At 52.2% G+C, this 115,343-nt stretch carries 105 protein-coding genes and 1 other RNA gene (2 of these 106 cut by a window edge); 56 read left to right on the top strand and 50 right to left on the bottom strand.

All coding sequences use genetic code 11. From position 1 onward, the window contains the following. A protein-coding gene (locus SK33_RS03085) for a DEAD/DEAH box helicase (protein ID WP_048218670.1) crosses the window boundary here: on the top strand, nt 1-732 show its 3' portion. Its footprint begins 1,842 nt before the window's first position; the window shows 732 of its 2,574 coding nt (coding positions 1,843-2,574); its start codon lies beyond the left edge, outside the window; the stop codon is at nt 730-732. 90 nt (nt 733-822) lie between these two features. Here the strand turns inward: SK33_RS03085 and SK33_RS03080 are convergent, their stop codons facing one another. The 8 genes from SK33_RS03080 to SK33_RS03045 all read right to left on the bottom strand — a co-directional run bounded on the left by SK33_RS03080 (nt 823) and on the right by SK33_RS03045 (nt 9,508). Then, nucleotides 823-1,356 carry an inovirus Gp2 family protein gene (locus SK33_RS03080; protein WP_373886939.1) on the bottom strand — a complete coding sequence of 178 codons (534 nt, stop codon included), beginning with the start codon at nt 1,354-1,356 and terminating at the stop codon, nt 823-825. 74 nt (nt 1,357-1,430) lie between these two features. Beyond that, the gene (locus tag SK33_RS03075; RefSeq protein WP_000019445.1) at nt 1,431-2,411 is read right to left on the bottom strand and encodes an IS5-like element ISKpn26 family transposase; all 981 of its coding nucleotides are present in this window, start codon (nt 2,409-2,411) and stop codon (nt 1,431-1,433) included. A gap of 45 nt (nt 2,412-2,456) precedes the next feature. Further along, nucleotides 2,457-3,614, bottom strand: coding sequence for a TolC family outer membrane protein (locus tag SK33_RS03070; RefSeq protein ID WP_082138496.1), 1,158 nt, complete (start codon nt 3,612-3,614; stop codon nt 2,457-2,459). A gap of 941 nt (nt 3,615-4,555) precedes the next feature. Continuing rightward, on the bottom strand, nt 4,556-4,879 hold the full coding sequence (locus SK33_RS03065) for a DUF1889 family protein (RefSeq protein ID WP_071524484.1): 324 nt from the start codon (nt 4,877-4,879) through the stop codon (nt 4,556-4,558). Nucleotides 4,880-4,991: 112 nt separating this feature from the next. Then, the gene (locus tag SK33_RS03060; protein ID WP_048218672.1) at nt 4,992-6,803 is read right to left on the bottom strand and encodes a diol dehydratase reactivase subunit alpha; all 1,812 of its coding nucleotides are present in this window, start codon (nt 6,801-6,803) and stop codon (nt 4,992-4,994) included. Between the two features lie 10 nt (nt 6,804-6,813). After that, nucleotides 6,814-7,242 (bottom strand): diol dehydratase small subunit, encoded by a 429-nt coding sequence (locus SK33_RS03055; RefSeq protein ID WP_007372193.1) that lies wholly within the window; start codon nt 7,240-7,242, stop codon nt 6,814-6,816. Between the two features lie 2 nt (nt 7,243-7,244). Further along, nucleotides 7,245-7,829 (bottom strand): propanediol/glycerol family dehydratase medium subunit, encoded by a 585-nt coding sequence (locus SK33_RS03050; RefSeq protein WP_003024724.1) that lies wholly within the window; start codon nt 7,827-7,829, stop codon nt 7,245-7,247. 11 nt (nt 7,830-7,840) lie between these two features. Further along, nucleotides 7,841-9,508 carry a propanediol/glycerol family dehydratase large subunit gene (locus SK33_RS03045; RefSeq protein WP_048218673.1) on the bottom strand — a complete coding sequence of 556 codons (1,668 nt, stop codon included), beginning with the start codon at nt 9,506-9,508 and terminating at the stop codon, nt 7,841-7,843. A gap of 392 nt (nt 9,509-9,900) precedes the next feature. Between SK33_RS03045 and SK33_RS03040 the strand changes: the two genes are divergently transcribed. From SK33_RS03040 to SK33_RS03025, 4 genes are read left to right on the top strand one after another with little or no spacing between them, the layout of a single operon-like run. Then, complete coding sequence (locus SK33_RS03040; RefSeq protein ID WP_003024730.1) at nt 9,901-10,329, top strand: GlcG/HbpS family heme-binding protein; 429 nt, start codon at nt 9,901-9,903, stop codon at nt 10,327-10,329. 22 nt (nt 10,330-10,351) lie between these two features. Continuing rightward, nucleotides 10,352-11,515, top strand: a complete 1,164-nt coding sequence (gene dhaT, locus SK33_RS03035; protein WP_003024734.1) for a 1,3-propanediol dehydrogenase — start codon at nt 10,352-10,354, stop codon at nt 11,513-11,515. Between the two features lie 16 nt (nt 11,516-11,531). Continuing rightward, nucleotides 11,532-11,885, top strand: a complete 354-nt coding sequence (locus SK33_RS03030; protein WP_032950260.1) for a glycerol dehydratase reactivase beta/small subunit family protein — start codon at nt 11,532-11,534, stop codon at nt 11,883-11,885. After that, nucleotides 11,886-12,416: a cob(I)yrinic acid a,c-diamide adenosyltransferase gene (locus tag SK33_RS03025; RefSeq protein WP_003846235.1), complete on the top strand. Its 531-nt coding sequence runs from the start codon at nt 11,886-11,888 to the stop codon at nt 12,414-12,416. Here SK33_RS03025 and dhaR read toward each other — a convergent pair. Both dhaR and SK33_RS03015 read right to left on the bottom strand, forming a co-directional pair. Next, nucleotides 12,394-14,319, bottom strand: a complete 1,926-nt coding sequence (gene dhaR, locus SK33_RS03020; protein ID WP_048218674.1) for a dihydroxyacetone kinase operon transcriptional regulator DhaR — start codon at nt 14,317-14,319, stop codon at nt 12,394-12,396. The two genes, SK33_RS03025 and dhaR, sit on opposite strands and share 23 nt — an antisense overlap. A gap of 91 nt (nt 14,320-14,410) precedes the next feature. Then, nucleotides 14,411-15,508 carry a glycerol dehydrogenase gene (locus SK33_RS03015; protein ID WP_048218676.1) on the bottom strand — a complete coding sequence of 366 codons (1,098 nt, stop codon included), beginning with the start codon at nt 15,506-15,508 and terminating at the stop codon, nt 14,411-14,413. A 562-nt stretch (nt 15,509-16,070) separates the two neighbouring features. Between SK33_RS03015 and SK33_RS03010 the strand changes: the two genes are divergently transcribed. After that, the gene (locus SK33_RS03010) at nt 16,071-17,729 is read left to right on the top strand and encodes a glycerone kinase (protein ID WP_032950267.1); all 1,659 of its coding nucleotides are present in this window, start codon (nt 16,071-16,073) and stop codon (nt 17,727-17,729) included. Nucleotides 17,730-17,818: 89 nt separating this feature from the next. Here the strand turns inward: SK33_RS03010 and cfa are convergent, their stop codons facing one another. Next, nucleotides 17,819-18,973: a cyclopropane fatty acyl phospholipid synthase gene (gene cfa / locus SK33_RS03005; RefSeq protein WP_003846231.1), complete on the bottom strand. Its 1,155-nt coding sequence runs from the start codon at nt 18,971-18,973 to the stop codon at nt 17,819-17,821. Between the two features lie 67 nt (nt 18,974-19,040). Here cfa and SK33_RS03000 point away from each other — a divergent pair, with 67 nt between their 5' ends. Next, the gene (locus SK33_RS03000; protein ID WP_032941143.1) at nt 19,041-19,889 is read left to right on the top strand and encodes a helix-turn-helix domain-containing protein; all 849 of its coding nucleotides are present in this window, start codon (nt 19,041-19,043) and stop codon (nt 19,887-19,889) included. Here the strand turns inward: SK33_RS03000 and SK33_RS02995 are convergent. Further along, nucleotides 19,886-20,668 (bottom strand): siderophore-interacting protein, encoded by a 783-nt coding sequence (locus tag SK33_RS02995; RefSeq protein ID WP_016151014.1) that lies wholly within the window; start codon nt 20,666-20,668, stop codon nt 19,886-19,888. The genes SK33_RS03000 and SK33_RS02995 overlap by 4 nt on opposite strands. Nucleotides 20,669-20,904: 236 nt before the next feature. On the opposite strand from SK33_RS02995, the gene SK33_RS02990 reads away from it, so the two are divergent. After that, entirely contained in the window at nt 20,905-21,582 is a 678-nt protein-coding gene (locus SK33_RS02990) for a PadR family transcriptional regulator (RefSeq protein ID WP_161800363.1), read from the top strand. Between the two features lie 53 nt (nt 21,583-21,635). Here the strand turns inward: SK33_RS02990 and SK33_RS02985 are convergent, their stop codons facing one another. After that, entirely contained in the window at nt 21,636-23,156 is a 1,521-nt protein-coding gene (locus tag SK33_RS02985; RefSeq protein WP_048218680.1) for a methyl-accepting chemotaxis protein, read from the bottom strand. A gap of 430 nt (nt 23,157-23,586) precedes the next feature. Here SK33_RS02985 and ygjG point away from each other — a divergent pair, with 430 nt between their 5' ends. Next, nucleotides 23,587-24,966 carry a putrescine aminotransferase gene (ygjG, locus tag SK33_RS02980; RefSeq protein ID WP_168150126.1) on the top strand — a complete coding sequence of 460 codons (1,380 nt, stop codon included), beginning with the start codon at nt 23,587-23,589 and terminating at the stop codon, nt 24,964-24,966. Between the two features lie 73 nt (nt 24,967-25,039). Here ygjG and SK33_RS02975 read toward each other — a convergent pair whose 3' ends face one another. Beyond that, a complete protein-coding gene (locus SK33_RS02975) occupies nt 25,040-25,372 on the bottom strand; it encodes a tRNA-binding protein (RefSeq protein ID WP_003024768.1) in 333 nt (110 codons plus the stop codon). Between the two features lie 209 nt (nt 25,373-25,581). Here SK33_RS02975 and ebgR point away from each other — a divergent pair, with 209 nt between their 5' ends. From ebgR to SK33_RS02955, 4 genes are all read left to right on the top strand, one after another. Continuing rightward, nucleotides 25,582-26,565 (top strand): transcriptional regulator EbgR, encoded by a 984-nt coding sequence (gene ebgR / locus SK33_RS02970; protein WP_003024771.1) that lies wholly within the window; start codon nt 25,582-25,584, stop codon nt 26,563-26,565. A gap of 207 nt (nt 26,566-26,772) precedes the next feature. Further along, nucleotides 26,773-29,865, top strand: coding sequence for a beta-galactosidase subunit alpha (gene ebgA / locus SK33_RS02965; RefSeq protein WP_048218681.1), 3,093 nt, complete (start codon nt 26,773-26,775; stop codon nt 29,863-29,865). After that, nucleotides 29,862-30,311: a beta-galactosidase subunit beta gene (locus SK33_RS02960; RefSeq protein ID WP_003024776.1), complete on the top strand. Its 450-nt coding sequence runs from the start codon at nt 29,862-29,864 to the stop codon at nt 30,309-30,311. The genes ebgA and SK33_RS02960 overlap by 4 nt, the downstream gene beginning before the upstream one ends. 66 nt (nt 30,312-30,377) lie before the next feature. Beyond that, a complete protein-coding gene (locus SK33_RS02955; protein WP_003846220.1) occupies nt 30,378-31,811 on the top strand; it encodes an amino acid permease in 1,434 nt (477 codons plus the stop codon). Nucleotides 31,812-32,058: 247 nt separating this feature from the next. On the opposite strand, the gene tnpA is transcribed toward SK33_RS02955, so the two are convergent. Then, the gene (tnpA, locus tag SK33_RS02950) at nt 32,059-32,493 is read right to left on the bottom strand and encodes an IS200/IS605 family transposase (protein ID WP_041162689.1); all 435 of its coding nucleotides are present in this window, start codon (nt 32,491-32,493) and stop codon (nt 32,059-32,061) included. Between the two features lie 155 nt (nt 32,494-32,648). On the opposite strand from tnpA, the gene ygjJ reads away from it, so the two are divergent. The 3 genes from ygjJ (at nt 32,649) to SK33_RS02935 (ending at nt 38,324) form a co-directional block, all read left to right on the top strand. Further along, on the top strand, nt 32,649-33,710 hold the full coding sequence (ygjJ, locus tag SK33_RS02945; protein ID WP_003841480.1) for a protein YgjJ: 1,062 nt from the start codon (nt 32,649-32,651) through the stop codon (nt 33,708-33,710). 15 nt (nt 33,711-33,725) lie between these two features. Then, complete coding sequence (gene ygjK, locus SK33_RS02940) at nt 33,726-36,077, top strand: alpha-glucosidase (protein ID WP_003024783.1); 2,352 nt, start codon at nt 33,726-33,728, stop codon at nt 36,075-36,077. 228 nt (nt 36,078-36,305) lie between these two features. Continuing rightward, nucleotides 36,306-38,324, top strand: a complete 2,019-nt coding sequence (locus SK33_RS02935) for an oxidoreductase (protein WP_048218682.1) — start codon at nt 36,306-36,308, stop codon at nt 38,322-38,324. 128 nt (nt 38,325-38,452) lie between these two features. Here SK33_RS02935 and rlmG read toward each other — a convergent pair whose 3' ends face one another. Beyond that, the gene (rlmG, locus tag SK33_RS02930; protein WP_003024789.1) at nt 38,453-39,589 is read right to left on the bottom strand and encodes a 23S rRNA (guanine(1835)-N(2))-methyltransferase RlmG; all 1,137 of its coding nucleotides are present in this window, start codon (nt 39,587-39,589) and stop codon (nt 38,453-38,455) included. Between the two features lie 84 nt (nt 39,590-39,673). On the opposite strand from rlmG, the gene SK33_RS02925 reads away from it, so the two are divergent. From SK33_RS02925 to sstT, 4 genes are all read left to right on the top strand, one after another. Next, entirely contained in the window at nt 39,674-40,174 is a 501-nt protein-coding gene (locus SK33_RS02925) for a M48 metallopeptidase family protein (protein WP_003024792.1), read from the top strand. 72 nt (nt 40,175-40,246) lie between these two features. Further along, a complete protein-coding gene (locus SK33_RS02920) occupies nt 40,247-41,245 on the top strand; it encodes a Gfo/Idh/MocA family protein (protein ID WP_048218684.1) in 999 nt (332 codons plus the stop codon). A 271-nt stretch (nt 41,246-41,516) separates the two neighbouring features. Then, entirely contained in the window at nt 41,517-42,485 is a 969-nt protein-coding gene (locus tag SK33_RS02915; protein ID WP_048218927.1) for a TerC family protein, read from the top strand. Nucleotides 42,486-42,728: 243 nt separating this feature from the next. After that, nucleotides 42,729-43,973, top strand: coding sequence for a serine/threonine transporter SstT (gene sstT / locus SK33_RS02910; RefSeq protein ID WP_003024801.1), 1,245 nt, complete (start codon nt 42,729-42,731; stop codon nt 43,971-43,973). Between the two features lie 16 nt (nt 43,974-43,989). Here the strand turns inward: sstT and SK33_RS02905 are convergent, their stop codons facing one another. From SK33_RS02905 to uxaC, 3 genes are all read right to left on the bottom strand, one after another. After that, nucleotides 43,990-44,544 (bottom strand): YgjV family protein, encoded by a 555-nt coding sequence (locus tag SK33_RS02905; protein WP_003024807.1) that lies wholly within the window; start codon nt 44,542-44,544, stop codon nt 43,990-43,992. A 207-nt stretch (nt 44,545-44,751) separates the two neighbouring features. Further along, nucleotides 44,752-46,239, bottom strand: coding sequence for a UxaA family hydrolase (locus SK33_RS02900; RefSeq protein ID WP_003024809.1), 1,488 nt, complete (start codon nt 46,237-46,239; stop codon nt 44,752-44,754). A 15-nt stretch (nt 46,240-46,254) separates the two neighbouring features. Continuing rightward, nucleotides 46,255-47,667, bottom strand: a complete 1,413-nt coding sequence (gene uxaC, locus SK33_RS02895) for a glucuronate isomerase (protein ID WP_003024811.1) — start codon at nt 47,665-47,667, stop codon at nt 46,255-46,257. Nucleotides 47,668-48,138: 471 nt separating this feature from the next. Here uxaC and SK33_RS02890 point away from each other — a divergent pair, with 471 nt between their 5' ends. From SK33_RS02890 to SK33_RS02840, 11 genes are all read left to right on the top strand, one after another. Then, complete coding sequence (locus SK33_RS02890; protein ID WP_003024814.1) at nt 48,139-49,440, top strand: MFS transporter; 1,302 nt, start codon at nt 48,139-48,141, stop codon at nt 49,438-49,440. A 134-nt stretch (nt 49,441-49,574) separates the two neighbouring features. Beyond that, nucleotides 49,575-50,351, top strand: coding sequence for a transcriptional regulator ExuR (gene exuR, locus SK33_RS02885; RefSeq protein WP_003024817.1), 777 nt, complete (start codon nt 49,575-49,577; stop codon nt 50,349-50,351). Nucleotides 50,352-50,699: 348 nt separating this feature from the next. Beyond that, the gene (gene yqjA, locus SK33_RS02880) at nt 50,700-51,362 is read left to right on the top strand and encodes a DedA family general envelope maintenance protein YqjA (protein WP_048218685.1); all 663 of its coding nucleotides are present in this window, start codon (nt 50,700-50,702) and stop codon (nt 51,360-51,362) included. Between the two features lie 3 nt (nt 51,363-51,365). Further along, nucleotides 51,366-51,749, top strand: coding sequence for an EnvZ/OmpR regulon moderator MzrA (gene mzrA, locus SK33_RS02875; protein ID WP_003024822.1), 384 nt, complete (start codon nt 51,366-51,368; stop codon nt 51,747-51,749). 148 nt (nt 51,750-51,897) lie between these two features. Further along, on the top strand, nt 51,898-52,266 hold the full coding sequence (locus tag SK33_RS02870; protein ID WP_003024825.1) for a DUF1090 domain-containing protein: 369 nt from the start codon (nt 51,898-51,900) through the stop codon (nt 52,264-52,266). 33 nt (nt 52,267-52,299) lie between these two features. Further along, nucleotides 52,300-52,605 carry a DUF883 family protein gene (locus tag SK33_RS02865; RefSeq protein ID WP_003024832.1) on the top strand — a complete coding sequence of 102 codons (306 nt, stop codon included), beginning with the start codon at nt 52,300-52,302 and terminating at the stop codon, nt 52,603-52,605. Nucleotides 52,606-52,607: 2 nt separating this feature from the next. Continuing rightward, nucleotides 52,608-53,003, top strand: coding sequence for a phage holin family protein (locus SK33_RS02860; protein WP_003024834.1), 396 nt, complete (start codon nt 52,608-52,610; stop codon nt 53,001-53,003). After that, nucleotides 53,003-53,302 carry a YqjK-like family protein gene (locus SK33_RS02855; protein WP_003024845.1) on the top strand — a complete coding sequence of 100 codons (300 nt, stop codon included), beginning with the start codon at nt 53,003-53,005 and terminating at the stop codon, nt 53,300-53,302. Before SK33_RS02860 ends, SK33_RS02855 begins: the two co-directional genes overlap by 1 nt. Before the next feature lie 174 nt (nt 53,303-53,476). After that, nucleotides 53,477-53,869, top strand: coding sequence for a DoxX family protein (locus SK33_RS02850; RefSeq protein WP_003024847.1), 393 nt, complete (start codon nt 53,477-53,479; stop codon nt 53,867-53,869). Nucleotides 53,870-53,940: 71 nt separating this feature from the next. Then, nucleotides 53,941-54,927, top strand: a complete 987-nt coding sequence (gene yqjG / locus SK33_RS02845; protein WP_032950281.1) for a glutathionyl-hydroquinone reductase YqjG — start codon at nt 53,941-53,943, stop codon at nt 54,925-54,927. Between the two features lie 667 nt (nt 54,928-55,594). Next, on the top strand, nt 55,595-55,960 hold the full coding sequence (locus SK33_RS02840; protein WP_003024853.1) for a DUF805 domain-containing protein: 366 nt from the start codon (nt 55,595-55,597) through the stop codon (nt 55,958-55,960). A 37-nt stretch (nt 55,961-55,997) separates the two neighbouring features. Here the strand turns inward: SK33_RS02840 and yhaJ are convergent, their stop codons facing one another. Next, entirely contained in the window at nt 55,998-56,894 is an 897-nt protein-coding gene (gene yhaJ / locus SK33_RS02835; RefSeq protein ID WP_003024855.1) for a DNA-binding transcriptional regulator YhaJ, read from the bottom strand. A 104-nt stretch (nt 56,895-56,998) separates the two neighbouring features. Here yhaJ and SK33_RS02830 point away from each other — a divergent pair, with 104 nt between their 5' ends. Continuing rightward, nucleotides 56,999-57,700: a pirin family protein gene (locus SK33_RS02830; protein WP_003024860.1), complete on the top strand. Its 702-nt coding sequence runs from the start codon at nt 56,999-57,001 to the stop codon at nt 57,698-57,700. Between the two features lie 26 nt (nt 57,701-57,726). Then, complete coding sequence (locus tag SK33_RS02825) at nt 57,727-57,876, top strand: hypothetical protein (protein WP_086504593.1); 150 nt, start codon at nt 57,727-57,729, stop codon at nt 57,874-57,876. Nucleotides 57,877-57,930: 54 nt separating this feature from the next. On the opposite strand, the gene SK33_RS02820 is transcribed toward SK33_RS02825, so the two are convergent. The 14 genes from SK33_RS02820 to garP form a co-directional block, all read right to left on the bottom strand. Beyond that, nucleotides 57,931-59,241, bottom strand: a complete 1,311-nt coding sequence (locus SK33_RS02820) for an L-cysteine desulfidase family protein (RefSeq protein WP_003841509.1) — start codon at nt 59,239-59,241, stop codon at nt 57,931-57,933. 24 nt (nt 59,242-59,265) lie between these two features. After that, complete coding sequence (locus SK33_RS02815; RefSeq protein WP_016151027.1) at nt 59,266-60,597, bottom strand: amino acid permease; 1,332 nt, start codon at nt 60,595-60,597, stop codon at nt 59,266-59,268. 283 nt (nt 60,598-60,880) lie between these two features. Further along, nucleotides 60,881-62,245: an L-serine ammonia-lyase gene (gene tdcG, locus SK33_RS02810; protein WP_048218687.1), complete on the bottom strand. Its 1,365-nt coding sequence runs from the start codon at nt 62,243-62,245 to the stop codon at nt 60,881-60,883. 87 nt (nt 62,246-62,332) lie between these two features. Continuing rightward, a complete protein-coding gene (locus SK33_RS02805) occupies nt 62,333-62,728 on the bottom strand; it encodes an enamine/imine deaminase (protein ID WP_003024870.1) in 396 nt (131 codons plus the stop codon). 13 nt (nt 62,729-62,741) lie between these two features. After that, nucleotides 62,742-65,036 (bottom strand): formate C-acetyltransferase, encoded by a 2,295-nt coding sequence (pflB, locus tag SK33_RS02800; protein ID WP_003024871.1) that lies wholly within the window; start codon nt 65,034-65,036, stop codon nt 62,742-62,744. A gap of 28 nt (nt 65,037-65,064) precedes the next feature. Next, the gene (gene tdcD / locus SK33_RS02795) at nt 65,065-66,273 is read right to left on the bottom strand and encodes a propionate kinase (protein ID WP_048218689.1); all 1,209 of its coding nucleotides are present in this window, start codon (nt 66,271-66,273) and stop codon (nt 65,065-65,067) included. 31 nt (nt 66,274-66,304) lie between these two features. Continuing rightward, complete coding sequence (gene tdcC / locus SK33_RS02790) at nt 66,305-67,636, bottom strand: threonine/serine transporter TdcC (RefSeq protein ID WP_003024875.1); 1,332 nt, start codon at nt 67,634-67,636, stop codon at nt 66,305-66,307. Between the two features lie 22 nt (nt 67,637-67,658). Next, on the bottom strand, nt 67,659-68,648 hold the full coding sequence (gene tdcB / locus SK33_RS02785; RefSeq protein ID WP_003024877.1) for a bifunctional threonine ammonia-lyase/L-serine ammonia-lyase TdcB: 990 nt from the start codon (nt 68,646-68,648) through the stop codon (nt 67,659-67,661). A 98-nt stretch (nt 68,649-68,746) separates the two neighbouring features. Next, entirely contained in the window at nt 68,747-69,685 is a 939-nt protein-coding gene (gene tdcA, locus SK33_RS02780; protein ID WP_003024882.1) for a transcriptional regulator TdcA, read from the bottom strand. A gap of 968 nt (nt 69,686-70,653) precedes the next feature. After that, an RNA gene (gene rnpB / locus SK33_RS02775) (RNase P RNA component class A) lies at nt 70,654-71,030 on the bottom strand. 32 nt (nt 71,031-71,062) lie between these two features. After that, a complete protein-coding gene (gene garK / locus SK33_RS02770) occupies nt 71,063-72,208 on the bottom strand; it encodes a glycerate 2-kinase (RefSeq protein WP_048218691.1) in 1,146 nt (381 codons plus the stop codon). Between the two features lie 65 nt (nt 72,209-72,273). Further along, complete coding sequence (gene garR, locus SK33_RS02765; RefSeq protein WP_003024889.1) at nt 72,274-73,164, bottom strand: 2-hydroxy-3-oxopropionate reductase; 891 nt, start codon at nt 73,162-73,164, stop codon at nt 72,274-72,276. Between the two features lie 30 nt (nt 73,165-73,194). Beyond that, complete coding sequence (gene garL / locus SK33_RS02760) at nt 73,195-73,965, bottom strand: 2-dehydro-3-deoxyglucarate aldolase (protein WP_003840018.1); 771 nt, start codon at nt 73,963-73,965, stop codon at nt 73,195-73,197. Nucleotides 73,966-73,980: 15 nt separating this feature from the next. Next, nucleotides 73,981-75,315: a galactarate/glucarate/glycerate transporter GarP gene (gene garP, locus SK33_RS02755; protein WP_003024898.1), complete on the bottom strand. Its 1,335-nt coding sequence runs from the start codon at nt 75,313-75,315 to the stop codon at nt 73,981-73,983. A 402-nt stretch (nt 75,316-75,717) separates the two neighbouring features. Between garP and garD the strand changes: the two genes are divergently transcribed. From garD to SK33_RS02720, 7 genes are all read left to right on the top strand, one after another. Further along, nucleotides 75,718-77,289: a galactarate dehydratase gene (gene garD, locus SK33_RS02750; RefSeq protein WP_048218694.1), complete on the top strand. Its 1,572-nt coding sequence runs from the start codon at nt 75,718-75,720 to the stop codon at nt 77,287-77,289. A 355-nt stretch (nt 77,290-77,644) separates the two neighbouring features. After that, on the top strand, nt 77,645-78,904 hold the full coding sequence (locus SK33_RS02745) for an ABC transporter substrate-binding protein (RefSeq protein WP_048218696.1): 1,260 nt from the start codon (nt 77,645-77,647) through the stop codon (nt 78,902-78,904). 78 nt (nt 78,905-78,982) lie between these two features. After that, nucleotides 78,983-79,927 carry a carbohydrate ABC transporter permease gene (locus SK33_RS02740; RefSeq protein WP_003840012.1) on the top strand — a complete coding sequence of 315 codons (945 nt, stop codon included), beginning with the start codon at nt 78,983-78,985 and terminating at the stop codon, nt 79,925-79,927. A gap of 10 nt (nt 79,928-79,937) precedes the next feature. After that, nucleotides 79,938-80,762 carry a carbohydrate ABC transporter permease gene (locus SK33_RS02735; protein WP_003024907.1) on the top strand — a complete coding sequence of 275 codons (825 nt, stop codon included), beginning with the start codon at nt 79,938-79,940 and terminating at the stop codon, nt 80,760-80,762. Between the two features lie 11 nt (nt 80,763-80,773). Further along, entirely contained in the window at nt 80,774-81,880 is a 1,107-nt protein-coding gene (locus tag SK33_RS02730) for an ABC transporter ATP-binding protein (RefSeq protein WP_003024911.1), read from the top strand. Nucleotides 81,881-81,916: 36 nt separating this feature from the next. After that, nucleotides 81,917-83,173, top strand: a complete 1,257-nt coding sequence (locus SK33_RS02725; RefSeq protein WP_003840006.1) for a Gfo/Idh/MocA family protein — start codon at nt 81,917-81,919, stop codon at nt 83,171-83,173. 18 nt (nt 83,174-83,191) lie between these two features. Beyond that, the gene (locus tag SK33_RS02720) at nt 83,192-84,112 is read left to right on the top strand and encodes an ROK family protein (RefSeq protein WP_003024918.1); all 921 of its coding nucleotides are present in this window, start codon (nt 83,192-83,194) and stop codon (nt 84,110-84,112) included. A 37-nt stretch (nt 84,113-84,149) separates the two neighbouring features. Here SK33_RS02720 and agaR read toward each other — a convergent pair whose 3' ends face one another. Together agaR and SK33_RS02710 are read right to left on the bottom strand one after the other, a co-directional pair. After that, on the bottom strand, nt 84,150-84,920 hold the full coding sequence (gene agaR / locus SK33_RS02715) for a transcriptional repressor AgaR (protein ID WP_003024920.1): 771 nt from the start codon (nt 84,918-84,920) through the stop codon (nt 84,150-84,152). Between the two features lie 324 nt (nt 84,921-85,244). Further along, nucleotides 85,245-86,051 carry a DeoR family transcriptional regulator gene (locus SK33_RS02710; protein ID WP_003024922.1) on the bottom strand — a complete coding sequence of 269 codons (807 nt, stop codon included), beginning with the start codon at nt 86,049-86,051 and terminating at the stop codon, nt 85,245-85,247. Nucleotides 86,052-86,318: 267 nt separating this feature from the next. Between SK33_RS02710 and kbaZ the strand changes: the two genes are divergently transcribed. The 8 genes from kbaZ to kbaY all read left to right on the top strand — a co-directional run bounded on the left by kbaZ (nt 86,319) and on the right by kbaY (nt 93,678). Continuing rightward, nucleotides 86,319-87,596: a tagatose-bisphosphate aldolase subunit KbaZ gene (gene kbaZ / locus SK33_RS02705; protein ID WP_003024924.1), complete on the top strand. Its 1,278-nt coding sequence runs from the start codon at nt 86,319-86,321 to the stop codon at nt 87,594-87,596. A 19-nt stretch (nt 87,597-87,615) separates the two neighbouring features. Next, entirely contained in the window at nt 87,616-88,089 is a 474-nt protein-coding gene (gene agaV, locus SK33_RS02700) for a PTS N-acetylgalactosamine transporter subunit IIB (RefSeq protein WP_003024925.1), read from the top strand. Nucleotides 88,090-88,099: 10 nt separating this feature from the next. Continuing rightward, nucleotides 88,100-88,879: a PTS N-acetylgalactosamine transporter subunit IIC gene (agaW, locus tag SK33_RS02695; RefSeq protein ID WP_003839998.1), complete on the top strand. Its 780-nt coding sequence runs from the start codon at nt 88,100-88,102 to the stop codon at nt 88,877-88,879. Continuing rightward, nucleotides 88,869-89,747: a PTS N-acetylgalactosamine transporter subunit IID gene (agaE, locus tag SK33_RS02690; RefSeq protein ID WP_003024929.1), complete on the top strand. Its 879-nt coding sequence runs from the start codon at nt 88,869-88,871 to the stop codon at nt 89,745-89,747. Before agaW ends, agaE begins: the two co-directional genes overlap by 11 nt. A gap of 16 nt (nt 89,748-89,763) precedes the next feature. Beyond that, on the top strand, nt 89,764-90,198 hold the full coding sequence (agaF, locus tag SK33_RS02685; RefSeq protein ID WP_003024930.1) for a PTS galactosamine/N-acetylgalactosamine transporter subunit IIA: 435 nt from the start codon (nt 89,764-89,766) through the stop codon (nt 90,196-90,198). Then, complete coding sequence (gene nagA / locus SK33_RS02680) at nt 90,195-91,328, top strand: N-acetylglucosamine-6-phosphate deacetylase (protein WP_048218699.1); 1,134 nt, start codon at nt 90,195-90,197, stop codon at nt 91,326-91,328. The genes agaF and nagA overlap by 4 nt, the downstream gene beginning before the upstream one ends. Nucleotides 91,329-91,629: 301 nt before the next feature. Beyond that, entirely contained in the window at nt 91,630-92,784 is a 1,155-nt protein-coding gene (locus SK33_RS02675) for an AgaS family sugar isomerase (protein ID WP_048218702.1), read from the top strand. 12 nt (nt 92,785-92,796) lie between these two features. Continuing rightward, on the top strand, nt 92,797-93,678 hold the full coding sequence (kbaY, locus tag SK33_RS02670) for a tagatose-bisphosphate aldolase subunit KbaY (RefSeq protein WP_003024936.1): 882 nt from the start codon (nt 92,797-92,799) through the stop codon (nt 93,676-93,678). Nucleotides 93,679-93,733: 55 nt separating this feature from the next. Here kbaY and rsmI read toward each other — a convergent pair whose 3' ends face one another. Further along, the gene (gene rsmI, locus SK33_RS02665; protein WP_003024942.1) at nt 93,734-94,597 is read right to left on the bottom strand and encodes a 16S rRNA (cytidine(1402)-2'-O)-methyltransferase; all 864 of its coding nucleotides are present in this window, start codon (nt 94,595-94,597) and stop codon (nt 93,734-93,736) included. Nucleotides 94,598-94,660: 63 nt separating this feature from the next. On the opposite strand from rsmI, the gene SK33_RS02660 reads away from it, so the two are divergent. From SK33_RS02660 to dolP, 4 genes are read left to right on the top strand one after another with little or no spacing between them, the layout of a single operon-like run. Further along, a complete protein-coding gene (locus SK33_RS02660) occupies nt 94,661-96,712 on the top strand; it encodes a penicillin-binding protein activator (RefSeq protein WP_048218704.1) in 2,052 nt (683 codons plus the stop codon). Beyond that, nucleotides 96,670-97,065 (top strand): YraN family protein, encoded by a 396-nt coding sequence (locus SK33_RS02655; RefSeq protein WP_003024946.1) that lies wholly within the window; start codon nt 96,670-96,672, stop codon nt 97,063-97,065. Before SK33_RS02660 ends, SK33_RS02655 begins: the two co-directional genes overlap by 43 nt. 34 nt (nt 97,066-97,099) lie before the next feature. After that, complete coding sequence (gene diaA / locus SK33_RS02650; protein WP_003024948.1) at nt 97,100-97,690, top strand: DnaA initiator-associating protein DiaA; 591 nt, start codon at nt 97,100-97,102, stop codon at nt 97,688-97,690. A 9-nt stretch (nt 97,691-97,699) separates the two neighbouring features. Beyond that, nucleotides 97,700-98,275: a division/outer membrane stress-associated lipid-binding lipoprotein gene (gene dolP, locus SK33_RS02645; RefSeq protein ID WP_003024954.1), complete on the top strand. Its 576-nt coding sequence runs from the start codon at nt 97,700-97,702 to the stop codon at nt 98,273-98,275. A gap of 93 nt (nt 98,276-98,368) precedes the next feature. Here dolP and SK33_RS02640 read toward each other — a convergent pair whose 3' ends face one another. Further along, the gene (locus SK33_RS02640; protein WP_048218706.1) at nt 98,369-99,004 is read right to left on the bottom strand and encodes an NAD(P)H-binding protein; all 636 of its coding nucleotides are present in this window, start codon (nt 99,002-99,004) and stop codon (nt 98,369-98,371) included. Nucleotides 99,005-99,041: 37 nt separating this feature from the next. Further along, nucleotides 99,042-99,470, bottom strand: a complete 429-nt coding sequence (locus tag SK33_RS02635; protein WP_003839984.1) for a YhbP family protein — start codon at nt 99,468-99,470, stop codon at nt 99,042-99,044. A 43-nt stretch (nt 99,471-99,513) separates the two neighbouring features. Between SK33_RS02635 and SK33_RS02630 the strand changes: the two genes are divergently transcribed. Then, the gene (locus SK33_RS02630) at nt 99,514-99,822 is read left to right on the top strand and encodes a GIY-YIG nuclease family protein (protein WP_272491233.1); all 309 of its coding nucleotides are present in this window, start codon (nt 99,514-99,516) and stop codon (nt 99,820-99,822) included. On the opposite strand, the gene SK33_RS02625 is transcribed toward SK33_RS02630, so the two are convergent. Further along, nucleotides 99,809-100,312, bottom strand: a complete 504-nt coding sequence (locus tag SK33_RS02625; protein WP_003024966.1) for a GNAT family N-acetyltransferase — start codon at nt 100,310-100,312, stop codon at nt 99,809-99,811. The genes SK33_RS02630 and SK33_RS02625 overlap by 14 nt on opposite strands. Beyond that, entirely contained in the window at nt 100,306-100,830 is a 525-nt protein-coding gene (ubiT, locus tag SK33_RS02620; RefSeq protein WP_003024968.1) for a ubiquinone anaerobic biosynthesis accessory factor UbiT, read from the bottom strand. The genes SK33_RS02625 and ubiT overlap by 7 nt, the downstream gene beginning before the upstream one ends. A gap of 220 nt (nt 100,831-101,050) precedes the next feature. Here ubiT and ubiU point away from each other — a divergent pair, with 220 nt between their 5' ends. The 3 genes from ubiU (at nt 101,051) to SK33_RS02605 (ending at nt 104,117) form a co-directional block, all read left to right on the top strand. Then, nucleotides 101,051-102,046: a ubiquinone anaerobic biosynthesis protein UbiU gene (ubiU, locus tag SK33_RS02615; RefSeq protein WP_003024971.1), complete on the top strand. Its 996-nt coding sequence runs from the start codon at nt 101,051-101,053 to the stop codon at nt 102,044-102,046. 8 nt (nt 102,047-102,054) lie between these two features. Then, the gene (locus tag SK33_RS02610; protein WP_127790455.1) at nt 102,055-102,933 is read left to right on the top strand and encodes a U32 family peptidase; all 879 of its coding nucleotides are present in this window, start codon (nt 102,055-102,057) and stop codon (nt 102,931-102,933) included. Between the two features lie 176 nt (nt 102,934-103,109). Continuing rightward, nucleotides 103,110-104,117: a luciferase-like monooxygenase gene (locus SK33_RS02605; protein ID WP_003024976.1), complete on the top strand. Its 1,008-nt coding sequence runs from the start codon at nt 103,110-103,112 to the stop codon at nt 104,115-104,117. 87 nt (nt 104,118-104,204) lie between these two features. Here the strand turns inward: SK33_RS02605 and mtr are convergent, their stop codons facing one another. From mtr to infB, 9 genes are all read right to left on the bottom strand, one after another. Further along, entirely contained in the window at nt 104,205-105,449 is a 1,245-nt protein-coding gene (mtr, locus tag SK33_RS02600) for a tryptophan permease (RefSeq protein WP_048218710.1), read from the bottom strand. A 145-nt stretch (nt 105,450-105,594) separates the two neighbouring features. Further along, a complete protein-coding gene (locus SK33_RS02595) occupies nt 105,595-107,523 on the bottom strand; it encodes a DEAD/DEAH family ATP-dependent RNA helicase (protein ID WP_048218712.1) in 1,929 nt (642 codons plus the stop codon). Beyond that, nucleotides 107,516-107,596 carry a protein YrbN gene (gene yrbN / locus SK33_RS02590; protein ID WP_010723222.1) on the bottom strand — a complete coding sequence of 27 codons (81 nt, stop codon included), beginning with the start codon at nt 107,594-107,596 and terminating at the stop codon, nt 107,516-107,518. The genes SK33_RS02595 and yrbN overlap by 8 nt, the downstream gene beginning before the upstream one ends. 106 nt (nt 107,597-107,702) lie before the next feature. After that, nucleotides 107,703-108,587: a lipoprotein NlpI gene (nlpI, locus tag SK33_RS02585; protein WP_003024982.1), complete on the bottom strand. Its 885-nt coding sequence runs from the start codon at nt 108,585-108,587 to the stop codon at nt 107,703-107,705. Between the two features lie 109 nt (nt 108,588-108,696). Further along, complete coding sequence (gene pnp, locus SK33_RS02580; RefSeq protein WP_003024984.1) at nt 108,697-110,829, bottom strand: polyribonucleotide nucleotidyltransferase; 2,133 nt, start codon at nt 110,827-110,829, stop codon at nt 108,697-108,699. Between the two features lie 246 nt (nt 110,830-111,075). Continuing rightward, nucleotides 111,076-111,345, bottom strand: coding sequence for a 30S ribosomal protein S15 (gene rpsO, locus SK33_RS02575; RefSeq protein ID WP_000059465.1), 270 nt, complete (start codon nt 111,343-111,345; stop codon nt 111,076-111,078). Nucleotides 111,346-111,618: 273 nt separating this feature from the next. Continuing rightward, the gene (gene truB, locus SK33_RS02570) at nt 111,619-112,563 is read right to left on the bottom strand and encodes a tRNA pseudouridine(55) synthase TruB (protein WP_003024986.1); all 945 of its coding nucleotides are present in this window, start codon (nt 112,561-112,563) and stop codon (nt 111,619-111,621) included. After that, nucleotides 112,563-112,967, bottom strand: coding sequence for a 30S ribosome-binding factor RbfA (gene rbfA, locus SK33_RS02565; RefSeq protein ID WP_003024988.1), 405 nt, complete (start codon nt 112,965-112,967; stop codon nt 112,563-112,565). The genes truB and rbfA overlap by 1 nt, the downstream gene beginning before the upstream one ends. 146 nt (nt 112,968-113,113) lie before the next feature. Beyond that, nucleotides 113,114-115,343 carry the 3' portion of a translation initiation factor IF-2 gene (gene infB / locus SK33_RS02560; protein WP_048218714.1) on the bottom strand. 461 nt of this gene lie beyond the right edge of the window, so only the last 2,230 of its 2,691 coding nucleotides appear in the window; its start codon lies off the right edge, out of view — the gene reads right to left on this strand; its stop codon occupies nt 113,114-113,116.

The raw sequence follows: 115,343 nt of genomic DNA, 5'->3' as shown, positions 1-115,343 counted from the left end.
ATGGAAGCTCGTGTGACCGTTGCTGGCATGGGGCTGGTGATGGAGGTGCAGGATTACTTCGATGGCGAGGCCGATAGACTGGCGAAGGCGTGGCTGGCCGAGTACACACCGCAAATCAAGTCATTGAAAGATGAGCGTAAAGAGGCCTATCGTCAAATCGTCGAAATGAGTACCGAACCGCAGGATGTGGATCTGGTCAGGCCGGCGAACAAGTTTGAAATGACCAGGGTGCGTGAAGGTGAAAAGGAAGCTGACCTTCCAGTCTGGAAACACCATTTGTTGTGTGACGAAAACGGGATCTATCCGGCTCTGTTGAACCATTGGGAAACCAAGGTTTTTGAGATCGAAACCAAACGTGAAGGATTTGCTTTCTGGTATCGTAATCCACAGTACACAGGGCAGTCGTCACTGGGAATCGCTTATGTTGAAGCTGAACAGTACAAGATTGTTCGTCCCGATTTCCTATTCTTTGCCGAACAGGATGGCGAAATGATTGTGGACCTGGTAGATCCACATGGCCTGCATCTGGCTGATGCCTTGCCTAAACTGAAAGGACTGGCGCTATATGCCGAACACCATCCTGATGCTTACAGGCGAATCGAATCCGTCGCCGAAGTAAAAGGTAAATTACGGGTGTTAGATTTGAAACGGCAGGATGTGCAGGATGCTGTTGCTAATGCTGAAAATGCAGAAACGTTATTTAGTAGCGGACTTGCTGATGACTATCAGTAATCTATAGAAAATTGCGTAACGAAACTGCATTTCAGTAATTAGTTGAGGCAATACAAATATGGCCTTCTCACTGAGAAGGCCATTGCCGACTTACAGATCGATTTGGCTACAGCCGAAGTTACGATCCCCTTCACCAAACACTTTAGACTCAACTTTGGTCAGGTAGTCCAGCCGGGTTAGCAGTGCCTGGTAATGATCCTCAAAGTCAGGGTCTTCGTTATCTAGTACGTAACGACAGTTATCAGGGAATGTCACCAGGTCAGGGCAATCATCCCGTTGCAACGCTAGAGCGCTGTACCATGCACCTGTAATCATCCCTCTCAGGTTGTCTTCTCGTTCGTAATCCCCAAGGTGGTAGTAAGCGTCTTTGTTGAACAGCAGACAAATGTGGTAGTGGCATTTACCCGATTCGGAATATTCTTTAGCCCACATAATAAATAATGGACAACGGTAAATACGCTTACCTTCACGCTTCTTACGGATGCGATCAGCATCCAGCTTAGCTTTAAGGGACTCACGCATTCGGGATATCACACCTGGTTCAAGATTAGGGAAGGTGCGAATAAGCAGGTCATTTCTTCCCAAGCTGACTCGCTGATTAAAATTTCGCGGATCTGGGCCGATTTTTTTCCCGCAAACACATCGAATCAGCCTATTTAGGCTATTTTTTCCACCATTTCTGGCGTTATTTCCGGTTTTTACTGAGATCTCTCCCACTGACGTATCATTTGGTCCACCCGAAACAGGTTGGCCAGGGTGAATAACATCGCCAGTTGGTTATCGTTTTTCAGCAGCCCCTTGTATCTGGCTTTCACGAAGCCGAACTGCCGCTTGATGATGCGAAACGGGTGCTCCACCCTGGCACGGATGCTGGCTTTCATGTATTCGATGTTGATGGCCGTTTTGTTCTTGCGCGGATGCTGCTTCAAGGTTTTTACCTTGCCGGGACGCTCGGCGATCAGCCAGTCCACATCCACCTCGGCCAGCTCCTCGCGCTGTGGCGCTCCTTGGTAGCCGGCATCGGCTGAGACAAATTGCTCCTCTCCATGAAGCAGATTACCCAGCTGATTGAGGTCATGCTCGTTGGCCGCGGTGGTGACCAGGCTGTGGGTCAGGCCACTCTTGGCATCGACACCAATGTGGGCCTTCATGCCAAAGTGCCACTGATTGCCTTTCTTGGTCTGATGCATCTCCGGATCGCGTTGCTGCTCTTTGTTCTTGGTAGAGCTGGGTGCCTCAATGATGGTGGCATCCACCAAAGTACCTTGGGTCATCATGACGCCTGCTTCGGCCAGCCAGCGATTGATGGTCTTGAACAATTGACGGGCCAGTTGATGCTGCTCGAGCAGGTGGCGGAAATTCATGATGGTGGTGCGATCCGGCAGGGCGCTATCCAGGGATAATCGGGCAAACAGGCGCATGGAGGCGATTTCGTACAGGGCATCTTCCATGGCACCGTCGCTCAGGTTGTACCAATGCTGCATGCAGTGAATACGCAGCATGGTCTCCAGCGGATAGGGCCGTCGGCCATTGCCCGCCTTGGGATAAAACGGCTCGATGACAGCGGTCATATTCTGCCATGGCAGAATCTGCTCCATGCGGGAGAGGAAAATCTCTTTTCGGGTCTGACGGCGCTTAGTGCTGAATTCACTATCGGCGAAGGTGAGTTGATGGCTCATGATGTCCCTCTGGGATGCGCTCCGGATGAATATGATGATCTCATATCAGGAACTTGTTCGCACCTTCCCTTGTTCAACGCTTAGTAAGTCATTAATACTTCTTTTGCTAAGGGTATATTCATTTTTATAAACCTCGCGAGCACGCAGAGCGCTCTGCAATTGTATATTCCCGGCATTCATTCTACCGTGTGCTCCAGACCAGTCCGCCATAGCAACTGACGCTTTTTGTAGTACATCAAATCGAGCCTGATCGACTTGCGACATCGCCATTGTTCTTGCGCCTTCAGCCTGGTGAACTCGCGCTGAAACCGAACCGCCCTGGTAAATAGGGGCATCAATATTTAACTGAATCTGATCGTCCCAATAGCTTCGGTTATCCGATTCATAACGCGTACGTCCACCTTTAAGGCTTAGAGTCGGCCAGTGCTGTGATTTTGCTTTTTCAACGGCATACTGAGCAGACGTTTCCATTGTCCTTGCGGCGAGCACAGATGGAATTAATGAATAATCAATATTATCAAGAGAATCCTCTCGAACGACTAATGCCTCAGGCACGGGTTGCAACTGCTCTGCATCAATACCGCTTAAAACAGCCAGTCTTGCCCGCGCGCTACTCAGCGCTGCATTGTATTGTTCAAACGTTGCCTGCATTCCCGCGACACGCGCTTGCGTCTGAAGCTCATCGGACGTAGAACTCAAACCAGCCTCTGCGCGCAATCGCGCCATATGCTGAACATTTTTAAGCGCAGTAATATTTTCTTTCGCTGCTTGTGTCAGTTCGGTATAGCGTCTGACTTCAACGTAGCTGAGAGCCGTTTTCTCAGCGACACCAGTCAATGTAGCCATAAGCTGGTACCGGTAACTATCTCGTTGTGCTTCAGACTGACTGATTGCGCTGTTCGTTTTGCCAAAATCATAGACAAGCTGCGTCAGACTTAGCCCCCATGCTGCTGAGTTTTTTAGTGAGCCGCTTGAGTCTGTCGTCTGGCTATGCCCTGTATTGCCATTAAGTGATATTTGCGGCATCCAACCACTTCGTGCTTCGTCTATTTGCGCCTGGCCGATTCCCATTTGCGCGGCCTGCTGACTTATTGATGGGTCACGGTCAAAAGCAAAAAGAATACTTTCCTTCAGCGTCACAGACGCAACTCGGGCTGTGTTCGGTGTACCGTTATAGGCTTTCGCAGTACCACATACGATCATACCTGCAAATAAAAAATAAAATATTGTGTGCCTTAGGGGTACAAAAATCCGCACATGAGCCTCCTTATTAATAGGGTAGATTCTCCTCCAGGATTCGTTTTTTAACCATTTGTCAAATAAGGAATAAATTTCCTTTCTCAACAATGAGCTCATTTATCAAGAAATGGTGAAATAGGATTTTCCCTAGTGAATATTATTAATTGACTTGGAGCATAACAAATACTTTACACCCTAACCATACCCACAATGTTAATGTGATGTTAATAGAATAAAGAATATTGCGGGATCTTTATAAAAGTCTGAAAGGTTGTTTTTTATACAAACATGAAAACTCTTTGTTATAAATAGGATTATTACCTCCCAGTAAATGAACATTTTTGCGTTAATTTCACAGCGTACTTAACACAAAGATTTTCAAACAAATGTCAATTTGTACCAAGACTATAGAATTTATTGACAAATATTTTTTGAATGGTCTTTTACTCAGGAGAGAAAAATAGTTGTAGATTTGATTGATACACATGGGCCACTATCGCTGAAGTGAAGGAAAATTGTGGGCTTTGGATTGAAAATAACAGGTGTGCTGGATGCTGCTGCTCGGGCTGCGAATGCAAATATTATTCAGCAACGGACTTGCTAATGACTATCAATAATCTGTGGAAAATTTAGTAATAAAAGAATATTTCAGTAAATATAATGAGGTTGACGCAATATAATTCTGATTATTGAGTCTTCTTTGTGAGGTGAGTCGCCACGGATAATCCAGGTACTACTGAGAAGTTGATAATATCTCTATGTGCAGGAGTTAAAGAAAAGCTATTAGATTACCTCGCTTTTGCGGTGCGAAACGCCTGCCTGGCAACAAGCATGTCACTAGCCCTCCTTTGGACGCCGCCATCCCGAGATGGAAACGTCCGTTAGAGTTTGATTCGATAGTCAGCTCACACTAGCTCTTTGAGCTGCTCCTGCATATAGGTTGAAAAATACTCTGGGTTCTTGATAAGGATGCGGTTACCGGAGGCGACTTTTTCTGCCCATCCGGCCACTTTTTTCGTGAACTCGGGATTCCATCCCTCCTGCTCACCTCGTGCCATTACAGCTTCCGGACTCGCTGGCACACCTAAGTCATGCAAATACTTTAAGATTCCCTTAGCGGTACTTTCGTCCATTGAATGGGGTACTGACGCCGAAGTGTTCATACCACCAATAAAATCCAATGCTTTCTCAATTGCTGTTGGCATGCTCTTATCCTTAAAATTAACCACGTGAGAGACACATTTATACTATGTACCCAACTCCGCCGGGATATCAAAGAGAACATCGCCTTTATTTGACTTACCCCGCAGCTAAACGCTTGCGCGACTGTTTTCTGCGCTATTATTTTGCATCTCCGGCTAAAACCAGTCCGGTTGCCACCGCATTACGCGGCCCTTCGGTACCTCGAATATTGCCCTGCCCGGCGACAACGCCGTAATGCGCCAGCGCATCGGTGATCATCTGTGGGATTTCGAAATCCAGCGAAGAACCGCCTACCAGCACCACAAAAGTCATATCGCGAATAGATCCACCGGGTGACACCTGGCGTAACGCGCGCAGGCAGTTGGTCACAAAAACCTTCTCTTTGGCCTGTCGGCGCACCAGACGTATTTTTTCCAGCGAGGTCTGGTTATCTACCGGGATCAGCTCGCCCTCTTTCAAATACACCACTTTGGCAAACACCGACGGGCTGAGCGGTTCGCGGAAAAACTCTACCGCGCCGTTCTCATGGCGAATGCTGAACAGGCTCTCCACTTTTGCCAGCGGGTATTTTTTAATTTCCTCTGCCAGAAATGCATCGCTTAAGCCCAGCTCTGTTTGAATCAACAGGCTGACCATATTCCCCGCCCCGGCCAGATGTACCGCTTTCACTACGCCATCGCTATTGATGACGGCTGCATCGGTAGATCCTGCGCCTAAATCGAGGATTGCCAGCGGCGCAGCGCATCCAGGCGTTGTTAACGCCCCCGCTACAGCCATGTTGGCCTCCACGCCACCAACCTCAACCAGAGTGTTTAACCGGGCGCTCAGCTCACTCGCGATGGCCTGCATCTGTAAGCGATCGGCTTTCACCATCGCCGCAATGCCCACGGCGTTCTCCATTGAACACTCTCCGGCGATGCCGCCCTGCACCTTACGCGGAATAAATGTATCGACCGCCAACAGATCCTGAATATGCACCGTGTTCATGTCATGACCGGTCAGTGAGGCCATCACCTTTCGCACCCGCTCCAGCATGCCGCCTGCGTGCGTACCAGCTTCCCCAGCAATATCGCGCACGGGCGCGCAGGCGCTCATCGCCTGCATAATGGCCTGCGCGCCTTGCGCTACGTCGGCTTCACCGCCACGCTTTTCACCACGGATAAAGATCTTACCCGCCGGGATCACTCTTGATTGCACATCGCCCTGCGGGGTTTTCAGCACCACGGCGGAACGGTTGCCAATCAGCGCTCTGGCGATGGGGACGATAGTTTGCGTTTCCTCGGGCGTCAGGGCAAAGAAGGTCGCAATGCCGTAAGGGTTCGACAGCACCCGTACCACCTGTCCCGGGGCCGCCACTTCCACCGCCGCCAGCACACCTTCCGGCACCTTCTCCAGCAGAGTGACTTCATCAACCACCGGCATTGGCCGATGCAGGCGATTATTCACCAGCACCCCATCATCTTTTTTCAGGATGGCCGCCACCACATTGACGCCGCGATCCAGCGCTTCATTGATAAACCAAACCGCCTCAAGGAAATCCATCTCCTCACCGACCAACGGGATCCAGCCCTGGGCAAATCGATCCTCGCTCAACGCCGCCAACTTCTCCACGGCGATGGTGGTTCCCATGCCCACGCCAACGCCACCGGGCGTTTGCGGGTTATGACCAATCATCGTCGATTCGGTAATGATGGTTTCAGTGATGGTTTCCATCGCCACATCGCCAATCACCGGTGCGGCCTCGTTGATGCAAATTTTTGCTACGTCCTGCAGCGACCACGGCGTGTTATTCAGCGCCTGCTGCAGGGACGCGACTACCCCGGCGATATTATCCCGCGTGCCTTTCATACCGGTCGTGGCGACAATCCCGCTGCCGATAAACCGGCCATCCTGCGCCAACGCCACTTCGGTGGTGGCGTTGCCGATATCGATCCCTGCAATTAACGGCATGCTGCCTCCGTCACTGGCTGCCTTTACGCAGCTTATTTCTCTGCTGGTATACCTCTGCCGATTCGCGGACAAACCCAGCGTTCACCGTGGCATGCCATGTGTGTTCCAGTTCATCGGCAATGGCCTGCAACTCGGCGAACGAAGAACGAAACGGCCGCAGCGCGTTGTAGATCTCCAGAATGCGGGCATCCGGAATCGCAATCAGCTCTGCCGCACGACGAAAATTGCGCGCCACGGCATGACGCTGCATCTGCTCAGCAATCTGCGCCTGGTACTCCAGCGTTTGCTGAGAAATACGCACATCCTGCGGTCCTACGCGGCCCGCCAGCACATTCTCAAGAGTAATGTCGGTTAGCGGCTTGCCGCCAGGCGTCCGGATTTTCTCCGGGCAGCGGGTGGCTAATGGGTAATCCTGCGCGGTCATGATGTTGTCGTTCATGGTCATTCCCTTACCAGTGCAATATGCAACGTGACAGGCGCAGCATCCTGCACCACGTGTTTGGTTTCTTTGATGTGAAACAGCGCGGCCTTGGCCATAAATTTAGGGCGCACCATCTGGTCATTGACCACTGGCACCGGCGAAGGCGACTCTTTGCGTGCATATCGCGCGGCATTTTTACCAATCTGACGATAGGTTTCCAGCGTCAGCAGCGGAGCCTGAGAAAACAGTTCCAGGTTACTTAGCGGCAGCAGATCGCGCTGATGAATCACCGTGGTTCCTTTCGACTGGATGCCAATCCCGATGCCTGAGCCGCTGAGGTTTGCCGCATCCCATGCCATAAAAGAAACATCCGAGGTGCGCAGGATCCTCACTACCCGCGCATGCAATCCCTCTTCTTCAATCCCTGCCACCAGCTCTTTCAGAATCGCGTTGTGCGGCATATCAATTAGGGTTTTATGCTGGTGCTTGCCAAAGGCCGGGCCGACGCCAATCACCACTTCATCCACGCGTTCATCCGCGTTAGCCGCCTCGCCTTCGCTCACCTGTAAGGTGAAAACCGGCTTACGTTCAGTTGTGCATTCCACAGTGTTCCGCCTTATTCGATCGAGCTGGGCTGAACCACGCCCGCAATATTTTTAATTTCCGCCCAGCGTTCGGCACTGATGCGATAGCCGGTACCAGGTCCCTGATAATCATTGATGTCGTTGACGGCGCTGACGACGTCGAACTGGCGATCCAGAATGGCTGACGTTTGCAGGTAATCACCAGTAACACGCTGTCTCAGCATATTGAGGATATTGCTGGCGATATCTTCAAAACCGCTGCAACTCAACGCGCCGACGATATCCAGCCCGGTGATATTGCGCTTCATCATCTCTTCCACGGCCGCCAGATCCTCCACTACATTGCGCGCAGGCATATCTTTGCTGCCATGAGCATAAGTAGCGGCTTCCACTTCTTCATCGCTAATCAGCGGCAAGCTCAGTTCGTGGAACACCGCCTGAATGGCGCGTGCAGCCTTATTGCGTATAGCGATAGTTTCTTCTTCAGTCACCGGACGCAGACCGCCGTCAACCATCAGATCGCGTTGCAGGATGTTGTAATCATCGAAGTCTTCAGCGTCGAAATTCGACCCGGCAAACATGTTGTCGTAGTTGGGTACCGCGCTGTAACCAGAGAAAATAAAGTCGGTACCCGGCAGCATCTGCATCAGGGTGCGGGCAGTACGGCGAATATCGGAGTGAGAAAAGGTCTGATCATTGGCGGAGGCCACTTCAAGGTCGAGCATTGAGGCAATCAGGTTTTCCGCCAGCACCGCGCGGATCCCCGAAGGCACAGCGCCGGTCATGCCGATACAGCTGACCGCACCGTTTTGCAGCCCCTGTACGCCCGCGCCTTTAGTGATAAAAATGCAGCGCGACTCCAGATATAGCATCGATTTACTTTCGGAATAGCCCATCAGCGCTTCCGAGCCAGTGCCGGAGGTGTAGCGCATCTTCAGGCCGCGGGACGCATAAGCCGAGGCGAGAAACGCTTTGGACCACGGCGTGTCATCACCGTCGGTAAACACCGATTCTGTGCCATACACCGACACCGTTTCGGCATAACTGGTTAGCCCACGCATGCCCAGCTCCAGCTCCGTGGCCTCTTCAACGGAACATTGCGTCAGCACACCAGGACGACCGCACTGGGAACCCACCAGCAGCGCCAGGGCGTTAAACGGCGCGTAGCGGGCGATCCCGACCGTCGTTTCTTGCTCGGAAAAGCCACGGATCCCCGCTTCAGCAGCGTCGGCGGCAATCTGTACCGGGTTATCTTTCAGGTTGGTTACGTGGCACTGGTTGGAGGGCGTGCGTCTGGCACGCATTTTTTGCAGCGCCATCATCATCTCCACCACGTTCATTTTCGCCATCACTTCCACCGCTTTCGCCGGGGTGATGGCGGTGGTAATGGCAATAATCTCTTCCCGACTGACGTGGATATCCACCAGCATTCTGGCGATCTCCAGCGCGTCGAGCTGCATGGCGCGCTCGGCCTCAGCCACGTTAATGGCGTAGTCGGCAATGAAACGGTCAATCATGTCGAACTCGGCGCGGCTCTTACCGTCCAGCTCAACAATACGACCATTTTCCACCTTCACCGACGACGCTGGATCGTAGGGGCTTTCCATGGCGATCAGCCCCTCTTCAGGCCATTCGCCAATCAGCCCATCCTGATTTACAGGCCGCTTCGCAAGCACTTCGAATCGTTTTGATCTTCTCATGATTTATTGACTCAAAAGATAAAAAATAGGGACGCCGGGCCGCATTGCCGGGGACACAACACCCGGCATTCGCCTTTCATCAGCAATGGTCGAACTCTAAATGAGCAGAACAATAAAAAAATAAAATTAATTTCGTTCCAATTTGGCACCTAATAAAAACGCATCGTTTCATATTGAAACGCAATTCAGGAATATCCATCGTGAATTGTGACGAGGTTAAATGATCATTATCAATAAACGCAAAACCGGGAAGGTGAATTTAATATCTTTGAAATTTTCGCCCTATTGACTTAATAACGTGCGGCGAGAAAATAAGGTAAAGCCAATGATAAAAAAAGCTGTTGCGCGATATGTTTCGTGACCTCAGCCCTACAACATTTTCAGGAGAAACTGTGAATAAGAGCCAACAAATTGCCACCATTACGCTGGCGGCTGCAAAAAAAATGGCGCAGGCCGTTGAGGCTAAAGCGCTTGAGATCAGCGTTCCGGTGGTCTTTTCCGTGGTAGATCGCGGTGGGAATACGCTGCTAATGCAACGCATGGACGATGCGTTTGTCACCAGCTGTGATATCTCTCTTAATAAAGCGTATACCGCCTGCTGCCTGCGCCAGGGTACCCATGAAATTACGGACGCGGTACAACCCGGTGCTTCGCTATATGGTTTGCAGCTTACCAACCAACAGCGCATCGTTATTTTCGGCGGCGGTTTACCCGTCATATTAAACGGTAAATTAATTGGTGCCGTTGGCGTTAGTGGCGGCACCGTTGAACAAGACAGATTATTAGCAGAAACCGCACTGAATTGTTTCTCTGAATTATAATTTAAATCTAAGAAGGTATATTATGAGCTATCGTATGTTTGATTACCTGGTGCCAAATGTGAACTTCTTTGGCCCCAATGCTATTTCCGTTGTCGGCGAACGCTGCAAACTGTTAGGCGGTAAAAAAGCGCTGCTGGTTACTGATAAAGGTCTGCGGGCCATTAAAGACGGCGCGGTAGATAAAACCCTCGCCCATTTACGTGAAGCTGGCATTGACGTGGTGGTTTTTGATGGCGTTGAACCTAACCCCAAAGACACCAACGTGCGTGACGGTCTGGAAGTCTTTCGCAAAGAGCATTGCGATATCATCGTTACCGTCGGTGGCGGTAGCCCGCATGACTGCGGTAAAGGCATCGGTATCGCAGCAACTCACGAAGGCGATCTCTACAGCTATGCCGGGATTGAAACCCTGACCAACCCGCTGCCGCCGATCGTTGCGGTGAATACCACTGCCGGTACCGCCAGCGAAGTCACCCGCCACTGCGTGCTGACCAATACCAAAACCAAAGTGAAGTTTGTGATTGTCAGTTGGCGTAACCTGCCGTCGGTCTCCATTAACGATCCGCTGCTGATGCTTGGCAAACCCGCCCCGCTGACCGCCGCGACGGGTATGGACGCCCTGACCCACGCCGTGGAAGCCTATATTTCCAAAGATGCCAACCCGGTCACCGACGCTGCCGCTATTCAGGCTATTCGCCTGATCGCACGCAACTTGCGTCAGGCCGTAGCGCTGGGCAGCAACCTGAAAGCTCGCGAGAACATGGCCTACGCCTCCCTGCTGGCAGGTATGGCTTTCAACAACGCCAACCTCGGCTACGTTCACGCGATGGCGCATCAGCTTGGCGGTCTGTACGACATGCCGCACGGCGTGGCGAATGCCGTACTGCTGCCGCACGTGGCGCGCTATAACCTGATCGCTAACCCGGAAAAATTTGCCGATATTGCAGAGTTTATGGGCGAAAACACTGACGGACTTTCCACCATGGATGCCGCCGAACTGGCCATTCACGCCATTGCTCGTCTCTCTGCTGACATCGGCATTCCGCAGCATCTGCGCGATCTGGGTGTCAAAGAAGCCGATTTCCCGTACATGGCGGAAATGGCGCTGAAGGACGGCAACGCCTTCTCTAACCCGCGCAAAGGGAACGAGAAAGAAATTGCCGAGATCTTCCGTCAGGCATTCTGATAGTACAGGGGGCGCAATGTCACTTTCATCACCGGGCGTACATCTGTTTTATCACTCACGCTGGCAGGATACTCGCGTGCTTGATGAGCTGTGCTGGGGACTGGAAGAGCAAGGCGTCCCTTGCCGGGCAATCTGTTGCGACGAACATGACTGCGCACTAGCATTGAGCAAACTTGCGGCCAAAAGCTCAACGCTACGTGTCGGTCTGGGTCTTAACGCCACGGGTGATATTGCTTTAACCCACGCCCAGTTGCCCGAGGATCGGGCGCTGATCCGTGGTCATATCCGCGCCGGTGCAGCCCGGCTCCGCGTCCTCGGTGCTAATGCAGGTCAACTGGTCAAAGTGCTTCCCTTCAGCGAGATAAAATAAATGTACCGCATCTACACCCGAACCGGCGATAAAGGCACGACCGCACTGTTTGGCGGCAGCCGTATCGACAAAGACGACATCCGCGTTGAGGCCTATGGTACGGTGGATGAACTGATTTCCCAACTTGGCGTCTGCTATGCCAGCACGCGTCAGGCCGGGCTACGCCAGGATCTGCACGCCATACAGAAAATGCTGTTTGTTCTGGGTGCGGAACTCGCCAGCGATGAGAAAGGACTCGCTCGCTTACAACAGCGTATTGGTGAAGAGGATACTCAGGCGCTGGAGCAACTTATTGACCGTAATATGGCGCAAAGCGGCCCGCTCAAAGAGTTTGTTATTCCGGGGAAAAATCTCGCATCGGCACAGCTACACGTTGCGCGAACCCTGACGCGCCGACTGGAGCGGATCCTCATCGCGATGAGCAGATCGCTAACGTTACGCGATGAACCCAGGCGTTATATCAACCGACTGTCAGACGCGCTGTTCTCGATGGCGAGAATTGAAGAAACTAGTCCAGATGCTTGCGCTTAAACTGGCTGGCATCAATGTCGTACTGCTTCATCTTGCGCCACAAGGTAGTGCGACCGATATTCAACAGTTGCGACATCTCCTGCACGCGCCCGCTGGTGACGCGGGCAGCATGGATAATCGCCTCTTTTTCGATAGCGGTAAACGTCAGACTAGCAGGCAGCAGTGAAGACGCCGTCTCCAGACCAGGACGTTCGGCAAACAAATAATCCGGTAGATTGCTCAGCCGAATATGGCCGTTATCACTGCTGATGGCAATGTTTTCGATAATGCTGTTCAGCTCAAAGTCATTGCCCGGCCACGAATAGGCCACCAGTTGCGCCAGCGCGTCGTCGTCGATCTTCAAACTGTATGAAAAGCGTTTTTTCAGGCTATTCAGCCGCGTATAAATCAGCGAGGGAATACTACTGCGCCGCGCCCGCAGCGGTGGGATCACTATCTCAAAAGAGTGCAGCGCATAATACAGCTGACGGCTAAAGCGGTTTTGCTCCACCAGATTGGCGAGATCAACCGTGGTGGTGGCGATCACTTTGACATCCACCGGAATCAGCCGACGGGCATCCAGGCGGGTTAATACCCCCTGTTTGATCACCTGTAACAGCGCGGATTGCAGCTCCGGTGCCAGATATTCAATTTTTTCCAGAAACAGCGTGCCGCCGTTCGCCAGTTCAAGACGGCTCAACCGGCCATTTTCATCGTCGGTGGGCGCACTGCCCATAAAATCCTGCCCCAGTACGCTGTTGGCATACAACTGACAGTTCACGGCGATATACGGCCCGCTGGCGCGCTCGCTTTCATTGTGGATGGCTTGACTCAGCAGTTCTTTGCCAACACCCTCTTCCCCGCACAGCAGGATCGGGAAACTCCCCCTCGCTGCCTGGCGTCCAAAATGGATCAAGCGGCGGGTTTCCGGATCGTCAGTCGACATCTGCTCAAAGGTGTGGCTCACCTTGCCGAGCTGGCTGGTCATCAGCTGGCGCATTTGTTCCACCGGATGCAGTAGCAGAATAAAGCTGTTGCCCTGCTCCTCAACAATCGGCTTCAGGGTAATGACGGCATCAACAAACTGATGCTGGCTTTCAAAGGTAACTTCGACGTGATTCAGACCGCGGGCATGTTTGATCGCCCGGCGCAGCAGCATGGGGAGATTGAGCAGATCGTGAATGTTTTTCCCCTGACTGGCCTGCGCATCGAGATGCAAAAGCAGCGCCGCTCGCGCATTGAGGAACTGCAATACGCCCTGTTCGTTCCAGGCCATCACACCATCATCCATACTCTCCAGCAGCCCGTACATCTGGTTCAGATGGCGGTTGGATTCAGCCAGCAGGCTGTCGGTCAGCAAAGAGTTGCCGACTTCTCTGGCAATCGCCAGCGTCAGGGATAAATCAGAAACGCACTCATGCTCCACCAGACAACACAGCGAAATGGAGCCGAACAGTCGACCATGGTTATCGAAGACCGGCGTCGAGCAGAACGACCACGGATGTAGCGCCTGTTTAAAATGCTGATCGCCAGAGGTTTTTGTCGGCTGGCCCGGCATCGTCGCCAGCGACAGGGCACAACTGCCAATGATGCTTTCTGCACAGTAGCTGCCGTCACGAAACCCAAGCTCCGCCAGCTGTTCTACCGTCTGCGGATCGCCGCAACGGCTGAGAATACAGGCTGATTCATCCAGAATCAGCAGCGCGCACGGGCGGCCGTCCATAAACTCCCAGGCATCTTCCAGCGCAGCCTGAGCAATCGTCAGCAACGCCGTCTTGCGACGACAAATCGACTCAAAGGTCAGTCCCTGCGCCTGATGCGGCGCCTGCCAGGTTTCCCGCTGCATAAACTTGCTGCAACGATGCCATGACTGGGCAATGACTGAAGAGACTTCCTTCCCGATGCTATGCGTGTGCGCCGTCATATCCCTTTCCGCTGTTTAACCATAGACAACCCCTCCGGCAGAAACTGTCAGAGGGGGAGAAGATGCCGGATAACAACCTACCGACGACTGATTAACGCGCCAACCACTGCTGTCCCAGCAGATCTGCCGTCAAGATAGCGGCATGTACTCTTTCAGGCGTTACCGGGAACGGCATATTGTGGATGGTTTCACCTTCTGCGCAGGTCGCTTTCGCCACGGCCATGATCTTGCCGTCAACGTCTTCTTTCACGCCCATTTCCGCTAACGTTACCGGCAGGCCTACTTTCTGACAGAAATTCAGCACGGTTTCGATCTCTTCCATCGGGCTGTTTTGCAGCACCAGTTGCGCCAGCGTACCAAAGGCGACTTTTTCACCGTGGTACAAATGGTGGCACTCTTCCAGAATCGTAAAGCCGTTGTGGATCGCATGCGCCCCTGCAAGACCGCTGCTTTCAAAGCCGATGCCGCTGAGGTAAGTGTTAGCTTCGACAATACGCTCCAGCGCATCGGTCACCACGCCAGCCTGCGCAGCAAAGCGTGCCTTCTCGCCTTCCGCCAGCAGGGTATCATAGCACAAGCGCGCCAGGCTCAGCGCCGCCACGGTGGACTGTCCGCCCGCCATGCTGGTCGCTCTGGCGTCATAACAGGCTTTCGCTTCAAACCAGGTCGAGAGCGCATCGCCCATCCCGGCCACCAGCAGACGTACCGGCGCTTTGGCAATGATCGCAGTGTCCATCACCACCATATCCGGGTTTTTCGGGTAGATCAGATACTCTTCAAACTCACCGGCTTCGGTATAGATAACGGACAGCGCGCTGGTTGGCGCATCGGTAGACGCGATAGTCGGGATCACCACCACCGGCAGCTTCTGGTAGTAACCAATCGCTTTGGCGGTATCCAGCGTTTTCCCGCCGCCAATCCCAACCACGCCGCGACAACCGTGCTGTTTCAGAATGGCAATCAGTCGATTAATTTCAACATGGCTACATTCACCGTTAAAGCGTTCCGCATGGCAGCTAATGTCGTGGCTGTGCAGGCCGTTGAGTACTTTCTCTCCCGCCAGCTTCATCACGAAGTCATCCGCAATCACAAAAAAGCTGTCCGCCAGATTTTTAGCGTATTGACCAAACAAGGTGGAAGCGTCAGGACCCTGGAGATATTTGGCTGGAGATTGAATAACTTTTAGCATTCCTTTCATCCTCAAATAAGTACATGTTTTTACATGGTGAGCCCTGGCGTTAACCTGTTTGGCCTGATGCAGACGGCGAAAACGGGAGGTACCGGAGCGATGCAATAACTGTATGGCGAGGCGTGCACAAAAAAATCTTTCGTCTTTTTGTTCTGATATGAAACAGATAAAAACGGAGTACGTTCCATATTGGAACGTTTATCCACAAAAATGATAAGGTTTGCGATCCCGATCCGCTCATTTGCCACCAAATCTCCGGCACAGACGAATCTCACTTTCTTTTTTACCTACTCACTTGCCAAAAAACCGGCAAAAAAAAAGCTGACAGTGCCGTATCAGCTGCATTCATCGCGAGAGAAAAAAGTCGAGCGATCTCGCATTGTGATCGTTCTTCGTTCTTTTCTGTTTCATTACGGAACAAAAAATAATGACAACGTTCCGTAATGAAACTCATTTTAACGTTGTTTTTTTCCGCGCTGACTTCGCCAGAATCTCTCTATCGCCTCCGTACCATGACCATGCTTCCGGGGGTTTGTCTTACACTCAACCTCAAGGAGCCGTTATGTCTCAATTCTTTTTTAATCAACGCACCCATCTCGTGAGCGACGTCATCGACGGTACGATTATCGCCAGCCCGTGGAATAACCTGGCGCGTCTGGAAAGCGATCCGGCCATTCGCATCGTGGTCCGTCGTGACCTCAACAAAAATAACGTGGCGGTAATTTCCGGCGGTGGTTCAGGGCACGAACCCGCGCACGTTGGGTTTATCGGTAAAGGTATGCTAACCGCTGCGGTTTGCGGCGACGTTTTCGCTTCCCCGAGCGTGGATGCGGTACTGACCGCCATCCAGGCGGTAACCGGTGAGGCGGGCTGTTTATTGATCGTGAAAAATTACACCGGTGACCGTCTTAATTTCGGTCTCGCCGCCGAGAAAGCCCGTCGCCTTGGTTACAACGTTGAAATGCTGATTGTTGGCGACGACATCTCCCTGCCTGATAACAAACACCCACGCGGCATTGCGGGAACCATCCTGGTGCATAAAATCGCAGGCTATTTTGCCGAACGAGGCTACAACCTCGCCACCGTCCTGCGTGAAGCGCAGTACGCGGCCAATAACACCTTCAGCCTGGGCGTTGCGCTTTCCAGCTGTCATCTGCCGCAAGAAGCCGACGCCGCCCCGCGTCATCATCCGGGCCACGCGGAACTGGGCATGGGCATTCACGGCGAACCAGGCGCATCGGTTATCGACACCCAGAACAGTGCGCAGGTGGTGAACCTGATGGTGGATAAACTGATGGCAGCCCTGCCTGAAACCGGCCGTCTGGCGGTGATGATTAACAATCTTGGCGGCGTTTCCGTTGCCGAAATGGCCATCATTACCCGCGAACTGGCCAGCAGCCCGCTGCACCCGCGTATCGACTGGCTGATTGGCCCGGCCTCACTGGTCACCGCGCTGGATATGAAAGGCTTTTCACTGACGGCCATCGTGCTGGAAGAGAGCATCGAAAAAGCGTTACTCACCGAGGTGGAAACCAGCAACTGGCCGACGCCGGTCCCGCCGCGTGAAATCAGTTGTGTACCATCATCTCAGCGTAGCGCACGCGTGGAATTCCAGCCTTCGGCGAACGCCCTGGTGGCCGGGATTGTGGAACTAGTCACCACAACCCTTTCCGATCTGGAGACTCATCTTAATGCGCTGGACGCCAAAGTCGGCGATGGCGATACCGGTTCGACCTTTGCCGCTGGCGCGCGTGAAATTGCCAGTCTGTTGCATCGCCAGCAGTTACCGCTGGATAACCTTGCCACGCTGTTCGCGCTGATTGGCGAACGTCTGACCGTAGTGATGGGTGGTTCCAGCGGTGTGCTGATGTCTATTTTCTTTACCGCTGCGGGGCAGAAACTGGAACAGGGAGCTAGCGTTGCCGAATCCCTGAATACGGGACTGGCGCAGATGAAGTTCTACGGCGGCGCAGACGAAGGCGATCGCACCATGATTGATGCGCTGCAACCGGCCCTGACTTCGCTGCTCACGCAGCCGCAAAATCTGCAGGCCGCATTCGACGCCGCGCAAGCGGGAGCCGAACGAACCTGTTTGTCGAGCAAAGCCAATGCCGGTCGCGCATCGTATCTCAGCAGCGAAAGCCTGCTCGGAAATATGGACCCCGGCGCGCACGCCGTAGCGATGGTGTTTAAAGCGCTGGCAGAGAGTGAGCTGGGATAAGCCATAAGTGCCTGATGCGCTGCGCTTATCAGGCCTACGAGTGCAAAGCTTTGTAGGCCGGATAAGGCAACGCCGACATCCGGCGGACGTTAACGATAAACGCGGATCCCGCCCTCTACGCCGCGGCTAAACAGCACCTGCCAAAGCTCAATATCTCTGGCGCGGAAAGCCCCTGCGCACGCGCATAAATAGTAATTAAACATTCTTCTGAAGGTGGCGGAATAACGTGATGACAGCTCCGGCCATGCCTGATTAAAGCGCTCATGCCAGGCCATCAGCGTTTTATCGTAATCGCTGCCGAAGTTATGCCAGTCTTCCATCACAAACCGTGATTCGCTGGCCTCGGCAATATGGGAAATCGCCGGTAAGCAGCCATTTGGGAAAATGTATTTATTGATCCACGGATCGACGCTCATCCCTTTTTTATTGCTACCAATGGTATGCAGCAGGAACAGTCCGTCTGGTTTTAAACAACGGTCGGCGATACTGAAATAGGTGTCGTAGTTTTTCGGCCCGACATGTTCAAACATCCCCACGGAGACAATGCGATCGTAGTGTTTATTAAGATCGCGATAATCCTGCAGCAGAATGTTAACGTCCAACCCTTCACAGCGCTGCTGCGCCATTTTCTGCTGCTCTTTGGAAATGGTAACGCCTTCTACTGCTACGCCATAATGACGCGCCGCATATTCCGCCAGCCCGCCCCAGCCACAACCGATATCGAGTAAACGCATACCCGGTTTAAGCTGCAGCTTCTCGCAGATCATTTTTAATTTGGCATTTTGCGCATCGTTTAATGTGGTTGCATCTTTCCAGTAACCGCAGGAATATTGCATATGCGGATCAAGCATCAGCGCAAAGAGATCGTTACCAATATCATAATGCTCTTTACCGACGATCCATGCACGGCTACGTGACTGCAAATTAAACAGGCGCGCGCTGGCAATGCGTAAAATATCTTTCAGATTACCTGGCATCTGCTGGTCGAGTTTTGCTTTCAGGATTTTGCAGAACAGAATATCGAGCCGTTCGCAGTCCCACCAGCCTTCCATATAGCTTTCGCCAAGCCCTAATGAGCCTTGCTGCAATACTCGTTTAAAGAAACCGGTATGATGAAGTTGAATGTCCCAGGCGCGTGAGCCATTAATTCTGATATCCGCTTGTGAAAGCAGCTCTTTTCCCATTCGGGTCCAGTTATCATTTGTTTCATTGACGATGACAGCATCTGAACAAAGCGAGTTCATGGTATTTACCAAAAGTGGGCTAAAAATTATTACGCAAGATTATTATGGAAAAAAGAGTGTATGTATTATGATCCGCGGACAAGATCTATCGAGCAGCGGACACATCATCGGGAGTATTGACGATTCATTTATGGAAACTCTGGCGCAAAAACAGTGGAACTCCTTCCCGGATAACTCCATGACCGAACTGCCGCAGGACGTATTCTTTCGCTCTTATGTCCTGGAAGCCAACCACCATGTACCGCAGCATTCACACTCTTTTATGCAATTTCATTTCGCCCGCAAAGGCAGCATGCGCATTGATGTTGCTGGTAAGTGCTGGATAATCCCGGCGCATTATGGCATCTGGATCCCAAATAATACTGAGCATGCAGTTTGGGCATTGGATGATGTGTATTTAGAAAATCTGGATATTAAACCGGGCTTTCTTGAAGAGAACATCAATGAATGCAAAGTTGTGGCTATCAGTGATTTCGCCAGAGAGTTTATTCATTACGCCACGAATTCAATTTCAGGTCATTATGATAGCCAGTCAAAAGAGGGCAAACTGGTTAGCGTACTGGTCGATATTATTCTGCAACTCCCGGAAGTCGCCTTTGTATTACCCTGGCCGCAGGATCGCGAATTAACCAAAGTATGCCGAACCATACAAGAATCCCCCGCCCTGGAGCATTCAGTTGAATACTGGGCGCATCATCTGGGTATGTCTGCCCGTACCTTTTCACGCCATTTCAAAAAAGAAACCGGATTGCCTTTCAGCGTCTGGAAGCAAAAAATGCGTATTCTGGAATCCGTATTAATGCTGAAAAAAAATAAAAGCGTGACCGCCGTGGCGCTCGACGTAGGATATTCAAGCACCGCGGCATTTAGCTATGCCTTCCGCCAGGCGTTTGGCGTTCCGCCATCTAATTATTAATCTGCCGCTTTACGCTGATGCCAGTAGGCTGCCGCACGCACCCGTTGAGGGTCAAACGCCTCGGTTTCAAAGCGAGCACTCAGGTTTTTTACCACCTTGCCTTCGCCAGTGATCCAGACGTAATAATCATCTGCGGGCACGGTTAGTCGCGATAAGCGTTCATTCACCGCCTGCGCGTCATGGCCGATAAACCACTCAATAGTAAACCCGTCGAGATGGGCAAGATAATCCTGGTACGCCGCATCCTGCACGCTGACCAGCGCCGTGACGTTTGGACGTACCGCTAAACGGCTGAGCGACTCCAGGCGTCGGCGTAGCGCGGGCATTCCCGACTCATCGCACACATAAACCTGATACGCATAATCCTCTGGCACCACCAAAGAACCGCGCGGCCCGCCGATTGTCAGCTTGTCGCCCTCGCGGGCATTCATCGCCCATGTACTCGCCACGCCGCCATCATGAATATAGAAATCCAGCGCCAGCTCATGGCGCGCTTCGTCATATAACGGCGTGTAGTCACGGGAAAGCGGACGCACACCGTCAGCCCAGACAATGCCTTCATCGGTGACGACAGGCGGCACAAAGTGGCTGCCCGGTTCAGGGAAAAAGACCTTGGTATGGTCGTCAAAGCCGTGTGAGCTAAAACCGTCCAGAGCGTCACCGCCCAGTACAATGCGCTGAAAGCCCGCGCTAATACGCTCTACGCGCAGGACGGTAAGTTCCCGAAAACGCAGTTCATTGCGAACGCGCTGCGGGTAGCGTGAGGTGTTTTTTGTCATGTTTTCGCCTTCGTGAAAATAATAAGATATATCTAAATTCATTTTTAAATGATAATGATTGCTAATCAAGAAGATTGCAAGCACTTTTTTGATATAGTCACCGTCTGATTAAACAGCTATCAAAAAACAATAAAAATATTTAATAATCATAATCTTAAATAGCATTTAATTTGTAGACTTGCAAAACACCAGTTTTTAGATATAAATTAGATATATCTAAACAACATCAGGAGACGATGATGCAAAACCATCATGAAGGTTGCTGCAAAAATACAGAGCACCAACACGAAGGCTGCTGCAAGGGTGAAGGACATCACCACGAAGGCCGCCACAACGAGCACCATGCAGGCTGCTGCAAAGGTGAAGAAGATCGCCATGAAGGCTGTAACAAAGATCACCACCACGAACACGGCTGCGGGCACCGCCATGGTCGCGGCGGCGGTGGTCGTCGCCAACGCTTCTTCGGTCACGGAGAATTACGCCTGGTCATTCTGGATATCTTGACCCGCGACGCCAGCCACGGCTATGAGCTGATAAAAGCGATTGAAACCCTGACTCAGGGTAACTATACCCCGAGCCCGGGCGTTATCTATCCGACGCTGGATTTCTTGCAGGATCAGGCACTGATCACCATCAGCGACGAGGAAGGTGGGCGTAAACAGATTGCGATCACGACTCAGGGCCAGCAATGGCTGGATGAAAACCGTGAACATCTGGGCCATATCCACGAACGGATCAAAGCCCGCTGCGTGGGTTTTGAATTACGCAAAAATCCACAGATGAAACGCGCGCTGGAAAACTTCAAAGCCGTGCTGGATCTACGCGTTAATCATGGTGATACCAGCGATGCGCAGATCAAAAAAATCATCGGTATTATCGATCGCGCTGCGCTGGATATTACTCAGCTGGATTAATCTGCACAGCAGGCGGAACCCGTTTGCCCGACGTTCCGCCTGTATTATTAGTATTAATGCAGCACCGTGACCGCATCTTCCAGACGACCCGCGCGATGTTTCACCATTGCGGAAATCTGCGCACTCTCTTCAACCAGTTCGGCGTTTTTCTGCGTAATGTTGCTCAGCTCATTCACCGCGCGGGTCAGGCTGGAAAGACCATCCGACTGTTCCAGCGTTGAGTGGCTGATTTGGGCGATCAGTTGAGTGACGTTTTGCACCTGCGCCACAATATCGTCCATCGTGCGTCCTGCGGCGTGAACCTGGTCGGATCCGGACTGCACTTTGTCGGCGCTGGCATCAATCAGCTTGCGGATATCATTGGCTGCACTGGCGCTGCGGCTGGCAAGATGACGCACTTCTCCCGCCACCACGGCGAACCCTTTCCCCTGCTCGCCCGCCCGCGCGGCTTCAACAGCAGCGTTCAAAGCCAGAATGTTGGTCTGGAAGGCAATATCGTTAATCAACGTGGTAATGGTGCCGATCCGCTGGGTGCTGTTGGCGATATCGTCCATGGTTTTGATGACGGTATCCATCGCCTCACCGCCGTGCGTTGCCGCGCTGCTGGCGGCAATAGAGAGCTTATCAGCCGCCGCGGCGGTCTCTGAGTTTTGTTTTACCGATGCCGCCATCTGATTCATGGTGGTCACCGTTTCCTGCACGTTCTCGACGGTCTGCTGCGTATGCTTATTTAAATCATCGCTACCTTTTGCCAGCGTTTCGCTGTCGCTGCGCACGCAACTCACCTGGCTGGAGACGTCATGAATAAGCCAGCGACACATTAATCCCAGTTGGCCCACTGCTCGCAGCATCAGTCCCAGTTCATCGCTGCGGTTAAGATGCGACACGCTGTTCCGCTCACCGGTCGCCACTTTCAGCGCCTGACGGGTGACATTCTCAATAGGACGCACAATCTGCCATTCGAAAATAGCCGTTCCTAAAAGCATCACCAATGCACTCATCAACAGTAACGGCCATTCAGCCCCCATTTGCTGCAATGCGACCGCTAGCAGGACAAACATGAATGCCATCACGCTGCGTACCCGCCAGCGAATCGGCATCGCCGGCAGTTTACCCAGCCAGCCTTTGCGTACCACCAACCCCTTATGGATACGCCGGTTGCAACGTCCTTCGTTCAGCGCTTTATATAAAGGCTCTACCGCTGCAATTTCCTCGTCAGTTGCCCGGGTACGAATCGACATATACCCGGTCACGTGTCCTTCCCGCACCATCGGCACCGCATTGGCCCTCACCCAGTAGTGATCGCCATTCTTACGCCGGTTTTTCACAATCCCGCTCCATGGCTCGCCCTGCTTCAGGGTGTACCACATATCCGCAAACGCCGCTTTTGGCATGTCCGGATGACGAACCAGATTGTGCGGCTTTTCGAGCAACTCATTCAGTTGATAGCCGCTGACCTGAACGAAGGTGTCGTTCGCATGGGTGATATAGCTTTGCAAATTGGTGGTCGACATGAGGGTGATATCATCATCCAGCGGTGTATTTTGCTGACTAACGTAGGGATGAGAAGACATGATTGCGTCCTGTGCAGGTTATCTGGTTGTTAACTCTTTCGGCTTATGTTATTTCGGCGATAATTTTTTTATCTTTAGTTGTTAAATTTGATTTAGATCGCAATTTGCGATTAAACCTCAAAAACTGTACGCATTCTAATCCATTGATTTAAAATACTTTCATCCAGTAACTATTCAATATTACTTCTACCAGCGCACTGTCACAGTGCAAATATTGCCCATTTTTAGAGCAAATTTGCGTTTATTCGATCTGTTTTCAGGCTCCTGACTTGGGCAAAATGCCAGCAAATGTTAAATAATGGCATTAAATGTTGCGTAAATAAGATGTTTCCTGGTGTTTATCCCGATTTTTGCTAAGCGCGCCGGAATGGCGCAATCCCTGCAATACTTAAATCAGTATCATGTGATACGCGAGCTCCGGGAGCATATTTTGAACAGGTTACCTTCCAGCGCATCGGCCCTGGCCTGCAGCGCACACGCACTGAATCTCATCGAAAAGCGCACGCTTGATCATGAGGAAATGAAATCGTTAAACCGAGAGGTGATTGAGTACTTCAAGGAGCATGTCAATCCGGGGTTCTTAGAGTATCGAAAATCTGTAACTGCAGGCGGGGATTACGGAGCCGTAGAGTGGCAAGCGGGAAGCCTGAATACGCTTGTCGACACCCAAGGGCAGGAGTTCGTCGATTGCCTGGGTGGTTTTGGAATTTTCAACGTGGGGCACCGTAATCCAGTCGTGGTTTCCGCCGTACAGAATCAACTCGCGAAACAACCTCTGCACAGCCAGGAGTTACTTGACCCCCTGCGGGCCATGCTGGCAAAAACTCTCGCCGCACTGGCGCCCGGTAAACTGAAATACAGTTTCTTCTGTAACAGCGGGACCGAGTCGGTTGAAGCCGCCCTGAAGCTGGCGAAAGCGTATCAATCACCGCGCGGTAAATTTACATTTATTGCCACCAGCGGCGCATTCCACGGTAAATCACTTGGCGCGCTGTCCGCCACAGCTAAATCTACCTTCCGCAAACCCTTTATGCCGCTGCTGCCGGGCTTCCGTCATGTGCCGTTTGGCGATGTTAACGCGATGCGCACCATGCTCAGCGAGTGTAAAAAGACCGGTGACGATGTCGCAGCCGTGATCCTCGAACCCATCCAGGGTGAAGGGGGGGTGATCCTGCCGCCACAAGGCTATTTAACCGCTGTTCGTAAACTTTGCGATGAGTTCGGCGCACTGATGATCCTTGACGAAGTGCAGACCGGGATGGGGCGTACCGGCAAGATGTTCGCCTGTGAGCACGAAAATGTGCAACCCGACATTATGTGTCTGGCCAAAGCGTTAGGCGGCGGCGTGATGCCCATTGGCGCAACCATTGCCACCGAAGAGGTGTTCTCCGTCCTGTTCGACAATCCTTTCCTGCATACCACCACGTTTGGCGGCAACCCGCTCGCTTGTGCGGCTGCGCTGGCCACCATTAACGTCCTGCTGGAGCAAAATTTACCGGCTCAGGCGGAGCAGAAAGGCGACATGTTGCTGGATGGTTTCCGTCAGCTTGCGCGGGAATACCCGGACCTGGTACATGATGTACGCGGCAAAGGCATGCTGATGGCGATTGAGTTTGTCGATAATGAAATCGGCTATAACTTTGCCAGTGAGATGTTCCGCCAGCGGGTGCTGGTCGCTGGGACGCTGAACAATGCCAAGACGATCCGCATCGAACCGCCGCTAACGTTAACGATCGAGCAATGCGATCTGGTGTTGCGATCAACACGCAAAGCCCTGGCAGCATTACGGGTGAGCGTGGAGCAGATGTAACAGATGTCTGTCCGGCCTGCGTGAGCAAACGTAGGCCGGATAAGGCGTAGCCGCCATCCGGCATCAGCACAATTTAAACAATCCGTACGCCTGCAGGCATCACCCGTTCTGGCGTTAACAGCACGCTTTCGCTGCCATCGTCCGTCTCAGCGCACAGCAGCATACACTCTGATGTTTCACCGCGCATTTTGGCCTTTTGCAGATTACACAGCACCACCACCGTTTTCCCCATCAGCTCCTCTTCGCTGTAATAAGGCACCAGGCTGGTCACGGTTTGCAGCGTACGCTCTCCCACATCAACCTGTACGATATACAGCTTATCGGCATTGTCATGGCGCTTAACCTGTGCGATTTTTCCAACACGTATTTCCATGCGGGCAAAATCAGCAAATGCGACAGTATCCATTGTTTTCTCCTTTGGTAAAATTTTACTAAATACTAGCAAACTATTTTCCGGGCATTGTTCTCAAAAGCGGGGAAATGACGTATCCATCACACTCTGCAAGCCCAGTTTTACCCCGAGCATGTCAATTAAACGTGCTTTTTTTACTGAAAACAGATGAATAGATAAGCACTTCATTTACAATGCGCAGGTAACTCAGGGAAAAGGCAAACATGGCAACACTTAAAGACATCGCAATCGAAGCTGGCGTGTCCCTGGCGACAGTGTCCCGGGTTTTAAACGATGACCCCACGCTGAATGTAAAAGAAGAGACCAAGCATCGCATTCTGGAGATCGCGGAAAAGCTGGAGTACAAAACCAGCAGCGCCCGTAAGAACCAGACCAGCGCACTCGGCCCCCAGCATATTCTGGCGCTCTACAGCTATCAGCAGGATTTGGAAATCAACGATCCTTACTATCTCGCGATCCGCCATGGGATTGAAACCCAGTGCGAGAAGCTGGGGATTGAACTGACCAACTGCTATGAGCACAGTGGGTTGCCGGAGAGCAAAAACATTACCGGCATTCTTATTGTCGGCAAGCCTTCTCCTGCGCTGCGCGAGGCGGCAACAGCGCTTACCGACAACATCTGCTTTATCGATTTTCATGAACCCGGCAGCGAATATGACGCTGTCGATATCGATCTGGCCCGCATCAGTAAAGAGAGCATCGACTACTTCATCGCCCAGGGCGTGACCCGCATTGGCTTCATCGGCGGCGAAGATCAGCCTGGCAAGGCTGATATCCGCGAAGCCGCGTTTGTCGAATACGGTCGCCTGCAGCAGGTCGTTTCAGAACAAGATATTTATCGCGGTGGCTTCTCCAGTTCATCAGGCTATGAACTGGCCAAAAAAATGCTGGCGAAAGCCGACTATCCCAGCGCCCTGTTTGTAGCTTCTGACTCGATTGCTATTGGCGTTCTGCGCGCCATTCACGAGCGTGGACTGAACATTCCGCAGGATATTTCGCTGATTAGCGTTAATGATATCCCGACGGCGCGCTTCACCTTTCCTCCGCTTTCCACCGTACGCATCCATTCAGAAATGATGGGCAGTCAGGGCGTCAACCTGCTGTTTGAGAAAGCCCGCGACGGACGTGCACTTCCCCTGCTGGTTTTTGTTCCCAGCAAGCTGAAACTGCGCGGCACCACCCGCTAAAATCCCCCGTTAATCCGTCCGGTTTCTGCTGAAGCCGGGCGCGCATTGTCATGCATTTTTTTCTGCGCCCGAATTATTTTCGTGATCCAGTTAAAGTAAATCACCTCACTCGCTATATTTTAGTAAAACTTTTACTAAAATCACCATCAATTACACTTACTCACCATTAAAATGAATGGTTCCGATTTTTCTCCACCGGGAGGCCTTATGAATCGCTGGGAAAACATTCAGCTCACCCACGAAAATCGACTGGCGCCACGCGCATATTTTTTCTCTTACGACTCCGTTGCGCAGGCTCGCTCGTTTGCCCGCGAAACCAGCAGCCTCTTTCAGTTGCTGAGCGGTCAGTGGAATTTCCAGTTCTTTGAGCATCCGCTGCAGGTGCCGGAAGCCTTTACGTCGCAGTTTATGAGCGACTGGGGCAACATCACCGTCCCCGGTATGTGGCAGATGGAAGGGCACGGCAAGCTGCAGTATACCGACGAAGGTTTTCCTTTCCCGATTGATGTCCCCTACGTGCCGACCAATAACCCCACCGGAGCCTACCAGCGTATTTTCTCTCTCAGCGAAGGCTGGCAGGGCAAACAGACGCTGATTAAATTTGATGGCGTAGAAACCTACTTCGAAGTTTACGTGAATGGTCAGTATGTTGGCTTCAGCAAAGGCAGTCGCCTGACGGCCGAGTTTGATATCAGCGCAGTGGTGAAAACCGGTGACAACCTGCTGTGCGTTCGCGTCATGCAATGGGCTGATTCCACCTACGTTGAAGACCAGGATATGTGGTGGTCGGCGGGAATTTTCCGCGACGTCTATCTGGTCGGAAAACAGGCGACCCATATCCAGGATTTTACCGTTCGTACCGATTTCGATGATGACTATCGCGATGCCACCCTCTCCTGCGACATCGTGCTGGAAAACATCGCCTCCACGCCAACGATGGCATCGCTCGAATACACTTTGTTTGACGGTGAGCAGACACTGCATAGCGGCGTGATTAACGCTCTGACGGTGGATAAACTCACCCGCACCGCGTTCAATTTCAAGGTCAGCGCACCACAGCAGTGGTCGGCGGAATCGCCGTATCTCTATCATCTGGTGATGACCCTGAGAGATGCCAGCGGCAACATCCTTGAGGTTGTGCCGCAGCGCGTCGGATTCCGCGATATCAACGTTCGCAACGGTCTGTTTTACATCAATAACCGCTATGTCATGCTGCATGGCGTCAACCGTCATGATAACGATCATCTCAAGGGTCGCGCGGTCGGTATGGATCGCGTGGAAAAAGATCTGCTGTTAATGAAGCAGCACAACATCAACTCCGTACGCACCGCCCATTACCCGAACGATCCACGTTTCTATGAATTGTGCGATATCTACGGTTTGTTCGTCATGGCCGAAACCGACGTTGAATCTCACGGCTTCGCTAATATCGGCGATATCAGCCGGATCACCGACGATCCGCTGTGGGAAAATGTCTACGTTGAGCGCATCGTACGCCACGTCCACGCGCAGAAAAACCACCCGTCGATCGTCATCTGGTCGCTCGGCAATGAATCCGGCTACGGCTGTAATATTCGCGCCATGTACCACGCGGCAAAAGCGCTGGATGACACGCGTCTGATCCACTACGAAGAAGATCGTGACGCCGAAGTGGTGGATATCATTTCCACCATGTACACCCGCGTACCGTTGATGAATGAGTTTGGTGAATACCCACATCCTAAACCGCGCATCATCTGCGAATATGCTCACGCAATGGGCAACGGCCCCGGCGGGCTAACGGAATATCAGAACGTCTTCTATCAGCATGATTGCATTCAGGGACACTATGTCTGGGAGTGGTGCGATCACGGGATTCAGGCCAAAGATGACGACGGTAACGTCTGGTACAACTATGGCGGTGACTACGGCGACTACCCGAACAACTACAACTTCTGCCTTGATGGCCTGATTTATTCCGATCAAACCCCAGGCCCGGGTCTGCAAGAGTACAAGCAGGTAATTGCACCAGTGAAAGTGCGCGCGCAGGATCTGGCTCGCGGCGAGCTGCGGGTAGAAAACAAACTGTGGTTTACCACGCTTGACGACTACACCTTGCATATTGAGGTTCGCGCCGAAGGAGATACGCTCTCTGCTCAGCAGATAAAACTGCGCGACGTTCCTCCCAACAGCGATACGCTGCTGCAATACACGCTGCCGGAGCTGGATGCGCGCGAGACGTTCCTCAACGTCACCGTGACGAAAGATTCCCGCACGTTATACAGCGAAGCCGGGCATCACATCGCGACTTATCAGTTCCCGCTGAAAGCCAGAACGGCGACTGCCGTACCGTTCAGTCTGCAAAACGCCACCCCTTTGACGCTGGAAGAGAACCGCCAGAGCTGCACCGTTCGCGGTTATAACTTCCATCTGACGTTCTCAAAGCTGACCGGTAAACCCATTAGCTGGAACGTCAATGGTGAAGAGCTGATTACCCGCGAGCCGAAGATTAATTTCTTCAAACCAACCATAGATAACCACAAGCAAGAGTTCGAAGGCCTCTGGCAGCCAAATCATATACAGATAATGCAGGAGCATCTGCGCGACTTTACCTTTGAGCAAACCGAAGATGCGCTGCTCATCACCAGCCAAACGATTATCGCCCCGCCGGTATTTGATTTCGGTATGCGCTGCACCTATCGCTGGCGGATTGCCGCAGACGGTCAGTTGAATGTGGAGCTTTCCGGCCAGCCTTACGGCGAGTACCGGGACATTATTCCATGTATCGGCTTCACGATGGGCATCAGCGGTGATTTGGGACAGGTGGCCTGGTACGGACGTGGTCCTGGTGAAAACTATGCCGATAGTCAGCAGGCCAACATCATCGACATTTGGCGCAGCAGCGTGGATGAGATGTTCGAGAATTATCCGTTCCCGCAAAACAACGGCAATCGTCAGGACGTGCGTTGGGCAACGCTAACCAGTCGTCACGGTAACGGTTTGCTAGTGATTCCGCAGCGCCCTGTCAACCTGAGCGCCTGGCGCTATACGCCAGAAAATATCTTTGCCGCACAGCACTGTAATGAGCTGCAGCACAGCGATGACATCACCCTTAATCTGGACCATCAGCTACTGGGCTTAGGTTCTAACTCGTGGGGAAGCGAGGTACTTGATTCCTGGCGCGTCTGGTTTACGTCATTCAGCTACGGCTTCACGTTGTTGCCGGTTTCCGGCAGTGAGTCTGGCGCTCAAACCACCGCCAACCGTGCTTTTGGCACCGGGTTCTTTTCCACGAATATGCACAGCGAGAATACAAAATGAGGATCATCGACAACTTAGAGCAGTTCCAGCAACGCTATGCTTCGGGTCGGAAATGGCAACGCTGCGTCGAGGCCATTGAAAATATTGACAATATTCAGCCAGGCGTCGCTCACTCTATCGGTGATTCTCTGAGCTACCGTGTAGAGACAGACTCTGCAACCGATGCGCTGTTTACCGGTCATCGTCGTTATTTTGAGATCCATTACTACCTGCAAGGACAGCAAAAAATAGAGTATGCCGCCAAAGAGGATCTCCAGGTGGTTGAATATTATCGCGATGAAACCGACCGCGAATATTTGAAAGGCTGCGGAAAAACCGTAGAAGTGCACGAAGGACAAATGGTTATTTGTGACAACCATGAAGCCTATCGTTTTATCTGTAATAGCGTAGTGAAGAAAGTCGTACTCAAAGTCACCATCGAAGATGGTTATTTTCATAATAAATAAAAAACACAGGCGGCGCCGACGTTGCGCCGCCAGTACCCTATAATAATCAGGAATCGGAGATGTGCTATGTCTGATACCAAACGTAATACCATCGGCAAGTTCGGCTTACTTTCACTCACCTTTGCCGCGGTTTATAGTTTTAATAACGTTATCAACAATAATATTGAGCTTGGTCTGGCATCCGCACCGATGTTTTTCCTCGCGACAATTTTCTACTTTATTCCATTCTGCTTAATCATCGCCGAATTTGTTTCGCTGAATAAAAACTCCGAAGCCGGTGTCTACGCATGGGTGAAAAGCTCGCTGGGCGGGCGCTGGGCCTTTATTACCGCCTACACCTACTGGTTCGTTAACCTGTTCTTTTTTACCTCGTTACTCCCGCGCGTTATCGCCTATGCCTCGTACGCATTTTTAGGCTACGAATACATTCTGACGCCGTTCGCCACAACCGTGTTAAGTATGGTGCTGTTTGCCTTCTCGACCTGGGTTTCGACCAACGGCGCAAAAATGCTGGGGCCGATTACCTCCGTCACCTCCACGTTAATGCTGCTGCTGACGCTGTCTTACATTTTACTGGCGGGTACTGCGTTGGTGGGCGGCGTGCAGCCTGCTGACCCCATCACCGTTGATGCAATGATCCCGAATTTTAACTGGGCGTTCCTCGGTATTACCACCTGGATATTCATGGCGGCAGGCGGCGCGGAGTCCGTGGCGGTATATGTCAACGACGTCAAGGGCGGGTCAAAATCGTTCGTGAAGGTCATTATCATTGCCGGGATTTTTATCGGCGTGCTTTATTCCATCTCCTCGGTGCTGATCAACGTCTTCGTCAGCAGCAAAGAGCTGAAGTTTACCGGTGGATCGGTGCAGGTATTCCACGGTCTGGCGGCATACTTTGGTCTGCCGGAACTCATCGTTAACCGCTTTGTCGGCCTGGTCTCCTTTACCGCGATGTTCGGCTCTCTGCTGATGTGGACCGCAACGCCGGTGAAGATCTTCTTCTCTGAAATTCCGGCGGGTATTTTCGGTAAAAAAACCGTCGAACTGAATGAAAACGGCGTACCGGCCCGCGCAGCGTGGATCCAGTTTCTGATCGTTATCCCGCTGATGATTATCCCAACGCTCGGTTCCAATACCGTGCAAGACTTAATGAACACCATCATCAACATGACCGCCGCCGCATCGATGCTGCCGCCGCTGTTTATTATGCTGGCCTACCTGAATCTGCGCGCAAAACTGGACCACTTACCGCGCGACTTCCGTATGGGTTCGCAAAAAACCGGCATTATTGTGGTATCAATGCTGATCGTCCTGTTCACTATCGGATTTATTGCCTCTACCTTCCCGAGCGGCGGAAATATCATAACCATTATTTTCTATAACGTCGGTGGGATTGTTATTTTCCTCGGTTTTGCCTGGTGGAAATATAGCAAATACATCAAAGGACTAACTAAAGAAGAAAAAGCTATTGAGGCTGCTCCCGCTTCAAATATCAATTAATGACTAAAACATAATAACAATAAACAATATTCTCCAAGGCTATAACCAAAATAATTCGAGTTGCATGAAGGCGGCAAGTGAGTGAATTCCCAGGAGCATAGATAACTATGTGACTGGGGTGAACGAACGTAGCTAACGCACATGCAGCTTGAAGTATGAAGGGTATATAACAGTAAAAGACCACCTTCTTAGAAGGTGGCTTTTGAAAATGCCCCCTGTAAGGGGGGCTACTTTCACCTTTCGCTTACTACTCTAGCAATTCCATCTGTTGTTCATGTGTTTGTTCCGTTTTCTCCTGATGCCGCACATATCTTCTGATAATTTCCTCGTTCACTCCTACCGTATCTACAAAGTAACCACGCGACCAAAAATGGTTTCCCCAGAGCTTCTTCCTGATGTGTGGAAAACGATTGTAGAGCCTGATGGCACTGCGACCTTTCAAATGGCCCATTAGCGTTGATATTGAGATTTTAGGTGGGACGATGACGACTAGATGTACATGATCTGGCTGGACATTTAACTCCAGAACTTCACAATCCTTGATTCCGCAGAGAATGTAGATTGTCCTGTAAAGCTCCTTGCCCAGCTTGTCTTTGAGGATCCTGAATCGATATTTTGGTGTCCAGACTATGTGGTATTTGCAACGCCAATATACATGTGATGAACTCCTGTAAAGCCCCATGTTGGTTTGTCTCCTTTTACTTGTGGTGAGTAAGCAGAGATATTCCGGCATGGGCATTCTTCAGGCTATAGCCTTACAGGATCAATCACCACCTCCCTAGGAGGTGGTTTAGGGGTGACAATAAAAATTATATTTTATTTGCTTAGGATCGAAGCATGAATAACATTAGCCATTATTGCAGGGCAATTATTGCCCTGCCCTTTTTCTGCGTCTCTTCTCTGGGTGCAGAAGAAGTTCGCCCTGCTGAACACGACGATACGAAAACACCTGCCATAACCTCCCCCTCTTTTCGTTTTTATGGCGAATTGGGCATGGGTGGATATATGGATTTAGAAGGAAAAGATAAGCATAAATACAGCGACGGTACTTACATTGAAGGTGGCCTGGAGATAAAACACGGTTCATGGTTTGGTCTGATCTACGGCGAGGGCTGGACCGTGCAGGCCGACCATCAAGGCAATGCCTGGGTTCCTGACCATAGCTGGGGCGGATTCGAAGGCGGGATCAACCGCTTTTACGGTGGTTACCGTACCGATGCTGGAACAGAGGTGATGCTCAGCCTGCGCCAGGACTCCTCGCTGGATGACCTGCAATGGTGGGGGGATTTCACGCCAGACCTGGGCTACGTTATTCCGAATACCCGAGACATCATGACCGCCATTAAGGTGCAAAACCTGACCGGCCCTTTGCGCTATAGCGTGACCGCTACACCCGCCGGACATCACGATGAAAGCAAAGCATGGTTGCACTTTGGTAAATACGATCGCTACGACGATAAATATACCTATCCGGCCATGATGAACGGTTACATCCAGTACGACCTGACTGAAGGCGTAACCTGGATGAACGGTCTGGAGATAACGGACGGTACTGGACAGCTGTTCCTGACCGGCATCCTCTCGCCCAACTTCGCCGCCCGCGCGTGGCACCACACAGGTCGCGCCGACGGGCTGGATGTGTCCGGCACCGAGACCGGCTATATGGTCAGCGCGATGTATGAAGCGCTAAAAGGCGTTTACCTCTCCACCGCATATAGCTACGCCAAACACCGACCGGATCGCGCCGAGGAAGAAACCACGTCCTTTATGCAGTTCGGTATCTGGTATGAATACGGCGGCGGACGTTTCGCTACCGCCTTCGACAGCCGGTTCTATATGCAGAATGCATCTGGTGACCCGAGCGACCAAATCTTCCTGATGCAATATTTCTATTGGTAACAAGGACCGGAACTCATGAATATCAAACCCCTTCTTACGCCGCTGGCCTGCCTCCTGCTGATGAACGTCTCTGCGCATGCCGCCAGCGTTAATGACTTCAAAAACATCATTAATCGCACCGGTGCGCCGGACTACATGCATGACTACGATCACGACGACCACCAGCGTTTTAATCCCTTTTTCGACCTCGGCTCATGGCACGGGCATCTGTTGCCAGATGGCCCCGCAACAATGGGCGGCTTTCCTGGCGTCGCACTGCTGACCGAAGAATACATAAACTTTATGGCCAATAATTTTGACCGACTGACGGTGTATCAGCACGGTAAAAAGGTCGATTTTGCCCTCGAGGCTTACAGCATTCCCGGGGCGCTGGTACAGAAATTGTCATCAAAAGATGTACAGGTAGAGATGACGCTACGCTTCGCCAGTCCGCGCACTTCGCTGCTGGAAACCAAAATCACCAGCAACTCGCCGCTGGATCTGGTGTGGGACGGCGAACTGCTGGAAAAACTGGAGGCAAAAGAGGGAAAAGCCCTGTCGGATAAAACCATTGATGGCGAATTCCCTGGCTATCAGCGCAAAATCACCGCCACGCACGACGGCCTGAAAGTCACCTTCGGCAAGGTGCGTTCAACCTGGGATCTGCTCACCTCCGGCGAGTCGGAGTATCAGGTGCATAAATCTGTCGCCATGAAAACCACGGTTAATGGTCATCGCTTCACGGGGAAGACCCATATCAACGGTTCGACGACGATTTACACCACCTGGTCTCATCTGCTTACCGCCGAAGATGTGGCAAAAGAGCAACCGCAGATCCGCGATATTCTGGCGCGTCCTTCTTCTTACATGCTCGCCTCTCAGCAGCGCTGGGACGACTATCTCAAGAAAGGCTTAAACAACCCGGACGCCACGCCAGAACAAACCCGAGTGGCGGTGAAGGCGATCGAAACGCTGAACGGTAACTGGCGCTCGCCAGGCGGTGCGGTAAAACACAATACCGTGACACCGTCGGTTACCGGCCGTTGGTTCTCCGGCAACCAGACCTGGCCGTGGGATACCTGGAAGCAGGCCTTCGCCATGGCGCACTTTAACCCGGAGATCGCCAAAGAGAACATTCGCGCCGTCTTTTCATGGCAGATTAAACCCGGCGATCCCGTTCGCCCGCAGGACGCCGGATTCATTCCCGACCTGATTGCCTGGAACCTTAGCCCCGAGCGCGGCGGCGACGGCGGCAACTGGAACGAGCGTAACACCAAGCCAAGCCTGGCTGCCTGGTCGGTAATGGAAGTCTACAACGTCACCAAGGATAAGGCCTGGCTCGAAGAGATGTATCCAAAGCTGGTTGCATATCACGACTGGTGGCTGCGAAACCGCGATCATAACGGCAACGGCGTACCGGAATACGGCGCGACCCGCGATAAAGCCCACAATACCGACAGCGGTGAAATGCTGTTTACGGTGAAAAATGGCGACAAGGAAGAAACCCTTTCCGGACTGAAAAACTACGCCAACATCACCAGTAAAGGCCAGTATGACAGCCTCGAGATCCCAGCACAGGTTGCTGCTTCCTGGGAATCCGGGCGTGACGATGCGGCAGTCTTTGGTTTTATCGACAAAGAGCAACTGGATAAATACGTCGCTAACGGTGGGAAACGCAGCGACTGGGTGGTGAAATTTGCCGAAAACCGCAGTAACGACGGTAAGTTGCTGGGTTACTCGCTGCTGCAGGAATCGGTCGATCAGGCCAGCTATATGTACAGCGACAACCATTATCTGGCGGAGATGGCGACCCTGCTCGGTAAACACAAAGAAGCGCAGCGCTACCGCCAGTTGGCGCAAAAACTGGCGGATTACATCAATACCTGCATGTTCGACCCAGACACCCGATTCTTCTATGACGTGAGGATCGAAGATACCCCGTTGACCAACGGCTGTGCGGGTAAACCAATCGTCGAACGTGGCAAAGGGCCGGAAGGCTGGTCGCCGCTGTTTAACGGGGCGGCAACGCAGCCCCATGCGGATGCGGTGGTTAAGGTGATGCTCGATCCCAACGAGTTCAACACATTTGTCCCACTTGGTACTGCAGCGCTGACCAACCCCGCCTTCGGCGCGGACATCTACTGGCGCGGGCGCGTCTGGGTGGATCAGTTCTGGTTTGGGCTAAAAGGGATGGAGCGTTATGGCTATCGCGATGAAGCGTTAAAACTGGCGGATACCTTCTTCAGCCACGCCAAAGGCCTTACAGCAGATGGTCCGATTCAGGAAAACTATAACCCATTGACCGGTGCACAGCAGGGCGCGCCAAACTTCTCCTGGAGCGCGGCACATCTCTATATGCTGTACAACGATTTTCTTAAAAAACAGTAATCTGTGACATACCGCCGGATGGCGCTTCGTTTATCCGGTCTACAAAGACACATTTTCACAGGCCGGATTAGGTGCTTGCACCGATATCCGGCATATTCATTCTCTGGCCCCACTCCTTTTTTGAATCCCATCACAATCACGGCATTCCCCTTTTCCCTTTTACGCGGCGACGGCTAAATTAGAACTCATCCGACCACATAACAATAATTTTACATACTGGACACCTTTATGAGCTATCCGTCGCTGTTCGCCCCGCTCGATTTAGGCTTCACCACGCTTAAAAACCGCGTGCTGATGGGTTCAATGCATACCGGGCTGGAGGAGTATCCCGACGGTGCAGAACGGCTGGCCGCGTTCTACGCCGAGCGCGCTCGTCACGGGGTCGCGTTAATTGTGAGCGGAGGCATTGCGCCTGCGCTTTCCGGCGTGGGGATGGAAGGCGGCGCGATGCTCAACGACAGCAGCCAGCTTGCACATCATCGCGTCATTACCGATGCCGTGCATGACGAAGGCGGTAAAATCGCCCTGCAAATCCTGCACACCGGGCGTTACAGCTACCAGCCGCATCTGGTGGCCCCATCTGCTATTCAGGCCCCCATTAACCGCTTTACGCCGCATGAGCTGACGCACGATGAAGTGCTGCAGTTGATTGAAGATTTTGCCCATTGCGCCCAACTGGCGCGGGAAGCGGGCTACGATGGCGTAGAAGTGATGGGGTCGGAAGGGTATCTCATCAACGAATTCCTGACTCTGCGTACAAACCAGCGCGATGACCAATGGGGCGGTGAGTATGCCAACCGCATGCGTTTTGCCGTTGAGGTGGTGCGAGCGGTACGTCAGCGTGCCGGTAATGACTTTATAATTATCTTCCGACTGTCGATGCTCGATCTGGTAGAAAACGGCGGAACCTTCGACGAAACCGTCCAGTTGGCGCAGGCTATAGAAGCCGCCGGGGCCACCATTATTAACACCGGTATTGGCTGGCATGAGGCGCGTATTCCCACTATCGCGACCCCGGTACCGCGCGGCGCGTTTAGTTGGGTGACGCGTAAGCTGAAAGGGCATGTGACGATCCCACTGGTCACCACCAACCGCATTAACGATCCCCAGGTCGCCGATGATATTCTGGCCCGTGGCGATGCCGATATGGTGTCGATGGCCCGTCCGTTCCTCGCCGATGCCGAACTGCTGTCAAAAGCGCAAACCGGACGAGCGGATGAGATTAACACCTGTATCGGCTGTAACCAGGCCTGTCTGGATCAGATCTTTGTCGGCAAAGTCACCTCTTGCCTGGTGAATCCGCGCGCATGCCATGAAACCAAAATGCCGATCGTTGCGGCAGCTGTGCCGAAGAATCTGGCGGTTGTCGGTGCGGGTCCTGCGGGCCTCGCCTTCGCCATTAATGCCGCCGCACGCGGACATCACGTCACGCTGTTTGACGCACATGGCGAAATTGGCGGGCAGTTTAATATCGCCAAACAGATCCCCGGCAAAGAAGAATTCTATGAAACCCTGCGCTACTACCGCCGGATGATCGACGTGACTGGCGTGACCCTGAAGCTGAATCATTTTGTCAGCGCACACGATCTGCACACTTTCGACGAAGTGATCCTTGCCAGCGGGATCGAGCCACGTATGCCGCCGATCGAGGGGATCGAACATCCAAAAGTGCTGAGCTATCTCGACGTTCTGCGCGATAAAACGCCAGTGGGCAAACGCGTAGCGATCGTTGGCTGCGGCGGGATTGGTTTCGATACAGCCATGTATCTGAGTCAACCCGGTGAAGCCACCAGCCAGAACATTGCGGAGTTCTGCGTGGAATGGGGGATCGACACCAGCCTGCAACAGCCTGGCGGCTTACGCCCGGAAGGTCCGCACTTATCCCGCAGCCCGCGCCAGATAGTGATGTTGCAGCGCAAAGCCAGCAAACCGGGGCAAAGTTTAGGTAAAACGACGGGCTGGATCCATCGCGCCACCCTGCTCTCACGCGGCGTGAAAATGATCCCGGCAGTCAGCTACCAGAAGATTGATGATGATGGGTTACACGTCGTGTTGAACGGCGAACCGGTGATCTTTAACGTGGATAACGTGGTGATTTGCGCCGGACAAGAGCCACGCCGTGAACTGGTCGATCCGCTGCACGCGGCAGGTAAAACGGTGCATCTGATCGGCGGCTGCGATGTGGCGATGGAACTGGATGCCCGACGCGCTATTGCGCAGGGGACCCGCTTAGCGCTGGAGATTTAACACGTTGTATCCCGTAGGTCGGATAAGACAACTGCGCACATCTTTGCCTGATGGCGCTACGCTTATCAGGCCTACGATGCAGCTCGTGTAGGCCGGATAAGGCGTTAGCCGCTATCCGGCACAAGGGCTTAACGACGGCGACCGGTTTTGACCGCTTTTAGCACCACGAATTTATTATTGGTGGCGATGGTTACGCAGTTGCCGAAAATCTTCTTCAACTTGTGGAAGTAGTCGAGGTGACGGTTAGCCACAATGTACAGCTCACCGTTGATTTTCAGGCAGCGGCGGGCGTGGTGGAACATCTCCCAGGCGATATTATCGGTCAGCGCATGCTTCTGGTGGAACGGAGGGTTGCAGAACACCGCGTTGAAGCGGAACGGTTCTACGCCGGAGAGCGCGTTATTAATCATAAATTCGCTGCGATCCAGCGCGTCCGGCAGGTTGGTTTCCACGTTCAGACGGCTGGAAGCGACCGCCATCGGTGATTCATCAACAAACACCACGCTGGCTTCTGGGTTCTTCGCCAGCAGCGTCATGCCCAGCACGCCGTTACCGCAGCCGAGATCGACAATCTCGCCTTCCAGGTTTTCCGGCAGATGCTCCATAAAGAAACGTGCGCCGATGTCCAGCCCGGTACGGGAGAAGACGTTGGCATGGTTGTGGATGGTCCAGTCGGTGCCTTCCAGCTTCCAGCTCAGGGTCTGGGCGGTATCGGCCAGCGCCGGTTTGGTAAAGGTGCCGTTGATCAGGCGCGCCTTTTTCCATGCCAGCGTGGTGGTGGTTGGTCCCAGCACTTTCTCAAACAGCTCCAGCGTAGAGGTGTGGATATCACGCGCTTTTGCACCGGCGATGATACGCGTCTGCGGCGTGACCACTTCACGCAGGGCGCGCAGTTGCTGCTCCAGCAGCGCCATGGTTTTTGGCAGCTTAATCAGCACCACGCCCGGCGCCTGCGGATAGTCAGCGGTACTGTCGAGGAACTTGACGCTCGACTCGGCAATATCGTTGTGACGCAGGTTCTCACGTGTGGCAAGCTCGCTGAGATAGGAGTCGCCAATGCTGTACGGCGTATGTTCCGCCAGCGCACAGCCCAGCGCACCGAAGGTATCATTCAGGATCAGCACCGGGCCGCTAATCTCGGTATCGTCCAGCTGTTGCAGCAGATATTCATCTGCAGCTTCCCACGCCAGCAGCGGGTTAACGTCATCCGTTTCCGGGAAACGTTTAAGTGACAGCGAACGGAAACCGTTGTCTATGTGGCTCATCGGCCCTCCTGAATGGTAAAATTTCGGCGTATCCCTGAAAAGGGTGCGTGAGTATACACTTTTTATACTTTATATGGGGCACTAATGAGTCAGTTGATCTATCTGCAAGGATATCCGGAGAATTTACTTTCTCAGGTGAGAACGCTGATTGCTGAGCAACGCCTGGGCGCAGTGCTGGAGAAGCGCTATCCGGGTACGCATGACTTCGCGACCGACAAAGCGCTCTGGCAATATACTCAGGATCTGAAAAATCAGTTTCTGCGTAACGCCCCGCCGCTGAATAAAGTCATGTATGACAGCAAGATCCACGTTCTGAAGAATGCGCTGGGACTGCATACCGCCGTTTCTCGCGTGCAGGGCGGAAAGCTCAAAGCTAAAGCGGAGATCCGCGTGGCGACCGTTTTTCGCAATGCCCCCGAACCCTTTTTGCGTATGATTGTCGTTCATGAACTGGCGCATCTGAAAGAAAAAGAGCACGACAAAGCGTTTTACCAGCTGTGCTGTCATATGGAGCCTCAGTATCACCAACTGGAGTTCGATACCCGCCTGTGGTTAACGCAACAATCGTTAAAGCAAACTGCGTAGTCGCGCACTGGCTTTGTCTTCAGGGCATGCTAAATTGACGAAAGAATCCCTTTTCGCAGCCTGAAGGCCTTTATGATACGTTTCGCAGTAATTGGCACAAACTGGATCACCCGCCAGTTTGTCGATGCCGCCCATGAAACCGGCAAGTATAAGTTAACCGCAGTCTATTCTCGTAGCCTTGAGCAGGCACAGACCTTCGCCAACGATTACCCCGTCGAGCATCTGTTTACTTCGCTGGAAGCGATGGCGCAAAGCGAGGCGATCGACGCCGTCTACATCGCCAGTCCAAACTCCCTGCACTTCCCGCAGACCGAGCTGTTTTTGCGGCACAAAAAGCATGTTATTTGCGAAAAGCCACTGGCCTCCAACCTGGCGCAAGCCGAAGCCGCTATCGCCTGCGCGCGTGAAAACCAGGTCGTGCTGTTTGAAGCGTTTAAAACCGCCAGCCTGCCTAACTTCCTGCTGTTACAGCAATCGCTCCCAAAAGTTGGAAAAATCAGGAAGGCATTTATCAATTACTGCCAGTACTCCTCGCGTTACCAGCGCTATCTGGATGGTGAAAATCCGAACACGTTTAATCCGGCGTTCTCCAATGGCTCGATTATGGATATCGGTTTTTACTGCCTGGCCTCGGCGGTTGCGCTGTGGGGCGAACCACAGAGCGTTCAGGCCAGCGCCAGCCTGCTGGAAAGCGGCGTGGATGCCCACGGTGTGGTGGTGCTGAATTACGGTGATTTCAGCGTTACGCTCCAGCACTCAAAAGTAAGCGACTCGGTATTAGCCAGTGAAATTCAGGGTGAGTCGGGATCGCTGGTCATCGAGCATATTTCCGAATGCCAAAAGGTGTGCTTCGTTCCACGCGGGGGGAAAACGCAGGATCTGACGACGCCTCAACACATCAATACTATGCTGTATGAGGCAGAGGCTTTTGCCCATTTGGTTGAATCCGGCGAAGTGGATCACCCGGCACTGGCCGTCAGCCGTATCACCGCTAAACTGCAAACGGAGATTCGCCGCGAGACCGGCGTGGTTTTCCCGGCAGACGAAACGGTAACCTCGCTGACTGCGTAAAAGTGTGTAAATGGAATGTTGCAGGCCATTGACTGAATGCATGGCCTGTAATATTTTGTAACCCGCAAAGGGGAGTAACTTCGTTGTCGGTTGATCGTCATTACGATGTGTGAAAAACCACATCCGGTCACCGGGCGATAACAAAGGAATACGCCATCGTATTCCTTTGTTGTTGTAAGTGAGACCTTGCCGAATGGCAAGGTCTATGCATAAAAAGCAGCGGCTAACGTCATTCGGCGTTGGCCGTTTTTTTTATGCATGGGGAAATACAATGAATACTGTCGGCACACCGTTGTTATGGGGTGGCTTCGCTGTCGTAGTGGTAATTATGCTGGCCATCGACCTGCTGTTGCAGGGTCGTCGTGGCGCACATACGATGTCGATGAAACAGGCTGCGGCCTGGTCAATCGTCTGGGTAACGCTGTCGCTAGTGTTTAACGCCGCCTTCTGGTGGTACCTGGTGGAAACCCAGGGCCGCGCCGTTGCCGACCCACAGGCACTGGCGTTCCTGACCGGCTATCTGATCGAAAAATCGCTGGCAGTAGATAACGTCTTTGTCTGGTTGATGCTCTTCAGCTACTTCTCAGTGCCGCCTGCGTTGCAGCGCCGGGTATTGGTGTATGGCGTGCTGGGAGCAATTGTTCTGCGTACGATCATGATCTTCGCCGGCAGCTGGCTTATCACCCAGTTTGAGTGGCTGCTGTACGTGTTCGGCGCGTTCCTGCTGTTTACCGGCGTGAAGATGGCGCTGGCGAAAGAAGATGCCTCCGGTATCGGCGACAGACCGTTAGTACGCTGGCTGCGCGGCCATTTGCGCATGACCGATACCATCGAAGATGAAAAATTCTTCGTGCGTAAAAACGGTCTGCTGTTTGTCACGCCGCTGATGTTGGTGTTGATTCTGGTTGAGCTGAGCGACGTGATTTTCGCCGTCGACAGTATTCCGGCTATCTTTGCCGTTACCACCGACCCGTTCATCGTGCTGACCTCGAACCTGTTTGCTATTTTGGGGCTGCGTGCAATGTACTTCCTGCTGGCGGGCGTGGCGGAGCGTTTCTCGATGCTGAAGTACGGCTTGTCGGTTATTCTGGTGTTTATCGGTATTAAGATGCTGATCGTCGATTTCTACCATATCCCGATCGCTATCTCGTTAGGCGTGGTATTTGGCATTCTGTTTGTGACGCTGATTGTTAACGCATGGGTCAACCACCAGCACGATAAAAAGCAGCAAATACAGTAAGTTTCATCTGCTAGCTGAAAAGCCCGGCAGCACACTGCGTGCGTCGGGCTTTTTGTTTATCATGTCAAAACAATGTTAATTCAAAGTTATAAAATATGATCTCAGCGGGGAATCCAGGATATTTCTCTTCCCGAAGCTTTATCTTTCCTTATACTCAACCACGCAAACACTTTGTTACATCCAGAAAGATGCGTCGTAAGAGCGCACGATGGATGAGCAACAACACAATGAAAGGATCACGACATGACTACGCAACGTTCATCGGGGCTACTCTCGCGTTTGGCGCAAGGGAGCCTGGTTAAACAAATTTTGATTGGCCTGGTACTGGGGATTTTACTCGCACTGGTGTCAAAACCTGCGGCAGAAGCCGTTGGTTTACTGGGTACGCTGTTCGTCGGCGCATTAAAAGCCGTCGCGCCAATTCTGGTTCTGATGCTGGTCATGGCCTCTATCGCCAACCACCAACACGGGCAAAAAACCAATATCCGCCCCATTCTGTTCCTTTACCTGCTCGGAACATTTTCAGCGGCATTAGCCGCCGTTGTCTTCAGCTTCGCCTTCCCGTCGACACTGCACCTTTCCAGCAGCGCTGGCGATATCGTGCCGCCGTCCGGCATCGTTGAAGTAATGCGTAGCCTGCTGATGAGCATGGTTTCTAACCCAATTGATGCCCTGCTTAACGCTAACTATATCGGTATTCTGGTCTGGGCCGTTGGTCTGGGCTTTGCACTGCGCCACGGTAATGAAACGACCAAAAATCTGGTCAATGATATGTCCAACGCCGTCACCTTTATGGTAAAGCTGGTGATTCGTTTCGCGCCAATCGGTATCTTTGGTCTGGTCTCATCCACGCTGGCAACCACCGGTTTCGCAACGCTTTGGGGCTACGCCCAACTGCTGACCGTACTGGTAGGCTGTATGCTGCTGGTGGCGTTTGTGGTCAACCCACTGCTGGTCTTCTGGAAAATTCGCCGTAACCCGTATCCGCTGGTGCTGGCCTGTCTGCGCGAAAGCGGCGTGTACGCTTTCTTTACCCGCAGTTCTGCCGCCAACATTCCGGTGAATATGGCGCTATGTGAGAAGCTGAATCTGGATCGTGATACCTACTCGGTATCTATCCCGCTGGGCGCCACCATCAATATGGCGGGTGCGGCGATCACCATTACCGTGCTGACGCTGGCGGCGGTGAATACGCTGGGTATTCCGGTCGATTTACCGACGGCGCTGTTACTGAGCGTGGTGGCTTCGCTTTGCGCCTGTGGCGCATCTGGCGTGGCGGGTGGATCTCTGCTGCTGATCCCACTGGCGTGTAATATGTTCGGTATCCCGAATGATATCGCCATGCAGGTAGTTGCCGTCGGCTTTATCATCGGCGTATTGCAGGATTCCTGTGAAACGGCGCTGAACTCTTCTACAGATGTCTTGTTTACCGCGGCAGCCTGCCAGGCTGAAGACGAGCGTCTGGCAAATAACGCTCTGCGCGGCTAATCCCTGCGCCCCTCCGTTATCGGGCGGAGGGGCTCTTTTCTTGTACGCTTTTTTCAATTTTGAACGGATCAATTCCACGTTTTTGCATCCGCCGGAAGCGAATAATGTTCAGGCCATTCATCACCAGAAAACTCCCTTCGATCATCGTCCCGCCAATCGATCCCAGCCAGAAATTATGGATAACCCAACAGGCGGTTGCGCACCACATTACGCAACGCACGGTTAACCCTTTGCAGCGAAACAGCGCCCAGGTGCTGGCCAGCGTGCCAATTATCGGTAACAGCTCCATCGCATGCTGTAATTTCGCCAGACCGAGAACCAGGGTGAGGATAATAAAAACGGTCATCACCCACAGTTTGCGGGTATGCATTGAGACAAGTGTGCGGATGGTGTTGAGTTCTGCGCTCATTCCCGCGGGCCAGGCGCCCATCAGAAAAAAATGCACGCCAATGGTGGCGCTATAGACAGCAAGTTGCAGCCGGAAGCGGCGCTCATCGCGATTGAAAAAGGTGGTAATGCCGATCAGAAAGGCGATGACACCTACGCCCTGGGCCAGCCAATACGCGGTCATGAATGATCCTTGTCACGTAATGCAAAAACAAACGGCGCTCCATATTATGAAACGCCGTTTTTAGATTCCACCATAAACAAACTTACCCAAAAGATTTTGTGCTACAGCAAGGTGGCAAGTTCGCACATCCCCGAGAGCTTACATGAGTAAGTGACCGGGGTGGGCGAACGCAGCCAACACAGCTGTGGTGCAAAAGATGAAGGGTAATTACAACGTTACGCCGCTTTTAAAGATAGCCAGTTCCCGGAAATCGTTGCGCTCGTTGCAGGTTTGCTTACCGTTGGCGAACTCAACGATCGTATCGACAAACTCGCTCAGCAGTTGAGGCATCGCTTTACCGTGGATCAACTGTCCAGCGTCAAAATCGATCCAGTGCTTTTTCTTCGCTGCCAGCTCGCTGTTGGTGGCAATTTTCACCGTCGGTACAAAACCACCGTACGGCGTACCGCGACCGGTACTGAACAACACCATATGACAGCCCGCGCCCGCCAGCGCGCTGGTGGCGACGGCATCGTTGCCCGGTGCGCTCAACAGGTTCAGGCCGTGGGTTTTCAGACGCTCGCCGTAGCGCAGTACGTCCACCACCTGACTGGAGCCTGCTTTTTGCGTACAGCCCAGCGATTTATCTTCCAGCGTGGTGATACCACCCGCTTTGTTGCCCGGCGATGGGTTCTCGTAGATCGGCTGATCGTGGGCAATGAAATACTGCTTGAAGTCATTGACCATGGTGACCAGCTTGCCAAACGTTTCTTCATCGCGGCAGTGGTCCATCAGCAGCTGTTCGGCGCCGAACATTTCCGGCACTTCGGTCAGCACTGTAGTTCCGCCGTTAGCAATCACGTAGTCGGAGAAACGGCCCAGCATCGGGTTGGCGGTAATACCGGAGAGGCCGTCAGAGCCGCCGCATTCCAGACCAAACTTCAGCTCGCCCAGCTTACCCGGTTCACGCTTATCGTTACGCATCACGTTGTACAGCTGGTGAAGATGTTCAATCCCCGCTTCCACTTCGTCTTCCTGATGTTGGCAGACCATGAAGTGAACGCGATCAGGATCGTACTCGCCTAAGGTTTCGCGGAAGGCATCCACCTGATTGTTTTCACAGCCCAGACCAACCACCAGCACCGCACCCGCATTCGGGTGACGCACCATGTTTTGCAGCATGGTGCGGGTATTAATGTGGTCGTCGCCGAGCTGTGAACAGCCGTAGGTGTGGCTGAAGAGATGCACGCCGTCGATTCCTTCGGCGTCGTTAGTCTCTTTCAGAAAACGGTTCTGCATCTGGCGTGCCATCGCGTTAACGCAGCCTACCGTTGGTAGGATCCACAGTTCGTTGCGCACGCCAACATCGCCGTTGGCACGACGGTAGATCTGCACATCGCGATCCGCCGGTTGTGCAACTTCCGCCTGAAAATCAGGTTGGTAGCGATACGTATCCAGGTCGCTCAGATTGGTACGCGTGTTGTGAGCATGAATATGCTCACCCGCCGCAACATCCACCAGCGTATGGCCAATTGGCAAACCGTATTTAATGACGTTTTCGCCTTTCGCAATATCGCATAAGGCGAATTTATGGCCACGAGAGACCGCCTGACGCAGGATTACCGCCTGCCCATCAACGGTGACTTCGTTTCCTTCAGCCAAATCAGCAAGCGCAACCGCGACGTTATCCAGCGCATGGATCTTGATGTATTGCATACCTTCACCCAGGCCTTAGTTCAGTTCAATGGCGAAATAATCGCGCGCATTGTTGAAGCAAATATTTCTGACCATTTCACCCAGCAGCTGGATATCTGCCGGTGCTTCACCTGCAGCAACCCAACGGCCAATCATCTGGCACAGAATACGACGGAAGTATTCATGGCGCGTGTATGACAGGAAGCTACGGCTATCGGTCAGCATGCCGACGAAACGGCTCAGCAAACCGAGCTGGGCCAGCTGCGTCATCTGACGTTCCATCCCGTCTTTCTGATCGTTGAACCACCAGCCGGAACCGAACTGCATTTTGCCCGGCATACCTTCGCCCTGGAAGTTACCGATCATAGTGCCCAGCACTTCGTTATCACGCGGGTTCAGGCAGTACAGAATGGTTTTCGGCAGCAGGTTTTGTTCATTCTGCTTGCTCAGCAGTTTGGACAGTTCTTCCGCCATCGGACGATCATTGATGGAGTCGAAGCCGACGTCCGCGCCGAGCAGTTTGAACTGACGCAGGTTGTTATTACGCAGCGCGCCGATGTGGTACTGCTGTACCCATTCGCGACGGGCGTATTCAGCGCCGAGGAACACCAGAACGGCGGTTTTGAACTGCGCCACTTCATGTTCACTCAGGGTTTCACCCGCCAGGCGACGCGCCAGAATGCTATCCAGCTCAGATTCGTTAGATTCTGCAAACAGCACCACATCCAGCGCATGGTCAGAGACTTTACAGCCGTGAGCTGCGAAGTGATCAAGACGTTTGGTCAGTGCAGCTTGCAGGTCGCTGAAGCGGCGGATATCCGTGTCAGACACTTCACCGAGCTTCGCCATGTAGTCATTAAAGGTCGCCAGCTCAATGTTAAAGGCTTTATCCGGACGCCAGCTCGGCAGCACTTTCACATCAAAGCTTCCGTCTTTAGCAACGGCCGCATGGTGCTCCAGAGAGTCGATCGGATCATCGGTAGTGCCGACCATTTTCACATTCATCTGCTGCATGATTCCGCGCGCGGAGAATTTGTCCTGTGCCAGCAGCTCATTGCACTGGTTCCAGATTTCGTCAGCCGTTGCCGGAGACAGCAGCTTACCTGTAATACCAAACGGACGACGTAATTCGAGGTGGGTCCAGTGGTACAGCGGGTTACCGATAGTGTGCGGAACCGTGGCGGCCCATGCGTCAAACTTCTCGCGATCGGACGCATCGCCGGTACACAAGCGCTCAGCGACGCCATTGGTACGCATCGCACGCCATTTGTAGTGATCACCCTTCAGCCAGATGTCATACAGGTTATTAAAACGGTAGTTTTCAGCGATTTGTTGCGGTGGTAAATGGCAGTGGTAATCGAAGATCGGCTGGTCTTTGGCATAATCATGGTACAGACGGCGGGCAAATTCGGTGTCCAGCAGGAAATCTTCAGTCATAAACGGGGTCATTATCGTCTTCCTCTCAACGAGTGCGTCAGATTGCTTATGTTTTGATGTTGACAAAGTTATCACACCAATTTCTATACGCTGAAGATATTTTCGTGAGTTAGATCAACAAATGGTGACAAAAAAATTACTCTCAAAGAGGTAAATCACGCGTCAAGCCGCGCCAGTTCTGGCTTTGCTGAATCGAAATAATGACCACACGAAGATTCACACTTTTGTGATGGCACTCACCTTTTAAAGCTGTATGACAAGTTATCTTTTGGCCGTCGCGATACATAAGCCGACGGAATGCAAATTACCGATGGATATCCATCGGATTGACCGGTACGGAAACCGAATTAGCACAATTATTGACATGGCAAAGTTCGGGGAGTACCGGCTTTTTTTCGGTCCCCCCTCGTTAAAGAACATCCTCCGCCCTGAACTGGAAGATGACCGCTCGTTCGCGGACATAACAAAACGATGAGGTTTTACATGCGTAAAATTAAAGGGTTACGTTGGTACATGATTGCACTGGTGACACTTGGCACCGTGCTGGGTTACCTGACACGTAACACTGTGGCGGCAGCTGCGCCAACTCTGATGGAAGAGTTACACATCTCCACTCAACAGTATTCCTATATCATCGCAGCGTATTCTGCTGCTTACACCGTAATGCAACCCGTTGCCGGCTACGTGCTCGATGTGCTCGGCACAAAAGTGGGTTATGCGATGTTCGCCGTTCTGTGGGCCGTCTTCTGTGGCGCGACCGCACTGGCTGGCAGTTGGGGTGGACTGGCACTGGCGCGTGGCGCGGTAGGTGCCGCTGAAGCCGCAATGATCCCTGCGGGTCTGAAAGCCAGTTCTGAATGGTTCCCGGCAAAAGAGCGTTCAATTGCCGTAGGTTACTTTAACGTCGGCTCTTCTATCGGCGCGATGATTGCTCCACCGCTGGTGGTCTGGGCCATCGTCATGCACAGCTGGCAGATGGCATTCATTATTTCCGGTGCGCTGAGCTTCATCTGGGCGATGTGCTGGCTTGTGTTCTACAAACACCCGCGCGACCAGAAAAAACTGTCTGATGAAGAACGTGATTACATTCTGAATGGTCAGGAATCACAGCATAAAAACGCGACCTCGAAAAAAATGTCGCTCGGTCAGATCCTGCGTAACCGCCAGTTCTGGGGCATCGCGCTGCCGCGTTTCCTGGCAGAACCGGCATGGGGGACCTTCAACGCCTGGATCCCGTTGTTCATGTTTAAAGTCTACGGCTTTAACCTGAAAGAAATTGCGATGTTTGCCTGGATGCCGATGCTGTTTGCTGACCTGGGCTGTATCGTTGGGGGTTACTTACCGCCGCTGTTCCAGCGCTGGTTCGGCGTTAACCTGATCGTTTCGCGTAAAATGGTCGTCACCATGGGTGCATTGCTGATGATTGGCCCAGGGATGATCGGTCTGTTCACCAGCCCATACATTGCTATCGCCCTGCTGTGCGTCGGTGGCTTTGCTCACCAGGCGCTGTCCGGTGCGCTGATCACACTCTCTTCTGACGTGTTTGGTCGTAATGAAGTGGCAACGGCGAACGGTCTGACCGGTATGTCCGCCTGGCTTGCAAGTACGCTGTTTGCGCTGGTCGTCGGCGCACTGGCTGACACCATCGGCTTTAGCCCACTGTTTGCCGTACTGGCGGTATTCGACCTCCTCGGCGCGTTAGTCATCTGGACAGTATTGCAGAACAAATCGGCCAGCGAGGTAGAGTCAGAGTCGCAAACTGGCGATCCCGCTGCGCAAAGTTAACCGGACAAGATTTAACAAGGTTTTGTCATGCTAAGCCGCCAGTTATCTGGCGGCTTTTTTGACGTCGCGAGTGGAGCCGTAATCGTAAAAGTGGTATAACAAATAGAGTCTGCCGTATCATGCCTGGAGCGCATATGGAAATCACTGAACCACGACGTTTGTACCAACAACTTGCCGCTGATCTGAAAGAACGCATTGAGCAGGGCGTCTATCTGGTGGGTGAAAAACTCCCCGCAGAGCGCTTTATCGCCGATGAAAAAAATGTCAGCCGTACCGTGGTTCGTGAAGCGATTATCATGCTCGAAGTTGAGGGCTATGTAGAAGTGCGCAAAGGTTCTGGCATTCATGTCATTTCGAACCAGGCCCGTCACCAGCAGGCCACCGACGAATCGCTTGAATTCGCCAATTATGGTCCTTTCGAGCTGCTTCAGGCTCGTCAGTTGATTGAAAGCAATATCGCTGAATTTGCTGCTACGCAGGTTACCAAGCAAGACATCATGAAACTGATGGACATTCAAGAGCATGCGCGGAATGAAAAATGCTTCCGCGATTCCGAATGGGATCTGCAGTTTCATATTCAGGTCGCGCTAGCCACGCAGAACTCAGCGCTGGCCGCCATCGTGGAAAAAATGTGGACCCAGCGCAGCCACAACCCGTACTGGAAAAAACTGCACGAGCATATCGACGCACGTACCGTCGATAACTGGTGTGATGACCATGATCAAATTCTCAAAGCACTGATCCGTAAAGATCCCAATGCGGCAAAATTGGCGATGTGGCAGCACCTGGAGAATACCAAAATCATGTTATTCAACGAGACCAGCGATGATTTTGAGTTCAACGCCGATCGTTATCTTTTTGCAGAAAATCCGGTCGTTCATCTCGATACGGCAGTTAACAGCGCTAAATAAGCAATCTTTTCGATGCAGGCGCGACAAAGCGCCTGTTTCTCCTGCTTGGTAAGCATTAGGTATAAAGTGTCAGCCTGTGTAAATCCTCTCGCCTCCCTCCATTGCGATAAGCAAAATCACAGTTCAACAACCGTAATTTCTATAACGGACAACGTTGACCTTTGTTACAATTAGATGCTATTTGAATTTTTGTGTTTGAGAGCTTGCTTACTTCACAACTTTACAGGGAATAGTTCAGGCCGTGAATTTGTGTCAGACCGCGATCCATGTAAAAAACACCAATAAAATTGCGGCGTTACAAACTCCAGAAAACCGGCATGACGACAACCGATTCTCCAGGAATATTGAATGGAACTACTGACTCAATTACTGAATGCTTTATGGGCTCAGGATTTTGAAACGCTGGCCAATCCTTCCATGATTGGCATGCTCTATTTCGTACTATTTACCATTTTGTTTCTGGAAAACGGACTGCTGCCAGCGGCCTTTTTACCTGGCGACAGTCTACTGGTGCTGGTCGGCGTACTTATCGCCAAAGGCGCGATGGGTTTCCCGCAAACGTTACTGCTGCTCACTACCGCAGCCAGCCTGGGTTGCTGGCTTAGCTATATCCAGGGGCGATGGCTGGGGAATACCCGCACAGTACAAAACTGGCTATCTCATCTGCCCGCGCATTACCATCAGCGCGCGCATCATCTGTTCCATAAGCATGGCTTGTCTGCGCTGCTGGTCGGTCGCTTCATCGCGTTTGTCAGAACATTACTGCCGACCATCGCAGGATTGTCCGGCCTGAACAATGCGCGCTTTCAGTTCTTCAACTGGATGAGTGGACTGCTTTGGGTTTTGATTCTCACAACGCTTGGTTATCTGCTGGGCAAAACGCCGGTGTTTCTCAAGTATGAAGATCAGCTGATGTCTTGTCTGATGCTGCTTCCTGTGGTGTTACTGGTGTTTGGTCTGGCAGGTTCACTGGTTGTTCTTTGGAAGAAGAAATACGGGAACCGAGGGTAAATTATGCTGAAACCATGCATAACGCTCCGACGACTTGCCTGGTCCACCACTTTTATGCTGTTCATTGGCGCGTTGCTCCTGACCTGGTCTGTCATTCGCCAGCAGGAATCAACGCTTGCCATTCGTGCCGTAAACCAGGGAGCCAGCATGCCTGATGGCTTCTCTATCTGGCATCACCTGGATGCCAACGGCATTCGTTTTAAAAGCATCACTCCGCAAAATGACGCACTGCTGATTACCTTTGATTCCAGCGCGCAGAGCGCAGCGGCAAAGGTCGTACTTGATCGAACTTTACCGCACGGTTTCGTTATCGCTCAGCAGGATGATGATAATCAGGCGGTGCAGTGGTTATCCCGCTTACGTGATACTCCACACCGCTTTGGTTAATTTCCAGGAATCTGAATTAGATCACTCACTTTGGTGATTTCACCGTTTAGCGCCTATGATTAATAAACTGGGCTTATGACCCAACGTTTTATTATTCTGGAGCATCGACCCTAAACGACGAGGTCGAATCACAATGGAAGGTTCAAGAATGAAATACCGCATCGCTTTGGCAATTAGCCTTTTCGCTCTAAGTGCCGGCAGCTACGCCAACACCCTCTGTCAGGAAAAAGAACAAGACATTCAGCGGGAGATTAGCTATGCCGAAAAACACAATAATCAGAGCCGCATCAATGGACTGAACAAAGCGCTGAGCGAAGTCAGGGCAAACTGTACTGACAGCAAACTGCGCGCCAACCATCAGAAAAAAATCGCCGAGCAGAAAAATGAGATTGCCGAGCGTCAACGTGACTTAGCCGAAGCTAAGCAAAAAGGCGATGCGGATAAGGTAGCTAAGCGCGAACACAAGCTTGCTGAAGCTCAGAAAGAGCTAAAAGAACTCGAGACCCGCGATTACTAAGTACGGTAACTAGCCACTCAACTGGAGAAAACTATGTCGAAAGATAATGCTACGGAAAACCTGCGCGCTGAGCTGAAATCTCTTGCGGATACGCTTGAAGAAGTACTTAGCTCTTCTGGCGATAAGTCGAAGGAAGAGATGAGTAAAATTCGCAGCAAAGCCGAACATGCGCTGCGCGAGAGCCGCCATCGTCTGAGTGAAACCAGCGATGTGATTGCCAAACAGACCCGTGAGGCCGCGGCTAAAGCCGATAACTACGTGCGCGAAAACCCATGGACAGGCGTCGGCATTGGCGCTGCAGTCGGTGTGGTGCTTGGTGTACTGCTGTCGCGCCGTTAACAATGGCTGATTCTCAACACGCACAAGGTCCAGGCAAAGGCGTACTGGGTATTGGACAGCGGATCCTGACGATTCTCGTTGAGATCGTAGAGACGCGGCTGCGGCTGGCCGTCGTTGAGCTGGAAGAGGAAAAAGCCAACCTCATCCAGATCCTGCTGATGCTTGGGCTGACTATGCTGTTCGCGGCGTTTGGCCTGATGAGCCTGATGGTACTTATCATCTGGGCCATTGACCCTCAATACCGCCTGAACGCCATGATTGCCACCACCGTAGTGCTGTTGCTGTTAGCGCTGATTGGCGGGATATGGACGCTGCGTAAAGCGCGTAAAACAACGCTGCTACGCCATACGCGCAATGAACTCGCGAACGACAGGCGGGCTCTGGAGGATGACGCATAATGAGCAGTAAAGTCGAACGTCAACAACGTAAGGCGCAACTGCTTGGACAGATCCAGCAGCAACGGCTGGATCTGTCTGCTACTCGCCGCGACTGGCTGGAAGCCACCGAGGTCTACGATCGTGGCTGGAAGACGCTGTTGAACCTGCGCGGCTGGGTGTTAGTCGGGAGCAGTATTATGGCGGTTCGCACCATCCGTAACCCAAATCTGCTGGTACGCTGGGCCAAACGCGGCTTTAGCGTCTGGAGCATCTGGCGTCTGGTGAAATCGACCATCAGGCAGCAGCAGTTGCGCGGCTAATCCCCCTACTCCCACCTAACCTCAAATTTTTTGATAATTTCTGACAGTTTTCCTTGCTAACAATTGTCACTAAGCACGTTTATGATTCTCTCCATCGACAGCAACGACGCGCTCTGCAGCGCCGGTGCACAAAAAAACACAATAAGCCGCCTGAGTGGTTTCCTGGAGAGTATGATGAAGAAATTAGAAGATGTTGGTGTACTGGTAGCGCGCATTCTGATGCCAATCCTGTTTATTACCGCAGGTTGGGGAAAAATCACCGGATATGCAGGTACCCAACAGTACATGGAAGCCATGGGCGTCCCTGGATTTATGCTGCCGCTGGTGATTCTGCTTGAGTTTGGCGGCGGCCTGGCAATTCTGTTCGGTTTCCTGACCCGTACTACCGCGCTGTTCACCGCAGGCTTCACGCTGCTGACGGCGTTCCTCTTCCACAGTAACTTTGCGGAAGGTGTGAACTCTCTGATGTTTATGAAAAACCTGACCATCGCAGGCGGCTTCCTGCTGCTGGCTATCACCGGTCCGGGCGCATTCAGTATTGACCGCGTACTGAATAAAAAGTGGTAAGCAAACTATACTGAACACATCAAAAAGCGAGGAGATATCTCCTCGCTTTTGCTATCTGAGGAGACGATAAAATGGGACAACTGATTGACGGCGTCTGGCATGACACCTGGTACGATACCAAATCAACCGGTGGGAAATTTCAACGTTCTGCATCGGCTTTCCGTAACTGGCTCACCGCAGATGGCACGCCTGGCCAGACCGGTGAAGGTGGCTTTGCTGCCGAAAAAGACCGTTATCATCTGTACGTTTCTCTGGCCTGTCCGTGGGCACATCGCACACTGATTTTGCGTAAACTTAAAGGGCTGGAACCGTTTATTTCCGTTTCCGTTGTGCATCCGCTAATGCTGGAAAACGGCTGGACCTTTGACGACAACTTCCCAGCGGCAACCGGCGATACCCTGTATCAGCACGAATTTCTTTATCAGCTCTATTTACACGCCGATCCGCACTACAGCGGTCGGGTGACCGTTCCGGTACTGTGGGACAAAAAAAACCATACTATTGTCAGCAACGAATCTGCAGAAATCATCCGCATGTTTAACACTGCGTTTGATGCGCTGGGTGCGAAAGCCGGGGATTACTATCCACCTGCCCTGCAAAGCAAAATCGACGAGCTGAACGGCTGGATTTATGACAACGTCAATAACGGCGTGTATAAAGCGGGATTTGCCACCAGCCAGGAAGCCTACGACGATGCCGTGGAAAAAGTCTTTCAATCTCTGGCACGACTGGAGCAGATCCTGGGTCAGCATCGCTTCCTGACCGGTGACCAGCTAACTGAGGCCGATATTCGCCTGTGGACCACGCTGGTGCGCTTTGATCCGGTTTATGTCACCCACTTCAAGTGCGACAAACACCGCATCAGTGATTACCTGAATCTGTACGGTTTTCTGCGCGATATCTACCAGATGCCGGGCATTGCGGAGACCGTCAACTTTGACCATATCCGTCATCACTACTTCCGTAGCCACAAAACAATCAACCCGACCGGTATTATTTCAATCGGCCCGTGGCAGGATCTCAGCGAACCTCATGGGCGTGACGAGCGTTTCGCCTGATTTACACTGGCCTCCGTTTGGGTAATGCTGTTCAGTTAACGCCTCAGTTTCGAAAGGCATCAACATGTGCTGGCGGAGGTAATGAATATGCTATTTCAGGGAAAGGGTTCCGTTCACCTCATGTTCATCGTTTCTCTGAAGCACCGATTCCTGTGAACGTGTAAAGGGCGTTCTCCGCCACGCCCTTTACAATCCCGGCTCCCGGCAGGAAAATTGTTGCTATGCAATACCCTCCGCTTATTCCTCCAGGCTACCGGGTCGGGCGCGAGGAAACGTCCCTGTAAAACGCGCCCTGAACCCGCATCCATGCGGGCAGAGGGGACGGCCTGCATGGACGCAGGCTCGGCTCCGACCCGACAGGCAGACGGAATAAGACGAATACATCGCGCAGCAACGATTTTCCCGCCGGGAGCCTGGGTTGCAAGGGAGGCGGCGGTGAGCCTCCCTTGCCCGTTCACGGGTATAAAGATATCAGAGAAGCAACGCACATGAGGTGAACGGAACCCTGAGCAAGAATCACATGTTCACCATACATGCTTAACTGATCGGCATTGCCCGTTTGGAGGCCAAATAATTAACAACACAAATATTTACCAGCATTCCATTCGCAGCTATTCTTAATTTGATTGCTTTAAAAACAAGTAATTGAACGCAGAACGAGGCAAAAATGGATTGGTATTTAAACGTATTAAAGAACTACTTTGGGTTTGGTGGCCGCGCGCGTCGTAAAGAATACTGGATGTTTGTGCTGGTCAACATCATCTTCACGTTCGTGCTGGGCATTCTGGACAGAATGCTTGGCTGGGAACGCGCCGGAGGAGAAGGCATATTAACGACGATTTACGGGGTTCTGGTCTTTATCCCGTGGTGGGCGGTACAGTTTCGGCGTTTACATGACACGGATCGTTCAGCCTGGTGGCTGCTGGTGCTGCTGATCCCGATCGTCGGCTGGTTGGTGATCATCATTTTCAACTGTCAAAACGGCACTCCGGGGAGTAACCGCTTCGGCGCTGACCCCAAACAGTTGTCCTGAATTTAAATACGCCCCTTCCGTTGGAGGGGCGTATTTCTTATTTACCCGCAAACAGCTTGGGAATTTCTCGCAGACACCAGGATTTCGCCTCGCCCATGCTGTCACGACGCCAGGCCATAATAATATCTATCTCGCTTGTCGATTCCGGACTAACGACCCGCAGTCGACCAGCTGCAATATCCTCTTCCACCAGCGGGTACGGCATTGTCGCTACGCCCAATCCGGCCAGCAGCGCCTGACGTTTATCTTCTATCGTACTCACCGTCAGACGCGGCTGTTTATCCAGCAGTTGAACGGTCAGCACCGGACGTTCACGTGCGGTATCCGCCACAGCGATCCCACGGTATTTCACACGGGTGACTTCCGATAACGGTTCCGGCTCCTGGTGGATAGGATGATCCGGTGCCGCCACATACACGTTCATCAGCGAGTACAGCTTGCGCGAGTTGATTTCGGAAGATGAGCGAAAATGCATATCCGGCGCAATCACGATATCCGCCCGCCCCTGCTCAAGACGCTCCCACGCCCCGGCCAGAACTTCGGTAATAACGGAAAGCTGGGTATTGGCCTTCCCGGCCAGTCTGTCGATCAGCGGGAAAAACGCCGCCGTTGGCACCAGTGCTTCGGTAACGATAGTCAAATGCGTTTCCCATCCGCGAGCCAGCGCTTCGGCATCGGTAGTCAGTTTATCCGCAGCTTCCAGCAGTACGCGCCCACGCTCCAGCAGCATACGCCCGACGTTAGTGAATTTTGTGCGGTGGCCTGAACGGTCAAACAGCACTACGTCCAGCTCTTCCTCCAGCTTCTGCATGGTATAGCTAAGTGCGGAAGGCACGCGCCCCAGTTCGTCTGCGGCGGCGGCAAAGCTGCCGCGCCTGTCTATTGCGTCCATGACGCGTAACGCCTCAAGCGTTAAAGCCCTTTCTTTAGCCATCTCGTTCTCATTCAGGAAATTTGAACATACCGGGCAGAATATCTGGCTAACAATGCAGCGTCTAGCCATTTAACATAAAAGGAAGTAAAGAGAGGTCAAGAACTATGATTACTACCCGTACAGCCAAACAATGCGGGCAAGCAGACTACGGCTGGCTGCAGGCCCGTTATACCTTCTCCTTTGGACACTATTTTGATCCTAAACTGCTGGGTTATGCCTCGCTGCGTGTTCTGAACCAGGAAGTTCTGGCACCGGGGGCCTCTTTCCAGCCGCGGACCTATCCGAAGGTGGATATCGTCAATCTGATCCTTGAAGGGGAAGCAGAGTACCGAGACAGCGAAGGCAACCATATCAAGGCCAAAGCAGGCGAAGTTTTACTGCTCGCGACACAGCCCGGGATTAGCTATAGCGAACACAATATCAGCAAAGACAAACCGTTAACGCGGATGCAGCTCTGGCTGGACGCCTGCCCGCAGCGTGAAAACGCCTGCGTACAGAAAGCCACGCTGGGTACCGGTAAGCATCAGCTGCTGGCCTCGCCGGACGGTGAACAAGGCAGCCTGCATCTGCGCCAACAGGTATGGGTGCACCACGTTGAACTCCAGCAAGGTGAATCGCTGAGTTTTCAGTTACATGGGCCACGCGCTTATTTACAGTCGATTCACGGCAGATTCCATGCGGTGACATCTGGCGCCGAAAAAGAAGCGCTCACCTGTGGCGATGGGGCATTTATTCGTGACGAAACTAACATAACGTTAGTCGCCGATACCCCGCTGCGCGCTTTGCTGATAGATTTGCCCGTATAGTCAGGGAAAACAATGGAGTACGACTATTGAGCAAGAAATCATCAAAAAAACGCCAGCCACAGGTTGAGCTGAAAAAACGGGAAACGGTTCCCTTCGGCTATGAAGAAATGCTGACAGAGCTGGAAGCGATTGTGGCCGATGCTGAACTACGGCTGGAAGACGAAGAAGCCGCCTGAAAAGGCGGCTCAGACTTATGCCGGGTGGCGGCAACGCCTTACCCGACCTGGAGATTAATGCGCCTTACTGGCCATGATCTCAATGATCTGCTTGTCGGTTTCCTGCATCGACCGACACGCCAGCGCACACAGGTTAGCGATAGATTGTTCCACGTTATGCGCCACAATCCCTTCGTTTCCGGTTACGGCAGTATCATCCAGTGCCATCAGCACCGCTTTCCACGCCGCAGATGCGCTGGTTGAGACTTTCATCGCGCAGCTGTTTGAAGCGCCATCGCAAATCATTCCGCTCACGTCGCCAATCATGCTGCTGATCGCCATCGCGATGGTGTTGTAGCGGCCATCCACGATCCATGCCATCCCCGCTGCTGCGCCCATCGCCGCCGTAGTTGCCGCGCATAGCGCAGACAAACGCGGAAGCTGATGATGGATGTAAATAGCGCTCAGGTGAGACAACATCAGCGCCCGCGCCAGTTTCTCCTCATCCGCGCCAAAGTGCTCGGCCACCACCATGACCGGAACAGTCGCGGTAATACCCTGATTGCCGGATCCGGAGTTGCTCATGGCCGGCAGCGTCGCCCCGCCCATTCGCGCATCCGATGCCGCACTGGTACGGATCAAAATAGAGGTGGAGAGATCGTTCGCCAGCAGGCCACGCGCGCACTGCTTCTCAAGCGTGGTTCCGATGTGCAAGCCCCAGTTACCGCGCAGCCCTTCCTGAGACAGCGCACCGTTCAGCTTTGCCGCATCAAGAATAAAGCGGATCGACTCAAACGGTACCGCGTTCACGAACGCCAGAATCTCTTCCAGCGATGTGTGAGACAATACCGCCAGCGGCGACTCCAGCTCCTCTTCCTGAGCATTCTGTTCTGTGGTGAACACTACACCCTTATTGGTCTCGATGTGGACGATGTTGGTATGACCGCCCACAATCGTCACGCAAGCCCATCCTTCAGCGCTGTAAACCTTCGCGCGGGAAAAAAGGATATCCTCGCAAGGTTCCTGCAGCATCACCGCAACCTTGCCAGCGCTCAACATCGCTTTCGCATCAGCGATTGCTTGGGGCGACGCATCTTTCAGTACCTCTAAACCAGCACGGGCATTTCCCCCCAGCGCACCCAGCGCCGCCGCGACAGGTAACCCGACCATTCCAGTACCCGGCACGGTAACGCCCATGCCGTTTTTCATCAGGTTCGGTGAGACCCACGCATCAATACGTTCAACCGCGCCGTCCAGCTCAGAGGATGCGACCGCTGCCGCCAGCGCCAGAGAGATAGGTTCCGTACAACCCAGCGCAGGCTTAACCTCTTCCTGTACCGCGCGGATAAAACTATCCCATAATGGATTCAATGTAGTCTCAAACATAACAACAACCTTTGCTCAGATAACTCAGGAAAATGCCAGGAACGGAGAAACGCACAGCAGCAGGCCCGTGATAATAATCAGATACAGGGAAGCGCCTTTGTATTTGTGCAGTGAAGGAACTTTGTAGACCAGCCAGGCCGGGATCAGACAACCCACCATGCCGAAGATAGGACTACAAATAGAGGTGAAGCTCAGTACCGGCGCATTGAGCACAATTGCACTCCAGGCCAGCAGGATGGCAAAAATCATAATGCCGCGCTGAACCAGGGTTTCGTTAATTTTCTCGGCTGGCATTTTGCGGCGCAGCACGTTCATTACGATCCCCTGAGTCGCTTCACGGAAACCTAAGTAGACGCCGAAGAAAGCGGTCATAACGGCAAAGATGTTCAAAACTACGCTGACGATTTTCACCCAACCAGCACCCGCACCGCTGATAAACTGCGCGGCAATCGCCAGAGCGGAAATATTCTGCTCATAAGCTTTAACCGCTTCGTCATGGCCCATCGCCAACGTGAAGGAAACGGCGTAGAAAAAGACGGTCACGAACAGAATACCGAACGCGATATTCATCGCTCGCAGGGCTTTATGGCGCGCCACTTCAATGGATTTGTTGCGAGAACGATACGAGATAACCATCGGGCTTAATGTTTGAATAAACAGAATTGAGGTCAGCGTAAATGGCAATGTTATGATCGCGTTTTTGATCAGCAGCGCCATCGGCGGCAGTAAACCTACGTTATACAAATGCCACATCCCAACCATCGATACGCCAAGCGCTGCCACTACCAGCAGCTTGGTCAGCACCATGCCGGTGGAGATTTTAAACAGCAGTTTTTCCCCGCGTGACGAGATGGCCACCAGGATGCAAATCAGCACCAGGCCATAGAACGGGCTGTCGGACAGTAAACCTTCAGTAACGCCAAACGTGTGCAGATAAGAGGCGCTATCGTTGGTGATGGCGGTGGAATAGACAAACATCCAGATAACCAGCATCACAAAATACAACGCACCTAACAGGATGCCCCAGTTCTTACCCAGATAGCCGCTGATCACGCTCGGGTAGTCTTTACACTCTGGGGACTCAGCCAGCGTGTTGATAAACAGGCGCTGGAACAAATACATGGCTGGATAGCCGATGATAGAAGAGAGTAAGAACACCCACAGCCCCATCAATCCTACCTGGACGGGAAGAAAAACAATCCCCGCGCCAATTGCCATACCGATACTCATAATGACCCAGCCAGTGTCCATGCTGTCGAATTTAATGGCTTCACGCCATTCACTTTCGGTCATCCCCGCCCGACGCGCCGGAGCAGATGCGTCAAGTATTACGCTGTTATTCGTTGCCGTTTCCATAAAAATCTCGCTCAAAATGTAGGGTAAGGTTTTATTATTTTTCCGTTCCGCATCAATGCGATACGCGGTACGAGTCGTGCAGGCGAGTTCGTTAGAATGGAGAAATCATACGCCGAGGGTCAGAGAAAAACTTCACATAAATACCCACTCATTTCATAATGTTTAATAAAATTTTTCTATTTTATATTTACAAAATAGGATTAATTTCCCTTTTTGAAGCAGATCACAACAAAAAAAAGGGCGCACTCAAGTGCGCCCAAAGGAGAAATAAACACAAATTTAGTTAAGTGCAAATCACTTTGATAGCCAGACCACCACGTGACGTTTCACGGTATTTGTCGTTCATATCTTTGCCCGTTTCATACATAGTCTCGATCACTTTATCGAGCGAAACGCGTGGCTCAGATGTTCGACGTAGCGCCATACGCGCGGCGTTGACGGCTTTTACCGCGTTGATCGCATTGCGCTCAATACACGGTATTTGTACCTGTCCGGCGACCGGATCGCAGGTCAGTCCCAGGTTATGCTCCATGGCGATTTCCGCCGCAATACACACCTGAGACGGGCTACCGCCGAGCAACTCGGTCAGCCCGGCTGCTGCCATTGAACAAGCGACGCCAATTTCCCCCTGGCAACCCACTTCGGCACCAGAAATAGAGGCGTTCATCTTATACAGCGCGCCTATCGCCCCCGCGGCCAGTAAGTAGCGAGCAATGGAGTTTGCATTCACCGGGCGGCGGAACTTGTCGTAATAGGCCAGGACAGCAGGGATAATCCCACATGCTCCATTGGTCGGTGCCGTCACAACCCGGCATCCGGCGGCGTTTTCTTCGCTCACGGCCAGCGCAAACATGTTGATCCAGTCGATAACGTTCATCGGGTCGCTGGACAGGTTATCGCTGGAAACCAGCAACCGACGTAATGCCACGGCGCGGCGCGGGACGTTCAGTGGACCCGGCAGAACGCCTTCGGTGTTCATGCCGCGCTCAATTCCAGCGTGCATAACGTCCCAAATGGCAGCAAAGCCAGCATCGATTTCTTCTTTGCTGCGCATCGCCAGTTCGTTTTGCATCATCAGGCCGGAAACAGACAGCCCGTTGCGCTCGCACAGTTTCAGCAGTTCGCTGGCGGAATGAAAATTGTAGGGCACGTGTGCTTCAACATCATGCGCCTGACCAAATTGCTCCTCTTCAACGATAAAACCACCGCCGATGGAGTAATAGGTTTTGCTTAATAGCGTCTCGGTGCCGTTCCATGCGGTGATACGCATGCCATTTTCATGGCGTGGCAGCGTTTCGGTATGAAAGAGAATATTTTTGTCTGGGGAAAAATCGACAACATGCGTGCCCTCTGCAACCGGTAAACGTCCGGTACGGGCCACTTCCTGAGTAAAACCAGCGATAGAATCTATATTAACATTTTGTGGACTGTTACCGGCCAGTCCCATCATGATGGCGACATCTGTCGCATGACCTTTTCCGGTCAGGGAAAGCGATCCATAAAGATCGACCACAATATGCGTAGCTTTGGGGAGTTCCCCGCTGCTGACCAACAGATCGATAAAGCTTTTACCTGCGTTCATTGGCCCCACGGTATGGGAGCTGGAAGGTCCAATGCCAATCTTGAAAATATCGAATGCGCTAATCATATCCACACCCTCGGATTGCCGTTCAGTGAAGACCAGGTTTCACACTCATTAAGGATCGGGGCGCTCCTGAGATCGCCCCGCAAGGGATTACAGCGTGTCGCCACGTACGGCGATGGCTTCAATCTCCAGCTTCACATCCTTGGGTAAGCGGGCGACCTGCACGCAGCTGCGCGTAGGGTAGATTGCCTTATGCTCATCAAAGAACTGCTGGTACACCTGATTGATGGTGGCGAAGTCGTTCAGGTCGGAAACGAAAACGGTGGTCTTGACGATATCGCTCACTTTCAAACCTGCAGACTCGACAATCGCTTTCACGTTTTCCAGGCTTTGACGCGCCTGATCGGATACGTTTTCAGCCACTTCACCGGTCTGTGGACACACCGGGATTTGACCTGACGTCAACACCATGCTGCCCAGATCCACCCCCTGTACGTAAGGCCCGATAGCCCCTGGCGCACATTCGGTTGCAATAACTTTTCTCATAGTCCCTCCGGCGTCAGAGCGCCTGGGTGAAAGTACGTGAAATAACATCCTGCTGCTGTTCACGGGTCAGCGCGTTGAAGCGCACCGCATAGCCAGACACGCGGATCGTCAGGTTCGGATAGTTTTCCGGGTGCTCAATGGCATCCATCAACATTTCACGGTTCATAACGTTAACGTTCAGATGCTGCCCACCTTCCACATGCGCTTCATGGTGGAAGTAACCGTCCAGCAGACCGACCAGGTTGGTTTTACGCACTCCATCCTCTTTGCCCAGCGCTGCCGGTACAATGGAGAAGGTGTACGAGATACCGTCTTTGGCATAGGTGAACGGCAGTTTGGCGACCGAGGTTAACGACGCCACCGCACCTTTACGATCGCGGCCGTGCATCGGGTTTGCCCCTGGCGCAAACGGCGTACCTGCGCGACGTCCGTCCGGCGTGTTACCAGTTTTCTGTCCGTACACCACGTTGGAGGTGATGGTCAGAATGGACTGCGTCGGCACCGCGTTACGGTAGGTTGGCAACACTTTAATTTTCTTCATAAAGCGTTCGACCAGGTCGCAGGCAATACTGTCTACGCGCTCGTCGTTGTTGCCGTATTGCGGATAGTCGCCTTCGATTTCGAAATCAATTGCCAGGCCGTTTTCATCGCGAATCGGTTTCACGCGAGCATATTTGATAGCCGACAGAGAATCCGCCGCCACGGACAGACCCGCCATACCACAGGCCATCGTGCGATAGACATCACGATCGTGCAGCGCCATCAGCGAAGCTTCGTAGCTGTACTTGTCGTGCATGTAGTGGATGATGTTCAGTGCGCTGATGTACTGCACGGCCAGCCAGTCCATAAAGTGGTCCAGGCTCTCCATCACCGTGTCGTAGTCCAGCACGTCATCCATCAGTGGTGCCGTTTTCGGCCCGACCTGGATTTTCAGCTTCTCATCCACGCCGCCGTTGATTGCGTACAGCAACGTTTTAGCGAGGTTGGCACGCGCCCCGAAGAACTGCATTTGTTTGCCGATAACCATCGGGCTGACGCAGCAGGCAATGGCATAGTCATCGCTGTCAAAGTCGGCACGCATCAAATCGTCGTTTTCATACTGCAAAGACGAGGTGATGATCGACACCTGGGCAGCGTACTTTTTAAAGGCGATTGGTAGCTGTTCAGACCACAGCACCGTCAGGTTCGGCTCTGGTGCCGGGCCCATGGTGTGCAGCGTATGCAGATAGCGGAACGAGTTCTTCGTCACCAGCGTGCGGCCATCAAGCCCCATACCACCGATAACTTCGGTCGCCCAGATAGGGTCGCCTGAGAACAGGGTGTCGAATTCCGGCGTACGCAGGAAGCGCACCATACGGATCTTCATAATGAAGTGGTCGATCAGCTCCTGCGCCTGCTGCTCGTTTAAAATCCCCGCTTTGAAATCGCGCTCAATGTAGATGTCTAGGAACGATGCGGTACGGCCCAGCGACATCGCGCCGCCGTTCTGCGATTTCACCGCAGCCAGGTAAGCAAAGTACACCCACTGCACTGCTTCCTGCGCATTACGCGCCGGACGAGAGATATCACAGCCGTATTTCGCAGCCATTTCCTGCATTTGCAGCAGAGCGCGACGGTGCTCAGACAGCTCTTCACGCAGGCGAATCGTGGCTTCAAGATTCTGGCCCCACTCCAGGTTCGACTGGAGATCGGCAAACTGCAGTTCACGCTCGCGCACCAGGTAGCGGATACCGTACAGCGCCACGCGGCGATAGTCACCGATGATACGGCCACGGCCATAGCCATCCGGCAGACCGGTCAGTACGCCGGATTTACGGCAGCGCAGCATATCCGGAGAGTAGGCGTCGAATACGCCCTGGTTATGGGTTTTACGCAGTTCAGTAAACTGGTATTCAAAATCAGCATCCATCTCACGACCATAAGCATCAAAAGAGCTTTTGATCATGTTGATGCCACCAAACGGATGCAGAGCGCGCTTGAGCGGCTTATCCGTTTGCAGACCAACGATTTTTTCCAGTTCTTGTTCAATATAACCCGCATCATGCGCGGTTATCGTGGTAGCAATATTAGTATCGAAATCAACCGGCGCGTGCGTCGAGTTTTCAATACGGATGCCCGCCATCACTTTTTCCCACAATGCAGTGGTCGCAGGCGTTGCTTCGGCGAGGAAAGATTCATCCCCTTCATAAGGCGTATAGTTGTGCTGAATAAAATCACGGACATTAATTTCTTCTTTCCAGTCCGTACCTTTAAAGCCATTCCAGGCTTCGGCATACAGCATATCGCTGGTATCGATATTTACCTTCATGAAAAATAATCTCTCTGCTGAAAATTAATTATGCAAATGCTACTGGAGTATTAATTTTGCCTAACGCAATGGCATCACGTGCAATCATTTTCTCTTCATTTGTGGGAATAACCGCACAAATAACACGAGCATCTTTATTTGAGATAATTCTTTCACCATGGGAATTTGGCAGACTATTCATTTCGTTGTCGATATTCACGCCTAAAACGGCAAGGTGCTCAATAACCAGACGACGAATTAATACCGAGTTCTCACCTATTCCACCAGTGAAAATAATCCCATCAAGACGATGCAACGATGCGGCATGGCCGGCGATATGACGCGCGATACGATGCACAAACGTTTTAATCGCCAGCTGCGCACGCTCATGTCCCTCGTGCCAGGCTTTTTCTAACGTACGTAAGTCAGAAGACAAACCGGAAATACCCAGTAAACCGGACTCTTTATTCACTACGCGCTCAAGGTCGCTCAGCGTCTGGTTGGTTTCGCTGGCAATCCACGCCATCGCGCCGAAATCGACGTCGCCGCTGCGTGTCCCCATCATCAACCCTTCCAGCGGCGTCATGCCCATTGAGGTATCAACGCTCTGCCCGTTACGCACCGCACAGATTGACGCACCGTTCCCCAGGTGAGCCACAACCAGACCCGAGTCATCACTCTGCAGGTCGAGAAGGTCATGCGCTTGCTGAGAAACATAGCGATGCGACGTGCCGTGGAAGCCGTAACGACGAACGCCCAACTCTTCGAAATATTTCCACGGTAAACCGTACAAATAGGCTTCAGGGGCCATCGTCTGGTGGAAGCTTGTATCAAATACCGCAACCTGCTGTACGCCTGGGAAAAGGTGCTGAGCAGATTCGATCCCACTCAGGTTCGCATAATTATGTAACGGTGCTAGCGGCGATACCCGGCGGATATTATCAATAACTTCGTCAGTAATAATTGCTGATTCGGTAAAGATATTTCCGCCGTGTGCAATGCGGTGGCCAATTAAGGCCACGCTGTCCATTAAATTACGTTTCTCTAGTTCAACGGCAATTGCTTTTAATGCGTCTTCGTAGCTGTGGTGAGCCAGCTTAGCTGGCTCTCCTCCATTAATTGCTATGAACGCATTTTCAGAGTTAATACCGTCCGCGATTCCCGCCATTAAAACTTCACAGTTAGCTGCATCCAGCACTGAGAATTTAATGGAAGACGAACCACAGTTAATAACCAGTACTACCGGAAACTCATTCATTTCACTACTCCGCTCATCCTGAGCTTAAGGATTAAAACAGTTTGTAGACAATGTTCAGGATGGTCAGCAGACCAATCACGGTAACAAACACGTTATCCAGACGGCCACGGTATTTCGCCAGTGATGGCGCTTTACGGATGGCATACATCGGCAGCAGGCAGAGCAGAGAGGCAATAATCGGCGCGCCCATTGCTTCAATAAGGTCCAGGATGTTCGGGTTGGCGTAAGCCACAACCCAGGTGGAGCCCATGATGAAGATCATGCTGATGGTGTTCAGTTTGCCGGCGGAAACTTTGGTCTTATCGCCTTTGTAACCAAACTTCAGCACCAGACCGTTCAGACCTTCCAGCGTACCCAGGTAGTGGCCGAAGAACGATTTGAAGATAGCAACCAGGGCGATAATAGAAGCACCGTATTCCAGAACGGTCGCGAAGGTGGACTTCGTCCCGGACAGTGAAGCGAAGTGGTTCGCCAGATAAGACAGTACTGGAATGTTCTGCGCTTTCGCATCCGCCATGTTTGCCGGAGACAGCGTGAACAGGCAGCTAAAGGCGAAGAACATTACCACCGCAACCATCAGCATACTGGCGCGGGAGATGATTTTAGAACATTTCTGCTCGGTAAATTCGCGACCGAAATCTTTCTCATACTCTTCGCGTTTAGAGACCACGAAGGAAGAAACGATTGGCGAGAAGTTGAAAGAGAACACCATGATGGAAATACCCAGCCATACGGTAACCAGGATGCCGTCATGGCCAGTCAGAGCGATATTGCTGATATCAACCTGATCGATAACCGCTGAGTTCCAGTAAGGAATCAGTGACAGAGAGATAAGCACCAGGCTGGCAATGAACGGCCATACCAGGTAGCTCATCACTTTAACCATCAGATCTTTACCAAACCAGATGACGAATGCCATCAGCAGCAACAGGAACAGCGCCACGAAGCCACGGTTCAATGCTGGCATCTGCAGCTGGTTTTCCCAGAAGGTCATAAAGGTGTTGGTAATGGTGACGCCATAAATCCACAGCAGCGGACAAATCGCAAAGAAGTAGAGGAACGTGATAACCACGCCGCCCGTTTTACCAAAGTGCTCTTCAACCGTTTCTGTGATGTTACCGGAAGGATTAGAACCGGAAAGACACAGGCGTGCCAGCGCACGGTGGCAATAGAACGCGATGGGGTATGCTAACACCAGCATGATCAGAATGGGGATCAGTCCGCCAAAACCTGCGCGGATAGGGAAGAACAGCACCCCAGCGCCGATGGCAGTACCAAATAAACCCAGTGTCCAGGTGGTGTCCGATTTGCGCCAGGACGACTGTTTTGTCTGGCTGGATACAATGCTATCAGTAGTACTCATATCCTATCCTCAACGAAGTATATTAAGCGTCAACTAAACCAGTAATTTGAGATACACGAGAAAGGTCGATATTACCGCCAGAAATAATGCTGACTGTTTTTCTGTTCTGGATATAGCTATCTAATTTCCCGCTTAATAATGCTGCGCATGCCAGCGCACCGGCACCTTCAGTTACAACTTTATTTCGCTGAATTAATGCCACCATGCTGTTGCGAATTTCATCTTCGCTGACCAGGACAATGTCATCCACCAACTCACGAACGATTTCATACGTTAAAGTACCCGGGCGAGAGACGTCACAACCATCTGCCAGGGTGCCGGTCGTTCGGTGCGTGGTTATTTCTCCAGCGTGGAAAGAAGCCGCCATGCCGTGAACGTTTTCAGACTGCACGCCAATAATTTTAATGGTCGGGTTAATAGATTTAATTGCCACCGCAATACCCGCAATCAGTCCACCACCGCCAATTGGCACAATCACGTTATCGACATCGTACAGATCTTCCAGAATTTCCAGACCAATAGTGCCCTGACCAGCAATAACTTTCGGGTCATCATATGGTGGAATAAAGATACGGCCTTCCGTTTCCACAATCTCGCTAACCTTAGCGATGGTGTCGTTGAAGTTGTCGCCATGCAGCACAACTTCCGCGGAATAATCGCAGGTTGCCGCTACTTTAGACTTCGGTGCGCCTTTCGGCATTACCACTTTGCCGTCGATACCGAGCATAGCGCAGGAGAGAGAAACCCCTTGCGCATGGTTACCTGCAGAGCAAGCCACCACGCCCTTCATTCTTTCTGCTTCTGTTAAGGAACTGAGCTTGTTAAAAGCGCCACGGATTTTAAATGAACCGGTACGCTGCATGTTTTCAAACTTGAGGAAAATTTCCCCTTTGCAACGTTCACTAAAATAGTTAGAGCGAGGCATTCCCGTTTTATAAATTTTCCCCGCCAGTCTTTTTTTCGCTTCGAGGATATCTTCAATTGCAACTGGGAGATCGTATGTAATGTGCATTAGAACCTCTTACTAGGGTATTAAAGTAAATAGATAGCCGTGACCATTGTCAGATATAGACAGATGGCGTTTATTTTTTGTTAAAACAATTTCAATCTTTAATCAATTTCAATTAATTGCCTTCGTCTCCGACAATTATATGATGAATACTCTTTGGCTAATTCCACCAAAATAGATGCTGCTTTTTTAATTCGATAATTTTTCGACCACACGGCGGCGTAACGCGCGACGGGTAAAGTTTCTTGTACCGGGATAGTAATAAACTGGTTTGAGCCAAACGGTGTGGTCATATCGCAGGGAATTACTGTTAAGAAATCAGCATTGAGAACAAGATTATAAATGGTGACGACGGAGTCAGTATTAACGATGTTTTCACTGCTGATGCCATTATTCTGTAACGTGGTAAGAAGTTCGCTGTAGTACCCCATATTCGTTTGTGGCAACACCCACTGTTCGTTTTTCAACGCGCTCAGCGAGGTGATGCCGGTGCATGTTCGGGACTTGCTGGCAACCAGGATAAAGTCTGACTCAAAGAGCGGCTCCACATGCAGATCGTGCAGTTTCATCTCATCGCTCAGCGTACCGATGGCAAAATCCAGACGCCCGTCACGGATTGCCGGTAAGAACGAGGAGAGCTGAGCTTCATACATAGAAACCTGTGCTTTCGGGAATACCTCTTTGAATTTTTTAATCATGCCGGACATGATGGTGAAGGCAATCAGTGAAGGAAAACCAAACGACACATCAACGACCGCATTGCTCGTCATGCTGTTCATCTCATCAACCATGTTTTTCATTTCACGGGTAATTGATTCAGACCATGAGAGCATCACCTGACCTGCCTGAGTCAATGTCACACCAGTATTTTTACGCACAACTAACTCAATACCAAAATAAGCCTCAACATCGTTGATGATTTTACTGACAGCGGGTTGAGTTAAACCTAATTCTTTTGCAGCTGAGCCGATAGAACCGCTTCTAATGACTTCCTGAAAGACCACTAAGTGCTGTGTTTTAGGGAGTGTAATAGTATTCATATCGACCTGCGTTAATTACTTTGTTGACGGCAGGAAGTGTATCAAATTAAGCAAACAAGGATATGTGCTACCCCTCACAAATCCCCTTGACTTACATTTTGTAAGACTATTATGAAAATTGAAATCCTTTATTAATCAGATAGATATTAAATACCAATCTCACTTTACCCTGACTTTAATCAAAAAAAGATGGGGGGATAACGATTTTTTATGGCTATAACATCGCCATTTTATCTGTTATTTCTAAAAACCAGGAAAGGCTATATTTCAATCAATTACAGCGCAATTATCGGGCAGAATGACACTTAAATTTAATGAGTAATTTATCAAATATAATTATATTTTACCGTTTGTGGTAATTAAATAACGCCATGCATCACATTTTTTCGCCATATTTGTTTGTAAAGAAACATTGCGTTTATTAAAATTCAATCTATACGATACAAATAATTATCATATTCAACATTATATTAACACTAATTTTGTACACTTTATTAGCGCGTAATTTTGTGATGGTGATCGATTGCGTTCTATTATTCTCGATAAAAACGTATCGCGCAGCGTTTTGTGCTAGCCATCACAAAAACGAAAATACCCTACAACGCATTCCCTCAAATAAAAGACATTCAGCTCATAAATAAAGGTCAAATAAAGAGTAGATGAAGAGAAAATAAACGCCAGAGTCGTGTTAAACCAAGCGTAACGCGACAGGTATAACGTCTGCCGGATGGCGGTGTAAACACCTTATCCGGCCTACAAAACCCGTTCCAGCCATCCCTGTAGGCCTGATAAGCGCAGCGCCATCAGGCATAACAACCTGCCCAGAAAGCAAAAAACCCATCAAAGCGGGGTTTTATAAAGAGTGAAGCTGACCGATAAGCCGCGTTCTTTTGAGCATAGTGTCGTGGACAGTCATTCATCTGGCCTATACGGAAAGCAAAAACCCCGCCAAAGCGGGGTTTTATAAAGAGTGAAGCTGACCGATAAGCCGGGTTCTGTCGTGGACAGTCATTCATCTAGGCCAGCAATCGCTCACTGGCTCAAGCAGCCTACCCGGGTTCAGTACGGGCCGTACCTTGTGAACCCCTATTTGGCCTTGCTCCGGGTGGAGTTTACCGTGCCACGGACTGTTACCAGCCGCGCGGTGCGCTCTTACCGCACCCTTTCACCCTTACCTGATCCCACTTACGTGGGCCATCGGCGGTTTGCTCTCTGTTGCACTGGTCGTGGGTTTCCCCCCCAGGCGTTACCTGGCACCCTGCCCTATGGAGCCCGGACTTTCCTCCCCTCCGCCCGTCTCCCCCGAAGAGGACGACGACGAAGCGGCGACTGTCTGGTCAGCTTCGGCGCGCAGTATAGAGGGTTTGCGGGGTAATGTCACCCCGCACTGCGCATTCCTATCGCCAACGTAGCGGCGATGTTTCTTGAGGCGCGATAAATATTATCAAATGCCCCACGGAAGGCCTCTTCCAGCGTGCTGATGCTGGTCAATACGCTAAACACCGCATCGATACCATATAGATGCACCACTTCCACATCGCGCGTCAGGCTGCCGCCAATACCAATTACCGGTTTGTGGTATTTCTTCGCGACATTCGCCACGCCCACCGGCACTTTGCCGTGAATACTCTGGCTGTCGATGCGTCCTTCGCCGGTCACCACCAGCGTACAGTCGTGAATATGCTCTTCCAGGTTGAGCGCCTGGGTCACAATCTCAATACCACTGCGCAGGTCCGCGCCTAAAAAAGCCATTAACGCGGCGCCCATTCCACCTGCCGCCCCTGCGCCGGGAACCTCTTTCACATCAACCCGCAGCGATTTTTTAATGATGTCGGCATAGTGAGACAAATTTCGGTCCAGTTCGAGAATGCGTTCTTCCGTCGCCCCTTTCTGCGGGCCGAAGATGCGCGAAGCGCCAGTATCACCTGTGAGCGGATTGGTCACATCGCAGGCCACGCGAATGGAGCAGGTTTTTAATCGCGGATCCAGACCGGAAATGTCGATGCTGTTGAGGCTCATCAGACTGCCGCCCCCGTAGCCAATCTCTGTCCCGTTAGCGTCGCAAAGTTTCGCGCCCAGAGCCTGCACCATACCCGCACCACCATCGTTGGTTGCACTACCGCCAATACCGATAATAATGCTCTGCGCCCCGCTATCCAGTGCCTGCAAAATCAATTCCCCGGTACCACGTGACGTGGTGACTAACGGGTTACGCTTATCAGGAGGTACTAACGCCAGACCACTGGCTGCCGCCATTTCGATAAACGCAGTTTTACCATCTCCGGACATGCCCCAGCAAGCATTCACTTTTTCGCCCAGCGGGCCCGTTACCCACGCGGAATATTCACTCCCTTGCGTGGCGGCAATCATGGCTTCGACCGTTCCTTCGCCGCCGTCGGCCACCGGAACTGAAACATATTGCGCATCGGGAAATATTTCCCGAAATCCTTTTTCTATTGCCTGAGCGACCTCAGTGGCAGATAGACTTTCTTTATAAGAGTCTGGGGCAATTACGATTTTCATAGTTATGTAGCCTGACTGTGCCGCGCAAGGCAAGAAATACAGGGCGCACATCCGCGCCCTTCTTGTTAGCGTGTGACTTCCACTTTCGCCAGTTTTTCGTAGTAGCATGCGAGCGCGCTGTGATCGGCGGTGCCCAGCCCATCTGCGCGAAGCGCCTGCATCATCTCCATGACTGCAGCAGTCAGCGGCAACTGCGCGCCGACCCCATGAGAAGTGTCCAGCGCATTCGCCAGATCTTTGATATGCAGGTCAATACGGAAACCTGGCTTAAAGTTGCGGTCCATGACCATCGGCGCTTTCGCGTCCAGCACGGTGCTTCCGGCCAGTCCGCCACGGATCGCCTGATACACCAGATCCGGGTTCACACCCGCCTTGGTCGCCAGCGTCAGCGCTTCAGACATCGCCGCAATGTTCAGCGCCACAATCACCTGGTTCGCCAGCTTAGTGACGTTACCCGCGCCAATGTCACCGGTATGTACCACTGAACCAGCCATCGCTTTCAGCAAATCGTAGTACTTGTCGAAAATCGCTTTATCACCGCCAACCATCACCGACAACGTACCATCAATCGCTTTTGGCTCGCCGCCGCTGACCGGCGCATCCAGCATATCCACGCCTTTCGCTTTCAGCGCCTCGCTAATTTCACGGCTGGCCAACGGTGCAATGGAGCTCATGTCGATCAGCACTGTGCCCGGTTTCGCCCCTTCAATAATACCGCCTTCACCCAGCGCCACTTCCTTAACATGCGGCGAGTTCGGCAGCATGGTGATGATCACGTCGCACTGCTCAGCAATATCTTTCGCCGTGGCGGCGGTTTCTGCACCAGCGGCAATGACTTCCGCAATGGATTCCGGGTTACGGTCAGCAACCACCAACGAGTAACCTGCCTTGAGGAGGTTTTTACTCATTGGTTTACCCATGATACCAAGGCCAATAAAACCAACTTTCATTGTCATGTCTTTATCTCTCTCTACTGTCGATGGTGGTTATTTCTTAAAAGAATCAGCCAGTTTCTGCGTGGCTGAACGGAACACGCCAAGGTCGCTGCCAACGGCAACAAAGGTCGCGCCCCACTCCAGATAACGACGCGCATCCGCCTCTACCGGGGCCAGAATTCCGCTTGGTTTGCCATGTGCTTTCGCGCGGGCAAAAATGTGCTGGATAGCTTTCTGCACATCAGGATGCGACGCATTGCCGAGGTGGCCTAGCGCCGCAGCCAGATCGCTTGGGCCGACGAAGACACCGTCTACGCCTTCGGTCGCCGCGATGGCGTCAACGTTATCAACGCCCTGCTGACTTTCGATCTGCACGATGATGGTGATGTTCTTATTCGATTGCGCAAAGTAGTCCGGTACGGTGCCAAACATATTGGCGCGATGGGAGACGGACACGCCGCGAATACCTTCCGGCGGATAGCGGGTCGACGCCACGGCGTTCACCGCCTCTTCTTGTGTCTCAACGAACGGAATCAGGAAGTTGTAAAACCCAATATCCAGCAGGCGCTTGATAATCACCGGCTCATTGGTCGGCACGCGTACGACCGGCGCGCTGGCGCTGCCTTTCAGCGCCATCAATTGTGGGATAAACGTCGAGATATCGTTCGGCGCGTGTTCGCCGTCCAGTACCAGCCAGTCAAAGCCTGCCAGGCCTAAAACCTCGGTACTGATTGGGCTGGCCAATGCAGACCAGCAGCCAATCTGAATCTGTTGCGCCGCGAGGGCCGCTTTAAACTTATTCGGGAAAATCGTGTTATTCATCGCCTATACCTTTGTTTATTTCTGCAATTCCATACGTTTAATGTCACCGACAATAAACAGGTAGCAAACCATTGCCATCAGCGCCGAACACCCTACAAACATCAGCGCAGCATTAAATGAGTGCAGCTCGCTCACCAGATAACCAATCACCAGCGGAGTGACGATAGAGGCTACGTTGCCAAATACGTTAAATACCCCACCGCACAGACCGACTATTTCTTTCGGTGCGGTATCGGAGATCACCGGCCAACCCAGCGCGCCGAAGCCTTTGCCGAAGAACGCCAGCGCCATCAGCGCGACAACCAGGGTGGTGTTATCGGTGTAGTTACACAGAATAATGGTCGACGCGAGCAACATTCCGAGCACAATCGGCAGCTTACGTGCCAAAGTGATGCTGAAGCCGCGTTTAATCAGATAATCAGAGAACACACCGCCGAGCACGCCACCGGCAAATCCGCACAGCGCAGGAATCGACGCCACCAGACCGACTTTCAGGATCGACATGCCTTTTTCCTGTACCAGGTAAATCGGGAACCAGGTAAGGAAAAACCAGGTGATAGTGTTGATAAAATACTGTCCGAAGAACACGCCAAGCATCATGCGGTTTGTCAGCAACTGCTTGATATAATGCAGTTTAGGACCACCTGATTTCACATCGCCGGGCTTTTTATGGTCCATATCCACGACCGCACCGTTTTCAGAGATAAACTTCAGCTCTTCCTGCGACATACGCGGGTGATCGGTTGGGTTATGAATAAACTTTACCCACAGGCCGGTGAGCACAAAACCGATCACGCCCATCACGGTAAAGACGTGCTCCCAGCCCCAGGCAAAGGTCAGCCAGCCCAGCAGCGGTGAAAACAGCGCCAGGGAGAAATATTGTGCGGAGTTAAAAATCGCGGATGCCGTACCGCGCTCTTTCGTCGGGAACCAGGCGGCCACAATACGGGCGTTCGCCGGGAAGGACGGCGCTTCCGAGAAGCCCAGCATGAAACGCATGATGAACATTGAAATACCCGCCCAGGCTAGCGGGAACATATCGACAAAACCCTGCAGAAAGGTGAACAGCGACCAGAAGAACAGACTGTAAGTGTAAACTTTCTTCGAGCCGAACTTATCCAGCAGCCAGCCGCCAGGGATTTGCATCAACAGGTAAGCCCAACCGAAGGCGGAGAAAATGTAACCCATTGAAATGGCACTGAGCTGCAACTCTTTCGCCACTTCCGTGCCGGCAATAGATAGCGTGGCACGGTCCGCGTAGTTAACGGCGGTAACAATAAATATTATTAGCAATATTAAGTAACGGGTGTGCGTACCTTTCTTTTTCTCGACAACTGTATCCAGTATCATTCTAATTACCTCGGGTACATAAAAGTTTTATTATTATTTGGCAGATATCCCTGGTGATAAATTACCGATAATAAAAACGTATAATAATTTATCAGACGCAATGAAACCGTGATTTAGTATAATCAGCAGCGCAACGTTAATCATTGTGCAAGCGCTCATTAAATATGCGTTATGAAAATAATGTTTTGGGCATATGCACACATGCGTGGGCGCTAATCCACACATTTACGTATTGCTACCCCTGCTGGTGCGGCCTTGCTGAGTTTAAGTGATCATTGTCACATTCTTCACGATAAACTCCTGACATTCTTATTTCACGATACCGAATCTTTATTACTGACAATGAGATTCAAAATATAAATATCCACACTATTATCACCACTTGTTGGAGAATACTGGACAATGGCCGACATCGAAATCAGACAAGAATCGCCCACGGCGTTTTATATTAAAGTTCACGAAACAGATAATGTGGCGATAATTGTCAATGACAATGGTCTGAAAGCCGGAACGCGTTTTCCGGACGGACTGGAACTCATTGAACATATTCCCCAGGGTCATAAAGTGGCGCTCGTGGATATTCCTGTTCATGACGAAATCGTGCGTTATGGCGAAGTGATAGGCTATGCCGTTCGCGATATCCCACGCGGCAGCTGGATTGATGAATCAATGGTTGAGCTGCCCAAGGCTCCGCCGCTGGAGACGCTGCCGCTGGCAACTAAAGTGCCTGAGCCGCTGCCGCCTCTCGAGGGTTATACCTTCGAAGGTTACCGCAATGCTGACGGTAGCGTTGGCACCAAGAATCTGCTCGGCATCTCCACCAGCGTGCACTGCGTGGCGGGCGTGGTGGACTATGTGGTGAAAATCATTGAACGCGATCTGCTGCCCAAATACCCGAATGTTGACGGTGTGGTGGGGCTCAATCATCTGTACGGTTGCGGCGTGGCGATTAACGCTCCAGCCGCCATCGTGCCCATTCGAACTATTCATAATATTGCGCTGAACCCTAACTTTGGCGGTGAGGTAATGGTCATTGGCCTCGGCTGTGAAAAACTGCAGCCAGAGCGCCTGCTGGAAGGTACGCACGATGTAAAAAGCATTCCGGTCGACAGCGCCAGCATCGTCAGCCTGCAGGATGAAAAACACGTCGGCTTTCAATCGATGGTTGCCGATATTTTGCAAGTGGCCGAACGCCATCTGGCAAAGCTCAATCAGCGCCAGCGTGAAACCTGCCCGGCATCAGAACTGGTGGTCGGCATGCAGTGCGGCGGCAGCGATGCGTTTTCCGGCGTGACGGCCAACCCAGCGGTAGGTTATGCCTCCGACCTGTTAGTACGCTGCGGCGCGACAGTGATGTTCTCCGAAGTAACTGAAGTGCGCGATGCCATCCACCTTCTGACCCCGCGCGCGATTAACGAAGAGGTGGGTAAACGCCTGCTCGAAGAGATGGCCTGGTACGATAACTACCTGGATATGGGCAAGACTGACCGGAGCGCCAACCCATCACCGGGCAACAAGAAAGGCGGTCTGGCAAACGTGGTGGAAAAAGCGCTGGGTTCTATTGCGAAGTCGGGCAAGAGCGCGATTGTCGAAGTCTTGTCGCCGGGCCAGCGTCCAACCAAACGTGGCCTGATTTACGCTGCCACCCCCGCCAGCGATTTTGTCTGCGGTACGCAACAGGTTGCTTCTGGGATCACAGTACAAGTCTTTACCACCGGTCGTGGTACGCCGTATGGCCTGATGGCCGTGCCGGTGATTAAAATGGCGACACGCACGGAGCTGGCCAATCGTTGGTTTGACCTGATGGACATCAACGCCGGTACCATCGCTACCGGAGAAGAAACCATTGAAGACGTGGGTCTGAAACTGTTCGAGTTTATTCTCGACGTCGCCAGCGGACGTAAGAAAACCTTCTCAGATCAGTGGGGACTGCATAACCAGCTGGCGGTGTTTAACCCGGCGCCAGTGACCTGATTATCGAAACGAAAGCCAACGAAAAAACGGGGATTTGTCCCCGTTTTTGATGTCGATGCTTCAACAAATAAAGTGATAACGTTCGCATTTTAAGAGGTTTTTTTAAACATCTATTTTTTTCGATTCAAACCTACCAAATGAACCTAACGACATGAAATTAAAAGAAATAATACCACCATTGTTTTACGTTATATTTTCGTTTTGATAAAAGAGAAACCTACCGAAAGACGACCTTGTTTTAATGCGATAATCCCCTCTTTTTTACTGCTTTGACTTTCTCCGGTGTAAAACAGATTATTCATAGGCTCCTGTAATTTACCTCATAAGCATTCTGACCTGAATAAAGAGGGAAGTTATGTATACCCTGAATAAAAATAATGTCGCATTGGCTTGTCTTATTTCCTGTTTACTGGCAACTCCTGTCTTCGCGAGTGCTGAAGGCCAGTCGGACGCAAAGCCTGTTAAATTACGCTACACGTTATGGGACCGTAATCAACTCCCTGGCGAACAACAGCTCGTTAATGAATTTGAAAAAGACAACCCCGGAATTAAGGTCGAAATTGAACTAACTCCTTATGACCAGTATTTTATCAAACTCAGTTCAGCAGTCGGTGGAAATGTAGCACCGGATGTATTCTGGATGAACATGCCTAATTTCCAGCAATATGTGAAAAATGGCATGCTGGAACCACTGACTAATTATCTGAAAGATAAATCAGCGCCGAAACTGGATGATTTTGTTAAAAGCTCAGTCGATGCCTACCAATACCAGTCGCAACAATATGCCATCCCAAGGGATATTGATGCAATTGCCGTCTGGTACAACAAAAAAATGTTCGATCAGGCTGGTGTGAGTTATCCCGATAAAAACTGGACGTGGAATGATCTAAAACAAAAATCAGATCAGTTACGTAAAGGGCTGGATAAACAGTCTTATCCACTAGCAATGGAATTCAGCAGCGGACAGGATAGTTACTTTAACCTGCTATTACAGGCCGGGGATAAGATTGTACTACCTGAGGGCAAAACGGATGTTGCCAATGACAAAGCTATCGCCGTCTATCGCGATGTTCAAGGCATGCTGAACGCGGGACTAATCCAACCACCAGGCGAGATGGAAGCCTCAGACGTCTTCCAGTCAAACCGGGTAGCCATGGTCTACGCAGGCTCATGGTGGGCATTACCCTTCTCTCAAAATGAGTTGATTAAGGATCACATCGGCGTAGTGCCAATGCCAAAAATGGCAGAGCAGGCAGGTGTATCCCATAGTCTGGCATTTGCTATGTCAGCCAAAAGTCAGCATAAAGATGCGGCGTGGAAGTTCATTGAATTCATGAGCTCTGAGCATGCGCAGCAGACTCTGGCTACGGGAAAAGTCGTGATCCCGGCTAACCAAAAAGTGGCCAAAGAGTGGGCTGAAGGCTTTAAGGATATTGATGTTTCAGCCTATATCGATTCGTTGGCTTTCTCACATAAATATCCAACCGCAGGCTCCAATACCGCTAAGTGGAATAGCATCCTGAATGATGGCTTGAAAAAAGTGTGGACGGGTACTGACCCAGAGAAAGTCATGCCTGGTGTTGCTAAACGCGTTGAACGAGAAATGCAGAAATAATCCTGAGGGAGCCATGCTCCCTCTCGCTTTCGCCCGCGCAATATATTTTGGTTGCACAGTGAGCATCCCGGAGTCTGTATGAGCTATTCAGATGAAGCTGCATCCCCACAATTACCGGCCAGAGAGGCGCAAAAAAAATCCCTGACCAAGCTGGAAAAAGAAGAACGCTTCTGGGGATGGATAATGATTATGCCGTTACTGGCGGGATTAATTGTTTTTTACTTTACTCCATTCTTCCAGAACGTTTTTTATAGTTTCACCGACCTGGGCGAGTTTCAGATCTGGACGACGATCAGCTTAGATAACTATATTAATTTATTCAGCGATGATGAGTTTCGTTCAGCAATATATAACACCTTGGCCTATGTTTTTATTTGCGTACCGATAATCACCGTTTTGTCATTACTGCTCGCAATTGGCCTGAATCAGGCGATTCGCGGTCAGTGGTTGTTTCGCACGCTGTTATTTCTGCCCGCTGTCACTATGCCTGCGGCCATTGCTATGGTCTGGCAGTGGTTGATGAACCGAAACTTCGGCTTAATTAATCAGATCCTGGCCTTTTTCGATCTTCCGGCCATCGGTTGGTTATCCGATCCCGATGTCGTCCGCCTGAGCGCCTCGTTGGTTATCATCTGGTCGGCTATTGCGCTGAAGATGATCATTCTGCTCGCTGGATTGCAGGGGATCCCCAAACAAATTTATGAAGCGATGTCGCTGGATGGCATCAGCAAATTGCGTGGATTCTGGTCTATTACCTTACCGCTAATGATCCCCACGCTGTTTTTCGTACTGGTGATCTCTTTTATCGAAACGCTGCAAATTTTCGATGTGGTTTATCTGCTGTTTGGCAGTTCATCCATGGTGGACGATCAGACGATGACTATCGCCTATCTCTTCTATAAATACGCCTTTATCTACCATGAAAAAGGGTATGCCTCAGCGATCGCCGTGGTGATTTTCGTTATCACGATGGTCCTGACGCTGCTGCAAATATGGATTGGTAAACGACTTAAAGCACAGTGAGGCAACCACGATGTTCATGACTAAACGTGAAAAATGGCTAATTTACGGCTTGATGATCCTCGCGACGCTGGTAACTGTGGTTCCCTTCATCTGGATGATCATCACCTCTTTTAAAACCCAGGCAGAAAGCATCGCCTTTCCGCCGATCCTGCTACCTGCCAACCCAGGGTTTCAGGCTTACGGTAAAATCTTGCATGAAATGCCTTTTGGCAGCTTTTACTTTAACTCGATCGTCTCCACGTTGGTCATCGTCATTTTGCAGACGCTGATTGCGGCAATGGCAGCGTACGGTTTCTCCCGACTGCGTTTTAAAGGGCGAGATGTCCTGTTTATGCTGTGTATTTCAATTCTGATGGTGCCCGGTCAGATCTTTTTAATCCCACAGTTTTTAACCGTTGAAAAAATCGGTTTGCTGAACTCAATTCCTGGACTGGTGCTACCGGGTTTATTCAGCATATATAGCGCCTTTTTATTGCGTCAGTTTTTTCTGTCAGTACCTAAAGAACTGGAAGAGGCAGCCATTATGGATGGGTATAACCATCTGACTATTTTCTTCAAAATTATGCTGCCATTAATTAAACCAGGGCTGATTGCCTGCGTCATTATTAACGGATTGTGGAGCTGGAATAACTTAATGTGGCCGCTGATCGTCAACACCTCCATGGATAAAATGACATTACCGGTGGGGTTAGCCTCACTTTCCGGACGCTCAGGCGTGGAATATCCGATGTTAATGGCGGGCGCATTGCTGGCGATTATCCCGATGTTGTTACTTTATATCTTCTTCCAGCGCTATTTTATTCGCGGCATCGCTGGTGCCGGAATTAAAGGATAAGGGGCAGTGTTATGTCAGGTATTCAATTACAGGCAGTAAGCAAAGTCTATCCCAATGGCTTCCAGGCGATCCATGGCGTTGATCTTGAAATCCACGATGGCGAATTCATGGTGTTTGTCGGGCCATCAGGCTGCGCCAAATCAACGCTGCTGCGCATGATTGCAGGTCTGGAAGATATCACTCATGGTCATATCGCAATCGGAGAGAAGTGCGTCAACGACCTGCTACCAAAGGAGCGAGGCGTTGCCATGGTCTTCCAGAATTATGCCCTCTATCCCCACATGACGATTTATAAAAATATGGCATTCAGTCTGTTAGGGAAAATGAGCAAAGAAGAGATTGATATCCGCGTACGGGAAGCTGCACACAAGCTGGAAATAGAGACATTACTCGATAAAAAGCCCGGCCAACTTTCGGGCGGTCAATGTCAGCGCGTTGCCGTTGGCAGGGCCATCGTGCGTAAGCCAGACGTTTTTTTGTTTGATGAGCCGCTTTCCAACCTGGATGCAAAGCTGCGTGTTTCAATGCGCGTGCGGCTGACAGAACTGCATCGACAACTGCGTCACGAAGGCGTGAGCGCAACCATGGTGTACGTCACGCACGATCAGATTGAAGCGATGACGATGGGAGACAGGATTTGCGTTCTTAATGGCGGTCGTATTATGCAGGTGGATACCCCAGGAAATATCTACCATCACCCCAGGAATAAATTTGTTGCTGGTTTTATTGGTAATCCGGCAATGAATATTATGCTGCTTGATATTGAACCCGGTACTCGTGGTCTGCGCCTGGCTGATAATTTAATCCTGCCATTAAATACACGCTTGAGTAACCTACTGGAGCAATATCCGCACTCCAGCGTCTGGTTCGGCATCCGGTCAGAGGCCATTCAGTTAGCCTCGCAGCATGACGTCTCTGCGTTCGATGCGCACATTACCAACGTAGAAAGGATGGGCAACGAAGACCTTCTGCATTTTGATATTGGTGAGCAACATATGATCTTACGTATTAACTCCTCACCCGACTGGGCCCCTCTTCCCGGCGAATCTATCAAAGTGAAATTTAATCTGGAAGCCGCCTTTTTGTTTGATAAAAAACATGAAGAAAATTTGGCCTGACCGTTATTCAGGCTAAGTGAAAAATGAGAGGTTTATATGTGTGCGAATAAAGTGACCGTATTAGTGGTAGGAGCTGGTGCGCGCGGAGAAATATATGCTCGCTATGCGCTTGAACATCCAGACAGAATGCAGGTAGTAGGCGTTGCTGAGCCCAGAGAGGCGTATCGCCAGCAGTTTGTCGCACAGCATAAGATTGCCCCAAATAACGTATTTTGCGACTGGCAAGAGGCTGCGGCCCAACCCAAAATGGCCGACGTAGTACTTATTTGCACGCAGGATAATATGCACAAAGATCCTGCCGTGGCGTTTGCCAATCTCGGCTATCACATTCTGCTGGAAAAACCGCTCGCCCCTACGCCAGAAGATTGCCGGATCATTATTGATGCGGTTAAACGCAACAACGTATTACTGGCCGTCGCGCACGTCCTGCGGTACACCCGCTATACGCAAAAGCTGAAATCACTGCTTGATGATGGCGTAATTGGCGATATTGTCAGCATGCAGCATCTCGAACCCGTAGGCTACTGGCATCAGGCGCACTCGTTTGTACGTGGTAACTGGCGCAATGAAGCAGAATCGTCATTTATGTTATTACAGAAATCCTGTCATGATTTGGACTGGATCCGCTACATCATGGGCGACAACTGCAAGGACGTAGGATCATTTGGCAGCCTGAGCCACTTTGTGAAAGAGAATCAGCCTGCTGGCGCCGCCGACCGCTGCCTTGATTGTCAGGTTGAAGCAACCTGCCCCTGGTCTGCCTGCAAAATTTATCTGGGTGAAAACCACAAATGCACTCCTCACTTCCGTCGGGTGCTGACTGCAGATCCCAGCGAAGAAAATGTCCGCCAGGCGCTGCGCGATGGGCCTTATGGTCGCTGCGTTTATCGTTGTGATAATGATGTGGTGGATCATCAGGTTGTTAATTTACGTTTTGCCCACCAGCAGACGGTGACCTTTACCATGACCGCATTTACCAAAATGGAAGATCGAAAAACGCGCCTGTTTGGCACCAGAGGTTATCTGGAAGGCGATGGCGAGCAGATCCGGGTGTTTGATTTCCTGACAGACAAAGAAACAGTGCATCAGATCGAGGAGATCGCCGCTGGAACACAAACACAGATGGGGGGACATGGTGGTGGCGATTACTACCTGATGGATCGCTTTATCCATGCAGTGATGGCCAACGATCAAAATATGATCCTTTCTGGCCCGGATGAGTCACTGGAAAGTCACTTAATGGTCTTTGCCGCAGAACGCGCTCGCAAGGAAAACAGTCTGGTTACGCTGTGAAGCCGGAGGAGATGAGGCATGTTTTACGGTGTTGATATTGGTGGAACCAAAACTGAAATTGTCGCTTTTGATAAGGAAATGCAGGTTTGCTGGCGTAAGCGCGTTGCCACGCCAGTTCAGGATTATGAACTCTTTCTTTCGACCTTTACTTCACTTATTGATACCGCCGACTGGGCGACAGGAACGCAAGGAAAAATTGGCATCGGCATGCCCGGTCTTATGGACAGACATACCGGAAAACTACTGTCATCTAACGTGCCCTGCCTGACCGGACGCCAGGTGATGAACGATTTAGCTAACCGCCTCAATCGTTCGGTTGAGCTGGACAATGACTGCTGCTGCTTTGCGCTCTCGGAAGCCCATACCCAGCAGGCTCGCCAGTTCTCCAGAATTTTTGGTGCCATTATTGGCACCGGCATGGGTGGAGGGTTAGTCATTGACGGTCAGCTGTATCGGGGTCGCAACCGAATGGCCAGTGAGTTTGGCCATTTACCGCTTCCGGCAACGTTTATGCGTCGTTATCATTTACCGGAACTGAAGTGCGGCTGTGGCTTACAAGGGTGTCTGGAACGCTATCAATCCGGCCCCGGTTTACTGTGGCTCCACAAACACTTCAGCGGAGAACAACTCAAAATGGAGACCCTGCTGGAGCATTATCGTCATGGCAATGCCAGCGCCGTTACTACCATAGAAGCATGGATTGATATGTTGGGTTGTACGCTGGCGCAATTGCAGTTGATTCTGGATGTCGATGCTTTTGTTCTCGGCGGTGGGGTTTCCAACATCGAAGAAATTTATACGTTGCTGCCGCAGGCCATGTCACGTTATTTGTTCCCGGGATTAGAACCTGCCCGCGTATTCCCGGCCATCCATGGCGCATCCAGCGGGGTTCGCGGTGCCGCATTGCTGCTGGTTGAACAGGGTACGCAGACCCACTAAAAAACTGCTGGCGGGGGAATCTCGCCAGCAATTTCAGTTATTCATCCGCAATCACCACATCCACCCCAAGCTGGATTAACGTCCGGTGATAATTTTCTGGGATCCCGCTGTCGGTAATCACCCGGTCAATCCCGCTGATTTCGCTAATCATACAGAAACTTTTGCGGCCAAACTTGCTGGAGTCAGCGACCACCGTGACCTCCTGCGCAACTTCACACATTACCTGATTCAGATGTGCTTCTCCCGGATGTGGCGTGGTAATACCCGCTTCCAGGCAGAATCCGTCAACGCCTAAGAAAAGCTTATCAAACCGGTATTGTCTAAGCTGGTGTTCTGCTGAAGGGCCATACAATGAATAGACGCTTTGCCTGACATTCCCTCCCAGAATCATGACGTCTACGCGCTCAAAATTCGCCAGTTCCCATGCAATGTTGAGCGCATTGGTCATCACCACCAGATCGCGGCGATTTTTTAACATAGGAGGAATGAGCGTGGTGGTCGAACCGGAATCGAGGATTAACGTGTCACCATCTTTCACAAAGCTGGCCGCTTTTTCGGCAATACGCGTTTTCACATCGCGATTCAGGCGGTCCTTATCCTGCAAAGGCCGGTCAAGGGCAAAGTGCTGATTGAGAACCGCCCCGCCGTAGGAGCGCATGACACATCCCTTCTGTTCCAGATAACGTAAGTCGTTGCGGATCGTAACCGATGACACACCAAAATGGACGCTCAGTGGCTCGACACGAACGCTACCCTGATCGCATAGCAGATCAATTATTTGCTCGCGACGTCTTAAGTTATCCAGCATTTCTATTGCTCCATCAAATATTCATGTTGTTTTGTTTTAGCGCTTTAGCACTTTCGTTTTCTTTTGAATATATTACATCAGAAGCAATAAGGTGAATTTGTGCGCACTGGCCCAGCGTTGAATTTAACAAAAATTGACCATTTTCTTTCGTTTTAGCAAATCGAAACGAAGAAAACCGAAAAAATGAAAAGACTCAAAATGGGTAAGATGCGAGAAAGAGGCGGGAAGCATGCGAAAAAACGAAAGCGAGCTACTAAAAAAGCTCGCTTATGGTTTGTTTTTGTTTAATTGAAAGGGATCACATTTTTGAATTTTAGAGCGGGACTACTCAACAATGATCACTTCAACACCGCTGCGGCGTAGTTCCTGCAAGCTCTCCTCTGGGATGCCTTCATCAACAATGATGGTATGGATCCTCTGGGTATCAATGATCTTATGCAGGCTGGAGCGGTTAAACTTCGTCGAGTCGGTAACGACAATGATACGTTCAGCCACTTCACACATCCGACGGTTGAGACGCGCCTCATCTTCGTTGTGCGTGCTAACACCACGCTCTAAATCGATAGCATCAACGCCAAGAAACAGCATGTCGAAGTGATAATTTTGTAGCGACTGCTCAGCCTGATCGCCATAAAACGATTGTGACTGACGACGCAAATGGCCGCCGGTCATCAGCAGCTCAACCCCTTCGGCTTCCAGTAGCGCATTGGCGACATTCATACCGTTGGTCATAGCAATGACATTAGTATGCTGGCGCATCAGGCGGGCAATTTCATAGGTCGTGGTGCCGGAGTCAAGGATCACGCGGTGTCCCGGTTGAATTAACTCTGCGGCGGCTCTGGCAATACTGCGTTTTACTGCCGTATTAAGTGAACTCTTATCTTCTACAGAAGGCTCCACAACAGGCGCATTGCTCTCGCATATTAGCGCTCCGCCATAGGCACGTACCGCAATCCCCTGCTTTTCCAGAAAGGCGAGGTCGTTGCGAATAGTGACCGTGGAGACGCCAAAAAATAAGGAAAGATCGTTAACCTGAACGCTTCCCTGCTGCCGTAACCGCTGGATGATCTGCTCACGTCTTTCGCTGGTGCCAATAACGCGCTTGTCTGCAGAGGACTCGGTGTTACTCATAAGAAATCCTTTAGTTGAACCTTTCGTTTTATTTCGTTTTGTCTATTAACGCCTTTCTTTTGCGCGAATGCAAGCCCCGCAAGCAGCGAAGAGCCGGACGAACTTACGCTGAAACCTTTCATTGTGTTTCTTTTGTGAAACAGATCGGAAAACTATTATCTTTCGTTTTATTTTTATAACACCATGATGCAGTATTAAATGAAACAAAACGAAAGATTGATGTCGCAGTAATCTGACCTGGAGAGGAAAGTGAAACATCTAACTAAAATGGTCGAACAGCATAAACGGGGGAAGGCAAACGGGATTTATGCCGTTTGTTCCGCGCATCCAATCGTATTGGAAGCCGCAATACGCTACGCCCATGCAAACCATACACCGCTGTTGATCGAAGCAACCTCTAATCAGGTTGACCAGTTTGGCGGCTATACGGGTATGACACCAGCCGATTTTCGCAGTTTTGTCTGCCGTTTAGCCGACTCGCTTGATTTTTCTCAGGATATGCTGATTCTCGGCGGAGACCATCTCGGGCCAAACCGTTGGCAAAATCTGCCTGCGGAACAGGCAATGGCCAATGCAGACGATCTGATCAAGAGCTATGTCGCCGCAGGCTTTAAAAAAATCCACCTCGATTGCAGCATGTCTTGTGCTAACGACCCGGTTCCACTGACGGATGAAATTGTCGCTGAGCGCGCCGCACGTCTGGCAAAAGTCGCCGAAGAAACCTGTATGGCACATTTTGGCGAGTCTGACCTGGTCTATGTGATTGGCACAGAAGTGCCGGTTCCAGGTGGCGCTCACGAAACGTTAACCGACCTGGCGGTAACAACGCCCGATGCCGCACGCGCAACGCTTCAGGCTCACTATCACGCCTTTGAAAAGCACGGTCTGGAAGGTATCTGGCCGCGTATTATCGCCCTGGTGGTGCAACCTGGCGTTGAATTCGACCACACACACATCATTGATTATCAACCACAGAAAGCTGTGGCACTCAGCAAAATGGTGGAAGACTACGACACACTCGTGTTTGAAGCGCACTCTACCGATTACCAAACGCCACAGTCCTTGCGTCAACTGGTGATAGACCACTTCGCTATTCTGAAAGTGGGACCTGCGCTGACCTTCGCTCTGCGCGAAGCGCTGTTTTCATTAGCCGCCATTGAAGAAGAATTACTGCCTGCAAAAGCTTGTTCAGGCCTGCGACATGTGCTGGAAAGCGTAATGCTTGATCGACCAGAGTACTGGCAGAGCCACTATCACGGTGATGGCAACGCACGCCGTCTGGCTCGCGGATACAGCTACTCCGATCGGGTTCGTTACTACTGGCCGGACAGCCAGATTGATGAGGCATTCGAACGTCTGGTACGTAACCTGGCGGATGACCCCATTCCACTGCCGCTGATTAGCCAGTATTTACCCTTGCAGTACGTAAAAGTGCGCGAGGGAGATCTCAGCGCCACGCCGCGAGAACTCATCATTAACCATATTCAGGACATACTGCAGCAATATCACTGCGCCTGCCTGGGTGCTCCAGCTCGTAACGCATAACAAAAAAGAGAAAAATACCATGCCAAACATTGTATTAAGTCGCATTGATGAACGTCTGATTCACGGTCAGGTTGGTGTGCAATGGGTCGGGTTTGCGGGGGCAAACCTGGTGCTGGTCGCTAATGATGAGGTGGCTGAAGATCCAGTGCAGCAAAACCTGATGGAAATGGTACTGGCAGAAGGGATCGCCGTACGCTTCTGGTCACTACAAAAAGTGATCGACAATATTCACCGTGCCGCCGATCGCCAGAAAATTCTGCTGGTCTGCAAATCGCCTGCGGATTTCTTCCGTCTGGTCGAAGGCGGTGTTCCTGTTAACCGTATCAACGTTGGCAATATGCACTACGCCAACGGCAAACAACAAATCGCCAAAACGGTTTCTGTAGACGCTGCCGATATTACGGCGTTCAACGGGCTCAAAGCCGCTGGAGTGGAATGCTTCGTTCAGGGCGTTCCAACAGAACCCGCCCAGGACCTCTATAAACTTCTCTGAGGGATTCACAATGGAAATCAGTCTGTTGCAGGCTTTTGCGTTGGGTATTCTCGCCTTTATTGCAGGCCTGGATATGTTCAACGGGTTAACGCACATGCACCGCCCGGTTGTTCTCGGGCCGCTGGTCGGCCTGATTCTGGGCGATCTGCATACTGGTATTTTAACAGGTGGTACGCTGGAACTGGTGTGGATGGGTCTGGCCCCACTGGCAGGAGCTCAGCCGCCAAACGTGATTATCGGCACTATCGTGGGAACCACGTTTGCCATAACGACCGGAGTGAAACCTGAAGTTGCCGTAGGTGTGGCGGTACCGTTCGCCGTAGCAGTACAGATGGGGATTACCTTCCTGTTCTCTGTGATGTCCGGGGTGATGGCTCGCTGCGATCGCATGGCAGCGAATGCCGATACAGCCGGGATTGAGCGGGTCAACTATCTGGCGTTGCTCGCGCTGGGGACCTTCTACTTTTTATGCGCGTTCCTGCCAATTTACTTTGGCGCGGAACATGCCAAAACCGCGATAGATGTTCTGCCGACGCGTCTGATTGACGGCCTCGGCGTGGCAGGCGGCATCATGCCAGCTATCGGCTTCGCCGTACTGCTGAAAATCATGATGAAAAACGTCTATATCCCCTACTTCATCCTGGGTTTTGTCGCCGCAGCCTGGCTCAAACTCCCTGTGCTGGCAATCGCCGCCGCAGCACTGGCAATGGCGCTGATCGATTTTCTGCGTAAATCACCTGAACCTACAGCTCCCGCAGCACAAAAAGAGGAATTCGAAGATGGCATCTAATCAAACGGCTCTGCCGAACGTTTCCGAAACCGAAGAAACGCTGCTGTCCGGCACCAATGAAAACGTCTACGAAGACCAGAATATCGGTGCCGAGCTGACGAAAAAAGATATCAACCGTGTTGCCTGGCGTTCAATGCTGTTGCAGGCCTCTTTTAACTACGAACGTATGCAGGCATCAGGATGGCTGTACGGCCTGTTACCTGCTCTGAAAAAGATCCACACCAATAAGCGCGATCTGGCGCGTTCGATGAAAGGCCATATGGGCTTCTTCAACACGCACCCATTCCTGGTCACGTTTGTTATCGGGATTATCCTGGCGATGGAACGCTCCAAGCAGGATGTGAACAGTATTCAAAGCACCAAGATTGCCGTGGGTGCGCCACTTGGCGGTATCGGTGATGCCATGTTCTGGTTAACGTTACTGCCTATTTGCGGCGGTATCGGGGCCAGCCTGGCGCTGCAAGGCTCTATTCTTGGCGCTGTTGTCTTTATTGTTATGTTCAACGTGGTTCATCTTGGTCTGCGCTTTGGGCTGGCACACTATGCTTATCGAATGGGCGTTGCTGCCATCCCGCTGATTAAAGCTAACACCAAAAAGGTTGGACATGCGGCATCCATCGTTGGGATGACGGTGATCGGCGCGCTGGTAGCGACCTATGTTCGCCTGAGCACTACGCTGGAAATCACTGCTGGCGATGCAGTGGTGAAACTGCAAACAGATGTGATAGACAAGCTGATGCCTGCTTTTTTACCGCTGGTCTACACATTAACCATGTTCTGGCTGGTCCGCCGTGGCTGGAGTCCTCTGCGCCTTATCGCCATTACCGTGGTGCTCGGCGTCGTAGGTAAGTTCTGTCACTTCCTGTAAACATAAGGGGTTGTAGATGTTAGGTATTATTTTGACGGGTCATGGCGGGTTTGCCAGCGGAATGGAAAAAGCGATGAAACAGATTCTGGGTGAACAATCACAGTTCATCGCCATCGACTTTCCGGAAACCTCAACCACCGCCTTACTCACATCGCAGCTTGAACAGGCGGTGAGTGAACTGGATGCGCAGCAAGACATCGTGTTTCTGACAGACCTGTTAGGCGGGACACCATTTCGCGTCGCTTCCACCCTGGCCATGCAAAGGCAAGGCACCGAGGTGATCACTGGCACTAATCTGCAACTACTGCTGGAAATGGTGCTGGAGCGCGATGGCCTGACCAGCGAAGCATTTCGCTTGCAGGCGCTGGAGTGCGGGCATCGTGGTTTAACTAGCCTGGTGGACGAACTGGGACGCTGTCGTGAGGAAAAGCCCGTTGAGGAAGGGATATGAGACAGCTACTTCGCGCCAGACGTCTACTGACCGAACGGGGCTGGCTGGACGATCATCAAATACACATTGAAGACGGCATCATTGCAGAAATAGAGCCAATCCCCTCCGGCGTTATGGTCCACGATGCAGAGCTGCTTTGTCCGGCTTACATTGATATCCACGTGCACGGCGGTGCGGGCGTCGATGTGATGGATGAAGCACCGGATACGCTCGACAAACTGGCGATGCACAAAGCACGTGAAGGGGTAGCCAACTGGCTACCCACTACCGTCACCGCTCCACTACCAGATATTCGCAAGGCGCTTGAGCGTATCGCCCATCGTTACCATTCCGGAGGGCCCGGCGCACAGGTGCTGGGCAGTTATCTTGAAGGCCCGTACTTTACGCCGCAGAACAAAGGGGCGCACCCGCCTGAGCTTTTCAGAGAACTGGAACTCAGTGAACTGGATGAACTGATTTCGATTTCCCAGCAAACATTGCGCGTCGTTGCGCTGGCACCAGAAAAACCCGGTGCATTACAGGCCATCGAACATCTGAAGCAGCGCAACGTACGGGTGATGCTGGGACACAGCGCTGCTACCTGGGAACAAACCCGCGCGGCCTTTGACGCCGGTGCTGACGGACTGGTGCACTGCTATAACGGTATGACCGGCTTACATCATCGGGAGCCAGGAATGGTTGGCGCAGGGTTAACCGACCCTCGCGCCTGGCTGGAACTTATCGCTGACGGACACCATGTTCACCCAGCGGCCATGAAGCTCTGCTGCTGTTGCGCCAAAGACAGGCTGGTGCTGATCACCGATGCCATGCAGGCTGCAGGAATGCCAGACGGGCGCTATACGCTCTGCGGTGAGGAAGTGGAAATGCACAGTGGTATTGTGCGTACCGCTTCCGGTGGTCTGGCTGGTAGCACGCTCTCGGTTGATGCCGCCGTACGTAATATGGTCGAGCTCACCGGGATAACGGCAGAAGAGGCAATTCATATGGCCTCTCTCCACCCCGCACGTCTGTTGGGTATCGATCGCCACCTGGGATCGTTAGCAGTGGGAAAACGTGCCGACGCGATCGCGCTTAATAGCGGGCTGCATTTACAACAGATCTGGATTCAGGGTCAGGCTCTCCCCCTTTGATCTTTCATTTTGTCTCGTGTTGGCCTGCGATCTTCGATCGCAAGGCCTTTCTTTTCCTTTCGCTTGAGGAAATACCTAACCATCATACAACAAGCGTACTTCTTATAGATCAATAAGATAATCATTCCTTTCGTTCTCACGATCACAAATTTCGTTTTATTTCATTTTTGATCATTGCCCTTTCGATTTCTTTCATATAGATTTTAATCAATCGACAAGATGAACAAGTGAAACGAAACGAAAGATAGCGACATTCTTGCCAGCGTCTTATGTGGAATTTACAAGACTAAGGACTTAAGTTATGCCAGAAACCTATACCCCTGTTACCGCGGTAACGGGCACCTGGACCGAAGAAGAGATCCGTCAACAACCTGCCAGTTGGATCCGTTCCCTTACGAATATCGACAACATTCGCTCTGCCATTGACAGCTTTCTCGCACCATTACTGCGCAAAAACGATCTGCGGATCATACTGACCGGGGCCGGAACATCAGCATTCATTGGCGACATCATCGCCCCCTGGCTGGCAAGCTATACCGGTAAAAACATCAGTGCTGTGCCAACCACCGATCTGGTCACTAATCCGATGGATTACCTGAATCCCGCACATCCGCTGCTGCTCATTTCTTTCGCTCGCTCAGGAAACAGCCCTGAAAGTGTTGCGGCAGTGGAACTGGCTAATCAGTTTGTACCTGAGTGCTATCACCTGCCAATCACCTGCAACGAAGCAGGTAGCCTCTATCAAAACGCAGTCGCAAGCGACAATGCCTTTGCTCTGTTGATGCCCGCAGAGACACATGACCGTGGTTTTGCCATGACCAGCAGCATTACCACCATGATGGCCAGCTGCCTGGCAGTATTTGCCCCAGAGAAAATCAACAGCCAGACCTTCCGCGACGTGGCCGATCGGTGCCAGGCGATTCTGACTTCACTGGGCGATTTCAGCGACGGCGTATTTGGCAATGAACCCTGGAAACGGATCGTTTACCTCGGTAGCGGTGGATTACAGGGAGCAGCGCGGGAATCGGCATTGAAAGTCCTGGAACTGACAGCAGGCAAACTGGCCGCATTCTATGACTCCCCTACAGGCTTTCGTCACGGTCCAAAGTCGCTGGTTGATAACGAAACGCTGGTAGTGGTCTTTGTTTCCAGCCATCCCTATACACGTCAATACGATCTCGATCTGCTGGCAGAGTTACGCCGCGATCGGCAGGCATTGCGGGTTGTCGCGGTTGCCGCACAAACCCATGAGGCGATTGAAGCTGGCCCACATATTCTGCTGCCACCAGCACGCTCTTTCATCGATATGGAATTGGCATTCTGCTTCCTGATCTACGCCCAGGTCTTTGCTTTGACGCAATCCATCAATATCGGCAATACACCGGATACGCCTTCTGCCAGCGGCACTGTGAACCGCGTTGTACAGGGCGTTGTTATTCATCCCTGGAACGCCTAAAAGGATCGTTTTATGAGCATTATTTCCACGAAATACCTCCTGCTGGATGCCCAAAAAAAGGGTTATGCCGTACCCGCCTTTAACATTCATAACGCCGAGACGATCCAGGCGATCCTTGAGGTGTGCTATGAAATGCAATCGCCGGTGATCCTTGCCGGAACACCGGGCACCTTTAAGCATATCGCGCTGGAAGAGATCTACGCGCTGTGCAGCGCTTATTCCACCAGCTACGGTATACCGCTGGCGCTGCACCTCGATCACCATGAGTCGCTGGACGATATCCGTCGTAAAGTGAATGCAGGAGTGCGCAGCGCAATGATCGACGGCAGTCACTTTCCGTTTGAAGAAAACGTGAAGCTGGTGAAATCCGTTGTGGATTTTTGCCATGCCAAAGATTGCAGCGTGGAAGCTGAGCTGGGCCGCCTCGGTGGCGTAGAAGATGATATGAGCGTGGATGCGGAAAGCGCCTTCCTTACCGATCCACAAGAAGCCAAACAGTTTGTTGAGCGTACCGGCGTAGACAGCCTTGCCGTAGCCATCGGCACTGCACACGGGTTGTATACCAAAACGCCCAAAATCGATTTCCAACGGCTGGGTGAAATTCGTGAAGTGGTGGATATTCCGCTGGTACTACATGGCGCAAGCGATGTTCCTGACGAATACGTCCGCCGCACGATCGAGCTTGGCGTGTGCAAAGTTAACGTCGCTACTGAACTGAAAATCGCTTTTGCCGATGCGGTCAAAGCGTGGTTTGCGGAAAATCCGCAGGGCAACGATCCTCGCTATTACATGCGGGTCGGTATGGATGCGATGAAAGAAGTCGTGCGAAGTAAAATCACTGTATGCGGGTCAGCAAACCGCTTATTAATCAGTGAAACTGCCGCTCAGTCTTAAGCTCTGTGTTAGCTTATGGCCATACCCTTGTCGGTTTGGCCATCAACAATCGGGCTTACTCTCCCTGTTGTTCCAGTGCGTGCTTATACAGTGCATTCTTTTTCACGCCGTGGATTTCAGCGGCCAGCGCGGCGGCCTTTTTCAGCGGCAGTTCTGCCTGTAATAAAGCCAACGTACGCAGCGCATCGGCAGGGAGATCGTCTTCCTGCGCTTTATGCCCTTCGACAATCAGCACCATTTCACCTTTACGACGGTTTTCATCTTCCTTGACCCACGCAAGCAGTTCGCCGACCGGTGCGCCGTGAATGGTTTCCCAGGTTTTGGTCAGCTCGCGCGCCAGCACCACGTAACGGGATTCGCCCCAGACGGCAACCATGTCTTCCAGGCTATCCAGCAAGCGGTGGGTAGATTCATAAAAAATAAGCGTACGCGGCTCTGCCTCAATGGCTTTCATCGCATCACGACGCCCTTTCGATTTGGCAGGCAGAAAACCTTCATAGCAAAAGCGGTCTGAAGGCAAACCAGCAGCGCTTAGGGCAGCAATCGCCGCGCAAGGGCCCGGCAGAGGAACAACGCGGATCCCCGCTTCGCGACAGGTGCGCACCAGATGGTAGCCAGGATCGTTAATCAACGGCGTTCCGGCATCGGAAACCAGCGCAATGTTTTGCCCTTCTTTGAGCTTCGCCACCAGCGTTTCCGCTTTTTGTTGCTCATTGTGATCGTGTAACGCGAACAAACGGGCGTTAATCGCGAAATGTTGTAACAATAATCCTGTATGACGAGTGTCTTCAGCGGCAATCAAATCAACGGCTTGTAAAACTTCGAGCGCTCGTTGGGTAATATCAGCCAAATTTCCTATAGGAGTAGGTACAATAAAGAGTTGGCCTTGAGAATTATCCGCCGATTCGTGTTGTTTCATTGTGTCGTCCGTATTGCCGATTTAATATTGAGCATTGAGTAAAAAAATATCACTGGATACAGTATGGTACCCTCAACATTTTCTCGTTTGAAAGCCGCGCGCGCGCTACCAGTCATTCTGGCAGCACTGATTTTCGCAGGCTGTGGCACCCAGGCGCCAGACCAGAGTGCAGCCCATATGCAGGGCACTGCGCAGGCTGATTCCGGCTTTTATCTGCAACAAATGCAGCAAAGCTCAGATGATAGCAAGACCAACTGGCAATTACTCGCCATTCGTGCACTGCTGAAAGAAGGCAAGAGCCAGCAGGCTAGCGAGCTGTTCAACCAGCTGCCGCAGAAACTAAACGACACTCAGCGTCGTGAGCAGTCTCTGCTGGCCGTCGAGATCAAGCTCGCACAGAAAGATATCGCTGGCGCTCAGGCCCTGCTGGATAAACTCACTCCTGCCGATTTCGATCAAAACCAGCAGGCCAGATACTGGCAGGCGCAAATCGACGTCAACCAGGGTCGTCCATCGTTGACACTACTGCGCGCCCTGATCTCCCAGGAACCGCTGCTGGCCGCGAATGCTAAGCAGAAAAACATCGATGCCACCTGGCAGGCGCTGTCATCCATGACCCAGGAGCAAGCACAGGCACTGGTCATCAATGCGGATGAGAACGTGCTGCAAGGCTGGTTGGATCTCCAGCGCGTCTGGTTCGATAACCGTAACGATCCAGACATGATGAAAGCCGGTATTGCGGACTGGCAGAAACGTTATCCGCAAAACCCGGGCGCAAAAATACTGCCAACGCAGTTGGTTAACGTCCAGAGCTTTAAGCCCGCCTCCACCAGCAAAATTGCGCTGCTGCTGCCGCTGAACGGTCAGGCCGCTGTATTTGGCCGGACTATTCAGCAAGGCTTTGAAGCGGCAAAAAATATGGGTACTGAACCCGTAGCGGCCCCTGCTGTAGCTGCGCCTGCGGTGGATACAACATCTGCGACGACCACAGAACAGCCGCAAACGACTGACGGCGTTGCCAGCCCTTCTCAGGCGTCAGTAAGCGATCTGACCAACGAGACGCCAGCTCAGCCAGAAACACCTGCTGCGCAGCCCACAGCACCCGCTCAGCCAACAACCACCAGCGCACCGGCGAATCCATCAGCAGAGCTGAAAATCTACGACACTTCATCACAGCCTCTGAACCAAATCCTGACTCAGGTTCAACAGGATGGCGCCAGCATCGTGGTTGGCCCACTGCTGAAGAATAATGTTGAAGAGCTGATGAAAAGCAATACGCCATTAAACGTGCTGGCACTTAATCAGCCGGAGTCGGTGAAAAACCTGCCGAACGTCTGCTACTTCGCTTTGTCGCCAGAAGATGAAGCGCGCGACGCCGCGCGTCACATCCGCGATCAAGGAAAACAGACGCCGCTGTTGTTGATCCCTCGGAGTTCATTAGGCGATCGCGTTGCCAACGCCTTTGCACAGGAATGGCAAAAGCTGGGCGGCGGCGTAGTGTTGCAGCAGAAGTTTGGCTCCACCGCCGAGCTGAAAATGGGCGTCAACGGCGGCTCGGGAATTTCCCTGACGGGCAGCCCGGTGGCCTCCTCTGTACCTGCGCAACCTGGCGTGACGATTGGCGGCCTGACGATTCCGGCTGCGCCCACCGATGCGCAGATCACCGGCGGCAGCGGCCGTGTTGATGCCGTGTATATTCTGGCTACGCCGGAAGAAATTGCCTTTATTAAGCCGATGATCGCTATGCGCAACGGCAGCCAGAGCGGAGCGACGCTGTACGCCAGCTCCCGTAGCGCGCAGGGAACTGCTGGCCCGGATTTCCGTCTGGAGATGGAAGGCTTGCAGTACAGCGAAATACCGATGCTTGCAGGTGCTAACGCTCCTCTCATGCAGCAGGCGCTTGGCGCGGTTCGTAACGACTACTCACTGGCACGTATGTATGCGATGGGCGTCGATGCCTGGTCACTTGCCAACCACTTCTCGCAAATGCGTCAGGTACAGGGTTTCGAAATTAACGGCAACACCGGGGCCTTAACCGCAACGCCGGATTGTGTGATTAACAGGAAGTTATCATGGCTCAAATACCAGCAAGGACAAGTCGTCCCCGCCAGTTAACGAGTAAACAGACCGGTGACGCGTGGGAATCCACCGCGCGTGACTGGCTGCAAAGCAAGGGACTGCATTTTATCGCCGCCAACGTGCGTGAACGTGGCGGCGAAATCGACCTGATAATGCGTGAAGGCAGCACCACCGTCTTTGTTGAAGTCCGCTATCGGCGCTCGGCCCAGTTTGGCGGCGCAGCGGCGAGTGTGACCCGGAGCAAACAACACAAATTATTACAGACCGCCCGCTTGTGGCTTGCGCGCCACAATGGGAGTTTTGATACTGTGGATTGCCGGTTCGATGTGTTAGCCTTCACCGGAAATGATGTTGAGTGGTTTAAGGACGCGTTCAACGACCGCTCATAGTTGAAGATTCAGAGCCTGGTTCTTAAGGATTAGCGTGTTAGATAGAATTAAAGTCTGCTTTACAGAAAGCATTCAAACTCAGATAGCTGCGGCTGAAGCACTTCCGGATGCGATCTCCCGTGCCGCCATGACGCTGGTTCAGTCCCTGCTCAATGGCAACAAAATTCTCTGTTGTGGTAATGGGACGTCCGCTGCCAACGCACAGCATTTTGCTGCCAGCATGATCAATCGTTTTGAAACAGAACGCCCAAGTTTACCTGCGATTGCACTAAACACTGATAATGTGGTCTTAACTGCGATTGCCAACGATCGCCTGCACGACGAAGTTTATGCAAAACAAGTCCGTGCGCTGGGACATGCAGGAGATGTTCTGCTGGCAATCTCTACGCGTGGTAATAGCCGCGATATCGTAAAAGCCGTTGAAGCCGCCGTGACACGCGACATGACAATCGTCGCGCTGACCGGGTATGACGGAGGGGAACTGGCCGGATTACTGGGGCCGCAGGATGTTGAAATCCGTATCCCCTCACACCACAGCGCCCGCGTTCAGGAAATGCACATGCTGACGGTCAACTGCCTTTGCGATCTCATCGATAACACGCTTTTCCCTCACCAGGATGATTAAGGAGTACACATGAAGGCATTTTCGCCGCTTGCTGTGATTATCGCTGCACTGCTGCTGCAAGGCTGTGTCGCTGCTGCCGTTGTCGGAACTGCTGCTGTCGGCACCAAAGCCGCGACGGATCCTCGCAGCGTCGGCACCCAGGTAGATGATGGAACCCTGGAATTACGCGTCAATACGGCGTTGTCGAAAGATGCCCAGATCAAGAAAGAAGCGCGAATCAACGTGAGCGCATATCAGGGTAAAGTGCTGCTGGTCGGTCAGTCGCCAAATAGCGAACTGTCTGCACGAGCAAAACAGATTGCGATGGGCGTAGAAGGTACGACTGAGGTCTTTAATGAGATCCGTCAGGGCCAGCCAATCGGTCTGGGCGATGCGTCCAACGATACCTGGATAACCACCAAAGTACGTTCCCAGTTACTGACCAGCGATCAGGTGAAATCCTCTAACGTGAAAGTCACGACCGAGAATGGAGAAGTGTTCCTGTTAGGTCTGGTGACCGAACGCGAAGCGAAGGCGGCGGCAGACATCGCCAGCCGGGTAAGCGGCGTGAAACGCGTCACGACGGCCTTTACGTTTATTAAGTAATACTGATGCCGGATAGCGACGCCTGAGCGTCTCATCCGGCCTACAGGACGTTATCGTTTGTAGGTCGGATAAGCGTCAGCGCCATCCGGCATTTTATTTAGCCCTTTCGCGTAACTCGGAAGAGGTCAGGATCGAAACCCCTTCATGCCCAGGCGCCAGCGCTTCTGCCAACATTGCCCGCGCAACATCGCGCGCTTCAATCGACTTCCAGTTACCCGGCAGCAGCCTGAACAACGGCGCTAAAAACATCTCATTCGCCCGCTGTTTGTCCCTATCACCCAGTAGCATTGAAGGCCGGGCAATGGTCAGCCGAGGCCAATTCTGCGCGATCAGCGCCTGCTCCATTTCACCTTTCACCCGGTTATAAAAAAACGGTGAATTGGCATTAGCGCCCATCGAACTCACCACCAGCATATGCTGTGCCCCCAGCCGACGCCCCGTCAGAGCTGTATCCACTACCAGCGTATAGTCAGCGTGGATAAATGCTTCTTTGCTGCCCGCTTCACGTCGGGTCGTTCCCAGACAACAAAAGACAATATCGACCGGATCGGTAACCTGCGCCAGAGCATCGGTTAGCTGCGGATCGTGGGGATTATAGATGCCAACCGTATCAGCCAGCGGTCGACGCGTCGGCGCCGTAATGGCACTGATCCGGGGTTCATTCAGTAGCATCCGCAATAAATGTCCACCCACCAGACCCGTTGCACCGGTTATTAACACCTGACTCATCGTTTATTTTCCCCTGACGCTTCAATCACCCTTTTAACTATAGATCACGTAGCCAGTGCATCTTTTTACCGAAGCCCAGCGTGTTGTCCGTGAATTTGACTTCATCCAGTCGAATCTCCCACACGGGCGCTGGCAACATTCTGGCGACGGGGAAACGGCGGTTGTAGGCGTTACGCGCGGCTTCACTCTCCTGCCCTTCAAGACGGCGAATCTCCCCCTTAAACTGCACGCCACGAATCAGGGCGACCGTTTTGGGCTGACCATTTACCGTGCCGGCAATCGGTGCACACGGTCCCGACATCTGCGCATGGCGCGTTTTATCTTCGGTCAGCACATAGAATGCCATCTTCTGCGCATCAAACAGGTAAAACGCATTGGCGCACCACAATTCACCTTCGTGGTGTACGCACCAGGTCACGACGTGCTGTTTTGCCAGCCAGCGAGACACTGCAGTCAGTGTTTCCATTTCTGTTCTCTTTTATACTGTAGGCCTGAAAATTATCACGTCGATGGTGACAATGACACCCTGGTATCTGTACCTGATCCGTACCGCTGACAACGCTTTATACACCGGAATAACCACCGATGTGCAGCGCCGCTATAAGCAGCATCAAAGTGGGAAAGGCGCGAAGGCGCTACGTGGAAAGGGGGAACTCACGTTGGCATTTGCGGCGCAGATTGGCGACCGTTCGCTGGCCCTGCGCATAGAGTATCGCGTCAAACAGCTCACAAAGCGTCAGAAAGAGCGTCTTGTAGAAGGCGAAGGGCTTGAGGCTCTACTGAACAGCCTGCAAGCCCCGGAGGTTAAAAACGATTGAAGTGGTCGTGGTATTCCACCAGGCCCGTCACGCCCTCCAGCGCATCGTCCGCCAGGCGATGAACCTGGAACGCGCTTTCGGTGCCCGGCCAGCGGCAACGCAGGTCATGATGCGCTGCCAGCTCAAAGCCAAAGCGGCTGTACAGTGCCGGATCGCCCAGCGTAACCACCGCGGCGTAGCCAAACTCGTTCAGGGAATCGAGTCCTTCATAGACCAGTTGACGCGCCAGGCCTTGCCCCCGGTAGTTTTCATCCACCGCGAGCGGCGCCATGCCGACCCATTGCAGATCTTCACCCTGAACATCGACAGGGCTGAACGCGACGTAACCCACTACCTGACCTTCATCATCGGTAGCAACCAAACCCAGCGTTAAGAAACCATCTTCACGCAGGTCGTGCACTAATTTTGCTTCCGCATCGCTCTCAAATGAACGGCGCAGCAACGCATCAATACCAGGGGCATCAATGGGAATCTCAACTCGAATCAGCATGGCTCACCTACCGAGGTCTGTTTGGTTTCTGGCGACGTTTTCATCCCCGCCTCAACAAAATCCGCCAACTGCATCAGCATGACGCGCAACGCTTTAGGCATCTGCTCCAGTTCGATGGCATCCATCAGATTTTTTACGTATAGCCCTAATTCTGTATCACCTTCAATCACCAGGCGACGCTGGAAGAAAAGCGTATCCGGATCCTGCTTGCGGGCCACGATCATCAGGAGATCGCTGGCATCGGCGCTAAAACTCACATCCGCATCTGCATTCTGGCTGACGATAAGTTTATCGTTCTCAACAGAGGTATACCATTTGAGGTCAATGTCACGCACATGAATGCTCAGCCAGCGACCTTCGAGAAACTCCAGCTCCCCATCGGCCAGCGCCTGACTAAACTGCCAGCTCAGGACCTGCTCCAGAACCTGGCGCTTTAGCGCAAAGGGCGTCAGTTTAACCGGTACACTCATCAGAGAAGGACCTAAATGTACTAAGCGTGAACGCAGTTTATCCAACACGAGCTTTACTCCCTGTTTCAATAGTCCTGCTATTTTGCCATATCAAATAAACGACATAGCGGCATAAATCAACAATTCGCTACGAAATTGTTACCTCTTTATTGGTGTCACCAATACGACTTTAACTGCCTCAAATCAAAAATTGTCTCAGCAAGGTTAACTAAAATCCCTCTTCGTTAACATTTCTGCGCCCTACATGGCGCAACGTTCAGGATAAATTATGGAGCTGCTCTGCCCTGCCGGAAACCTCCCGGCGCTTAAGGCGGCCATCGAGAACGGCGCTGATGCTGTCTACATCGGGCTGAAAGATGATACCAACGCCCGTCATTTCGCCGGCCTTAATTTTACCGAGAAAAAATTGCAGGAAGCGGTGAGTTTCGTTCATCAACATCGCCGTAAGCTGCACATTGCGATTAACACCTTTGCGCACCCGGATGGTTACGCGCGCTGGCAGCGTGCCGTTGATATGGCTGCGCAACTGGGTGCAGACGCGCTGATCCTCGCCGACCTCGCCATGCTTGAGTATGCCGCAGAGCGCTACCCGCATATTGAGCGCCATGTCTCTGTTCAGGCATCTGCAACCAATGAAGAGGCGATTAATTTCTACCATCGCAACTTTGACGTAGCCCGCGTGGTTCTGCCGCGCGTGCTGTCTATTCATCAGGTGAAGCAGCTTGCTCGCGTCACGCCAGTTCCTCTGGAAGTGTTCGCCTTTGGCAGCCTGTGCATTATGGCGGAAGGCCGCTGCTATCTTTCGTCTTACCTGACGGGCGAATCTCCTAACACGGTTGGTGCCTGCTCTCCTGCTCGTTTTGTTCGCTGGCAGCAGACCCAACAAGGGCTGGAATCCCGTCTTAATGAAGTGCTGATCGACCGCTATCAGGATGGAGAAAACGCCGGTTATCCGACGTTATGCAAAGGCCGCTATCTGGTTGATGGCGAGCGCTACCATGCGCTGGAAGAACCCACCAGCCTGAATACGCTAGAGCTGCTGCCGGAACTGCTGGCAGCCAATATTGCCTCGGTGAAAATCGAGGGACGTCAGCGCAGCCCGGCCTATGTCAGCCAGGTGGCGAAAGTGTGGCGTCAGGCAATCGACCGCTGTATGGCCGACCCGCAAAACTACGTCCCGCAGGCCGCGTGGATGGAAACGCTCGGTTCAATGTCCGAAGGCACACAGACCACGCTTGGCGCGTATCACCGTAAATGGCAGTGAGAGAAGCAATGAAATATTCCTTAGGGCCGGTGCTATGGTACTGGCCGAAAGAAACGCTGGAAGATTTTTATCAGCAGGCCGCCGTAAGCCAGGCCGACATTATCTATCTTGGCGAAGCGGTATGCAGTAAACGCCGTGCCACCAAAGTAAGCGACTGGCTGGATATGGCGAAATCACTCGCTGGCAGCGGTAAACAGGTAGTGCTGTCGACGCTGGCGCTGGTGCAGGCCTCTTCTGAGCTGGGAGAACTGAAGCGCTATGTTGAAAACGGCGACTTCCTGCTGGAAGCCAGCGATCTCGGGGTGGTAAACATGTGCGCCGAGCGTAAGCTGCCGTTTGTCGCCGGGCATGCGCTCAACTGCTACAACGCGGTAACCCTGCGTTTACTGCTCAAGCAGGGCATGACGCGCTGGTGTATGCCGGTAGAGTTATCCCGCGACTGGCTGGTAAACCTGCTCAACCAGTGTGATGAGCTGGGTATTCGCAATCAGTTTGAAGTCGAGGTGCTGAGCTACGGACATCTGCCGCTGGCATACTCCGCCCGCTGCTTTACCGCACGCTCTGAAGATCGTCCAAAAGACGAATGTGAAACCTGCTGCATCAAATACCCGAACGGACGCGATGTGCTGTCGCAGGAGAATCAGCAGGTCTTTGTGCTCAACGGGATCCAGACCATGAGCGGCTATGTTTACAACCTCGGCAACGAGCTGACATCAATGCAGGGTCTGGTTGATATTGTGCGCCTGTCCCCCTCGGGCAGCGAAACATTCGCCATGCTTGATGCATTCCGCGCCAATGAAAATGGCAGTGCTCCATTACCGCTTGCCGCCCACAGTGACTGCAACGGCTACTGGAAGCGACTGGCTGGTCTGGAGCTGCAGGCCTAGCCGGATGGCGGCAAATTGCCTTATCCGGCCTACAAATAGCGATCCCGTAGGCCCGATAAGCGCAGCGCCATCGGGCATTGTTTTTGCCGTCAGTCTCATAAAGCTCACTTTGTTAACAACGGTAATCAAATTTTAATGCAGTATTAAAAGATTAACCGGTAACAAAGTGAGCCGTTATGACTGACAAAACTATTCCGTTCTCGGTGCTGGATCTGGCGCCAATCCCTGAAGGATCTTCGGCAAAAGAGGCCTTCACGCACTCGCTTGATCTCGCCCGACTGGCCGAAAAGCGCGGCTACCACCGCTACTGGCTGGCAGAACATCACAACATGGTCGGTATCGCCAGCGCGGCAACTTCAGTGCTGATTGGCTATCTGGCTGCCAATACCACCACGCTGCATCTCGGGTCTGGCGGCGTGATGCTGCCCAACCATTCGCCGCTGGTGATCGCCGAGCAGTTCGGTACCCTGAATACGCTGTATCCGGGACGCATCGATCTTGGGCTTGGCCGCGCGCCGGGGAGCGATCAGCCAACGATGCGTGCGCTGCGCCGCCATATGAGCGGTGATATCGATAACTTCCCTCGCGACGTCGCTGAACTGGTGGACTGGTTCGACGCCCGCGATCCTAACCCCCATGTACGCCCGGTTCCCGGCTACGGCGAGCAGATCCCGGTCTGGTTATTAGGCTCCAGCCTGTACAGCGCACAGTTGGCGGCCCAGCTCGGCCTGCCGTTTGCCTTCGCCTCGCATTTTGCTCCGGATATGCTGCATCAGGCGCTGCATCTGTATCGCACCCAGTTCAAACCCTCAGCGCGGCTGGCAAAGCCGTATGCGATGGTGTGCATCAACATCATTGCCGCTGACAGCAATCGCGACGCCGAGTTTCTTTTCACCTCGATGCAGCAGGCGTTTGTGAAACTGCGTCGTGGCGAAACCGGCCAGCTACCACCGCCGGTAGAGAATATGCATCAGCTGTGGTCCGCTTCTGAACAGTACGGCGTACAACAGGCGCTGAGCATGTCGCTGGTTGGTGATAAGGCGAAAGTGCGACACGGGCTGGAGGCTATCTTGCGTGAAACCCAGGCCGATGAAATTATGGTTAACGGCCAGATTTTTGATCATCAGGCACGTCTTCATTCGTTTGATTTGGCGATGGATGTGAAGCAGGAATTGTTGGGGTAGCGCGGTTTGTGCCGGATGGCGGCTACGCCTTATCCGGCCTAAACGGTACTGTAGGCCCGGTAAGCGTAGCGCTACCGGGCAACGGTTTTACTGATAGACCGGTAACAGATCCACGCTCGACAGAATATGGATAACCGCGTTGCCGATACCGAACACCAGGATCAGCGCAATCATCGGCTTACCGCCCCAGACACGGAATTTCGGGCTACCGAAACGCTCGCGGGATTTACGTGCCAGCAGCGCCGGAACAATGGCAGCCCAGATGGTTGCTGCGAGTCCTGCATAGCCAATGGCGTACAGGAAACCGTTCGGCCACAGCAGGCCACCGATAATTGGCGGGACAAACGTCAGCAATGCCGTTTTGAAACGTCCCATTGCCGAGTCATCAAAGCCAAACAGATCCGCCAGATAGTCAAACAGACCGAGCGTAACGCCGAGGAATGAACTCGCCACCGCAAAGTTGGAGAACACCACCAGCAGCAGATCCAGACTGCGGCTGTTTAGTACGCCGCTCAGCGCCTGTACCAGCACATCAATGTTACCGCCCTGTTGCGCAATACCGATAAACTCTGGACGCGGAATGTTGCCCATCGTTCCCAGCAACCATACGGTGTACAGCACCAGCGCCAGCAGCGTGCCGTACACCAGACACTTAACGATGGTCTTCGGATCTTTGCCGTAGTACTTCATCAGGCTCGGGACGTTGCCGTGATAGCCGAATGAAGCCAGACAAAACGGCAGCGTCATCAGCAGGTACGGCGTATACGAAGCGTTGCTCTGCGCCACGTTAAACAGTGTTGCGGGCTGCACGTGCCCCAGCAGGCTGCCGAAGGTCAGGAAAAAGGTAATCACCTTTGCGCCCAGCACAATCGCCGTCATGCGGCTAACCGCTTTGGTGCTTAACCACACCACAAATGCCACCAGCAGCGCAAAGCCAAGACCTGCCGCGCGTGCCGGAACATTCAGCGACATCTCGGAGAAAGTGTGATGCAGAATCGACCCGCTCGCTGAGATATAGGCGTAGGTCAGGATATAGAGAACGAAGGCGATCGAGATGCCGTTCACTACGTTCCAGCCTTTACCCAGCAGATCTTTCGTGATGGTGTCAAAGCTGGAACCAATGTGGTAATTGAGGTTAGCTTCGAGGATCATCAGTCCGGAATGCAGCATGCAGAACCAGGTGAAGATCAGCGCCGCCATTGACCAGAAAAACCACGCCCCGGACATGACCACTGGCAGAGAAAACATCCCCGCGCCAATAATGGTGCCGCCGATAATCACCACGCCGCCGAGCAGCGAAGGTGACGTTTGGGTGGTGGTTAGTGTTGCCATTTAGCCATCTCTCCAGTCATTTATATTGTGACTACATCTCAATGTGCTGCACTGTACCAGTACACGAGTACAAATGAAATAAAAAAAGCCCCGATTGTTGAGATCGGGGCTGTATATATTACTTTACGCTTTTATACCGTGAGGCTTATGCGTCACCGCCGAAACGACGACGACCAGCGGAGTCATCACGACGCGGAGCAGAAGAATCGTCACGACGCGGACCACGGTTGCCTTCACGACGTTCGCCGCTGAAACGACGACCATCGCCACGACCGCCTTCACGACGTTCACCGCTAAAGCCACGACCTTCACCGCGACCGCCTTCACGACGCTCACCGCTGAAACGGCCACCGCCACGACGCTCACCACCGGTGTGCGGAACTGCATCGCCAACCAACTGCATGTTCATCGGCTTGTTCAGGATGCGAGTACGGGTAAAGTGCTGCAGCACGTCGCCCGGCATACCTTTCGGCAGCTCGATGGTGGAGTGGGAAGCAAACAGCTTGATGTTACCGATGTAACGGCTGCTGATATCGCCTTCGTTAGCAATCGCGCCAACGATATGACGAACTTCAACACCGTCATCACGGCCCACTTCAATGCGGTACAGCTGCATGTCACCAACGTCACGACGTTCACGACGCGGACGATCTTCACCACCACGGTCATTACGGTCACGAGGGCCACGATCGTTACGATCGCGCGGACCACGGTCATCACGATCGCGGAATTCGCGTTTCGGACGCATCGGCGCATCTGGCGGCAGGATCAGCGGACGTTCGCCCTGAGCCATTTTCAGCAGTGCTGCTGCCAGCGTTTCGATATCCAGCTCTTCTTCCGGCTGCATTTTCGCCAGCAGAGCACGGTACTGATCCAGATCGCTGCTTTCCAGCTGCTGCTGTACTTTAGCGGCGAATTTTTCCAGACGGCGTTTGCTCAGCAGGTCTGCGTTCGGCAGTTCTACTTCCGGAATAGTCAGCTTCATGGTGCGTTCGATGTTACGCAGCAGACGACGCTCGCGGTTCTCAACGAACAGCAGCGCACGACCCGCACGACCCGCACGACCGGTACGGCCGATACGGTGAACGTAAGACTCGGAATCCATCGGGATGTCGTAGTTAACAACCAGGCTGATACGCTCAACGTCCAGGCCACGGGCCGCAACGTCGGTAGCAATCAGGATATCCAGGCGGCCATCTTTCAGACGTTCCAGAGTCTGCTCACGCAGGGACTGGTTCATGTCACCGTTCAGTGCAGCGCTGCTATAACCGCTACGCTCCAGCGCTTCTGCCACTTCCAGGGTCGCATTTTTGGTACGAACGAAGATAATCGCCGCATCAAAATCTTCTGCTTCCAGGAAACGCACCAGCGCTTCATTTTTACGCATGCCCCAGACAGTCCAGTAGCTCTGGCTGATGTCAGGACGCGTGGTAACGCTGGACTGAATGCGTACTTCCTGCGGCTCTTTCATAAAGCGACGGGTAATACGACGAATCGCTTCCGGCATGGTTGCAGAGAACAGAGCGGTCTGATGACCTTCCGGGATCTGCGCCATGATGGTTTCAACGTCTTCGATGAAGCCCATACGCAGCATTTCGTCAGCTTCGTCCAGTACCAGACCGCTCAGTTTGGAGAGGTCCAGAGTACCGCGCTTCAGGTGATCCAGCAGACGGCCCGGCGTACCGACGACGATCTGTGGTCCCTGACGCAGGGCACGTAATTGCACGTCATAACGCTGGCCGCCGTACAGGGCAACCACGTTCACGCCGCGCATGTGTTTAGAGAAATCCGTCATGGCTTCTGCTACCTGAACCGCCAGTTCGCGGGTCGGTGCCAGCACCAGAATCTGAGGTGCCTTCAGCTCAGGATCAAGATTGTTGAGCAGCGGTAAAGAGAACGCTGCAGTTTTGCCGCTACCTGTCTGGGCCATACCCAGAACATCGCGGCCGCCCAGCAGATGCGGAATGCACTCTGCCTGGATTGGAGATGGTTTTTCGTAACCCAGATCGTTAAGGGCTTCAAGGATAGGAGCCTTCAGGCCCAGATCTGCAAAAGTGGTTTCGAATTCAGCCATGTAGTACGTGTGCCTCAAAATTAATGGCGGCCAGTCTACATAACTCATCATGAAATTGATCTGCAATTTTCATTGAAAAGTGTGAACCGGCTCAAAGTAGGTGTATTAACGAACAACAACGCCCTCACCCGTGAAGGTGATGGCAATCAAAAAAGATTACGGGCTGATGTGTACGTCAGCTATTGCTGGTCCGATTCTGCCAGGTCATCTTGGTCCTGGCCCAGGAGCGATAATTCCAACAATGCGTATCGGTGCTCAACAAAGTTATGAACGTTGTTAGCCACCGCCAGTTTGAACAATGCCGTAGCGTTGTCCAAATCCCCCAGACTTAGGTAGTACTTACCTAAATAGAAGTTGGTTTCACTGAGATGCTCAGCGAGCGAGGTGTTATCCGTTGCGTCCGCCTTCAGGCGTTCCATCAGCGTTGCTTCGCTAATGTTGCCCAGGTAGAACTCGACAATGTTCCATCCCCATTGCTCTTTATCCGATTTCTCAAAGCGTTGCTTCAACGCTTCTTTAGCCTGCTTCTCATCGAGCTTCTGCTCGGCAAGATAAAGCCACAGACTACGGAAAGGATCATTGGGATCGTCTTGATAAAACGCTAGCAGATCATCTTGCGCTAACTTGTCGCGACCGCCGTAATACAATGCGATACCGCGATTTAAGTGCGCATAGTTGTAAGTTGGATCAAGCTCAAGTACAGAATCAAACGCTTCATAGGCAGCATCAAAATTGCCTGCCTGCGTTAAATATATACCTAAGTAATTGAATACTTCAGGCATATCTGGTCGGATTGCCAGCGCTTGTGAAAAATCATTTCGCGCCAGTGCCCTCAGACCGAGACTATCATACAACACTCCGCGCTCATATAAAAGCTGTGCGCGTTCGTCATCGGTTAAAGCCCGACTGGCAAGAATTTGTTCCATACGTGCCAGAATCACTTCCTGCTGCAAAGTCGGTTGCAATGGTACTGCGAGGACTTCACTCTTTCGCCAAGCGGAATTACTGCATCCAGCCAGCGTGAGTGCTGTCGCAACGAAACACCAGCGCAAAAAAGGCTTCATTTCCCACTCCCGAAGACAACGATTGAATGAACGTCCAGGTTCCCCGGTTGCTAACAAGGCATCCTGCCGGGTTAAAGGCCCTCCGCTTTCACGGAGGGCAATGGCAACCTTACTCGCCCTGGCTTGCCGGAGCTTCCGGTTCGCCTGCAGGCTGAGACTGCTCAGTTGCTTCTTTAATGCTCAGACGTACACGGCCCTGGCGATCAACTTCCAGAACTTTGACCGGTACTTCCTGGCCCATCTGCAGGTAGTCGGTCACTTTCTCAACGCGCTTATCAGCGATCTGAGAGATGTGTACCAGACCTTCTTTACCGCCACCGATGGCAACGAATGCGCCAAAGTCAACGATACGGGTCACTTTACCATTGTAGATACGGCCTACTTCGATCTCTGCGGTGATCTCTTCGATACGACGGATAGCATATTTCGCTTTTTCGCCGTCAGTCGCAGCAATCTTCACGGTACCATCATCTTCGATTTCAATGGTGGTGCCGGTTTCTTCGGTCAGAGCACGGATAACAGAACCGCCTTTACCGATAACGTCTTTGATCTTGTCCGGGCTGATCTTGATGGTGTGGATACGCGGAGCAAATTCAGAGATATCGCCACGCGGTGCGTTGATCGCTTGTTCCATCACACCCAGGATGTGCAGACGCGCACCTTTAGCCTGGTTCAGAGCAACCTGCATGATCTCTTTGGTGATACCTTCAATTTTGATATCCATCTGCAGTGCAGAGATACCGTCGCGGGAACCCGCCACTTTGAAGTCCATATCGCCCAGGTGGTCTTCGTCGCCCAGGATGTCAGACAGAACAACAAAGTTGTCGCCTTCTTTCACCAGACCCATCGCGATACCCGCAACAGCGGCTTTGATCGGCACGCCTGCGTCCATCAGCGCCAGGGAAGCACCACATACGGAAGCCATGGAAGAAGAACCGTTAGATTCGGTGATTTCAGAAACCACACGCACGGTGTACGGGAATTTATCCAGTTCCGGCATTACTGCCAGTACGCCACGTTTCGCCAGACGGCCGTGACCAATCTCACGACGCTTCGGAGAACCGACCATACCGGTTTCACCTACGCAGTACGGAGGGAAGTTGTAGTGGAACAGGAAGTTGTCAGTGCGCTCGCCCATCAGTTCGTCAAGGTTCTGCGCATCACGAGTGGTGCCCAGGGTCGCAGTAACCAGCGCCTGAGTTTCGCCACGGGTGAACAGTGCGGAACCGTGGGTACGCGGCAGAACGCCAGTACGCACGTCCAGACCACGGATCATGTCTTTTTCACGGCCATCGATGCGCGGCTCGCCTGCCAGTACGCGGCTACGAACAACGTTTTTCTCGATAGCGTGCAGGATTTCACCCAGTTCGTTAGCGTCCAGGGTTTCGTCTTCAGCCACCAGAGTCGCGATGGTTTCAGATTTGATTACGTCAACCTGAGCATAACGCTCTTGTTTGTCAGTGATGCGGTAAGCATCGCTCAGGCGAGCTTCTGCCAGTGCGGCAACGCGTGCGTTCAGCGCTTCGTTGACGGCTTCTGGCTGCCAGTCCCAACGCGGTTTGCCAGCTTCTTTCGCCAGCTCGTTGATAGCCTGAATCACAACCTGCTGTTGTTCGTGACCGAACACAACAGCACCCAGCATCTGATCTTCGCTCAGCAGTTCAGCTTCGGATTCAACCATCAGTACGGCTGCTTCAGTACCCGCAACAACCAGGTCCAGCTTGCTTTCTTTCAGTTCGTCCTGAGTCGGGTTCAGTACGTACTGGTCATTGATGTAACCAACACGTGCAGCACCGATCGGGCCGTTGAATGGAATACCAGAAAGAGTCAGCGCAGCAGATGCACCAATCATTGCCACGATGTCCGGGTTAACCTGCGGGTTAACGGAAACAACGGTCGCGATAACCTGAACTTCGTTAACGAAGCCTTCCGGGAACAGCGGGCGAACCGGGCGGTCAATCAGACGCGCGATCAGGGTTTCGCCTTCGCTCGGACGGCCTTCACGACGGAAGAAGCTACCCGGGATACGGCCAGCAGCGTAGGTACGCTCCTGATAGTTAACGGTCAGCGGGAAAAAGTCCTGGCCTGGTTTCGCTTTTTTCTGGCCAACAACGGTAACGAATACCGCGGTGTCATCCATGCTAACCATAACAGCGGCAGTCGCCTGACGCGCCATCATGCCGGTTTCCAGCGTAACGGTATGCTGACCGTACTGGAATTTACGAACGATCGGATTAAGCAAAATAATATCCTTTCTCTATTTTTTTGACGGCACATTTTCCGCCATCGTTAATACCCGATCTTCTGCGCATCCTCGCGACTAATGACAACCCTAACCCATAAGCATGAGTAAAGCCTCTCATTAGCCGCGCGAACCTCTGCAACGGAAGATCATTCTTAGCAACAATACATTAGTTTCCAGCGAATTGCTGCCATCTGCTGGAAAAAAGGGGCCATGAAGGCCCCCTCTTTCTGAAACTCGAAAGAATTAGCGACGCAGACCCAGACGCTCGATCAGCGCGGTGTAACGTGCAACATCTTTACGTTTCAGGTAGTCGAGCAGTTTACGACGCTGAGAAACCATGCGCAGCAGACCACGACGGCTGTGGTGATCTTTTTTGTGCTCTGCAAAGTGACCCTGCAGGTGGTTAATCTGTGCAGTCAACAGAGCAACCTGAACATCGGTAGAACCGGTGTCGTTTGCATCACGACCAAACTCAGAAACGATTTTAGCGGTAGCTTCAGTACTTAGAGACATTTTAAAACTCCAAAGTGATAAGAATGAAAGGATGCCGATCTCTAATTCAGCTATCCCAGTGTATACACTTTATCCTTCAAACTGACTCTGCGTTGGCTGCGTCCGCTCACCTCAGTCACTTACTTAAGTAAGCTCCTGAGGATTCTCAGACTTGCCGCCTTGATGCAGCTCGAATGATTTTGTGTATACGTCGCGTAGATTGTTAAACTATTTACGCGACGTTAAGCGGCAGTATTCTACTCGCAGCGCCCTTTTATCGCAAGACAGAGAGCGCTATGCAGGATACTCAACCACCAGGCGACGGGGGGCGACACGACCTTCATCGTCCATCTCCCCCATGCCAATAAACTTGCCGTCATCGCCTTCCGTCACGCGCACCAGCCCTTCCAGCGGCGCGCCTGATGTCCGTACCGGGTTACCGTTTTTAAAGTAAACCGAGGATGTTAAAGGCAAATTAACAACAGGATAGTCCGATGCAGGACTGTCCATTGGCATCAGCAAAGGATCAAGCAGCTGTGCCGCCGGAATGTTCTGCTGCTCGGCCTGTTCAACCAGCTCACGCAGATGTTCCAGCGTCACCATTCGATCCACCGGATACTTGCTGACCGTCAAACGACGCAGATACGTGACGTGCGCGCCGCAGCCCAACTTCTCACCGAGATCGTCAACAATGGTGCGAATATAGGTGCCTTTGGAACAGTGAACTTCCAGCTCCAGTTCGTTACCTTCGTGACGGATAAACAGCAGCTCATAGACGGTAATTGGTCGCGCTTCACGCGGCACTTCAATACCCTGACGCGCATATTCGTACAGCTTCTTACCCTGATACTTCAGCGCCGAATACATTGACGGGATCTGCTCGATATCGCCGCGGAAAGTTTCCAGCGCGCTCGCCAGTTGTTCTGCGGTGAAGGTTACCGGACGTTCCTGCACGATTTGCCCATCGGCATCGGAAGTGTCTGTACGCTGGCCCAGACGGGCAACCACACGATAGCGTTTGTCAGAATCCAGCAAATACTGTGAAAACTTAGTCGCTTCACCGAGGCAGATTGGCAGCATGCCTGTCGCCAGCGGATCCAGTGCGCCGGTATGTCCCGCGCGATTGGCATTGTAGATGCGTTTTACTTTTTGCAGTACATCATTGCTGGACATGCCCTGCGGCTTATCCAGCAGCAGGACACCGTGAATGTCGCGACCACGACGACGAGGACGACTCATCAGTCCTCCTTGCTGTCGTCCGCTGGGTTCACACGACGCTCATCGTCATGTTTCACCACGCTGGTCACCAGGTTGGACATGCGCATCCCTTCAACCAACGAGTTGTCGTAGAAGAAGGTCAGTTCAGGCACGATACGCAGACGCATGGCTTTACCCAGCAGAGAACGGATAAAACCAGAGGCTTCCTGCAGTGCCTTGATGCCGTTTTTCACAGCAGCTTCGTCCTGATCGTTGAGGAAAGTCACGAATACTTTGGCATATGCCAGATCACGAGACATCTCAACACCCGATACGGTGGTCATCATACCAACACGCGGGTCTTTGATTTCGCGTTGCAGGATGAGTGCGATCTCTTTCTGCATCTCTTGCGCGACACGCTGCGGGCGACCAAATTCTTTCGCCATAATAAATTCTCCAGAATAAAGACAAAAAAGGGGCTATCAGCCCCTTTTTAAATTTCTTGCCGGGTGGCGCTTCGCTTACCCGGCCTACACCTAATCATCTTCTAAGGATTTTGGGCTGCAAATTGCGGCCCAAAAGACGACGAAGATTAAGCGATAGTACGTTGGATCTCGATGATCTCGAACACTTCGATCATATCGCCAACGCGAACGTCGTTGTAGTTCTTAACGCCGATACCACATTCCATGCCGTTACGGACTTCGTTAACGTCATCTTTGAAGCGACGCAGGGATTCCAGCTCGCCTTCATAGATAACCACGTTGTCGCGCAGAACGCGGATTGGGTTGTGACGTTTAATCGTGCCTTCGGTAACCATACAGCCTGCGATAGCGCCGAATTTCGGTGATTTGAACACATCACGAACTTCAGCCAGACCAATGATCTGCTGTTTCAGCTCCGGAGACAGCATGCCGCTCATCGCTGCTTTCACTTCGTCGATCAGATGATAGATGACGGAGTAGTAACGCAGATCCAGGCTTTCAGATTCGATAACTTTACGTGCAGAGGCATCAGCACGGACGTTGAAGCCAACCAGAATCGCGTTGGATGCCGCAGCCAGGGTCGCGTCGGTTTCGGTGATACCACCTACGCCAGAACCGATGATCTTCACTTTGACTTCGTCGGTAGACAGTTTCAGTAAAGAGTCGGAAATCGCTTCTACAGAACCCTGAACGTCAGCCTTCAGGACGACGTTCACTTCGTGAACTTCGCCTTCGGTCATGTTAGCGAACATGTTCTCGAGTTTAGATTTCTGCTGACGAGCCAGTTTAACTTCACGGAATTTGCCCTGACGATACAGTGCAACTTCACGGGCTTTCTTCTCGTCACGAACGACAGTAACTTCGTCACCTGCAGCCGGAACACCGGACAGACCGAGGATTTCCACCGGAATGGACGGACCTGCTTCCAGTACTTCCTGACCCAGTTCGTTACGCATAGCACGAACGCGACCGTATTCGAAGCCACACAGTACGATGTCGCCTTTGTGCAGCGTACCTTCACGCACCAGTACGGTAGCAACCGGACCACGACCTTTATCCAGGAAGGATTCGATAACCGCACCGCTCGCCATACCTTTACGCACAGCTTTCAGTTCCAGTACTTCGGCCTGCAGCAGGATAGCGTCCAGCAGCTCGTCGATACCGGTACCCGCTTTCGCAGAAACGTGAACGAATTGGCTCTCGCCGCCCCACTCTTCCGGCATGATGCCGTACTGGGACAGTTCGTTTTTAACGCGATCCGGATCCGCTTCCGGCTTATCGATTTTGTTGACTGCAACCACCACCGGCACACCCGCCGCTTTCGCGTGCTGGATAGCTTCGATGGTCTGTGGCATCACGCCGTCGTCTGCTGCAACAACCAGAACAACGATATCCGTTGCCTGAGCACCACGAGCACGCATGGAGGTAAACGCGGCGTGACCCGGGGTATCCAGGAAGGTGATCATACCGTTGTCAGTTTCAACGTGGTACGCACCGATGTGCTGAGTAATGCCGCCCGCTTCACCAGAAGCCACTTTCGTGGAACGAATGTAGTCCAGCAGGGAGGTTTTACCGTGGTCAACGTGACCCATGATGGTCACAACTGGTGCGCGCGGTTCAGCCGCAGCACCGGTGTCACGATCGCTCATTACCGCTTCTTCCAGCTCGTTTTCACGACGCAGGATAACTTTGTGGCCCATCTCTTCGGCAACCAGCTGTGCGGTTTCCTGGTCGATGACCTGGTTAATGGTAGCCATTGCGCCCAGCTTCATCATCGCTTTGATGACCTGAGAGCCTTTGACCGCCATTTTGTTCGCCAGATCGCCAACGGTGATGGTTTCGCCGATCACAACGTCACGGTTAACGGCCTGAGCTGGCTTCTGGAAGCCCTGCTGCAGAGCGGAACCTTTACGCTGCTTACCGCCTTTGCCGCCGCGAACCGCTGCACGCGCTTCTTCACGGTCAGCTTTAGATTCAGCGTGTTTGTTGCCTTTCTTCGCCGGACGCGCGGCTTTCGTGCTGCGAGTACGACCACGGCCGCCTTCGACTTCACGATCGTTTTCGTCTTCAGCCTGGCGAGCATGCTGGGAAGTGGTGACGTGATAATCGCTGGTATCTTCAACAGGTTCAGCGTTATTCACACCATTTTTCTCGTTTTCTTCCGCCATACGGCGAGCTTCTTCCGCTACGCGGCGCGCTTCTTCTTCAAGCTTACGACGTGCTTCTTCTTCCGCTTTACGCTTCAGTTCTGCGGCTTCATTTTCACGGCGGGCTTTTTCGGCCTGGGCGGTTTTAGTCATATCGTCGATCTGTTGATTGCTCACTTTGTCTTTTTCC

The sequence above is a fragment of the Citrobacter sp. MGH103 genome (genome assembly GCF_001034475.2).
GTDB classification, from domain to species: Bacteria; Pseudomonadota; Gammaproteobacteria; order Enterobacterales; family Enterobacteriaceae; genus Citrobacter; species Citrobacter freundii.
This window is presented reverse-complemented; position numbering and strand designations above follow the sequence as displayed.

Excerpts from the sequence above, each read along its gene's own strand:
- SK33_RS03075 (WP_000019445.1), bottom strand. The coding sequence starts at position 2,411 with ATGAGCCATCAACTCACCTTCGCCGATAGTGAATTCAGCACTAAGCGC.
- SK33_RS03070 (WP_082138496.1), bottom strand. The coding sequence starts at position 3,614 with ATGATCGTATGTGGTACTGCGAAAGCCTATAACGGTACACCGAACACA.
- SK33_RS03060 (WP_048218672.1), bottom strand. The coding sequence starts at position 6,803 with ATGCCGTTAATTGCAGGGATCGATATCGGCAACGCCACCACCGAAGTG.
- SK33_RS03055 (WP_007372193.1), bottom strand. The coding sequence starts at position 7,242 with ATGAACGACAACATCATGACCGCGCAGGATTACCCATTAGCCACCCGC.
- SK33_RS03045 (WP_048218673.1), bottom strand. The coding sequence starts at position 9,508 with ATGAGAAGATCAAAACGATTCGAAGTGCTTGCGAAGCGGCCTGTAAAT.
- dhaT (WP_003024734.1), top strand. The coding sequence starts at position 10,352 with ATGAGCTATCGTATGTTTGATTACCTGGTGCCAAATGTGAACTTCTTT.
- SK33_RS03030 (WP_032950260.1), top strand. The coding sequence starts at position 11,532 with ATGTCACTTTCATCACCGGGCGTACATCTGTTTTATCACTCACGCTGG.
- SK33_RS03025 (WP_003846235.1), top strand. The coding sequence starts at position 11,886 with ATGTACCGCATCTACACCCGAACCGGCGATAAAGGCACGACCGCACTG.
- dhaR (WP_048218674.1), bottom strand. The coding sequence starts at position 14,319 with ATGACGGCGCACACGCATAGCATCGGGAAGGAAGTCTCTTCAGTCATT.
- SK33_RS03015 (WP_048218676.1), bottom strand. The coding sequence starts at position 15,508 with ATGCTAAAAGTTATTCAATCTCCAGCCAAATATCTCCAGGGTCCTGAC.
- SK33_RS03010 (WP_032950267.1), top strand. The coding sequence starts at position 16,071 with ATGTCTCAATTCTTTTTTAATCAACGCACCCATCTCGTGAGCGACGTC.
- cfa (WP_003846231.1), bottom strand. The coding sequence starts at position 18,973 with ATGAACTCGCTTTGTTCAGATGCTGTCATCGTCAATGAAACAAATGAT.
- SK33_RS03000 (WP_032941143.1), top strand. The coding sequence starts at position 19,041 with ATGATCCGCGGACAAGATCTATCGAGCAGCGGACACATCATCGGGAGT.
- SK33_RS02995 (WP_016151014.1), bottom strand. The coding sequence starts at position 20,668 with ATGACAAAAAACACCTCACGCTACCCGCAGCGCGTTCGCAATGAACTG.
- SK33_RS02990 (WP_161800363.1), top strand. The coding sequence starts at position 20,905 with ATGATGCAAAACCATCATGAAGGTTGCTGCAAAAATACAGAGCACCAA.
- SK33_RS02985 (WP_048218680.1), bottom strand. The coding sequence starts at position 23,156 with ATGTCTTCTCATCCCTACGTTAGTCAGCAAAATACACCGCTGGATGAT.
- SK33_RS02975 (WP_003024768.1), bottom strand. The coding sequence starts at position 25,372 with ATGGATACTGTCGCATTTGCTGATTTTGCCCGCATGGAAATACGTGTT.
- ebgR (WP_003024771.1), top strand. The coding sequence starts at position 25,582 with ATGGCAACACTTAAAGACATCGCAATCGAAGCTGGCGTGTCCCTGGCG.
- ebgA (WP_048218681.1), top strand. The coding sequence starts at position 26,773 with ATGAATCGCTGGGAAAACATTCAGCTCACCCACGAAAATCGACTGGCG.
- SK33_RS02960 (WP_003024776.1), top strand. The coding sequence starts at position 29,862 with ATGAGGATCATCGACAACTTAGAGCAGTTCCAGCAACGCTATGCTTCG.
- SK33_RS02955 (WP_003846220.1), top strand. The coding sequence starts at position 30,378 with ATGTCTGATACCAAACGTAATACCATCGGCAAGTTCGGCTTACTTTCA.
- tnpA (WP_041162689.1), bottom strand. The coding sequence starts at position 32,493 with ATGGGGCTTTACAGGAGTTCATCACATGTATATTGGCGTTGCAAATAC.
- ygjJ (WP_003841480.1), top strand. The coding sequence starts at position 32,649 with ATGAATAACATTAGCCATTATTGCAGGGCAATTATTGCCCTGCCCTTT.
- ygjK (WP_003024783.1), top strand. The coding sequence starts at position 33,726 with ATGAATATCAAACCCCTTCTTACGCCGCTGGCCTGCCTCCTGCTGATG.
- SK33_RS02935 (WP_048218682.1), top strand. The coding sequence starts at position 36,306 with ATGAGCTATCCGTCGCTGTTCGCCCCGCTCGATTTAGGCTTCACCACG.
- rlmG (WP_003024789.1), bottom strand. The coding sequence starts at position 39,589 with ATGAGCCACATAGACAACGGTTTCCGTTCGCTGTCACTTAAACGTTTC.
- SK33_RS02925 (WP_003024792.1), top strand. The coding sequence starts at position 39,674 with ATGAGTCAGTTGATCTATCTGCAAGGATATCCGGAGAATTTACTTTCT.
- SK33_RS02920 (WP_048218684.1), top strand. The coding sequence starts at position 40,247 with ATGATACGTTTCGCAGTAATTGGCACAAACTGGATCACCCGCCAGTTT.
- SK33_RS02915 (WP_048218927.1), top strand. The coding sequence starts at position 41,517 with ATGAATACTGTCGGCACACCGTTGTTATGGGGTGGCTTCGCTGTCGTA.
- sstT (WP_003024801.1), top strand. The coding sequence starts at position 42,729 with ATGACTACGCAACGTTCATCGGGGCTACTCTCGCGTTTGGCGCAAGGG.
- SK33_RS02905 (WP_003024807.1), bottom strand. The coding sequence starts at position 44,544 with ATGACCGCGTATTGGCTGGCCCAGGGCGTAGGTGTCATCGCCTTTCTG.
- SK33_RS02900 (WP_003024809.1), bottom strand. The coding sequence starts at position 46,239 with ATGCAATACATCAAGATCCATGCGCTGGATAACGTCGCGGTTGCGCTT.
- uxaC (WP_003024811.1), bottom strand. The coding sequence starts at position 47,667 with ATGACCCCGTTTATGACTGAAGATTTCCTGCTGGACACCGAATTTGCC.
- SK33_RS02890 (WP_003024814.1), top strand. The coding sequence starts at position 48,139 with ATGCGTAAAATTAAAGGGTTACGTTGGTACATGATTGCACTGGTGACA.
- exuR (WP_003024817.1), top strand. The coding sequence starts at position 49,575 with ATGGAAATCACTGAACCACGACGTTTGTACCAACAACTTGCCGCTGAT.
- yqjA (WP_048218685.1), top strand. The coding sequence starts at position 50,700 with ATGGAACTACTGACTCAATTACTGAATGCTTTATGGGCTCAGGATTTT.
- mzrA (WP_003024822.1), top strand. The coding sequence starts at position 51,366 with ATGCTGAAACCATGCATAACGCTCCGACGACTTGCCTGGTCCACCACT.
- SK33_RS02870 (WP_003024825.1), top strand. The coding sequence starts at position 51,898 with ATGAAATACCGCATCGCTTTGGCAATTAGCCTTTTCGCTCTAAGTGCC.
- SK33_RS02865 (WP_003024832.1), top strand. The coding sequence starts at position 52,300 with ATGTCGAAAGATAATGCTACGGAAAACCTGCGCGCTGAGCTGAAATCT.
- SK33_RS02860 (WP_003024834.1), top strand. The coding sequence starts at position 52,608 with ATGGCTGATTCTCAACACGCACAAGGTCCAGGCAAAGGCGTACTGGGT.
- SK33_RS02855 (WP_003024845.1), top strand. The coding sequence starts at position 53,003 with ATGAGCAGTAAAGTCGAACGTCAACAACGTAAGGCGCAACTGCTTGGA.
- SK33_RS02850 (WP_003024847.1), top strand. The coding sequence starts at position 53,477 with ATGAAGAAATTAGAAGATGTTGGTGTACTGGTAGCGCGCATTCTGATG.
- yqjG (WP_032950281.1), top strand. The coding sequence starts at position 53,941 with ATGGGACAACTGATTGACGGCGTCTGGCATGACACCTGGTACGATACC.
- SK33_RS02840 (WP_003024853.1), top strand. The coding sequence starts at position 55,595 with ATGGATTGGTATTTAAACGTATTAAAGAACTACTTTGGGTTTGGTGGC.
- yhaJ (WP_003024855.1), bottom strand. The coding sequence starts at position 56,894 with ATGGCTAAAGAAAGGGCTTTAACGCTTGAGGCGTTACGCGTCATGGAC.
- SK33_RS02830 (WP_003024860.1), top strand. The coding sequence starts at position 56,999 with ATGATTACTACCCGTACAGCCAAACAATGCGGGCAAGCAGACTACGGC.
- SK33_RS02820 (WP_003841509.1), bottom strand. The coding sequence starts at position 59,241 with ATGTTTGAGACTACATTGAATCCATTATGGGATAGTTTTATCCGCGCG.
- SK33_RS02815 (WP_016151027.1), bottom strand. The coding sequence starts at position 60,597 with ATGGAAACGGCAACGAATAACAGCGTAATACTTGACGCATCTGCTCCG.
- tdcG (WP_048218687.1), bottom strand. The coding sequence starts at position 62,245 with ATGATTAGCGCATTCGATATTTTCAAGATTGGCATTGGACCTTCCAGC.
- SK33_RS02805 (WP_003024870.1), bottom strand. The coding sequence starts at position 62,728 with ATGAGAAAAGTTATTGCAACCGAATGTGCGCCAGGGGCTATCGGGCCT.
- pflB (WP_003024871.1), bottom strand. The coding sequence starts at position 65,036 with ATGAAGGTAAATATCGATACCAGCGATATGCTGTATGCCGAAGCCTGG.
- tdcD (WP_048218689.1), bottom strand. The coding sequence starts at position 66,273 with ATGAATGAGTTTCCGGTAGTACTGGTTATTAACTGTGGTTCGTCTTCC.
- tdcC (WP_003024875.1), bottom strand. The coding sequence starts at position 67,636 with ATGAGTACTACTGATAGCATTGTATCCAGCCAGACAAAACAGTCGTCC.
- tdcB (WP_003024877.1), bottom strand. The coding sequence starts at position 68,648 with ATGCACATTACATACGATCTCCCAGTTGCAATTGAAGATATCCTCGAA.
- tdcA (WP_003024882.1), bottom strand. The coding sequence starts at position 69,685 with ATGAATACTATTACACTCCCTAAAACACAGCACTTAGTGGTCTTTCAG.
- garK (WP_048218691.1), bottom strand. The coding sequence starts at position 72,208 with ATGAAAATCGTAATTGCCCCAGACTCTTATAAAGAAAGTCTATCTGCC.
- garR (WP_003024889.1), bottom strand. The coding sequence starts at position 73,164 with ATGACAATGAAAGTTGGTTTTATTGGCCTTGGTATCATGGGTAAACCA.
- garL (WP_003840018.1), bottom strand. The coding sequence starts at position 73,965 with ATGAATAACACGATTTTCCCGAATAAGTTTAAAGCGGCCCTCGCGGCG.
- garP (WP_003024898.1), bottom strand. The coding sequence starts at position 75,315 with ATGATACTGGATACAGTTGTCGAGAAAAAGAAAGGTACGCACACCCGT.
- garD (WP_048218694.1), top strand. The coding sequence starts at position 75,718 with ATGGCCGACATCGAAATCAGACAAGAATCGCCCACGGCGTTTTATATT.
- SK33_RS02745 (WP_048218696.1), top strand. The coding sequence starts at position 77,645 with ATGTATACCCTGAATAAAAATAATGTCGCATTGGCTTGTCTTATTTCC.
- SK33_RS02740 (WP_003840012.1), top strand. The coding sequence starts at position 78,983 with ATGAGCTATTCAGATGAAGCTGCATCCCCACAATTACCGGCCAGAGAG.
- SK33_RS02735 (WP_003024907.1), top strand. The coding sequence starts at position 79,938 with ATGTTCATGACTAAACGTGAAAAATGGCTAATTTACGGCTTGATGATC.
- SK33_RS02730 (WP_003024911.1), top strand. The coding sequence starts at position 80,774 with ATGTCAGGTATTCAATTACAGGCAGTAAGCAAAGTCTATCCCAATGGC.
- SK33_RS02725 (WP_003840006.1), top strand. The coding sequence starts at position 81,917 with ATGTGTGCGAATAAAGTGACCGTATTAGTGGTAGGAGCTGGTGCGCGC.
- SK33_RS02720 (WP_003024918.1), top strand. The coding sequence starts at position 83,192 with ATGTTTTACGGTGTTGATATTGGTGGAACCAAAACTGAAATTGTCGCT.
- agaR (WP_003024920.1), bottom strand. The coding sequence starts at position 84,920 with ATGCTGGATAACTTAAGACGTCGCGAGCAAATAATTGATCTGCTATGC.
- SK33_RS02710 (WP_003024922.1), bottom strand. The coding sequence starts at position 86,051 with ATGAGTAACACCGAGTCCTCTGCAGACAAGCGCGTTATTGGCACCAGC.
- kbaZ (WP_003024924.1), top strand. The coding sequence starts at position 86,319 with ATGGTCGAACAGCATAAACGGGGGAAGGCAAACGGGATTTATGCCGTT.
- agaV (WP_003024925.1), top strand. The coding sequence starts at position 87,616 with ATGCCAAACATTGTATTAAGTCGCATTGATGAACGTCTGATTCACGGT.
- agaW (WP_003839998.1), top strand. The coding sequence starts at position 88,100 with ATGGAAATCAGTCTGTTGCAGGCTTTTGCGTTGGGTATTCTCGCCTTT.
- agaE (WP_003024929.1), top strand. The coding sequence starts at position 88,869 with ATGGCATCTAATCAAACGGCTCTGCCGAACGTTTCCGAAACCGAAGAA.
- agaF (WP_003024930.1), top strand. The coding sequence starts at position 89,764 with ATGTTAGGTATTATTTTGACGGGTCATGGCGGGTTTGCCAGCGGAATG.
- nagA (WP_048218699.1), top strand. The coding sequence starts at position 90,195 with ATGAGACAGCTACTTCGCGCCAGACGTCTACTGACCGAACGGGGCTGG.
- SK33_RS02675 (WP_048218702.1), top strand. The coding sequence starts at position 91,630 with ATGCCAGAAACCTATACCCCTGTTACCGCGGTAACGGGCACCTGGACC.
- kbaY (WP_003024936.1), top strand. The coding sequence starts at position 92,797 with ATGAGCATTATTTCCACGAAATACCTCCTGCTGGATGCCCAAAAAAAG.
- rsmI (WP_003024942.1), bottom strand. The coding sequence starts at position 94,597 with ATGAAACAACACGAATCGGCGGATAATTCTCAAGGCCAACTCTTTATT.
- SK33_RS02660 (WP_048218704.1), top strand. The coding sequence starts at position 94,661 with ATGGTACCCTCAACATTTTCTCGTTTGAAAGCCGCGCGCGCGCTACCA.
- SK33_RS02655 (WP_003024946.1), top strand. The coding sequence starts at position 96,670 with ATGGCTCAAATACCAGCAAGGACAAGTCGTCCCCGCCAGTTAACGAGT.
- dolP (WP_003024954.1), top strand. The coding sequence starts at position 97,700 with ATGAAGGCATTTTCGCCGCTTGCTGTGATTATCGCTGCACTGCTGCTG.
- SK33_RS02640 (WP_048218706.1), bottom strand. The coding sequence starts at position 99,004 with ATGAGTCAGGTGTTAATAACCGGTGCAACGGGTCTGGTGGGTGGACAT.
- SK33_RS02635 (WP_003839984.1), bottom strand. The coding sequence starts at position 99,470 with ATGGAAACACTGACTGCAGTGTCTCGCTGGCTGGCAAAACAGCACGTC.
- SK33_RS02630 (WP_272491233.1), top strand. The coding sequence starts at position 99,514 with ATGGTGACAATGACACCCTGGTATCTGTACCTGATCCGTACCGCTGAC.
- SK33_RS02625 (WP_003024966.1), bottom strand. The coding sequence starts at position 100,312 with ATGCTGATTCGAGTTGAGATTCCCATTGATGCCCCTGGTATTGATGCG.
- ubiU (WP_003024971.1), top strand. The coding sequence starts at position 101,051 with ATGGAGCTGCTCTGCCCTGCCGGAAACCTCCCGGCGCTTAAGGCGGCC.
- SK33_RS02610 (WP_127790455.1), top strand. The coding sequence starts at position 102,055 with ATGAAATATTCCTTAGGGCCGGTGCTATGGTACTGGCCGAAAGAAACG.
- SK33_RS02605 (WP_003024976.1), top strand. The coding sequence starts at position 103,110 with ATGACTGACAAAACTATTCCGTTCTCGGTGCTGGATCTGGCGCCAATC.
- mtr (WP_048218710.1), bottom strand. The coding sequence starts at position 105,449 with ATGGCAACACTAACCACCACCCAAACGTCACCTTCGCTGCTCGGCGGC.
- SK33_RS02595 (WP_048218712.1), bottom strand. The coding sequence starts at position 107,523 with ATGGCTGAATTCGAAACCACTTTTGCAGATCTGGGCCTGAAGGCTCCT.
- yrbN (WP_010723222.1), bottom strand. The coding sequence starts at position 107,596 with ATGAAAATTGCAGATCAATTTCATGATGAGTTATGTAGACTGGCCGCC.
- nlpI (WP_003024982.1), bottom strand. The coding sequence starts at position 108,587 with ATGAAGCCTTTTTTGCGCTGGTGTTTCGTTGCGACAGCACTCACGCTG.
- rpsO (WP_000059465.1), bottom strand. The coding sequence starts at position 111,345 with ATGTCTCTAAGTACTGAAGCTACCGCTAAAATCGTTTCTGAGTTTGGT.
- truB (WP_003024986.1), bottom strand. The coding sequence starts at position 112,563 with ATGAGTCGTCCTCGTCGTCGTGGTCGCGACATTCACGGTGTCCTGCTG.
- rbfA (WP_003024988.1), bottom strand. The coding sequence starts at position 112,967 with ATGGCGAAAGAATTTGGTCGCCCGCAGCGTGTCGCGCAAGAGATGCAG.